The sequence below is a fragment of the Mesorhizobium sp. M7A.F.Ca.US.010.02.1.1 genome (assembly GCF_004023085.1).
Classification (GTDB): Bacteria; Pseudomonadota; Alphaproteobacteria; order Rhizobiales; family Rhizobiaceae; genus Mesorhizobium.
Genome location: NZ_RZRV01000022.1, coordinates 6,828 through 100,007, shown reverse-complemented (window position 1 = coordinate 100,007; position 93,180 = coordinate 6,828). Strand labels below are relative to the sequence as shown.

Genomic DNA, 93,180 nt, shown 5'->3' with positions numbered 1-93,180 from the left:
GCATCTTCCGCCCATGCCAGCAGCTACGCCGCCAGAGCGTCATCCGCAGCCTGCTTGATCAGCCATTCGATGTGATTTGACCACATCTGCAACACCTCGCGCTTCTCCTTGACGTTGCTATAGAGATCGTAGATTTCGCCAATGTCTCCGGTGCGGGCTCACAGCCCGTCCATATAGCCGCCAGTCTGCTGCCTTCGAGTGGCCCATGTTGGCCGCGGCCAGGAAGTGGCGACGATTGAAAGGACAAAATCAGTTGCCGAAACTCATCGCAGGTGACGGTCTGGTGGCAATTTGGGCACATCTTGTGTCTCGTCGCCAGTAAACACGGATGCCCGGCAGGAGCTGAGCTCGCTGCCGGCGGAAATCGTAGAGCGCCAGCGACGCATTCTGATCTTTCGTCAGGCAGTCGACCGCCTTGGCATACGCCTCGGCCTCCATCTCGATCGACCTGAACCGGTATCTTGTGCGCCATCCGGACGATCTGGGAAAGCTTGGCCGGGCCGGCGCCTTCCCAGGCGCACGGGAAGCGCGACGACCCATGTGGACCTTGGATTTCACTCCGCACTTACGCTGCTTTGGCCTTGTCAGCAGCCTGAGCATAAAGCGTGCTCAGCTTTCAGGCCGAGCACTCATCCATTGTTGACAGCACCTGTCGTCATTCAGGATCGCCCCATTCTCGCAGGCCGCTTGCAGCTTTCAGGCTGTTGTCAGCCAGGGCCGCCATAAAGGGTCTCGTTAAACAATTCAGGAGGCCGTTCCAATGAACAATCAGTTTGCGAGACTTTTTCGAGGACCAGGTATGCAGGCTTGTTTCAGGACAAAGAACTTTCTGGCGGCAACCACCGCGATGACGACGGTATTCCTGCCGGCTGTGTCTCTCGGGGTGGGTCTGGTAGCATTTCCAACTGGAGAAGCGTTGGCCGACGACCCGATTTCGATCCCGCTGGAGTATGTCGGGGAAGGCCATGACCGCCTGGGCATCTGGGCCAAGATCAACAATGGCAACGCGCAGCGATACGTATTCGACACGGGCTCGGACCAGCTCAACACGCAGATCGGGTCAGAGGTGACCGGGGTCCGCCCGATTGCCGACACGCCTTACGTATATACGTACGGGGACGGAACGTATGGTAATAAGCTTCAGAACGTGGAAATTGATAAATTTACATATGTCGATCCAGATCAAAAGATAACAATCGACGGGCCGTCTGTAAGCGATAAGAAATACCGGGCTGCTCGCATTCTCGATTTTGTCTATACCCATGCGTATTGCAAGGACAACAATCTTAAGTGCACGCCGGGATCCGTGACGGATGGACTTAAAGATATGTATGGTCAGGATCTCCAAGAACCTTATCACGCCGATAAGGAGCAGCGGGCGAAAATGACCGCTGGCAAGATGGCAGACGAAGGCGGCGATTTCGCAGGTACATTCGGGGCCGGCGATTTTCTTGGCAAGACAAGTGTCTGGGGCATGATGGGCAGTGTCACCAGGTCTGGCTACGTGGTCTCCGCCAATGTGAATCCGGATTCCGAGAGCGACCAAACGCCTGGCTGTTCCCCCTGCACGATTGTCAACCTCAATCCAAGCCTCCGGGCCCAATATACTAATGCCATGCCATGGGGAGAACCCGAGGAAAAAGATCAGGATTCTTATCAGAATTTTCCTGGCTCTGGCGCCAATGCCTCGACCGAATACGAAGGCAGCTACAATCTGCAGTACACGGTTAAGGATGGAGCCCCACCAATCACCGACCCCAACAAGACCGCGGTATTGCTCGACACCGGCACACCGGGCGGTGGCAGTCTGGAGATCAGTGATGCGATGCTGAAGCAATTTCAGGATGCGGGCGTCAAACTTAAAAATGTTCGGAGAAATGAGCAACGCGAGATCGTAAGCGCATCGGGCAACATCCCGAGCGTTACAATCGCAGGAACGGATGGCGATCCGGTAAGGCTGGACAATATCGACTTCACCTACACCAGCGGCACGACGGAACAACCCAATGACCAGACCAGTTTTGTTGCCGGTCTTGACTTCTTCAAAAACAGATCGGTCATTTTCGATCTGGAGAAGAAGTATACCGCTTATACGTCACATTTCGTCACTGCCAGCAACTTCTCTACCGATTCATCCGCACCCGAAGGGACCGGTCTGAGCAGGATCACGACGAGCATGGGGAATGAGGGCGGGTTCGGCATAGCGGGTGTCGTCTCCGGCTCCGGATCGCTGACGCTTGATACAAAGACGGTGGTCCGGATGACGAATGTCAACACCTACACCGGCGAGACGAATATTGCTCAGGATGCCTATCTCTCGCTTGCGGGGCTCGGCAACATCCAACGGTCAGCGAAAGTCGTTGCAGACGGCACGTTCGATATCTCCGAACATGGAAATGGCAGCGACTATTGGGGAATCTCCGACGCCTACAACGATGCCCGTATTCGTAGCCTGAGTGGCAGCGGAACGGTCGAACTGGGCAAGCGTACCCTGGTGCTAACGGATTCGAACGACACGTTCGCCGGCAGCATCAACGACCTCGACGTTGATAACAATAATATGGGCGGCAAACTATTCGTTGCCGGTGGCGTGCAAACGCTGAGCGGAAAGAACAATTTTTCCGGCATGACGACGGTCGGTTCCGGCGCGGGATTGCTGCTTGCCGATACAGGTGTGCTTTCCCATGATGCGACCACGTCCGGCTTTCTCGGGAATGACGGGCAGATCGGGGGCACGGCTATCGCAAACAGCGGCGGTGTCGTCGCAGGCGGCGGCACCTACGGTGCGGTCACCATTTCCGAGGGCGGCACGGTCGCTCCTGGCAGTGCGACCGATCCGAGCAGGATCGTCACCACACTGACTGTCACGGGCGATTTCGCGCAGCAGTCCGGATCGATCTATCAGGTCGACCTCGCAAGGTCGTCCGATCTCATCGATGTTGGCGGAGCAGCGGCGATCGACAGCGGCGCGCAGATCGAGCTGCTGCGGCAGGGAACGCTATCGGTCGATGCCCGATATACTCTGCTCTCCGCAGCAGGCGGCGTAAGCGGCACCTATGGCGGGCTGACGGGGGCTCTGGCGACAGACGCGACGCCCTTCGTCGATTTCCAGCTCGTCTACGATGCCAACAATGTCTATCTCGATATCAGCCGCACATCGACGGCGTTTGCCGATGTAGCCAGCACCTTCAATCAACGCTCGGTCGCCGCAGCGGCTCAGGCGCTTGGAAGCGGTAATCCGATCCAGGACAACATCCTGTTCCTGACGGCGCCGGAAGCCCGCAACGCTTTCGATATGCTATCAGGCGAGGTTCATGCTTCCATTCATAGCGGCCTCATCGAGGACAGTCATTCTGTACGCGATGCCGCGAGCGAACGGATCCGTGCGGCGTTCGACGGCGTCGGTGCCTCCAGCGTTCCGGTGATGACTTATGGGCTGGGTGGTCTGGAACTGGCCCCGGCAACGAGTGAGAATTTCGCCGTATGGGGCCGTGGCTTCGGCGCCTGGGGTCATCTCGACAGCGACGGCAATGCCGCCGGTCTCGATCACTCGACAGGCGGCTTTCTGGCTGGCGGTGACGCGGCTGTCGGCGAAAGCTGGCGGCTCGGCCTCATCAGCGGCTACAGCCATACCTCCTTGGAGGCGGACGATCGCGCGTCGTCGGGCTCGAGCGAGAATTACCATCTCGGTCTTTTTGCCGGCACGCAGAACGGCAATCTCGGTTTTCGTTCCGGCCTTGCCTATACCTGGCACAGCATCGAGACCGGCAGGTCCGTGGTCTTTCCAGGCTTCGCCGACAGCCTTTCGGCCGATTACGACGCCGGCACGTTCCAGGCCTTTGGCGAGCTCGGCTACCGTATCAATACGGCTTCGGCTTCCTTCGAGCCCTACGCTAATCTCGCTTATGTGAATTTTGACGCCGATGGCTTCACCGAGAATGGCGGCGCAGCCGCCTTGTCGAGCGGGGATCGCTCGAGCGACACGGCGTTTACCACGCTAGGTCTGCGTGCGTCGACGGTACTGACCCTCGGCACCGTGACTGCTACCGCGCGCGGCGGTCTTGGCTGGCGCCACGCCTTCGGCGACGTCAGGCCGGATACCGCTCTTGCCTTTGCTGGCGGTTCCTCCTTCGCCATCAAGGGCGTGCCGATCGCAAAGAACGCAGCTCTGCTCGAAGCTGGGCTTGACGTAAACATCACCGAGAACGCGACGTTCGGCATCGCCTATCAGGGACAGATCGCCTCGGATGCCCAGACACACGGGTTCAGCGCCAAGCTCGGCGTCCGTTTCTAAATCACCCGCAAAAGAGATTGGTTATGAAGTCAGTGAGTGCATTTTCTTTTACCGTCGTTCTCGGCTCAGCGACGGTGATGTCTGTGTCCGCCGCGCGAACGGACGATGCCTGCTACAACAAGGCACAAAGCCTATGATGACGCAATGTTCAATCGACGACCTGAAGCCAGTCGATGGCGAGCTTGACAAGCTCTACAAGGAGATGGAGACCCGGCTCAAAGAGTCCCGGCGCATGTCCAGGAACTGGTCGAGACCGCGAGGGGCTACAACGCCACCTCGGAGAACACGCGCGACGCCTACCCCAAGGATTGGCGGCATTTTTCCTCCTGGTGCCGGCGCGCTGGCTTCGATCCCCTGCCTCCGGGCTCGAAGGTGATCAGGCTCAATATCAGCGCCTGTGCCTCGGGCACCGCCGCCGGCGATCCGAAGCGTGGCGCCCCTGCCCTTTAGTTTGCGACCATCGAGCGGCGGCTTTCCGGCCTCGCCTGGAACTTTACCCAGCGCGGCCGGCCGTTGGACCGCGCGGAGCGGCATATCTATAAGGTTCTTGCCGGCATTCGCCGCAAGCACGCAAAGCCACCGCGGCAGAAAGAGGCGGTCCTGGCGACGATCTGCTGGCGATGATCGCCACGCTCGGCCACGACCTCAGGGCCTGCGCGACCGCGCTATTTTGCTCCTGGGCTGTGGCGGCGGCCTGCGGCGCTCCGAGATCGTCGGTCTCGACGTCATGCGCGACGACAACAGCGATGGCGCCAGCTGGATCGAGATTTTTGACGGCAAGGGCTGCTGGTCACCCTGCGCGGCAAGACCGGCTGGCGCGAGGTCGAGGTCGGCCGCGGCTCCAGCGACCACACCTACCCCGTAGTCGCGCTCGAGAGCTGGATCCGCTTTGGCCGCATCGCACGTGGACCCCTGTTCCGCCGCATCTTGTCGATCAGGTCGATATAATACGAAAAAGCCGCCGCCATTCGGGACGGGCGTCGGCTATCATGTCCAGCCATTATGCGGCGAGCGGATAGCTTTCGCCGGACCAGGCAGAGAACTTGGCGGCAAAAGCCTTCATCTCGTCGACCGCGAATGTGGTGCGCGGTTGCGAACTCGACTTGCTGGGCGAGAGGGACCTCGCCGAGAAAGGCGCTGACATGAGCGGGATGCTGCTTGGCCAAATCGAGATCCGCAAAGCAATCGGCCAGCGCCGCGTCGTCCAGCTGTACGCTGCAGGGCGCGTTCACGTCGTCAAGACGGATGCCAAATGCTTGCTCATAATGGCCGCAAGGTAATCGTTTCGGGTCGGAGACACAAGTTGCCGCCTCCTTCGCCGTAGAGTGGCCCGATACAATCACGATCGATATTGCCACCTCTTATCGATAGTGATCGCATAGTTCCCTGATTCGACTCTCAACCGCTCATATCAAGCGATTACTTCCATGTATCTGCTGCGCTAGCCCGTCCTGGCCTTGGAGTGTCGCTCCTCACCTCCTCCACCACTCACCAGCCCGATGGGAGTATCGCCCGCCAGCAGCTTCTCCTTGCTGAGCAGCGCGGCAACCTCAATCGCCTCGAAATCGGGCAAATCCCGCAGTGTGTCGAGGCCGAAGTGCAACAGGAAGGTCTTGGTCGTGACGTAGGTGTAAGGCGTGCCAAATTCAGCGGGCAGGCAGACGTTGACCCACAACAATCAAGGGGACGGTGCAGGCCAAGATTGCGGCAGGGCTTGGGCCCCCCACCCTTCTCCTCAGAACTCCGCTGCTTCCAGCTGGCGGCTGAAACTCACAGGCGCAGCCAGCTTGGTCTCTAACAGCATCGATCGCATCATGGTGTCTGCCATGAATCCGTGTGCGTGAAGCGCTCCAGAGCGAAGATGTTGGGCGTCAACCAGGTTCACTCCAATGAGCTTCACTTCTCGAGTTCTGCACAGTGTCCACGACTGGCGCCGGAGGTTGATCCGGTGATTAGGAGGAGCACTCGTTGTCGGATTCTCGACGATGTCGGACATGTGACACAACGCTTCCAGAGCGATCGCATTGTTCCGAAACGATTTTCCCAGTTGGCACGAAGGTTGCGGCCCTATGCGCAAAAGCACTGCGATGCCGCACCGACTGGAAGAACTCATCAATGATCACGCTTTTCGAACATGTGGGCGCCGCTACCGACACTGAGCGTTCCCGAGCCGACGGAAGCCTCTATCCCTTCTTTCTGAAGGCTGTCCGGACATGAACGCATTTGATGTCCGTCCAACGCTTGATGCTCCCGACGACGATCCCTATGTCTGGCTTGAAGATGTAGAGGGCGAGCGGGCACTTGCCTGGGCCGCCGGCCAATCGGCAAGGACTCTGAAGCACTTCGGTGGAACGCAGTTCGAGCGCGACCGCGCGGCTCTGACAGCCATTTTCGACAATCGCGACAATCTTCCCCTGATCGCGCGCCGTAGTCAGTACCTCTACAATTACTGGCGAGATGACGGTAATCCACGCGGACTGTGGCGCCGGACCACCCTTGCCGCCTACATGAAGGCGGATCCCCAATGGGAGCTACTGCTCGATCTGGATGCTCTCGCGGCTAGCGACGGAGAGGACTGGATCTGGGACGGCGCGTCCATCGAGCCGGAGAGACGGGAAAGAGCCGTTCTGCGCCTGTCGCGCGGCGGCAGCGACGCGGTCGTGCATCGCGAATTCGACCTGATTTCTCTGAGCTTTGTCGCCGACGGCTTCAACCTCCCCGAGGCCAAAGGCTACGTTAATTGGCTGGACCCTGACACGCTTCTGCTTTCCAGTGCGCTTGGTAATGGCATGGCCACCCGCTCCGGCTATGCGCGCACAGTTCGACTGTGGAAGCGTGACGCGGATCCCCTCACCACGCCGGCAATCTTCGAGGCCGGGTTCGAAAGCTTCCAAGTGTCTGGTCATTCGGACCGCACCGGCCGCAGCGAGCGCCTTTGGTTCATCGAGCAGCCGGCCTTCTTCGAGAAGATCAGCTGGATCGGCGATAGGAGCGGGCCGAGGAGGCAGATCGATCTTCCTCGCGACGCGTCGTGGCGGGTCTTCGGCGACTGGCTGGCGGTAAGGCCGCGCAAGCCCTGGACGGTGGGAGGCACCACCCATCCCGCCGACGCGCTGATCGTCATCTCGCTTTCCACTTTCCTCGCCGGCGGACGCCGTTTTGAGACCCTGTTTCAACCAGGGGAAAGGCGCTCCATGCAGTCATTCTTCTGGAATGACGGGAAGCTCATTATCTCTTACCTCGTCAATCTCGCACCGCGTTTCGAGATGTTCACTCCCGGCCACCAGGAATGGACGCGCCGAGTCCTGAACACCCTGCCCGCCGAAGGTACTGTCGACGTCTGGTCATTCGATGCGGCAGTTCACGAGACCAATGGAGAGGTCCTGATCTGTGCTCAGGATCCGATCACGCCGCCGCAGCTCTTGCTGTTCGATCTGAATGCCGCGCCGTCTCTCAGCGCTTCAGCAATCCTGAAGCGCAGCCCGGAGAATTTCGATGCATCCGGACTGGTGGTCACGCGCCACGAGGCAGTCTCTATCGATCATGAGCTGATCCCCTATACGCAGGTTGGTCCGGCGAACGGGAACGGAGATGCTCCGATTCACCTTTCCGCTTATGGCGGGTTCGGCGTATCATTCCTGCCCTACTACAACTCCCCGCTGGGCAAGCTGTGGCTCGAGCGCGGTGGCACGTGTGTCGAGGCGAACATCCGCGGCGGCGGCGAGTTCGGCACCCGCTGGCACGAAGCCGGGCGCAGGGAGGGCAAGCGTCTCGCCCACGACGATTTCGCCGCCGTTGCCTCCGACCTCGTGCGAAGGGGCATCACCCTGCCGAGGCGGATTGCCGCCGAGGGTGGCTCAAATGGCGGCCTGCTGATCGCAAACATGCTGACCCGCTATCCTGAGCATTTCGGGGCTCTGTTCTGCACAGCACCGCTTATCGACATGCGTCGCTACACCAAGCTCTTGGCGGGCGCGAGCTGGATCGACGAATATGGCGATCCGGACAAGGTTCACGATTGGGCTTTCCTGAAGGAAATCTCCGCCTATCACGCCGCAGCGCCGGGACAGCCCTATCCGCCTATCCTGATCGCCACCACGAAACGCGACGACCGCGTCCATCCGGGCCATGCGCGCAAGATGGCCGCAAAACTGCAGGCTCTTGGCTATCCCGCTTACTTCTACGAGGCCAGCGCAGGCGGGCACGGCTGCGGCGAGGACAATCGGGAGCAAGCCGCATTCATCAGTCTAGGCACCAATTTTCTCCGCAGCGCAATCGGCTTCAACGATCACCCTCCGGAGACGGCGGAACGCGTTGCAACGCAAGAGGGGCATTTGAGGTCCATCAACAATTCATTCGAGCAGGAGACGAAATAGTGCAGTGCATCCTTTCTGAACATCAAGGAGTGAATCTCATGGCGAGAACGCGAATGGGCGTAGCGCGGGCAACAGCAGCGGCGGTGGCCCTGATCATGGTGGGACAGCAGGCCGTCGCCGCGGAGCCTGCGCAAGCAGAGACCGTCCTGGCGGAGACGGGAGCCTCGGTCACCGAAGCGCCAATCCCTTGGCAGGTCCGCCTGCGGGCGTTGGGCGTCGTTACGAAAGATCTGGGCTACGTTGATACGCTTCCCGGCTCCGGTCTTTCGTATTCGGACACGGTGACGCCGGAACTCGATATCTCGTATTTCTTCACCGACAACATCGCCGCCGAACTCATACTCGGTACCACTTATGCCAACATCGCGGGCCAAGGGACGATCGGAGGGTTGGGCAACATCGGCAAAGTTTGGCTGCTGCCGCCGACACTCACGTTGCAGTACCATTTTACCGATCTCGGCGCGTTCAAGCCTTATGTCGGCGCCGGCGTGAACTACACGATCTTCTACAACCAGGACACTGGCAGCGCTGATGCTCTCAAGGTGAAGAACACGTTCGGCACGGCGCTGCAGGTCGGATTCGACTACATGGTGGACCAGCACTGGGGCCTCAACTTCGACGTGAAGAAGCTTTTCCTGAAGCCGGACTTCGACGTCACGGTGACCGGCGCGAAGCTGACGGGGAAGGCGGAGCTCGATCCCTGGCTGATAGGCGCAGGTGTCACCTACCGCTTTTGAATATCAGAGTGAAGTCTGCTTCCCGACTGCCGGTTTAAATGAAGGGCGCCTCGCGCGCCCTTTTTTACGGTCGACACTGCAGCGCAAGACCTCATGAAGCTATTGTCGGGCGGGGTTCTCTTCCGGCGGACCAAGAAGATGCACTGGCCAACCGGCCTTGCGCCTGAGGTGGAGTGCTTAGAAGCGCTTTGGATCGGGACGGGCTTTGGTATTGTGGGTGGAATGCTTCAGCCAGACCATTTGCCAGCATCGTCTCCCGGACGTCATGTGTGAGCTTCTTTGTCAGCGCAAGGCGAACACGGATCTCCTAGCAGGCCGTTGAAGAAGTGTCCCGTTTGGCCTTGAGGATTGCCTCGTCGCCGTTGTGATAGAAGGTGATGTCGATGGAGCCGTCGTCGAGCAGTTCAGCATGGCCGTCGCCTGTGACCTCGTCCATTTCGTCGAATCCGACCCATGTGAAGAAGACCGTCGACGGGCCGTAGCCGAGTTCGAGGGTTAGATGAGCCAAACGCCAGTGGGGCGTCCTGGGGACGACGCGCGCGAGATTCTGGTCGTGGTGGCCAGCCCAATACGATGTGAGAAGTTGCTGCCGGTGCGGGTACCGGAGGTCGCCGATAGTGACAGCCGATGTTCGACAGCGGCAAGGACATGCTCAGCCGTCAACGCGCCGAGGGCTTGGCCGGGAATGGTGGTGATGGAACCAATCCAGAAAGCGGCGGCTGCCCAGGAGAACGCCTTCGCGGGACTTTGACTCCAGTCCGCACACCCTGCTCAGATAGTCCGAAAAAGAGGTCAGAAGCGGAGCATCCGGATTATTATCTACACTGGGAACAGAAGCATGGAAGCGTTCTGGAGCCACTCGCCGCGCGTTTACCAGTGCCGACACTGCTCCAAGCTGACTATCTGCCATGACCACCTGCCGAACGTAGTCCGTTGATGCCACCGGTACCCTTCGCGGTCTGCTCCAGCGGGAAGATCGGGTCTGATCGACCCTGCTGACCTGTGCGGCGGCCTCTCTCGCTAGGGCGTCCCCCTTCCTGTCGTCCTCCTCCGCCGCTTTCGGCTGCTTTCGGCCCGCCGCCCTCGCCAAGGCGTCGTAGTCGGTAAGCGCGTCCTCCGTCTCCTTTAGGGGCTTCATCGCGTGACTAGAGTTTAGCGCGTGTTTGTAGGCGGCGGACCGAATGGTCGTCGAAATGCCACTCAGCGCCACCGCAAGATGCCCTAGGGCTTCCGCCTCATGATCTGACAGCGGCACGTCACGATTAGAGCCGATTGCCCTGCCTTCTTCCAGTTTCACAATGTTTGTAGTCATTTCCTGCTCCATCGCGTTGACTGAGATACGATGGAGACGGAAGTGGAGAACAAATTTTTACAAGCAACTAAGATGATATTCTCGTCAACGGGACAATAGTGGACGTTGAGGGCGGCGAACAGGGTGGTGGTGCCGTTGCGCTTGTAGTCGTGCCTCATCGTACCGAGCCGCCCCTTCTTCATCGGCAGGCCGGGTGGGTGCGGTCGAGCGCCGGATCTGGCTCTTTTCATCGACCGACAGAACGATGGCATGGGCCGGCGCATCGAGATAGAGGCCGACGACGGCGCGCAACTTGTCGACGAACTTCGGATCATTGGAGAGCTTGAACCTGGCGCCAGCGGTGGGGTGCGAGACCATGCGCCTTCCAGATGCGCCTGACGGCGCTGGCGCTGATTGCGGCGGCTTGCGCCATCATGTCGGCGGTCCAGTGGGTCCTCTCGCCCGGCGGATCGGCAAGCGTCAGTGCCACGACGCGCTCGCCGACATCGGGACCGAGCGGCGGAATGCGCCACTGTCGCGTCTTGTCGCGCAGCAGCCCGTCACAGCCTTCCGCGGCAAAGCGCTCCTGCCAGCGCCAGACGTCGGTCTTCGACTTGCCGATGCGGCGCATGACCTCGCCGGTGCCGACGCCGTCGGCGGGCAAAAGCACTATCTCGGCGCGCCAGACATGCTTTTGCGGGGCGTTGCGATCCCTGATCAGCGCCGTCAGACGGACGCGATCGGCCGACGAAACGGTGAACGATCTTCCTGTGCGCATGCGCCAGACTCGCACGCGCAGGCCAGAAAGGGAATCTCTGATTGGACTCCTATGTCAGGCGGGAACCACTAGACGCCGAGACCGCCGATGCAGACATGTTTGGTGTCGAGATAATCCACGATGCCCTGGAGGCCGCCTTCCTTGCCGAGGCCCGATTCCTTGACGCCGCGGAACGGCACCTCCGGCGTGGTGATCAGGCCTTCATTGACGCCGGTACTTCAGTCCTTCCATCACGCGGAAGGCGCGACCGAGATCGCCGGTGTAGAAGTAGGCCGCGAGGCCGAACTCGGTGTCGTTGGCGAGCGGCGTGCCCGACCTGAGACATGGGTGACGTTTTGTACCGGACACGGATGAAGTGCACCCCTCGGGTGAGCGTTTGCTCGATAATATCCACTGAAGTGAAGCAGTCGGTCTTAATGCTGGAACTCATGCCACCCGACCGACCCGGGAATTCGCAGCAGCGGCGCCGTCGAGTGCAGAACGAATGCCGTCAACCAAGGGGTCGATCTCGCTTTCGGTGATTATATAGGGCGGACAGATTCCAAGCACTTCTCCCATATTGCGGATCATGACGCCGTGCTCGCGGCACCGCCGCTCGACATCGCCGATCCTCAGCTCGGGCGCGAAGACGCGACGGGCGCACGATCCTCGACGATCTGAACCCCCGCGATGAAGCCGCGGCCGCGGGCTTCACCGACAAGCGGATGGTCGCCGAGCGCGTCCGCGAGGGCTCCATGCAAGTGATCGCCGAGACGACGCGCCTGGGTCACGAAATCGATCTCGCTGTAGATCCTGATCGCCTCGGCGGCGACGGCCGCTATCACCGGATGACCGGAGTAGGTGAAACCGTGACCGAACACGCCGACCTTGTGGGCCTCGTCAGCGGCGCATTGATAAATCTTGTCGAGATAATGACGCCGCCAATGGGCAGGTGACCGGATGAAAGCCCCCCGGCGATCGAGAGCATGTCCGGTTCCATCCCAAATGTCTGGCTACCAAACCAGTTCCCGGTGCCTCCGAAGCCGCAGACCACCTCGTCGGACAGCATGAGGATAATTTCTCACTTTCTTGCGAAGATCGGGGGTGTCCACGGTCATTCGTATTACGCGAGATCCGCGAGGCCAAAAACCATCATACCAGAGAGGCGAAACTGCTATCTAGGTGTTTAGATGCAAGAAATTAATCCTGCATTGTTCCCGCACCAGGAACACCCGAGAGGATACCAAGCAGTATTGAACCTTGTTGAAAATGCTCTCGGCGCGCTGGGCGTTATAATTTCTCGAAGGCGATCACAAGGACGTCGCGATAAGCGTACGGCATTTTCAGGTTTTCGGCCACAATCGACGATACATCGTGAAAGGTTTCGCGGTCGTTGCAGATCACAAAATCATTCGGGGAGTTCATTTCGACCTCGCCGAGGAACTCCTTTGAGGCGTCGGTGATCATGCTCATGCCGCCGGTGACGTTGACCCGCCCAATCATATAGCAAGCAATGAAGTCCACCCCGTCCTGGTGAAGGCCCTCGGGTGCCGGTTTGCCATTTACACCATCGCGCGCGACAATCCGGTAGGGATGGATCTTGATATTCCAACGATCATGTCGGGCGGCTTCACATAGAATTCTGCAGAAACCTGTCAGAATCTTTTCTAAGACGGGATGGTCTATAAAGGAGTTTTCAAGGGGCTCGAAGTGGCGCTTGAAGCCGCCATTCAGATGATTGACACTTTTTGATTGTTCGTAGGGGGCGTGGGGTAGGAGCCTAAAGATTCCGTCAGTCGCGTCATATTCAAAAGCGCTATAGCGCCGGTAACGATATGTTCCGCCGTCACGCATGTATTCATCGAGAAGAAGTCGATTCCAATGGTCAGCAAAGTTCTTCCAGGCTGCATCAATTTCGATGCCAAAGCAGGCTTCGGCGCGCTCGCCTTTTGAAAACCACCATCCATTTGTCACCAGACCGTCAGTGCATTGTTGACTGAGGTTGGCCGGCGCCTGGGGTGCGTTGTTTTCCACGGGTGTCTCCCTTTTGGTGACTTGGCGAGGACGGAACGCTTTGGACAACGCTATGTGGGTTGCGGCTTGGTATTCCCAAAGGTCGCGGTCCCTAATGTATCTCGGCGTCCTGGCTCGGATCGACCGAGGTAAAAAGCGTGTGTGATCGACTATGTAGCTGACGCTCCCGCTAACGCCCTCGAGGGCGGATGCAATGGCCCGTTCGCACATCTGGTGAATAGTACTGCCCCATGCACCTGAAACCGCCTCTTGGGACCAGGCTTGCTCAAGCCCTTGCTTCAAAACGATTGATGCCACGTCAAGAGAAGCGGTTTCGAGGTGACGCAGCGCGTCGAAGATAATGGCCGCGGCAGGGGCCTCGCGGACTTCGAGAACCTTTTGGCCGGTTGTGATGTGTTCAAGCCCGACAAAGCGGCCGTGCCCGAATTTGCCGACCGTGTTATTCAGGAACGGGATTGCGTCGACCAATGCAACATCACGGTCATCAATTGACACGAGACTTCCGTCTGCAAACCCGAGTTTGATCTCTACCGGCTGCTCTGCGGGAATGTGGCGCGTCCAAGCAAATGCCTCCTCGGGGATGGAAAAGTTCTCGGGATCTTCCAAAGGCCCCGACTCGAATTCCCGACACCAGAGGTTTTCGTCCGCGCTCCACGTGCGGTCCGCCACAAAAGTCGCTCCACACTTGGACAGGTCGGAGGTCTTCTGTTGTCGGGATATCACAGAGCATTCATACGGACTGCCGAAGTTGCCGGAAAATCCTGAGCGCTTAATGCTATTGTTAAGGCGCGGAAGACTGTTTTGAGAAAGGTTTGCTGTATGAAGAACCAGCCGTGAGTTGATTGACCTAGCATGATTAACAACCAAAGATGCGATTATGGGACGGCTCAACGAACTGCTCAACGGATAGATGCCAAGGTACTTGGCGTGGGCTCGAATGGCTGATTTCACGCCTTGTTCGACAAAGGCATCCCGCCCTTCGAGGCAGACAAAGCGCGCGCCGAACATGGCTGCCGTCCGTTCCAACAAAGGCTGATCGATGCGCGTTCCGACATCCGCTGCGACAGCTTCAATGTTCGCAAAGCCAAGGCTTTGCAGCTTGTAGAGAAGATAGGTGCTGTCGAGACCGCCGCTGAACATGGTTGCAACTGGTGCGGTTCGGTCCGGAAAAGCCTCCAGATCTTCAAAACTCGAAATGCCGCCGATGGCGGGTTTGGTGGAAGCCAAGATGGGGTTCATTTGGATGTCCTGCTCTCAAACCAGATGCCAGCAAACGTCGCAGCGAGGACGAGGCCTGCGCCTATCAAGCTCGGTACTGTCAAAGGCTCATTCAGAAGAAGGTGCGCTAGAACGAAACCAAAAAAAGGTTCTGTTCCCATCAAGAAGCCAACCCGTGTCGGTGTGGATTTTCTCACTGCGGCATTTTGAATGTAGAATGCAGCGAGGGTGCAGAAGAGTGCAAGGAAGGCAACAGCGCCCCAAAACTGAAGGGTGGCCCTCACAACAAGGCCTGAAATTCCGAACTGAGCGACGGCCAAAACGAAAGTAAGTGTTGCCACCGTCGATCCTTGGATGGCCGTCAGGGCTGCAGATGAAATCTGCCGGCCGGCCAGAAGGCGTTTGGTGGAAACGACCATAACCGCTCGCAGAATCGCGGCCCCCAAGACAAGCGCGTCACCCGGGCTGAACCTGCTGATCCCGCCAGTGAGAATGCCGACACCGATGCACGCTATGGCAGCACTTGCCAAAATGCCCGTAGGTGGAAGTCGCCGTGATAGCCCATAGTCGATGCTCGGCGTGAAAATCACACAAAGCGATATGATCAAGGCCGTGTTCATTGCGCTTGTCGATGCAACGCCGTAAGTTTCAGCAATAAAGATGCAAAAAAGTATTGTTCCCAATGCGAAGCCGCGGATGAAATCGCCCCAGGAGACCAATGCGATCTCATGTCTTGCAGCCACTGCCGTAATGATCGTAGTAATCAGGAAGCGATAAAGAACAAGTATCGAAACCGGCGCGTAGAACAGTGCGCCTTTCCCGACCGGATAGCTCGCCCCCCAAACGAATGCGACTCCCAGCAAGGCTAGATCCACCGAGAAAGATGGCGTCCGTGTTTTCCTGACAGGTATTGGAGAACTTTCGAAAACGTCCACCTTCAAAGTTTCCTTTGTGTTAGCCATCCACCCCTGCTGCGAGGGTCAAACAGATCAGGTCGTTCAGCCTCTTGGGCGATCCGTGCCGCGGCGTACTTGTTTTTGGTAACGCAAGTGCCGTGCCGATTCGGAAAACCATTGCTAGACAACAACCTGGTCGCCTTGATAGTTCGGCGGTTCATGTCCATTGTTGTCAGAATGCCGACAATGACTTCAACTGCAGGGATCCTACCGGCAGGGCCTCAAGGCGAACACGCGGCTCCAAGATGCCGACACGATGGCTGGTTCAGCCATGCTTCGACAGTTGCCTGTTTTTTCAGTTCCTTTGCTGTTCGTGCGCTAACCGCAACGCTCCATACTAGTCTCGCGTGGCTGTCCCCGTGGGGTGGGCGGCAGAAAGCGATTAGGCCCGCTGAAAGAGGCGAACCGCATCCGAAGGATCGTAACCAAGAGAAGGACCTGAAGCGAGAGCGAAGGTTGCGGGAGGCCGCGGCGGGCCTAAAAGGCAATGCCGACCGCCCCAGGAAAGGCTGACAAAAACCGCAGCGGCCGACTGTCCAATAGGGTGCGCCGGGCCAGGGCGAGCCAAATGGCAGGGGCTGCCGGGGGACCCTAAGAAAAGCCTGGGTTCACGAGCACCCGGCGCGCGCCATCAGGCGGCCAGCTACTTGGAGGGCGGGTGTATCATGCCTGTTTGTCGGGCCGAACCAGATCCATGTGGCTGACGCCGAGGGCCAATGCCAGTTCATAGATCGTGATAATTGTCGGATTTCTTCGGCCTTTCTCCAAGCCGCTGATGTACTGCTGACTGAACCCGGAAATCTCCGCAAGCTGCTCCTGCGTCAGGCGCTTCCTTTGCCTGATCCTCTGCACATTCCGTCCGACCAACTTGCGCATATCCATGCACGCAAGCCAGCGGATCAGGCGGCTTGAGTTTATCAACTATAATATGTAATCCACATTTAGCAGGCACAGGGCTTCGCGGGTCCATTGGCCGGAGATAGAATTAGCGATGTTGCAGCCCAGATCGAACACGCCGTTCGCCGACGAGGTCCCCTGGTCGGACCGCATTACAGCCTACGACAAGGACCACTTTACAACCTATATGAGGCTCCTGGACGCCTCGGCCGACAACGCCACTGAAGAGGAAATGGCCAAAGTGATCCTCGGCATTGATCCGGCACGCGAACCTGAGCGCGCACGCAACGTTCTTCGCAGTCATCTCGACCGTGCAAACTGGGTGGTGACGAGCGGCTACAAGGATTTGTTCGCCAGTTGACGAAATGGGCGGTGCGGTCGCTTCGCTTCAAGCAACGAAGTCGCGCAACCGCCATGCATCGACGTATCACCACAGCGCGGATGGCCCAGCGCTTCGCTGTCTCATCATTTTGTCCTCCGCTCGCCAATGGCTGCTTCCCAGGAATGGGTGCGGCGGCGAATCATGACAGGAACGGGTCCGCCGTCTGAGCCGCACCGCATCCGAAGGGCCGGATGGACAACCTACTGAAAGCTCACAGCTGGCTAAGGGTTGCGGGACGCCGCGGCGGGCCTAGAAGGATGCGGCGCCACCTGCTGAGAAAGGCACAAAACAGAGCGAATTGCGAGAGTCTAACGACGCGCTAGGAGGCGCAGCGGAATGGTCGAGACGCCAGAGCCAAGAAAATCGGGGCTCGACCCACCGGCACACGGCACGCGCGGTGATGGGCGCGGGCGCCCACTACGTGCGCAGGCTCAACAGAATCTCACACGGATCAGCATCGAGGGCCGCAGTTACGTCGAGAAACTCAATGACATCGAGACGCCGTTCGCCACCCTCATATTTCGCCACGAAAGATTGCGGACGACCAAGCTTCTCAGCCACCTGCGCCTGCGTCAGCCCTTTGACATTGCGCAGTGAGATCAACTGGGCCAGAAACCGCTGGTGGCGGGGAGATCGAAGAGATTTGGGCATTTAGGTGAACCGGCAGGTAGAGACCGGCTCAGCGACTAATCCCCGTTTCGGATTATCCCATTTTGGGATATTCTGCCTTGGATCCAGCGATCAACATGCGAGGTTCGCGGCAGACATGAATCAATCAACGGGAACAGATAGGACTCAAAGCTCAACACTGCTCGACGAAGTCCCTTGGTCTGACCGTCTTACCGCCTACGACAGGGCGCACTTTACCATCTATATGAGGCTCCTGGACGCCTCAGCCGATGAGGCGCCCGAAGAGGAAATGGCCCAACTGATCCTCGGCATTGATCCGGCACTTGAACCGGAGCGCGCCAGGAAGGCGCTTCGTAGTCATCTCGACCGTGCGAACTGGATGGTGACGAGCGGCTACAAGGAATTGTTCGCCAGCTGACAAATTCGCAGTGCTCGGTCATAGAAGCGTTCCTGTGCCATTGGTCAGGCTGATCGGGGCCTGCACCACAGACGCGCCGGCAAAATGGACCCGGTGGCGAGCACAATTCAGTTCCCAGGAAATCGGGGTTTGGCAACTGTCCGAGCGTCTGACGTGATAGAAGGTTCCGCTCTGTCTGGATGGGTATTAGCCCGGAGCAGCACTCCATATCGTACCGGCGCTCGACGAAGGGTCCACCTCTTCGCTTTCAAGCCGCATAACCGATAGCCATCGCCCTAAGTCAAGGGTTAGAGATTACCGGCAGGCAGGTATGCAAGCGGGCCATCCTCGGAAACTATATAACCGCACGACTAGCTGTGAGCTTTCGGGAGGTTGTCCATTCGGACCGGACCGGGGAGACTGGAGTTACCAAGCTTCAGCACTCACCGGAGGGTCCGAATGAACATCCATAAGAATGCCCGTCTCACACCGCTGCGTCGAGAGGAGATGGCGCTGTCGGTGATAGAAGGCGCTTTCTCCAAAGCCCATGCGGCGCGTGTCTACGGCGTGTCGGCCAAGATCGTGGCGCGCTGGGTCGAGCGCTACAAGTCCGAAGGGCGGGCCGGCATGATCGACCGTTCCTCGCGGCCCGCCAATATGCCGCAGGCCACCGCTGCGTTGATCGCCGAGCGCATCATGGCGCTGCGGCGGCAACGTTGGACCGGCAAGCACATCGCCCATGAGGTCGGCGTCTCGCCCGCCACCGTTAGCCGGGTTCTCAAGCGTGCCGGACTGTCGCGGTTGCGGGATATCGAACCGGCCGAGCCGATCCGACGCTACGAGCGCGAGCATCCTGGCGAGATGATCCATATCGATATCAAGAAGCTCGGTCGTTTCGAGCGCATCGGTCATCGCATTACCGGCAAGCGCACCGGCAATGCCAGCTCGCGCGGCAGCAGTTGGGAGTTCGTCCATGTCTGCATCGACGACGCCTCCCGCATCGCCTTCTCGCAGATCCTGCCCGACGAGAAAAAAGAAAGCGCCATCGCCTTCCTCAAGGCGGCGGTGGCCTACTACGCCAGCCTCGGCGTCACGATAGCCCGCGTCATGACCGACAACGGCTCCTGCTACAGATCAAAGGCCTTCGCCAAGGCCTGCCGCGATCTCGGCCTCAAGCACGTCAGGACAAGACCCTATACACCCAAGACCAATGGCAAGGCCGAGCGCTTCATCCAGACAGCACTGCGCGAATGGGCTTATGCCATCGCTTATCCGACTTCAGATCACCGCGCCGCAGAGTTGCCGGTCTGGCTGCACAGATACAATTGGCACCGTCCCCACGGGAGCCTAAAGTCCAAAACACCTATCAGTCGCCTCGCTCTAACCGAGGACAACCTGTTGAGGCTCCACAACTAGCTCGTCAGCGACGACACACCCGCTCGAGCACCCATAGACTATGATCACCGGCGCGGACTGGAAGAATACGGCTGCATCGCCCGAGCCGGCGGAACAGAAGATCTCGGCATCCAGTCAACGCTCGATACAAAGCGCGCGATCGAATGGCCCGAGCACAAGGGGATCAAAAAGCTTCTCAGACAATTGAGGACCCTTCGGACCCCAAAAGGGCTATAGCCTGATTTTGGGTTCGCACGCCTAGCTTCTTCTTGGCATTGTCCAAATGAAAAGCGATCGTGCGTGGCTTGATACCCAAGATGCGGCCGGTCACCCAGGCTGAATTACCCCGCGCTGCCCACCTCAGGCACTCATATTCGCGGGATGTCAGCGAAACCCCATCCACTGTTCGATCGCTCGGCAATTTGCGGCGAACGCAACGATGAAAGCAGGCCGCCATCAGTTGAAGAGCTTGTTCGTACCGCTCAGCGACCCGAAGAAATACTGGACGAGGCTCATCGGCGGCAAAAGTAACCGCAGCGATGCGGCCGCGGAGATCGACAATTGGGATCGTCAAACCGCAGCAGATGCTGAATTGAGCCGCCTCATCGAATAGCTGCTGTTGAGCCGGCGACATTTTATCGCCTCCCAAATTCGATCCCCAGTGAAACGGGCAGCCGCCATTTCGAGCACGCAAGACCACAGGATCGAGTTTCTCATACTGATTTTCCAGATACTGTCTGGTCCAGCGGGGTGGATAGTTTGAAATTAACCTCGGTTTGCCGGAAGGCCGTGCTGGCAAGGAGAGGTAGGCAAAGAAGATTAGGTCAAGTCGTCCGGCCGCCTCAGCCATGGCATCCCGGAAATCTGCCTCATCGATACTCTGTGACAGTCTTTCAAGGAATGTCTCGAAAACAAGTGGCATGTGCCTCGTCATCGTCGCGCTCGATTCTTCCTCTTTCTGCACGCCTTCCGGCTGCGTCGTGTATGTCCCGACAAACGTGATTGAATTCGCGGGCGTCGCTGGGCTGACCGGGCTCCAGAATGCTGCCACACTTTCGATCTTCGTCGGTCATCCCAATCATGCTGGGCTCACCCGATGGGCGTCTGGCAGACGCCTCATGATCTCAACAGCTCAATCAGAGAATCTCCATGCATTAAATCATGACCGCCCCTGCACCGACCAAATCAGGAGAAATCATCCTGCGCTGACCAAAAGCCATCATTGACCCCAGCTTTTGCAGGAATTTGGGTCGGCATTAGCATAACAATTCGGATAGCCGCTCATCCCCCACCCGGGGCGCCGTGATCCGCAAAGAAGTGTTGCGATGCTTTCTTTTCTTTGATAGGCAAATCGTCTCAACAATATTAAAATGCCTTTCCTTGTGAACGGGGTGGCGTGTGAGTATCGTCCTTCTATATACCTGACGTGATAAAATTCACCGCAATGATTATGGCCCGCTGCAATGATGTAAAGGGCACGTCTAAGCTCAATCTGCATCGGAACGTGCAGATGACCTTTACCAGACCCTCGATCCCGCACGGGCCATAATGATACTGATTACGTGGGTCAAAAAGGGCGCCCTGCCGGCGGGGAGGTACACCCGCAGGGCGCGCCGCACAGAGGTCCTGGTCGTTGGGCAACAGGACAGCGGCGGCAGAACTGATTCGGTTACAAATCGTGACTGAAATAGCCCGGAGCATGCTCAAGATCAGATATCTGGAATTCAACAGTTTTGGGTCTGCTCGGCGCAGTAGCGCGCAGGGACATGCCTGCCTCCGGACTCGCTCCTTCGCGATCGCAAAATCATACGGCACCCTCGGCCTTCAGCGCGCGATAGGTGGTATCGACCGACTTTACCGTCGCGTCGACAATGATGTCGATCTCTTTTCGGGTAATGATCAGGGGGGGGGCATAACCGAGGATGTCGCCATGCGGCATGGCCCGTCCGATGACACCATTCTCAAACAGAGCAGCTGCAGTGCGCACCCCGACCTGAAGGTCGGGTTCGAATGGTATCCTTTGTTTTGGGTCCCGCATCATCTCTACGGCCGACAGGATACCCACTCCGCGAACTTCACCAACGATGGGATGTCCCGCCAGCTCGGCCTTCATCCGGTCTTGCCAATACGGTCCAACATCGCGGACATGCTCCAGAATATTTTTTTCTTTAAGCAGTCGAATATTGGCGAGCGCGGCTGCGGCACAAAGCGTGTGCCCCGAATATGTCCAGCCGTGGCCGAGTGCGCCGTGCTTCTCAGTTCCTTGTTCCAAAACCGACCAGACACGGTCGCCAATGATTGACCCGGAGATGGGGAGGTAGGCGGAACTCAAACCCTTTGCGATGGTCACGAAATCCGGACGCATGTTATACAGGTGGGAACCGAACTTCTCGCCGGTTCGCGCGAAGCCACAGACCACTTCATCCGCGATTAGAAGGATATCGTATTTGTCGAGCACCGCTTGAATGGACGTCCAGTACCCTTTGGGGGGCGGCACAATACCTCCTGTCCCAAGTACCGGCTCTCCGATAAAAGCTGCAACCGTTTCCGGTCCTTCGGCCAGGATCAAGGCTTCAAGCTCATCGGCACAGCGCCGGGAGAACGCTTCCTCGCTCTCCTCGACACGCGCCTGGCGGTAATAGTGCGGCGTGGTTGTATGGCGCACCAAATCCAGAGGCAGGTCGAAGAAATTGTGAAAGAAGGGAAGGCCAGTTAGGCTACCCGTGACCAATCCAGACCCGTGATAGCCGCGATTTCGCGAGATGATCTTTTTCTTTTCGGGCCGGCCAAGAATGTTATTATAGTACCAGACCAGCTTGATGTTGGTTTCGTTGGCATCGGAACCGGAGAGGCCGAAATAGACCCTTCGCATGTTCTGACCGAAATACTCGACCACGGCCTCTGCCAACAGGGCGACCGGCTCCGTACCTTGGCTGGCATAGACGTGCGCGAACGGCAATTCGTGTGCTTGCCTGGCAATGGCCTCGGCGATCTCCGTGCATCCATATCCCATGTTGACGCAGTAGAGTCCTCCGAAACCGTCGAGGCTCCTTCGGCCTTCGGTGTCCCAGATATAGACGCCTTCCGCACCGGCCATAATCCTATTTGGCGTTTCGCCTCGGCTGTGCTTGGCCAGATGCGTAGAAGGATGGAAGACGAAGCTTCTATCCTTCTCCCGGAGTTGCTCGGTTCCCAGATTGCTCAAGCGCATGTCCCTCTCCTCGCGATAAATTGGCGGAGGGCACTCGGCCAGCCACCTGTTTAGCAAATAGCATACCGGAAACGTCCCTTGAGTTTCTCGGGAATGCAGGTTATTCGCCGTGAAATTCGCGGGATCGGCCCGAATTGCCGTGAAAACTAAGGCGTCACCTTCGCCTTAGCCGAGGGTCGGGGGCGCGTCCTGCAAACACGAACAGCTTACGACGCGCATGCGCCCAGCATAGTGCCCGATTAGCGGGCGATATTGACGGATGAATAGCGCTCGGGACGCTGTTCCCGCCGGCCGCGCGAGGCACGATAGAGCGCCGGCGGCCATGTTCCGCCGAACTGCCGGTCATCCCTTACATTCTGACGGTCCGGATCGGTCTTGCCCTTCCCAAGGGTGGTAATGAGGTGATCAGGGGCAAAGCACATTCGCCTCGATCAGCAGGCAGCGGGTTCCGTGCCGCGGCACAGGCTCCAACCTGGTTGGCCAGCGCTGAGAGGCTGAGGTCGTGCCCTCGCGCATATTGATAGCTTTGGCGGTGCGGCGGCTGGTGCTCGGCAGACTTCTCGAAGGAGCATAGCCAGAAGGTTCGGCCCGGCAAAGACGCGCGGCGAGAGCTCCTTGCCATTGACATCTTGATTCGCAGCCGACCAGCGCCGCCAAGTTCTATCGTCAGCGTGTTGCCTTTCTTGCGATCGCAAATTCGTGGTTGCTGCGCAGGGCGAGCCGAGCTGCGGCTCGCAGGAGGGGGCGAGCCGACAGAATTGCGCGGCCTGAAAAGCTGCCTCCATCAATGCTGGCCGCTCGTGCAGTCTCGAAACGCTGGATCAAGCCTCAAACATCGAACAGCCGCTCCTTTTCCTCGCGAAACCAGCGCCCTCGCGCGACATGATCTTGTCTGACGATCCGACGCTTCGAGCGGGGCTCCTCTAATAGGTTGCACATGACCTGCAGCTTTCAGCCAAACTCAGCAAATCGGACGTCGTGCTCTTCTTATCATCGCTCGGCAAGCTCGGAACACGCTGGCGGACGTTGCTAAGGCTAGTCGCCGCCAGCGGATGGCGAGGATGTTTGGGCGGCTAAGTGCTTTTAGGTGGCGATTATAAGCCGAGATCGCGATAGGTGCTTTCGCCATAGCTCCTGGCGCCATCGCCACGCTGAGCGTTTGAAAGCCGATGAAATTCGCTCGGCCAATTGGCTAGCGCGTGCTTGATGGCCTTCATCTTGAACGGCACGTGCACAACACATTTGTCCCTGATGATAGGCGGACAGCTCACATCTTGTTGCCGCGAGCCGTTAAGGTTTGCTGCGATTATCGGCAGACCTAGATCAAGAGCCAATTCCATTTCCCAGCGCACGAAGCGAAAAAGGTTTTTCGTCTTCTCACCGATCAGGACAAGTACCTGGCTCGATCCATTCATTCTGTTGCGAAGATTGCGTTTAACATAATCTTCGTCCTGTGCTCGGCTCGTCATATTGTCCAGATCGTGAGCGTTCGCGAATTCAAAACTCACATTCTCGCTGGCGTTCCACCCTTTCATAAAGCGGTATGCCCAAGCGTCTTCATCGCCGTCAAATATTACATAGGTCGGATCGCTGTATGCCATTGTTGTCTCTTAGTTGTTTTGACGAGCAACCCACTGGGTGTGCTCCCGTGAGAAAGCCAGTTCGGCTTCGTTCACCGCGGCGGAGAATGCCTCATCCGAGTTGGCGTCCGTAATAAGGTCGGCAGTCAAGCCGATCTCGTGAGCTGTCAACGTGTAAGCCGATGCCAATTCGTTAAATTTCTTGATCTGGGTCCACCCAATAAGGGAGGCGGCGATGACAATTAGCGGCTCGGTCGGCCAGCCTGGCATCGCGGGGTCAGCGATGCGTACTACGATGAACGAGAATCCCAGAGCGTATGCAAAAATACCAAGGCCCATCCAGACTTTCGCGGACCTCTTGTTCGAGCGCGCCTTCTTCTCGTACCACTTCCGTTGGTCGCAGATTCGTCTCTGCAGATATAGGTCTTTTCTTTCTTTTAGCGGGGAGTCCCTTATCGACATCATCTGGTCGGTTGTTTGGGGGGATGCTGAATCGGTGCCGCTCAACGCGCTACCAAGGTGACGATTGCTATCAAGGATACCTTCCATGAGCTTTCGAAAATCAGCTCTGGCGTCAGCGGCGCGCGCGTCATCGAACGGCTGTGCTCGCATCGCGAAGCGCCAAGTCAATGTCTTCACCGACTCTGCCAGAGCTCGAGCCTGATACCAGACCTGCTCGGGCTTTGTGACCGACCGGAAAATGAGGACTCCCATTGAGCAAAGAAATACCGCAGCATAGACACCGAAATAGGCTTTTGATGGCGACAAGTCCAAAGAGAGCACCGACGCTAAAAAAAGAAGAACGTACTCTGCCCGGATCAGGCGCAGAAACGTCGCCTGCTGCTCGTTGGATGCCACGTCGGCGCTATTATAGAGTCCAGGATATTTCATTTTTGAAGCACACCAGTCTATTTTGTGGCGGTAAATTCTTTAAGCCAGGATTTGGCAAACGTGAGGTTAGCAGTCGAGCTTACAGAGCCTATTCTTGAGCGAGGCGCGGTCCCTCTGTTCATAAACAGGAATGCAGGTCCTGTCCCATCAATGTAAGGGTATAGGCCCAAAAATTCTTGCCCGGAGAATGTTTCCGAAGAATTTTTTGCCACGGGCAGAACCGCTACCGCGGTCCGAAACCCATCGAAAAAGCCAAGCTCCCAAGGCATCCATCTGGATCCTGGAGAATTGTTTGAATGCACATAGATTAGCGTCTTTGACTGCCTCATACGGGTCCGCAGCAACTCGGCGGTGGCCGAGGAGACTTTTGTGCGGTCCAGTTGTGAATCTTCGACCCAATCTACGTAAGCAGTGAACCCAAGCTCCTCGAAAATTCGCTTCACACCGAGAACGATCTCTGCGTCCTTGAAAGAATGTGACAGAAAAACGTCGAATGACGATCTGGCTGTAGCTGCGGCCGTCTCTTCCTTTAGAACGATCGATGCGGCTCTATGTCCTCGACTGGCATTCGCAACTCTTTTCAGCTCTGCCTCGGTCAGTAGCACTATTCAAATCCCCCCATGATCTGTTCGCAATCTATGAACTTGACGCCCATTCGATTAAGCGACCCTTGTCTTGTGAAAACTGGCACCATGCTCTCCAGCCGGTAGCGCAACCTCCACCTTCTCAAAGACCACGTCGGGTGGCAGGAGTGACCGGCCTTGTCACCCACCTACGCGATCCCGGCACAGCCATGCTCCTCGCTTAGAAGGCTGCGGAGACCAGCAATGTCAAACAGGACAGACGATCTCCTAATCTCGAACAGCAACGAACTTAGGACGTAAAAACGCGATCTCCGAATGTCCGCAGGCGTCGAGGGCCGGGTTGGTCGCCAAGGCCGAGCGGGCCAGCTTGCACTCCCGCTACCCGTCGGCTTGCCAAACCCTCGCTGTAGATTTCGCCCCCTACACGGATGCGCTGACCGCGACTAAGCTCAATCGCCACTGATCGCCAATCCAGGGCGAAAGTTCCCCCCTTGAAGTAGCGGTAGAGGCATTTTTCGGCACTTCGCATCTTAGATATGGACGCCTCCTCAACCAGGCACGATCCGGTTTGGCTTCTCGCCGTAACCGTGCTGGGCAAGTGCGTCCGATGGCTGCTTCGATCCTCTCCTGGAATAGATCGGTTCCAGATTGCTCAAGCGCATCGTCCTTGCTCGCGATCAACTGGCGGATAGCGCTCGGCCACCTTTTTCCAGCAATTAGTATACCGCAAATGTCCCTTGAGTTTCGTCGGAATGGGTGCCTTTTGCCGACGAATCTACGGGATCCGTGCCAAACGCCGTTGAAACTTAGCTTTTGGGTTACCGTTGCCTCAGGGCGGACAAAGGTATCGGTGAATTGGACTTCACTGGTTTCGTGACGACAAGGCTATAGTATTGATCAATCCCCAAGCCTGCCTGCAGCAGTCCCTCCATGAAATCCTGATAGGCGGCCATAGAACGAGATGCGACCCGCATCAGATAATCCACGCGCCCCCCAATTGCCCAGCAGTCCAGGATTTCCGGAATGTCTTGGATAGCAGTTTCGAAGTGTCGTTGGTCCTCAAGACGATGACGATCCAGCACGACCTCCACCATCACAAAGATCATGCCGCCGATGAGGGCAGGACTCAGCCGCGCATAAAATCCCTCAATAATCCCCGCGGCCTTGAGTGCTCGGAGCCGCTCCGAACAGGCGGACGCCGAAAGATGAACTCGTTTTGCAAGCTCACTTTTTGAAATCCGACCGTCTGCCTGAATTTCGGAGAGGATCCGCAGGTCCCAACTGTCGAGTTGCACGGGATCGGGTTTCGACTTCATAACCTATGCTCTCAGCGATGACATCGCGTTGTGTGCCGATCAATTCTATCATCAATTGAAACGAGCGAATGTAGCAGTGGAAGGCATCCGTTCCAGGCCCGAGATGTGCCAGAATGGGGTACGAAAATCAGCTGAGGGTGAGCGATCCGCTGAGAAAAGCTGCAGAAGTAATTTGGCTATCGCCCCAACGCCCAACGGGGCAATGGTGCAGCTGGAGAGAATAGTCGGCGGCGGCGGAGACCATGATAAATAGATAACCGATTTTCTTGAATCTCGCTGCCGTACTTGATAGACGCGCGACTGCATTCGACCCTCGATCGCATGGACGGCATACTCAATGCAGTATTCACTCGCACATTCAACTATTAGGGTGAATTGAAGGCCTTGCTTGGCCGGCTCGCCGAGGCGCAGGGCACCGCAAATGCCGCTCGTCTTATGGCTTGCCCGATAATTTGGCGCTCGGGTCTGGCCGAAATCGCCCAACCGGAAAGACTCAAACACCGATGTTGCGTGCGATGCTGTCGGCTGCCATACGCTTACGCCACTCAAGAGGCCCGGAATTGTGAATGGAGTTTCCCTCAACATCGACAGCCATGACGACGGGCATGTCCTGCACATCGAATTCATAGATGGCTTCCATGCCCAGGTCTTCAAAGGCGACAATCCGCGCCGCCTTAATCGACTTTGAAATCAGGTACGCAGCGCCACCCACTGCAGCAAGGTATGGCGTTCTGTGTCTTACAATCGACGCGATGGCCGCCGGTCCCCTCTCCGCTTTGCCCACCATCGCGAAAAGGCCGGTTTCGGCGAGCACCTTGTCCGTAAAATCGTCCAAGCGGCTGGAGGTTGTTGGACCGGCGGGTCCAACGACTTCATTCCTCACTGCCCGGACGGGACCGACGTAGTAGATCACGCGGCCCCTCAGATCGACTGGGAGCGGCTTGCCGGCATCAATCAGTTCGACCATTCGTTTGTGGGCAGCGTCACGGCCCGTCAGCATCTTTCCAGAAAGCAGGAGCGTTTCACCGCAGCGCCACGATGCCGTCTCTTCCTTCGTAAGCGTATCTAAATTGACCCGCCGGACGCCGGCTGGGTTCAATTCGTCGGCTCCGATGTCGGGCCATTCGCGCAAATCGGGCGGCTGGAGGCTGATGGGTCCAGAGCCGTCCAAAGTAAACTTCAGGTGCCGGTTGGCGGCGCATTGCGGGATGAGCGCCACAGGCTTGGACGCTGCATGAGTAGGATAGGTCGCAACCTTGACGTCAACGACTGTCGTCAGACCACCAAGGCCTTGGGCGCCGATACCAAGCGCGTTGATCCGCTCATAAAGCTCAATCCGCAGCCCCTCTTCTGCGCTTGACGCCCCCCTTGCGATCAGTTCCGCCATATCTATGGGCTCGTTCATGGCCTCCTTGGCCAGCAGCATCGCCTTTTCAGCGCTACCACCGATGCCGACAGAGATCAGTCCAGGTGGACACCACCCGCTGCCAAGGGTCGAAACGGTATTGACCACCCAGTCGGAAACGGAGGCGGTGGGATTGAGGGTGGTAAAACGTGCCTTGTTCTCCGACCCGCCGCCTTTCGCGGCGATGGTGATCTCAATCTGGTTACCTTGCACCAGGTCGACATGGACAACTGCCGGTGTGTTGTCGCGGGTGTTGACCCGTCTAGCGAGGGGATCCGCAACGATCGATGCCCGAAGGGGATTGTCCGGATCGAGATAGGCTTGACGTACGCCCTCATTCACAAGATCCGCGAAACTGGCTGTTGACTTAATGCGGGCATCCATGCCGACCTTTGCGAAGACAACCACAAGTCCGGTGTCCTGACAAATCGGGCGCCGCCCAAAGGCCGCCATGCGGGAGTTCAGCAGAATCTGACCTATGGCATTCTTCGCCGACGGGCTCTGTTCTCGCGTGTATGCGTGAGAAAGAGACCGGATATAATCTGGAGGATGATAGTACGAGATGTACTGAAGGGCGTCGGCGACGCTCCTTGTGATGTCGCTACCGGCCATGGTCCGTGTTCTGTTTCCCACCGGATTTTATCCAAATGAACCGAGGCCATTGACCATTTTCAGAATCTGGAAGCTTCGCACCCCCTGCTCGCCGCCTTCATATCCATAGCCGCTTTGTTTGACTCCTCCATAAGGGGCATCAGCGGAAACCCCTTTCAGGTAATTCACACTAACAGCGCCCGCAGAAAGACCGCCCACAAGCCTCTGTTGCGTATCGGCCGCGCCAGTAAACAAGTAGGCGGCCAGACCGTACTCCGTGGCGTTGGCTTCATCGATCGCCTCTTCGATCGTATCGAAAGGAGCCACGGTGAGAATTGGTCCGAACGGCTCTTCATGAAGCACTCTCGCTTCCTTCGGTACGCCAGTCAGGATGGTTGGCGGCCAGTAAAACCCCGGTCGGTCAAGGGGGATGCCACCGGTCTCGATTTGGGCGCCGCCCTCTACCGCATCTTTGGTCAGGCGTTGCATGGCCTCGATTCGCCGCGCGTTTGCCATGGGACCCATCTGCGTTGCAGGGTCATCCGGTGGACCGATCCTGATTTTTCGGACCGCCTCCGTCATCCGGAACAGGAATTCCTCATAGCGGGATCGGGCGACAAGAATCCTGCTGGGCGCATTACAACTCTGGCCCGCGCACTCGAATTTGTATTCCGAAATAGCCGGTATCGCCGTTGCCAGGTCGGCATCTTCGCACACAATAACCGGGGAATGTCCACCGAGCTCAAGGATGCAGCGCTGCAGATTATTCGCGGCCAGTGTGGCCAGCTGTTTCCCAACAGCGGTCGACCCCGTGAACGTCAAGACTTTGACAATTGGCGAACTGAGCAGATGCCGTGATATATGCACAGGAACACCGAACACCAGGTTGACCACGCCTTCCGGTATCCCTGCTTGACGCAAAGATTCCACGACATGGACAGCCACGCTTGGCGTCTCTTCGGCCCCTTTGAGGATCACCGGGCAGCCTGCCGCCAGCGCGGGGGCGAGCTTGCGGGCGATGAGAACGGCTGGATAGTTCCACGGCGTAAAGGCAGCGACGACACCGAGGGCCTCCGGGACGATCATCCTGTTCGGACCCAACGGAATCGGGGTCGACAACTCATCGGCATGCCGGCCATTCCATTCCAGCGTTTCGACTGCGCGCGCGTACTCTCCTGTTGCTTCGGCAATCGTCTTTCCCTGTTCGGACGACAGGTCCCTGGCTGCGGCGCCAGCTTTCTCAGCCAGATTGCTGGCGGCAGAGACGAGGATCTCGCCACGCTCTTTGGCGGGGCGTGAGGACCACGCCTTGCGGCTGCGTTCTGCCGAAGCAAGAGCTTCATCCAAGTCTGGAACCGTAGCCGAGGCCACTGAGGCAAATACCTTCTCCGTCGCCGGGTTGATCACCGGCAAAGTGGCTCGGCTACCACCGGCTCGCCATTTGCCATTAATGAAGAGCTCGTAGCTCCTGGCGTGGGACATCGCGGGCTCCACTTGTGATTCTGGCCATGCGAGCGCCGTTTCAATTTTCGAAGCCGCTGAGCTCGCTTGAGCCAGTTTCATCGCGATGGTCGCAGCGGGTCAAATATCGATTAGTGCCTAAATCCATCTGGAATCCAGATCGATCTGTTCCGACAGGAAGGAAGTCATGCCGTTGTTTACAGATCGATGGTTCTCAGGTCGCGTCAGGAGCCGATGCTACCCAGCCCCGGCTCTCAATCAATTCTCTGGCGACCTTCGGAATGAGCTTGCGGACCGCAGAAACGGCCGCAGAACGCTCATCTTTGGGATTTACAGCAAGCACCACGGAGCGGGTAATTACCGGATCGACTATCTTGACCGTCCGGACCAGCCCTTGAGAGGCTTCTTTCTGAACGGCAGACGGGGCGAGAATAGAATGCGCTTTTCCCTCTACGACCATGTTGATGATCGTTGAGAGCGAGTCCACTTCAAACTTGACGTCCATCGCGCAACCGTGTTGTGCGACGACATCAGCCACCGAACGCCTGACATTGTTGTTGCGCATGGGAACCGCCAGGGGGAATGCATGCAGGTCGGCCAGAGATATCGCATCTTCAAACGGTGGCTCGCCGGACGGAACCACCAGACAAAGGTCTTCGCGCGCTAGCACAGTCATTCGCCCCACACTGTCCGCAGTGCGGTACAGAACCGCCAGATTGAAGCGTCCAGCCGCCATCCATTCCTCTAGCGGTCCCGTCATACCCTCGACCATCTTGAGGGACACCTTGGGCAGTTCGTGTCTTACCGTCTCAAGCAGCGGACCGCTCAGGACGCGAGCAGCTCCAGACGGAATGCCAATAGTCACCTCCCCGGCGGGGGAAGCGGCTGTGTTGGTCAATTCCACCTCGGTAATTCGAATTTCTTTGAGAATCGCCCGCGCCCGCTCCAGGAGTTTGGCTCCTGACGCCGTCACGCTCACGCCGGTCCTGTCGCGTATCAGCAGCTGAGTGCCGAAGCCTTCCTCCAATTGGCGCACATGCAGACTCAGCGCACTCTGGGCGACATTCAGAAAGCCAGCGGCCTTCGTGAAACTGCCTGCTTCGACCACGCCAACAAAGTATCTTAACTGCCTGATTTCCACGGGTACTCTTCCGAGGGCGGACTGCAATGATGTAATCTATCTCGAAATGTGATGGCGCGACAGCAATAATTGCAGAGCGACATGACGCCTAACTGTCGTGTCATCTCAGTGTGGTTTGACCAAAACCGTAACCTATGTGTCCAGAATGGACCCAACCCGCCGAGGCTTCAACCGGCCAACTCGGCGCCCTGATCCATGGAGATGATTTCTCGGACCCTTCGAATAACCGGTAGATCGACCATCTTCCCGTCCAATGTGAACGCGCCTTTGCCTTGCGCCGTCGCATCTTTTTCGCCGCGAGGACACGACGGGTCCCTCGAGTTCTTGTGCGCTTGGTGAAAAGCCCCATCGATGTTTAAATGGATCGCCTGCGGCCCCACGAAGTTATCATTGTCTAAGAATCGCCGATGCTTCCTATCGAGCCGAGACTGCCGCATGGGGAACAGAACGGAAAGGTTCGGCGTCAAAAGCAGGTCGAGTTCTGGGGCACCGCCAACAGCTGCACTGAAGTCTTCAGTACCAAGCGCCATTGCAACCAGCGGCGCTAACAAGATGGGAAAGGAGGTCATTGCTATTGCCGCTGGCGGACTTCGGCCGGCCACCCCATTTCCTCTTCCGAGAGGTGAATTGTCCAACCAACCCTGCTGACTAATGACGAGCATGATCGTATCGTCAACGTGTCACAGAATTGCTTGCAAGCTCACGGCCTCAGCTGGGCCAACGAACATTGAACTCCGTGGACGAAGCCTGGACCCGTCGTCATCCAAGTCAATCCGCGCCTCGATGAGGGGACAGATCCTCAATTGGTTCAGCTGGCTTGCAGTATTGCACCTAGCAGTCACGGCGAGGACTGGGATTTGCGAAGAAGGCATTCTCGCAGTGCGGCCGTACGGTACCTCATTCCTGGCACACTGGATTAGATCGCTGGCGACATTAAGATCAGGTGTGACCGAGGTGAAATTTTATGTCGAAAACCTGAAGGCAGGGCGTCAGGCAGGGCGATTACAGAGATCCTATCGGACATGTCATCGCAGTTTCATCCACCATTGCTCGACCGAGGCGACACTCATCGTCCCATCAACCTAATCCATTGGTCGATCACGCCGTTCACGACCCTTGGCGAAGAAGGAATCAGCAGCCCCTAGGCTCAATTGGAAAGCGGGGCGGGGTCCATACGTATCTTCGTTTCCGGGCACCTCATGCTAATGAAGCCGCGACAACAGGTTGGTTATGCACCCAGGTGCTGGCCAATCCGGCTTGACTGGAAAGTTTCATACCCAGGCCTGGCACAGGCGAGCGTGATGCCGCTCTCGCTATGTTGGACCGCAGACGCCGCGACGGCGCATCGACTGGCGCTGGCGAAGCCTAGGACGCGCCAGTCAAGGACCTGCAAAGAGCAAGATCACGCCGCGCGTTGCCTTCAACGCCCATTTGAGCAGAAAGCAACAAGCCTCGCGTATAGCGATCGATGACCGCACGAAGCGCCATCCGGGCTATGATCTCAGTCAGCACTGCCCTAAGGGGTCAGAGGAGGGTTCGGTCAGTCAAGACCTCAGACGGCATGGCCAAGGTCAAGCTGCGAGGATGTGCCACCGCGGGCGCGGCATAACTTGGCGGGCTACAATTTGGTTCGCTTGCCCAGGCTGCTGGCAGCGCCGGTAGTCGGCCGCGCCGGACTGGCACCTACGTCTGGTCCATGAACGGTTGCTTTAGCAAAACCGAAGTCCTCGCCAAAACTCTTCGCCGACGTGCGACGACCGCGCCGGTGCTCGTTCCGGGGTCGGCAAGACGAAGACAGGCCTACTCTGGATTTATGCCCGCGATGACTGATTAGGGAGGGAGCGGACCGCCGGGCGTCTTATGTCTATGCGCCGGACCGAAAAGGCCCAGCGTGCGATCGCTCATCTCGCAGGCTCTCTACCGGAACTTGCAGGTCGACGGCTATAGCGGGCCATCGCTTGCTGGCCGACGAAAAGCGGCTTCACGCTCGCCTTCTGCCATGCCGCGCCCGATCGAGGCGCTAAGAAGGATCCGCGAACTCTAAAAGATCGAGGATGACATCCGTAGCCGAGGCCAACGAGGCCTTGCTGCACGCAGGCAAAAAGTGCTCAACCATCACGGCACTGGACCCAGGGCGGCTAGAGAAGCTCGGCCAAATCAGTCAGAAGACCAAGCTCACAGCGGCGATCCCCTACACGCTCTCGCGCTGGGAAGCGCCTCTCGCGCATCCTGGACGAGGCCATATCAAGATCGACAGCAACGTGGTCGAACGCTCAATCATACGCAACTCTTTTTGCAGCTCCGGCGGTGGCGCTGAGCACTGGTCAGTCATCGTGTCGCTGGGTGATCGCCGGGATTGGCCGGATAGCCTGAAGCTAAGGCCGTCGAGCCAGACCCTCTGACCTGCCACTGAACTTTCAACCAGTGGCGATTAGCCTCGGCCGTTTCTGTTATGGCGCGGTTTGAGCAACGGGCGGAGGCGCGAAGCCTTCATTGAGTGCAGCGTCGGAGCCGGTTGCGGCGAGGGTTCCGGCGAAGACCGCCGGGGTCAAATAGCGAGCGAGGAATGCGGCCTCACGGTGTTGAACAACACCAGGAAAGAACACCCACAGGACCGAGGAACGCAAGTTTCTTTATCCGTGGCATCCTTGGGCCGGGCGTTGTGTTCACGTTCATGAGGTGATCGAGAACGCCGACCGGGAGGTTTTCCGCTGCAGTCTCTCCCGCCACGCCTCCGATCGGTGGCTGGAAGTTCCGGCCTGGATGTTTGATCGCGGTCTGCACCGCGTGGCGCATTGCCCTGCCCCACATATCGATCCCAGAACGCTTGGCGTCTTGGTGACACTGCTGCAGGACCCGACGGCCAATTCCCACACCCCATCGCAATTGGAGGATTCGGGCGCAGCATCGGGTCCTCACGAAGCGAACCGGGGAGAGGTCCATACCGCGCCAGCCTACGACATATCAGTTCGATCTTCTCCAACCCGCACGACGCGCAGACCGCGCAGATGCCGCCATTCGCTCGCGCAGCCGCCGTAAGGCGCGAGATGCTGGCGCTGATTCCGGGTGCACACGAAGGCTACGTCGGCTGGGAAAGGCGGAAGCGATCCGCAAGATGGTGAGCGACCACGTGCCCACGAGCCGGCATCACGGGGCGCCCAAGCATGGCGACGCTCTGCTCGCCGACCTTGTCCGCTGCCGGCGCTGCGGCCGCGAGCTGACGGTCCGCTACACGGGAACCAAGCACAACATTCCGCGCTATTCCTGCTGGCGTGGTCTGCTTGACAATGGCGAGCCGCGTTGCATCGCCTTCGGTGGACTCGCGTCGATCGAAGGCGTTCATCCTCTGCCGGACGGTCCATGGGTCTTCAGCCGATCAACGCTTGACGAACCGGCGGCTCAGCGCATCGTTCATCGCGCGCGGCAAAACCCAAAATACCCCATGGGATCGCATCCAGATCAGCAAAACCTATTCACTCAAATGACATAGACAGATGAGTGTTATGAACAGGATTTAGGTCCTGCCTCCATTCGGCAGTGGCACTGCGGGCGTGGTCGAGGCCGAAGAACAGGCCATCGTTCAACAGCTCGTCTCGCATTCGGCCGTTGAGGGAATCGCGTAGCCATTTTGCATCGGCTTGCCCGGCGCGGTGTAGTGCCATTCGCTCCTGTTCAGCCGCTGATAACAGGCCAGTCAGTTGTTGCCCACAAGAATCAGGATCTCGTGGGCGCGCCGCACCACTGGCGGATCTATCATTTTGCCATTCAACGAGAATGCGGACAGTCCACGCGTGGCGGCATCATTTGCCGCCGCGACAACTTTATGGGCCCACTCGAGCTCCTGGGCGCTTGGCGAGAAAGCCTCATTGAATATGGCCACCTGTGTCGGATGGATCGCCAAAGCTCCGGCAAAGCCAAGCCGCCGCGCCCGCACCGCGGCCTCACGAAGTTTATGCGTGTCCGAGAACTCGCCGATGCTTCCTATGAAGCCCAGCGGGAGCAAGCCGGCCGCGCGGGCGGCAAACAGAACAGAAAGGTTCGGCGTCAAAAGAAGGTCGAATCCTGGGGCGCCGCCAACAGCGGCGCTGAAGTCTTCAGGGCCAAGCGCCATTGCGACCATCCTTGGATGCGCCGACGCAATGGCCGCAAGCCTTTGCAAGGCGCCCGGGGTCTCAATCTGGGCAAGGAACCGGATGCCTCCCTGCGGAAGATTTCTTTCACGTTCTAGTTCCGAAACCGCATTCGCGATCTCTATAACCCACTCTGCCGAATCCGTCTTCGGAAGAACCAGTGCGTCAACACCCGCCATCACGGCTGCATCGAGATCGGCCGCCAAGGCGCGCAGACCATGATTCACGCGGACCAAAACAGATGCGCCTTTCCGGCCCACCTCTGCCACGCATTCAGGAAGCTGCTGCCGTGACTCTCCTTTCCGATCCTGGGGCACGGAATCCTCCAGGTCGAGAATGACGCCATCTGCGCCCCGCTCATGGGCCGTCTCTACAAAGCGCGGAACGTGAACAGGAACGAAGAGCAGGGATCTCCAGCGCGGTACAGACATCGCGCCTTCAACGGCCGCAAAGGTGTCCTTGATCATGGAGACGCCTTTGCGGCCGATTTTAGCGCGGGCGCTGCCAGTGAGCTTTCTAGGCGGCCGGTGCGCTGAAATGATCCGAGGTACACAGGCATTTTGTAAACCGCGAGCAGTCTCACCTTACTGAAACGCGCGCTCACGCTGACGCGGCTCTTTCGCGCAAAAGCGCCCGCACCTCCTCGCGGACAGCCTCGGTATGAGAGCCAAGAGCCGGGACTGGGCGAAGCGAGGGGAGCTCCGAGTTGAAAATCGCCGCCGGCGCTATCGTCTCGACGGCTCCATCGGGTGTTCCAACCTGCACCCTGCGAATGTGTGGATGCTTTGAAACATCCACCACTTCGTTCAGTCGGCCATATGCCAGGCCGGCCGCCTCGAGCTCCTGCATCGCATCGTGGCAGGATAGTTCAAAAAACCGCTGTTCAATGATCTCATCAAGTTGCGCACGATGAGCGAGGCGCTCCATATTGTCAGCAAAACCAGGTGCGCGTGTGAGCCCGGACTGCTTCAGGAATTTCTCGCAGAAATTCACCCATTCGCGGTCATTCTGAACCGAAAAGATGACCTCTTTGCCGTCGGCACAGCGATAGGCACCATACGGCGCGAGCGACGGGTGTTTCACGCCTGCGCGTACCGTCTGGTAGCCGCTGTAATCATTTTGCAAAACCGGCACGTTCATCCAGTCGGCGACGGCATCAAACAGTGACACCTGGATGCTGGTCCCTTCGCCGGTGACCTCGCGGTGGTACAGTGCCTGAAGAATGGCGCTGTGCGCTGTCATGCCCGCCGAGATATCGCAAACCGAGACCCCTACACGCGCAGGCCCCTGTTGGTTGCCGGTGATAGCGCATAGACCTGTTTCGGCCTGGACGATCAGATCGTAGGCCTTCAAATGGGAATACGGCCCTGACTCCCCGAAACCAGAAATGTCGCAGGTGATCAGCCGCGGATATCGTCGACGCAGATCAGCGGACGCGAACCCCAGTTTTTCTATGCTGCCCGGCTTTAGATTCTGGATGAAGACATCAGCACTGGCAATGAGCGTGTCGAGGACGGCGCGATCCGCCTCCAACCTCAGGTCTAGACAGACCGACTCCTTACCCCGGTTGAGCCAGACGAAGTACGCGCTCTGCCCCCGCACCAGCTTGTCGTAGTTTCGGGCAAAGTCCCCTTCGGGCCTTTCGACCTTGATCACCCGGGCGCCTGCGTCAGCAAGGCGAGACGATGCGTAGGGAGCTGCAACGGCCTGTTCGACCGCCACAACCGTGATGTCCTTGAGACTGTTTAGCATCAGGGCGCTTCCTACGCGGCTTTCAGGTTTTGTGCCCGACGCCGATCAAGCATGGCGAGCAACCGATTTTGTTCGTTGCCTACAATGGAAAGACCTTCGTCGATGCCCATGCCAGGCTTCGCGAGCATCATGTCCGCCTGTGTTGCCACCGAAATGTGAACCGTCGCTCGCGCGGAGAGATCCGTCTCGCTGCAGCTGCCTCCCACATAGGCGTCCACGTTGTTCTCTTTGCACAGAAGCACCGCACGGGCGCTGTCGGCGATCGAGCCCACGTCCGGCGTCTTGATCTGCACGAGATGGGTCGCCTTAGCCTCCGCAAACAGACGCACATCCTCTAAGGTGTTGCAGCGTTCATCGACAACGATGCGCGCACGTGACGCGCGCGCATTCAGAATGCCGACGATCTGCCCGTAATTTTCGACCTGCGCCGGCGTAGACCCGAAGTCGGCTGGCGATTCGATATTCACCGTGAACTCCGGAACCGCGTCAGCAACCTTACTGATGAAGTCGGCGATGCGCTGGACGTCGAGCCCGATCTCCATACCGATCCAGCCGTACACATCGAAATGCAGCACCGGAGAATAGTCTGGTTGGCCGATTTGCTTGACGCGGTGCGCCACCCATTTGACGAAATCCAGAAAGGTTTCTCCCCCAACGCCGAATTTGCTACGCGAGTTGATGAGGCCATGCGGGATCACATCCACCCCCTTCAGGATCATTTTATCGACATTGATTTCGCGCGCATCACCGCTCTGGCAATAAATTGGGACACGACGATGCGGCATGGATAGGCAAAATTCCGAACAAACCACCTCCGCCATGGTACGACGCGCAGCATGGGCAGCAGCGCTTAAAAGGGCTTGGCTGACCCCATATTCGATGCATAGTGGGAGTCGTTTCCCAGTATGGAGATCGAAGACACTGGAGCAGGCTGTCAAAAAGCTGGACGCATCAATGTTTAAGAGCCGCGGGACAACAACACGTGACGTGAGATCCATGATGGCTCCGACGTCAAACAGGGGGTCACGCCCGCCAGCCCCTGAGTATTGCACTCCCATCATATCGCCCCAGGCGACCATATCGTCTTCCAGGACAAGCCCGACGCTTAAGCAAGCTGCCGGAACACGGATATCACGGAAGCCGGGCGTCAATGGCTCGCCGACGTAAACAAAACCGTCCTGGCCAACCCCTGCCCTAATGGCAGCTTGATCGTCATAAAAGAAGGCGCCGTTGCCGGGCGTGAGAATGACGTCTTTGATCTGCACTGAATTATACTCGAGTTTGGCCAAGCTATGAGCTGCGGCCGGATTTGCGCGCTCTGTCCTAAGTTATGCCCCGTTCGGAATCGGTTTTGCCAATATAAAGCCCCGAACGTGCCCATCTCGTTTTAAGATACGATAAAGTTGTTTTACGGGCGTCAGCGGGGACGGCACCGTCCGCCTCCCCTCTTGGTCGCGGTGCGCCGGATCGTCGCCCCTGCTTCCATAACAGAAGCTAGGCGATCAATCCGTCCGGCCAGCTCCCATCTCGGACCGCCACTTTCAACCATGGTTAGTATAAACCAAGCGATCAAGGATCAAGCAATCTTTTTGGCATGATTTTGGAAGACAGGATCAGCCGCTGATCGATCCGAGGAGCTGGCCTATAAGCTCCAGTCGAGGCCAGTGCCTTCATACCGGAGTTACTACAGCTGGCCAAGGCGCGGCTAATCTGTACCTCTAGTTATGCAGCGGCCGCGCAAGGATGGCTACCCCTTCATTGCGGTCGACATGCGCGCCCGATCCTATGGCTAGGACGATTGATGGCCCAGGCGCTCGGATGTCAATGGACGGAGCGGAAACAGAATCCATAGAGTGTAGGATACCTATAAGATCTCCCGACCTCACTTCATCCAACACAGAGCAGCGAGGTTCGAAGATACCCTGCGCGGGCGATTTCAACTCGTCTGATATCAGCGTCTCAAGGGTCTGACTGGACCTTTTGTTACGGAAAGACACGTCCTCGACTTTTCCTTCGACGAGTCCAAGCATAACGAGCGCGTTGCGAACTCCAGCTTCATAAATCGCTAGAGCTTCTGCGCTAACCGTACCACCGCCGAATTCCGCGCAAACGAATACCTTCCCTAGGCTATGTGCCCAACTGTCGAACATCCCAGCCGTGTCGTCATGTTGCCAGAGCAATGTTACGGGCAGCTTAAATGCCGCTGCCATTGCGAGCGTCTTAGCCATGAGATCCGCATCAGCAATTGGATGCGTGATGACCGCCGGGGGAAAATCCCACGTTGGGCCGAAGCTGTGCAGATCGAAAACGATGTCGGCATTTGGCAACAATACGCGTGAAACCGCATCCGCGATTCGTTCCGTAACAGACCCGTCGGCACGGCCCGGAAACACGCGGTTCAGATTCAAACCATCAAGCGGAGTATTGCGGCTCCATGCTTGAACTGCCAATGGATTAAGCACTGGCAGCACGATGATCCTACCACTGGTTTGCGCTTGTGGCAGCCACTCGATAAGCCGCCGCGCGACTAATGGCCCCTCCATTTCATTGCCATGATTCCCACCGGTGATAAGAAGGCGCGGTCCATCGCCCTTATTAAGACTAAAAACCGGAAGCGAGAACTCTTCATGGTCGGCGCCTCCCGGCACAACGAGGTGTCCTCTGCTCACGCCATGCGCATCGAGATCAAACGTAAGATGTGGTGCTTCGTTCATTGCTTAACCTATTGCGGGTGATCTGGCGACTTTGACCGGGCATATGGTCTTGTACACGGCTATTTTTTTCGCCTGGAACTATGCACACGCGGTCACCACTTCGCCAATATAATGTCCGAGACGGCACCATCGCGTTTTCAGATGACCAGGGCTCGCTCTGCTGACCTGTCCCTTGGTTCGTCACCTTGATCCCGGTGCACTAAGGGAGGAGGAAGGTCAAAGTCGCGGTGGGTAGCCGATTTCAGAAATCGCGCGATCAGCCGGTTGACGTTGGCTAGCTGTTCGTTGTTCAGACGGGCGAAGGATCTGTGCGATCCGGTCAGCGCCGTTGACCTCGAATTCCATCCTGGCGCGCAGCAAGAGGATCGGCAGGTCTGAGCTTGCTGGCGAGCAAGGCCGGCCGATCCCAGACATAGTCCGAATCCTTGATCCGCATGTGCCAGATGATAATTGCAAGAGCTTTACTGGTTTCCGTTTTGGACCAGGTGGCCATTTTATCCGCCCGTTGAAGCCCCGAACAGATGCTTGTCGCCAGTCCGTAGGAATAGGTCGGACGCATCATCAGGAAGTGGATCTGCCACGCCAGTTAGGCAGCGGCTTCCTGTAATGTTCGCTGCATGCTCGGTCGAGAACGCCACCAGACGGCATAGAGGACAAGCATCCAGATTAAAGGCAGAAGCATCAAAAGAGAAGCGACTGCAGCAATCGTCGGGTCGATTTGGTGGCGGATATTCTCCAGCATCTTCAAGGGCAACGTCCGCACCGACAGACCGCCGACCAAAGACGTTATGACCGCTTCATCGAATGACTGGAGGAATGCGAACATGGCGCCGCCGATCACTCCCGGCCTGATTAACGGCAGTGTTACGCGAAAAAACGTTTGCAGTGGTCCGGCACGCATACTCTTGGCCGCCTGCTCTAACGTCCGATCGAAGTTGGCCAACGTCGCAGAAACGATCACCACCACAATTCCAACAGCGCCGATACTGTGAGCGAGGGCGATACCACCCTTTGTGCCGATTAGACCAATCTGGATGAGACCCAGATAAGTCGCGATACCGACCACGATAACTGGAAAGGTGATAGGCGTGATTATGATCATTGTCAGCACGCCGCGAAGTCTTGCGCTTATTCGGCTCAATCCGAAAGCAGCAAGTGTTCCCAATAGAGTAGAAATAACAGCTACCTCGACACCAATCTCGACGCTGGTCCAAGCTGCTCCGCTCCAAGATGCATCGCCGAAAAACGAGCGATACCATTGAAGCGACAGGCCCGAAGGCGGAAATTGCAAAAATGCCCCGGAACTGAACGACATGATGACAACGATTATCCCTGGGAATAAAAGAAAGGCCATCACCAAAACGATAAAAACGATCGCGACGACTTTAGGCCATCGCCTTTCCGCCCCAGGCACGTAGCGCCGTCCCGTCCACCGTTTGACACGATAGGGACGCAGAATTTCGCTGAAGTTTCGTTTGATAACAAGAACAATGGGTAGTCGGGACATCGAGCCCTTCGGAGCTCGAGTTTGGCTTTGCTCTTGTTTGCCGGAGAGGTCAAGCCCGACCATGGAAAGCACCACAATGGCAAACCCGAGAAGGATGAAGGACGCAGCGGCAATGCGCGGAATATCGAACGAGCTATTCACCTCGGCCGCAATGAAGGTTGAAAGCATGGCATCGCGCAATCCCCCAAGTGCCGCCGGCGTGATATAGAATCCTAGGCAGAACACAAAAACTAGGAGCGAGCCACTCCGTGCGCCTGGAATGCTAAGGGGGAGAAATACACGCCTGAAAGCGGTGAAAGGTCCCGCTCCCATACTGCGTGCAGCAGCCATCAAGGACCGATCGATCCCCATCATCGCACTAACCAAGGGAAGTATCATCATCGGCAGCATGATGTGGACCATGCCAATATAGACCGCGGTTCGGTTATAGATGAGTTGCAGAGGTCGATCGATCAATCCGACGTCCAGCAAGATGTTGTTGATGACCCCGCGATCCCCAAGAATAACAATCCATGCGTAGGTACGCGCCAGCCCACTGGTCAAATAGGGGATGATCACGAGAGCGATGAGCGTCATGCGCAGAGTCTTGGATGCCGTGACGATCAGATACGCGGTTGGATAGCCTACGATTAAGCAGATGGCAGTTGCGACCAGACTTATTTCTATCGTTTGAAAGAGCACCCGCACATTAGCTGGCTGGGCGAAAAACGCTCCGTAGTATTGGAACGAGAAATCGGGGGCATTGACACTGCTTAGGAAAAGCAAGGTTATAGGGGCACCGAAAACCACAAGCAAAAGCGCGAACGCGGGCGCGGTTAACCCAAGTGGCACCTTGGCCATTCTGCGCAAAAGCTTCATGGATATCCCTTATCAATCGCTTATGGCGAAACGAAGCGAATGTCTGACCGCAGCCACGTGAGGCAAACCTCCTCGCCTGGCTGGAAAACAGGTTGGTCTGCCGCGACATGTTCCCGGACGATGAGAACATTGTTGCCAACGCGAACATGGTATTTTCGCAGAGGGCCGGCAAAAATCATATCGTCGACCGCACCGGCAACATATTGCCGCTGGTCCGTTTGAGCCCACTCCGCAGTCTTCGGAAGTACACTGATGCGCTCTGGCCTTATCATCGCAACGGTGCCGATTTGCGGCGCGTTGCCCCCTCTGGCCAGCAACAAGGCATCCTCGAGAATGTTCGCCTCACCCAGAAATTTAGCGACAAAGCACGATGATGGCCGATCATAGAGGGCCTCTGGTGTATCGATTTGCTCGACACGTCCTGCGCGCATTACAACAATCCGGTCTGACAGAGTAAGCGCCTCCTCCTGGTCATGCGTAACGCACACCGTCGTGATACCGAACTCCTTGTGCAAGCTCTTCATCTCGATCTGCATCTGCTCACGCAGGTTACGGTCGAGTGCGCCAAGCGGTTCATCAAGTAATAGGAAGGGTGGATCGGCAATCAGCGCGCGGGCTAGCGCCACGCGCTGCTGCTGACCGCCACTCAATTGGGATGGCATGCGACCGCCGAATTCCCCTAGATGCACGCGCTCAAGCATACGGGCTACCCGAACCTTCCTCTGATCGGGAGCCATGCCCCGCATTTCGAGAGGGAATTCCAGGTTTCGAGCCACTGTGAGATGCGGGAACAGCGCATAGCTCTGGAACACAATTCCTTGATCGCGCCGGTAGGACGGGACCGAAGCCACTGAATGGCCGGCGATCATAATATCACCCGAACTCGGGGCCTCAAAGCCGGCCAAGAGCATCAGGGTAGTGGTCTTACCCGAGCCGCTCGGGCCGAGAATCGTCAAGAACTCGCCGCGACGCACGGTCAGCGACAGATCCCTGACCGCCGGAACACTCCCGTACATCTTGGTAACACTGCTGAACTGAATTTGTGGCACCGATTGGTTCACATCTGCAGCGTCAACTTCCGAACGGGGGGCGGTATTCATTGCGTGCATGTTCACTGTGGCTCCTCCACCATCGCTGGCGTGCATTAGCAGGCATTTGCCGTACCTTCTGCCGTCGTACCCGATGCCGTGAGCGGAGAGGCTAGTGGGCTACCCCGCTCCCCGTCACATTTTCAGCATCAGTTTCGACTTTAGCCCGGTATGGAGTTACCCCGACCGGACTTTCGCACTTCAACCAACCCTACTGCAGGATCCACTCATTCCACCGCTGGATAAGCATCTCAGTGTTGGAAACACCGCTGGGGCCTACCTCATTGTACCATTTGCCGTTGATGGAAACGCTGCTCTTGATGTAATCTGGGTGGGTAGGGAGCTTGCGCGCAACTTTCTCGGGAAGAAGTTTGAACGCATTGCCGTTGCTTGGTCCCTCAGGAAACAATTGGCAAAATGCTGCCTGACGTTCCGCGCGAGTGGCGAATTCGATAAACTTCTGCGCAGCCTTCGCGTTGGGTGAACCCTTTGGAATGACCCAATAATCCCACTGCAGCTTCGCCTGGTTTCGATTGATCTCCGTCGCGGCGCCCTGATCGATCAACAGTAGAGCTCTTCCGTCATACGATTGAGCGATGTCAACGACCTTATCATGCAACATCTGTTGAATCTCTGATCCGCTGCTCCACCACTTACGGATGTGCGGCTTTATTTTGTCCAAACTGGCAAACACCCGGTCGATATCCATCGGGTAGAGCTTATCGGGAGATACACCGTCCGCTAACAGGGCCTCTTCCCAGGGTCCTTCTGAACCAAACTGGCCGGACACCAAGGTGCGAACGCCGGGAAACTTATCAGCATCCCAGAATTCAGCCCAGTTTGTCGGCCGGGGTTTATCAGCTGGGAATACGTCTGTGCTATATACCATATTATATGAGTAAATCAAATTTGCCACGCCAAACGGTTGCTTGGCAAATTCATAAATTCCGTCTAGCTCTTCTTTCCTGAACAAGGAGTAATCAATTTCTTCAAGAATTCCTTTCTTAGCTGCGACCAAGCCGGACCCTTGCGTAAGCGCCCCGACATCTACCGTGACATTGCCCGATTTTACCATCAACTCGACCTGTCCCATACCCATGTCGTCGGTGATTGGGTTGACCTTGATACCGGTCTCAGCTTCAAATGGCTTAGCGTAAGCCTCAATGTTAGCCTTTCCCCAATCGCCGCCGCCTAGCACTACGTTGATCTGGTTGGGTGTTTGGGCCGCAACGCGGCCCGCAATTGAAGACAGAGCGCCAGCCGCCATGGCGGTCGATGTCGCCTGCAGCAATCGTCGGCGATTTATTTCGTATTTCATGTCGTTACCCTCTTCTTGTGATCTCAGCCTTGATTAGCCAAGGTTGTTTTGCTTGGACAATGTCATGGTGCTAGAGCAGCCTCGGCCAAGTTGACCCAGTATCCAATGCCGTATGGCAGTGCTTCATCGTTAAAGTCGTAGGTTGGATTATGGAGAGCAGCAGTCGATCCATTTCCAAGCAGTATACATGCCCCCGGCCGCGCCTCTAGCATGTACGCGAAGTCCTCTGACCCCAAACTAGGTTTGACTTTGGGGTTCACCGATGAATGGCCGACCAGAGCACGCGCCACCTCTGTTGCCCGACGCGTTTGATCGGGATGATTGACAGTGAGGGGCTCCAGGCGGCGATGCTGAAACTCGACCTTCGCCCCGGAAGCGCGTGCAATATTTTCCGCGCACGCCTCAATCTGTTTTTCAGCGAAGTCGCGCAAAATCGGTGACAGTGTCCTGACTGTTCCGGCAATCTCCGCGCGTTCGGGAATGATGTTGTAAGCTTGTCCGGCGTTCAGCTTTGTGACGGAGATCACCAGGGACTCGGTGGGGTCCGTGTTGCGTGAGACTAGTGTCTGCAAGCCTAAAATGATCTGAGCTGCAACAACGACGGGGTCAATTGTCAGATGGGGAGCGGCCGCGTGACCCCCTCTGCCTTTGACCACAATATCGAACTCGTCGAGCGCGGCAAAAATCGAACCTTCGCAAATGCCGAACGCACCAACCTCCATGCCTGGCCAATTGTGCATGCCAAAGACCTGAGATATCCCGAAACGGTCCATGATCCCCTCCTGGACCATTCTTTGGCCGCCGCGGCCATCTTCCTCGGCAGGTTGGAAGATCAGGGCAACGGACCCTTTGAAGTTCCGGGTCGCGGCGAGGTATTTCGCGGCGCCAAGGAGCATTGCAGTATGCCCGTCGTGACCACACGCGTGCATCTGTCCGGACCTTTTCGACGTCCAAGGTTTGCCTGAAGCTTCGAGTATAGGCAGAGCGTCCATGTCGGCCCGCAACCCGATAGTGGGCCCATCTCCGAGTTGACCTTGGATCAACGCAACCACGCCGGTTTCAGCTATCCTGCACTCGATGTGGTTAATCCCGAAGGAAGCCAGCTTTTCCGCCACAAATGCCGCTGTGTCATTCACCCGATAGTCAAGCTCCGGATTCTCGTGCAGGTACCGGCGCCAAGTCATCGCTTCGATCTCGATCTCCTTGAACCTGTCAACGCCAACCATAGGCACGTTCCCGCATTTGAGTAATTTGGATCAGGCGCCGGTGCGTAATTAATGATCGATGCCACCGGTGTTTTCGTCAAATGCAGTTTGGATATCGTAACCATCTAGAACCGAGATAGCCCCGCGTTCAGGCCTCGGTGTTGGCGCCGGCGACTGCGACCCGATAACAAGCCGTTTGCCCTCAAATGGATAAGCTTCGGCCTTAGAGGACCAGCTGCGAAGTGCTGGCAATCATAAACTCTGGCTCTGCTGGCAACGGCCAATGGCAAAGGTCTGAGTAGGAAGAGCTGTCACCATCGCGACACTCCTCCCCCTCCCACGACCTACTTTCCAGGACTGCATGCGCTTTGCCACTCAATCCGCAAACCGCAGACCCTAGGCGGCGTGGACAAATTCGATGTTAGCAGGGTCGCTTTCCTGCGATCGGGTTGTTAGCATTGGGAATGACACTGGAAGAAGAGAGCGAACGAGCTACGTCGATGCTGATTGGCAAGGTTGTTCGCCGTGTCATGCGCCACCGCGATGGAGAGGTGGTGATCGAGTTTGAGGATGGCAGCCGATTTTTCGCGGATAGCGACAGCCCTCTCGAACTGTCCATCACCTTGGCGGAATAGTATATCCGCCTTACGGAATTTCGGACGTCGATGCGATTGACGTAGCCCAAGAGGATTGATTCAAGGCTGCTTTTTGGAGGCAGGTTTGAGCAGGGGCGATCTCACCGAAGCAGAATGGCGTGTTCTCAAGGGCTTGCTGCCCATCGACCCTGACAAACGCGGCCGAGGTAGACCTCCCAAGCAGAATCGTTCGATCATCAACGGCATTCTCTGGCGGCTCCGCTGCGGCGCTCCATGGCGGGATGTCCCGCCCAAATACGGCAGTTGGAACACCATCTATCGTCGGTTCCGACGCTGGAGCGAGGCCGGGGTCTGGGAGACCGTGGCGGTAATGCTCGCCGAGGTCATGGCGGACAGCGGCCACTACAGCATCGACAGCACCACAGTTCGCGCCCATGTCTCGGCAGCGGGCGGAAAAGGGGGACTCGTGCACCGGACGCCTTCCTTGCGGACAAGGGCTACGATGCCGATACCATTCGCGCCGATCTCGCCGAGCGGAAGATTAAACCCGTCATACCCGGCCGATCAAACCGCCGCGTGAAGATCGAGTATGACCGGGCGCTCTACAAGCAGCGGAACCGAATCGAGCGCATGTTCGGCCACCTCAAAATCAACCGGGCCATTGCCACCCGCTACGATCAATTGGCCAATAGCTTCCTCGGAATGGTCTACCTAGCCACCGCCAGATACTGGCTCAAATTTGTCCACGCCGCCTAGCATCACGCCCGATAAAGTGTTGGCGGGATTTCGCTCAGGAGTTCCGCGCCGCGCTCTGTCACGAGCACGTGTGCGCCGGCACCAAATAGGTAGCCACTTTCGCTGCACAAAATGTTTGGCATGTGCAGGGTCATGCCAGCTCGGAGTGGTTCATTTACATCGGGCTCCAGGCTTAGGTCGCCGCGCTCAGTCCAATTGATGCCAGTTTGGTATCCTGTTCGTTGGCGGAAGACGCCCTTGCGTCCAGATCGCTTCAACACCTCGCCCCCAGCAGCGTGAACGTCCGCCGGCGTAGCACCTGGTCGAATCGAGGAGACAAGGGCCGCAATGACCTCTTCAGCCAAGCCGTGCAAAGATTCGGTTTCGGGATGTTTGCCAAGGACTGCGCATCGAACCATTCCCACTGTATACCCGTGTTTCGAAGCCCCTATCTCCAGAAAGGCAGGTTCGTTGTTGCTGAGAGGATGATGGGTCGCTGGCGCATGGGGCAACTTCACTCGCTCTCCAAACAAAATGGTACCCGGCGCAAGCCCGATATCCCCAGCGGCGTTGCTGGGGTCGTTTGTTACCGCCGCAGCTAGGGCCGCTGCCATTTCGATCTCCGTAATGCCGGGACGAAGCGATTGCTGAAAGGTTCGAATTGCCACGTCAGTGAGTCGAACAGCATCGCGCATACACGCCAACTCAAGTTCTCCTTTCACTGCTGACACTGACGAGACCAGTCGGGTGACGTCAGTAATCTTCAGATCCGGGAGCTGGTCTTGGACTGCGCGCACGTCGGCGGGCGCGAGATTCCAGCAGCCAAGCTCGAAACCGACTCGCTTATTGTCCAGTCCGAGTCGACGCAATACATCGGCGCAGACCCTGCCAAAATCAGGCTGATGTGTATAGGTTTCAATTTCCTCGATGCAGCTATATGAACGTACTGCCTGCTCGTCATATTCTCGGACAACAAATATCGGGACCCGACCCGGCATCAGAATAAGAGGGAAAGGCGCGAAATATCCACCGCTCCCATCGTAGCCGCTGAGATACTTCAAGTGGCCGTGCGCCGTTACTACGATTGCGTCCAAGCCTGCCGTAGCAACCGCATCCAGCACATTGTTTTGCCGGCGCTCATACTCTGATATCGGAAACGGTACACCAGTCAGAGGAATTGCGGAGCGTGTCGTCGCCATATCTCACCTCAATCAGTGTGTCGTGGTTTGGTTGCGCAAAACGCGCGATCGCGTCCATGTTCGAAATTGAACAAAAGCTTCGCCGGCTCATGCGGGGTGACAATCCCCTTTCCTGGCGGCTAGCGTCAAATGCTGTTTTTATATCGGCTGCATCTCGCAGCGAGATGCGCATAGTGCCTTCATCGGCCGCTCAATGCAGGCAACGCTGGTCTCCGACAGCTTTGTTCTCGCCAGAGGATCGCCGACAAAGGCGCCGAGTTGCTCGGCAAGCTCGTCAGCCTCGGCCAGAAGAACCATGCTGACGACCTTGAGCTTGGCAGCGAGTCGGCGCGCCTTCGCATTCTTGCCGGCGAAGCCGCCGACGCCGGGGGAACTGTGCCGGCGCCACGCAACAGCATGTTTGCACTGATGTAAGGCCGCTGCGACACCAGCGACGGCTCTCCGCCGCCACCTCCGCATCTCGCTACCAGATGACACTAATACAAAGACTGCATTTGGCGCATCCGACGTGTAAGAGGATCGTGTCGCGCGAAGTGGTTAAGCTTGGCGGAACCGAATCGGTCGGAGCAATGAGCAAAGCGGCGGGCGCAGATGCGGATGTAGTTTCGCCGAAGACGTTTGCGCCGCTCAGGAATACGACATTTCGCTCAATCTGGTTTAGCCTCTCAAGTCTCTTCCCTTGGCTGGCTGATGCAGACCGTTGCTATCAGCTGGCTAATGGCAACGGTTCCGACCTCCGATCTGATGGTTGCGCTCGAGCAGGCTTCGTCTAACCTGCCCGCTTTCATTTTGTCCATTTTCGCTAGGGGTTCTCGCCGACAACTTCAGCCGTCGAAGAGTCATGTTCGCCGGCCGATGCCTAATGGTAATAGCATCCGCGATGCTACGGCTTCAGTGGTGCTGGGCTTTATCGCCCCGTGGATGATCTTCGGCTTCAGCTTCTTGATCGCAAGTGGTGCCGCGCTCAACGATACCGCCTGGCAGGCTTCTGTTGGCGATATTGTGGACCGACGCGAAGTTCCCGCTGCCGTCACCCTCCTCTCCATTGGCTTCAACACTGCACGGACCGTGGGACCGGCGCTCGCGGCATCATGATTGCGTCGTTCGGACTTATGACGGCTTTCGCTATGTTTACACTCACCTATATGATCCCTTTGGTCACCATATGGCGATGCAAATGGAAGGTTCGCTCCTCACTTCTCCCACGTGAGTCAATGAGGACGGCCATCTATGACAGGCTGCGCTTCACAGCGATGTCATCGGAAATCAAGACGGCGATCGCCCGCGGAACCTTCTTTGGCCTGTCGGGCATCGCCATACTCGCACTGCTGCCATTGGTTGTCCGCGATCAGCTGGGCGAAGGACCGCTCGCCTATGGCACCATCATCGCCGGCTTCGGCACAGGCGCCGTCATGGCTGGCGTCGCCAACAGCCTATTAAGACGGAGCTTGTCAGAAGAGCAACTAATGACGCTGGCATGCGTCGCCTGTGCGGCGTGCTCCCTTTTTCTGGCACTGCCTCTTCCATTGCGAGCGGCGTCCTGTTTCCCCTTCGCGAGGGTCGCGAGGCCGAGCCCGACCCTTTGGAGGAATTCGACGCGCCGGCAGTCGCCCTCAGTCTCAAGCCGAGAAGCGGCCCCATCGTGGTCAAAGTCGAGTACCTCATACTCGTGGAAAATCTAGAAGAATTCCTCGCCATGCGCGGGTGCCGGCATGTACAGAGTCGCGTTGGTGCTCGGCACTGGACTCTCCAGCGCAACCTTCAGGAGCCTGTGCTATGGACGGAGACATTCCGTACGCCGACCTGGACCGACTACCTTCGCCTGAATCATCGCCTTACCGAGGCCGACAAGGAACTGGACGAGAGAATCATCCTCCTCCACAAAGGAAAGCATTCTCCACGAATAACATTGTCAATCGAGCGCCCCACGAGTGCTCCACGCAAGCCTGAGTCATCAACGCCTTTTTTCCCCCGCCATTCAACGAAACGGCCAGCGTGCCACCGCAGGCTGAATGAAGATACATAAGAAGGCACGTCAACTGCTAACCACATCGGGCGGGCAACAAGCATCGCCGCCTTCGGGTATATGACAGACAGAATGTAGCGGACTTGAAAAATGAAAGGCGCTCACCCACCGCCAACATTTCTCGGCTGGTTCCCGGCATTCAAGGTCCTGCGGCTATACGCGAAGGCGGCAAGCCGCGTTGAAGTCGTCGATATTCAGTCGCATCGAAGGACAATGACGTGTTGCCCTGATGCCACTCTCTGCGAGGTTAGCTTGTTTCTCGGATGAGGAGACAGACAATGGTCTGCCCCCTGAAAGGTCCTCCCTGAGGTATGTGTCCATTCTTGAACTCGGCTCGACAATGATAGCGAACCCTGTTGACCGTCGCACTGTCAGTCTCGAATCAAGTGCTCTCCTACAGCAGATGCGATTATCGCCAATGCGTACTGGTAGCGCCCGAAGCGCGCGTTATCGGCAGCCGCCGAGGGCCGTGATGCGGCCGCGATCGAGCCTTGTAGTAACAGACGCGCTCTCCGGTGGTCGGGCCAGCACCTTACCCCTCTTCCCTATGGCCCCAAGGCAGAGCAATTGCCAATGCGGGACATCCCGCTTCTAAGTCTCCTGCAACATTATTGGAGGCCGCGACGGCCCTGCTCGTGACGATCAGGGGTGGTCGCCGCACACCAGCGGGATCATTGCCCCACAAGCGCATCCAGATTCCGGCCGGGCGTTCCGCTGTCAATATCAAAGTCGGCCGGCGGGCGCTAAAGTGTCGATCCTCACCTTGCCGCCAGGTGAGTTCGACCGATATGTTCCTGCTACAATGGTAAGCGGCCTATACTGTCGCATCCTCAACAGTCAGCGGGAGACAGGACGACCCTATGTTCGAGCTCCCTCCGTATGGACTCCTCTGAATATAACAAGGGCTTGTATTCGCCCCGTTGCCAATCGTGATTGAGGTCACGATAATGACTTGAGATCGGAACACCCGACTGACCTGGATTGTTAATAAAGAGACTGTCATCCCATGACCCAACGTCCATGATTATCCGCACTGACGGTCCTTCTGAAACAGAGAATTGGCCGCTTCGGTAACTCGAAAAATTGAGCGTTGAGCTACTTCCGCCGAGGGCTATGGCGCCCAACGACCATTGTTCAGACGTCAGTGCCTGCAGAGGGTGGCGCAAATCAAGCTTATGTATACTGCCCCATGCCCATGAGGCAGAATCGTCGCCAAATCGACATATGCATTCACTCCAGGCAGAAGTTAGGGATTCCATTATGGAATGCTTCAACTTTTCACTAGGCTCTGCCTGTTCGAGCCAAGAGGCTATGGCCGAAGGCTGTAAAGGCACGAGCAGTGCCAACACTTCATCGTCAGCGCTTTCTAAGCGAGCTACTGTCGGGCCAAGGTGTTTGCTAAGCCAAATCTCAAAGAACGCGGCGGCTGGCGAACTCGCATCCAAATGCCGGTCCCAGTTAGAAAATAAGTGCAACGCAGGCATGTTTGCAACCGAACCGAGAAGAGTGTCTAGTTTCGCAAGAATACGAACTGCTATCGGCGAATACACCGAACATTGCAGCGACATGCAGTCCCGCAACGAGATCTTCTCTGATCGTGAGAGAGTTGTATGAAGGGTATCATGTCTGCTGCTGTCAGACCACTCGTAGCCAAAAGCAGGATGCGATCTACTCCATTCCTCCGGAACATTCATTGCGTTGGCAGTGGCGACAAAACCTTTGGCGGGGTTCATCTCGAACGGCCCATCGTCCGGTGACAAATACCCTTCCCATTCGAACCGACCGTCTCCTGGAACCGGAAGCAGGCCGTCCCAATTTCTTCGGACCGGAGCCGCACCTGACGGTTTCCACGCAATTACATTCGACGTGTCCGCATAGATGTGATTAACTGAAGGACAACCCCAGTTTGCTAGACTGGAGGTGTATTCTGAAAATGTCTTAGAGCGCATTACGGCCAAGCTGGCCATGTAAGGTGCCATGCCGGGATCCATCCATACGGTTCTCAGTGCGAAGGCGCGGTCTTTTTCAGCATTTTGGTTTAAAATGGGTCCATGGCGTGTGAACTGAAGCTTTACCTCCTGGTCGGTGTGGGCGCGAACTGGAATTTTCTCGTGTATAGTCTTCACCTGCTCCCAGGCCCCTTTATATAAGTATTTATTTCCCTCACTCTTGGTTTCGTAAACATAAATATCTTCTTGGTCAGCGCCGAAAATAGTCAGACCAAAGGCGGCTGTCCCGTTGTGACCCATGGAGATTCCTGGGATCATAGGCTCTCCAGCGCCAATTACATCGAGCCCGGGCATACTCAGGTGTACAAGATACCTGATGGACGGAAGGACGTGCTTGCGATGCGGGTCTAGAGCAAGGATTGGTCGCTCCGTTGTGGTTTTTGTTGCGGATATGGCCCAGTTGTTTGAGCCCTCTTGGAACACCGTCTGCATGATCTCATCACTCGGTGTTACGCGGGTCCAACGGTCAGCTTCCTGAAGACTTGCTGCAAGTCTTTCCCTCGAGAATGAGACGGGACAGATTGCCAAGCGAAAATCCTGCAGTACTCGATCTGTCATAAAGGCGAGGTCAAGGCCCTCCGCTGGTCGTGGCGCTATCGGAGGTGACAATTCTTGTCTCAACCTGTCGAGGCGGGTACCTCGTTCCACACCTGCCAATGCCATCACCCTGCAGCGCAGAAGCTCCGAAATCGCATTTCGGGTTAGTGAGTGCGTTCGCACGCGAACGACGTCTTCGGGTTTCCAATAGTCGGGAGTGTGACCGAGGAGGCCAAACTCGGGTGGCAAGGCAATCAAACCGTCATGGCAACTGTCTACGTAGGAATTGATCCCCTCGGCAAACGCTGAGCATATCTCTTCGGAATCCGGGCCGTACGCCTGCCATTCTGCACTCATGGCTCCGCGAAATAAAAAGAGACGCGCCGCCCGATCCTGCTCCAAATATCCGGGGCCAAAGTCTCGTGACAGGAGACCGAGACCTCGTTTGCGCGCAATATCAATTTGCCAGAGGCGGTCTCGAGCTGCATTCCAACCCTGCGCGAAAAATAGGTCGTGCAAGTTCTGAGCCTTGATATGAGGAACCCCCCATTTATCAATGTCGATCGTGACCTCACTCTTAAGCTTGTCGGAGCTGTGGCGGTCGAAGGTTATGTTCTTTAACATGTGTTGATCCGTTTGGTTCACCCAAAGATGGTCGGGAATCTGCCAGAGGACGACGTCTGCAGATTGTGGTCGGTTGCGGGCAGAGGGTTGAGGCCGCACTCTTGCAACCTGATCATGTGTGGCGAGCCAATCCTCAGCGCGCCTGGACGCGAACTGGCACGGTGGGCTGCGCACAAGCTCAGCGGGATCCTACTCTCGCGCTTCCGGGAACGAGGCGCTTGCCGAGAACGCTCTGATGTATGTCAGCCAATACGTACGAATACAATATCCGCACATGTTGTCTCGCTGGCCTGAGGCAACGCATTCGATACACAGTAACTCGGTCGAACGGCCTCGTTGAAGGATGGCTCCCTCAATGCGACAAGATCTGGCTGAGAAACAATTTCGTTCTTTCGTGCTGCGGGTTTCTGAAGAAGTCGTGCGGTGTACCCTCTTCGACGATCTCACCTCGATCCATGAAGATTACTCGATCGGCCACGGCGCGCGCAAAGCCCATCTCGTGGGTGACGCATACCATGGTCATGCCGTCGCGTGCGAGTCCGGTCACAGTCTCGAGCACTTCAGCGACCATCTCTGGATCGAGCGAGGAGGTCGGCTCATCGAAGAGCATGACTGCAGGCTCCATACAGAGGGACCGGGCAATTGCGACGCGCTGCTGCTGTCCCCCGGAGAGCTGAGCCGGATATTTGTTCGCCTGTTCGGGAATGCGCACGCGCTCTAGGAATTTAAGCGCGATCTTTCTAGCCTCACCCTCTGGAACGCCCTTTATCCACATCGGCGCCGCCATACAGTTCATCAGCACGGTCATGTGCGGGAAAAGATTAAAGTGCTGAAAAACCATGCCGACGCTTTTGCGAACTTCAGCTACGTTGCGCATTTTGTTATGTAACCTAATCCCAGTGACGGTAATCTCGCCATCCTGGTGCGCTTCGAGCCGATTGACGCAACGGATCAGCGTCGACTTTCCCGAGCCTGAGGGCCCACAGATGACGATACGTTCGCCCTTGCGGACGGTTAGGTTGATGTCAGTTAGTGCTCTGAAGGCACCATACCATTTGGATACATTCTTAGCTTCGATGACTTCGTCGCTCAATATTGCATCTCTCTTGTTCATTGGCGCATCTGTAAGTGCCTTGAAAATGGCCGAACCAACTTAGACGTCTTTTTTAGCTTGACCAATGAATTCACGATCATCGCTTCTTACTTCTGGCAAAATGGTCCTCGATCCGGGATTGGACCAGTTCCAGGCAGGCGGATAAAATCCAATAAATCATTGCCGCTGTTACTAGCATCTCCATAGTATGGAAGGTTGGCTGGCCGAGTGAGTGAGCTAGATACGTCAGCTCCCAAACGCCAAGAACCGAAACGAGAGAGCTGTCTTTGAGCATTGAGATGAACGTGTTTCCCATCGGGGGAATGATAACCGGAAGCGCTTGCGGCAGAATGATTCTGCGCATTGTGAGCGCAAAGCCGAAACCTAATGACCGGGATGCCTCCCACTGGCCGCGATCGATGCTGGCTATGCCCGAACGGAAGATCTCCGTCATGTAGGCACCACTGCATAGCGAAAGCGCCAACACGCCTGCAGGCACGGCATTAATAACGTAACCTACCTGGGGCAAGCCCATGTAGATCAGATAAACCTGCATGAGAAGCGGCAGACCCCGGAAGCATGAAGTGTAGAAGCTGACTATCGCGTAAGCCATGCCGTTGCTTGACAGTTTCGCAATCGCGCCGATTATTGCGATAGCCGACGCAAATAGCAGTGACATCGCTGATACGTAAACTGTAGTAACTACCCCCTGCGTAATTAGAAATGGCAGGTTTGCCCAAATAAATGGCATGCTTAAGTCAAATGCCGCGAAGAGCGAAAGGAACAGTAGCACCAACTCAAACCATACGATCCCGATTTGGATTTTGAGCGGGACAAAACCAATCAGCACGAGGTTGAGGCAGAACATTGCGGCAATTACAAAAGCGATCGCAATGCGACTGTAAAACTTCACTTGTGCGTGATCGCCAATCACGGGCCGTAGGAGTTCGCCCATCGTGGTGCCCGCTACGTTGAAGATAAGAAAAACCGCGAGCACAATTGCAAATATGCAGCCGATAAACCATGGCTTGTGGACGAGCACCTCAGATTCAACTGTATCGTGGTAAAGCATAAGCATTTTCTTCCTAAGAAGAGGCGCCCCCGGGAAGGGGACGCCCACGATTGTGTCATGTTATTTATCGACGCTGAAATCCCCCCCGAACCACTTGACCGAGAGTTTAGCAAGAGTGCCGTCATCCTTCATCTTCTTGACCGCGGCAGCGACCTTGTCGATAAACTCCTTATCGCCACGCTCGATTGTGACAGCGCCCGGGGCGTAGAATAAGGGATCGCCAATAACCTTCAATGGATAGCCAGATTTGATTGCCGCAGCCGCCGTCGTTCCTTCAGTAATGACGCCATCGAGACGAACACCATCGCCGAGGCGCAGGTCGTCAAGCGTAAGAGAGTTAGCACTTGGATAAGCCTTCACTTGGCCCGCTGTAAATTGATATTGTATTGGCTTAGCGCCGATCCATGCCGGTGTGAGCTTGTGATTGGCATACAAATCGCCAAGAGTTCCCGCTCGGACGCCGACGATCTTGCCCTCCAGGTCGGAAGGCTTCGTCGCTTTGCTATCCTTGTGAACGACAGCGACTTCGCCTTCGTAGAAGTACATGGCCGGGAAGGCGAATTTTTTGGCGCGATCGTTGGTCGGCGTCATTTGACCCATGGCCATGTCCCAACGCCCCCCCCACTGGCCTGCCTGAATGATATCCCAGCCCGGGGTCACGAATTTGATCTTCACGCCCAAGTAGTCCGCAATGCCCTTCGCGACCTCTACATCATCACCGTCGAGTTCATGTTGGTCGTTCAAGTGAGACAAGGCTCCCCAGTCGGACCCGACCGCTACCGTCAATGTCTGTGCCGCGAGCACACGATCAAGGACTTCGCCGGCGCAAGCCTTGGCTGACAAAGACATCGACGCAACCGCCATGGAGACTGCAACTACGACCGTCGTTACATGATTGTTCATCTATAGTTCCCTTTTTTCTCGTTCTTATTTTCTTGAAAGCTACCTTCGTCGCCACCGAGAGGAGTGTCTTAGCGGTGCGCCATTGCTCCCTGCTGATTGGACCCATCCCGGTCCGTCATTTAACGAACGACACCTTATCGCTCTGCATTGTTGGCATTCAGCGAAATCGAGTTCGATGATGCAGGTTTCCTGCGAACTACCCTTGGCTTTCGCCGGATCGCTCTGGCGATTTCACAAAGCACGGATACCCTGGCCTCAGAGAGGTCGGCGAACTCGCCAACTCGCTGGACTCCGAAGGCTGCAGATTGCATCGCCACAAGACGTCTTGTTTGGAAGGATCTAAACTGGACTGGCGCGTTGAATTACACCTTGCAGGGCTGACTCTGGTCACGTGGGAACTGCGGTCCAAGCCCCTCTCTCTCCCTAATCTCGACCTCCCTAATCTCGACCTCCCTAATCTCGACGACCTCTTCGCCGGCCGTGTGCGCACCCGCTACTCAACCGTCGGGGCGCTCGAGGAAGAATGCTTCTCTGCCGACATCGTGGTCGGGGCCGTGCTGATCGCCGGTGCTGCCGCGCCAAAGCTCGTCACCCGCGAAATGATGTCCGGCATGAAGAAGGGCTCGGAGCTGGTCGACGTCGCTATTGACCAGGGCGGTTGCTTCGAGACGTCGCATGCGACGACTCAAGCCGAGCCCACCTACGAAGGCGACGGCGTTATCCACTATCGCGTCGCCAACATGCAGAGTCGCCCATGCCATTTCGCGATTTCTTGCCTTGCGAGTTCGCACGTATCCCTCTGGGTCAACATCGTTGATAGACCAGAGAATTTTTGACTCATCGTAGCTCGGACAGCGGAGACGCGTTACAATTGTCAACCCGTTCGGACCCGGTTTAATCGAGATGTACTCGGCATACTGCGCATGATGGCTCATGCCTCTTGTAGCTGGAAGCGTTCGGCAAGTTAGGTCCTACTTGCCACGCGAGAGCGGGGCCGCAAGTATGCGCCGGCCGCAATACAACGCTGATTTGCTGCGTTGTCGAGGACATTTCGCATAGAATGCGCGCCTGCCGCTGCTATGATCATAACATGTTGTGATTTAGTCCAGTCCGAACTCCCGAGGTTGGGTCGCAACTCTCGATAGCCAGCTGGCGCCGGGGGCGCCTAGGCATGAAATTGGATCCCATGTATGACAGAATTCAAACAACGGCAAACCGTCGGTAACGCGTCGGAGAGCGTACTCGAATTCGACGGACAGCAATACCTGGACGGCCGTGCATCGGATCCTCGCGAATTTGGCTGGATGCGCGGTGCGCCGCCGCCGCCAGACAAGCGTGTAACATTCGAGAATGAAACTGTTTGGACCTTTCCTCAGCTTCGCTGGTCGCTATCGCATATGCGTGAGCTGCGGCCCACAGTCCAAGTGTGGCGAGGGCGGGGCGGACCGTCGCAGCTTGAGTGCAGCAACAGGTCTACCGAAATCGATGGGCTCACGTTCGTCGACATGGACGACCGCACCAACCGGTTCGAGGAGGCGCTATTCGACACCTACACCGACGGCATTTTGGTCCTGCATCGGGGGCGGATCATATACGAACGATACTTCGGCGCACTCGCGCCGCACGTACAACATTCGTGTCAGTCAATCACCAAATCGTATGCGGGCACCCTAGCCGCGGCGTTGGTGCATGAGGGCATTCTCGACGACAGGAAGACAATATCGCAGTTTGTGCCGGAATTACGAGGTACAGGGTGGGAAGATGCAACGCTCCGCCAAGTCATGGACATGCAAACTAACGTTGCTTTTACTGAAGATTACACAAGTGTAGACAAGTCATATAGATGCGAATACCTGCGTACCATACGAAAGGAAGGGGCGCACGGCAAATTTGTCTACAAAGGCGTCGATACCAATGTTATGGCTTGGGTTATGTCGCGCGCAACGGGCCGGTCGTTCGCACAACTGTTGGAGGAGCGCTTATGGTTGCCACTGGGCTGCGAAGAAGACGCCTATGTCGAGATCGACCCGACAAACGGTATGCCGAGGGCGCATAGCGGACTCAATGTGACGTTGCGCGACTTGGCGCGTTTCGGCGAGCTGATGCGATGTGAAGGCTCGTGTAATGGCAAGCAACTGGTTCCCGCGAGTGTTGTCTACGACCTTCAAGATCTCGACCACCCCGCCAAGCCGGACCTCCCATTCGGCTATACATACCGAAGCCAATGGTGGGTATCACACGACGAGCTTGATGCTATTGAAGGTCGGGGCCTTTACGGCCAGAACCTGTACATAGCGCCAAAGGCGGAGATGGTGATTGCGCGCTTCGGGTCGCACCCCGCTTGCGACCACATTGATCGGATTAGAAGGCCGCAGATGCAGGCATTGGGGAGGATGCTCCGCGCGTAACTTGATGCACTAGACGGTCACCGCGCTTGTTTAGGAATTTCCTGCAAATTCGCGGTTGAAGAACTGGGGCGCCTACGCCGAATTCCTGCGTTCGGCTAGGGGGCAATTGGCGCAAAAGGCCTGTAGACGCTGCTACGCTTATGAAGTAAATACCAGAAGCCTCGCTTCCCATATGCATAATGCAGACCGATCTGGCTCGCTTTTGCTGAGGAAACAATGATCACCGAACATTGCATATTGATTGGGGCCGTCGCGACTTTGTATTGCGAGAATGGAACCGGTGGACCTATTGTATTCTTGCATGGTGCCGCTTTCGGGCTTATCCGTCAGCTTGACCTGAAACAAAACCCAACCCAAACATCAACGAGACCCAGGATCAGACCGAAAAATGGCCGCCTTCAAATCGGAATGCTGGCCGGAATGAAATCGGAATGACTGGCCGGCTTCAAATCGGAATCGGTGGCCGGCTTCATCGGAATACGCAGGCAATGGTATCGGCATCAGTGGCAGCGCTCTTGCGCTGCTTCTGGACGGTGAGATCGGCGGTTACCTGGGAAAGCCGGGCGACCAGCGCCTTGAGCCGCTGCTGGGCCGCGCTCGGCGGCAGCGTCGGCTGCAGCCGTTTGACCTCGCTATAGCGGGCGATGACGGCGGCGTCGATCCTGTCGGTCTTCTCCAGGAAGCCCATCGCCTCGGCGAATCAGCGTACGCTCCTCGCATTGGCCATGCCGCAGGCTACTCCCAACTCCCACGACAGCAGGAAGGGAAGCCGTTCGTAGCCGCCACTGGCCTCCATGACGACGAGCTCGACACCATTGACCTAACACCAGGCAGCAAGCTCGGCTATGCCTGCCGCATCGTTGCGAAAGCGGCCCGCCGCTCCGCTCGGCACGACATGGGTATCGAGCCAGTCTTTCGAAACATCCACTCCACAGATAGTCTTGTTCACGGTAACCTGCCTTGTGCGTGCGATTGGAGCCAAGCGACTATTCGGTCGTACGTGACGAAGGCGAAGATCCCAGGCTCACCCACGGTTGTGGCCGGAGGGGTGTCGGGCGACTTCGCCTTGCTTCGAACCGGATGGCCATCCGGTTCGAGGCTCAGTCGCTTCCATCGCACAAAGTCCTCTGCGTGCAGATACAAGGGGTTAACCTCGAAGAGTCAGTGTCGGAGAAAATAACGTGCTGATTCATCGGACTTTAGGGCCGAGCTTGTTGGTCGCTCGATAAAAAGCATGATTTTAGGCGGAAGCTGTCCTGCATGCAATTTCAGCACTTGTTTACCCAATTCCTTGTCTGCTTCCGTGAGACGATGGTTCAGGCGAAGGTAGTCGGTCCAGGTCGGCGTGCGGAATGTCTCTATCCATTGCATAGGCTCCTGAAGGTTGCGCTGGAGAGTCCAATGACGAGCGCCGACGCGACTGTGCACATGCCGGCGCGCCCGCATGAGTTCCAGGAATGCTTCGCGATTTTCCTCGGGCACTAGGTACTCGACTTTGACCACGATGGGACCGCTTCTTGGCTTGAGATTGAGGGCGACTGCCGGTGCGTCGAAGTCCTCCAAAGCATCTGGATCGGATTCGCGGCGCTCGCGAAGGGGAAACAGGAGGCCCGTGGCGGCGACCAGCAGAAGGGCTCCAGCGGAGCCCTCCAGTGCCAAGGTCAGTGAATGGTTCTGGGCCACCGTGCCCCACACCCAACTGCCCGCTGCGATGCCGCCATCGATCAATGCATAGTAAATCGAGATGGTGCGCCCCACGACCCAGCGCGGGCTTGCCAGTTGCACGGTCACGCCGACCCCGGACCAGGCGGTGACCCAGCCCGCGCCACCCATGGCGAGTGCAATTGCCGCCACTGCAATCGAAGAAGTCAGCGCAAGCGAAAGGGAGCATGCCGCGCAGGCGACGCATGCGAGCGTCATCAGCCGCTCTTGTGACAAGCTCCGTCTGAACACGCTGTTCGAGATGCCGGCGAAGACGGCGCCTGTCCCGAATCCGGCCATGAGCGTGCCATAGGCGAGCGGTCCGCCTCCCAGCTGGTCGCGGACAACCAGCGGCAGCAGCGCGAGAATGGCGATGCTCGCCAGACCAAAGAGGGTTCCGCGAGTGATCGCCGTCTTAATCTCCGACGACATCGCCGTGAAGCGTAGCCCGTCATAGATCGCCGTCCTCATCGACTCACGTGGGAGAGGTGATGAGCGAACCATCCACTTGCAGCGCCATATGGTTACCAAAGGGACCAGATAGGTAAGACTGGTTACGGCGAAAGCCGTCATCAGCCCAAAAGAGGCAACTACTATGCCACCGAGCGCCGGGCCTACGGTCCGAACAGTGTTGAAGCCAACGGAGAGGAGCGTGACGGCGGCGGGAACGTCGCGTCGGTTCACCATATCGCCAACCGAGGCCTGCCAGGCTGGATCGTGGAGAGCGCCGCCGCATGCGATCAAGAAGCTGAAGCCGAGGATCATCCACGGATCGACAAAGCCCAGCACCACAAAAGCCGTCAGCATCGCAGATGCCAATACCATAAGGCACCGGCCGGCGAACATGACCCGGCGCCGGCTGAAATTATCAGCCAAGGCCCCGGCGAAGACGGATAAGATGAACGCTGGCAGGTTTGAAGAAGCCTGAACCAGCGCGACCATCAGATCGGAAGTCGAAATCGTAGCCATCAGCCAGCTGATGGCAACAGTCTGCATCAACCAGCCGAGCGAGCTGACCTGCGTGGCGAACCAGATTGAACGAAAGCTCGGATTTCTGAGGGGCGCAAATGCTCCTGGCGAATTTGGATCGGCGACTTGGTCCGCAAGACTGCTCATCAATCTAACTCTTGCCTATGAGCCAGTTTTACATTGCTCCGACAGCCAGCAGCCGCCCAACCCGTTGAAGGTCCGAATCGGCCAATGTGCGCAAATAGTTACAACGCCCGGCAGGAGATTGAACTCGCTGCCGGGCCGATGCGCCTTGGGAGGAGGCGTAGTTGGAACCTTTGTGAAGACTTGGAACCAGCCGCATCAGGCCAGCCTACACTTACAATATGAGGATCAGACCACTCCAGGATTTTAGTGCATTGAATGGGTACTCTTCCAGCAATCCTCGCCAACAAATGCAGGAGATCGGCGTCGAGCTCCTAAATCTGCATAATATCGGTGATTCGCGGGCGAGCAGTGCAGTGGGCACATTCTCCAAGCTAAACGCTGAACGGGCTTTTTGCTTCTCAAATCGCCATAACAGGGAGAGATGGGCAAATACTACTTCAATATGCTCCCAAGGACGCTGAGTTGACTGCAGCCTCAGCAGAGCTCTCCGCGTGCCTTTTTGCGGCTCCCCGCGGTGCTCGCGCCCGCCGCGCCTGCAAAGGCTTTCCTCAACAGTCGTTCAGTTCGAGCAGCCTTTGCCAACTCTGACTCAAAAGCTGCCCGACTGGATTGACGGCCTCAGCTTCTTCGGCGGGTCACTGAGGCGATCCGTCTGCTACAACCTGGTGTGGCCAAGGCGCTGTGGTTCGCGCCGACGCTGAACGCGACCGTTGCGACAATGACCGAGCAGTACGACACTGCCATATTGATCGCTGGGAAGCGCGCGAAGGGTAAATTCAACTTGCCCACCACCGCGATCAAATGTGCGCCGGGTAATGGCGCCGCTAACAGGATCGACCACCGGAACCGGTTACCGGCAGAGTCGGTCTGCATCCGGGAATTGCAGGGCCATCCTGTGTATAGGCTTAAATTGCGCTATTCTTCTCTACTGTGACAGGCGGGAGCCGCCGTCGACGGGGATCACTGCGCCCGAGACGTAGAACGCGTCGTCCGAAGCAGGAAGGCGATCACCGCCGCCTGCTCCTCCGGCGAGGAGACGCGCTCGAGCGGATTGGCGCGACCATCAGGCGTTGGTAGCTGCGTACGTGCAGCGCTCGAGTCATGTCGGTGGGGACCACGCCGGGCGCCACCGCATTCACGGTTATACCCTACAGGCCCTGCTCGCCGGCCTGCTGGAGCGTGAGATACGCGATCCCGGCCTTGGCCACCGAATAGCCTACCGTTCCGGGATAGCCCGTAAGCCCGAGGATCGAGCTGACATTAATGATCCGCCCGCCCGGCTGGCGCATCCGCGGCCGCAACTCGCGGGTCAGGCTGATGACTGCACGCAAGTTGATATCGATCAGCGGGAACAAAAGGCATCGTCAGTATCGGCGAGCGACTTCGAACCGCCAATGCCGGCATTGTTCACGAGGACGTCGAGCGTCTCGATCCTTGCGGCATCCAAGGCGGCCAGAACCCGCCCTGCGGCGTCGGGCATGGCCAGATCGCAGACGAGCGCCGTCTGGCCAAGGCCCGCAGCTGTGTCGTGCACTTTATCCAGAACATCCACTAGCAACACCCACGCCTCTTCCGAGCCAAGCCACGCCGCTGTTGCGGCACCGATCCCGCGCGCCGCGCCGGTGACGACGACAGTGTTTCTGACCGGAGCTTAGGCAAGGCTGCCTCCGTCGACCGTAAGCGCGGCGCCGATGGTGAAGCCCGCCGCATCGTCCAGCAGATAGCCGACAGCTGTCGCCACCTCGGACGGCAACCCCATTCGGCCCATCGGATGCGCAGCGATGATCTTCGTCCGGCGCTCGACCTGTGCCGCTTCTCCCCGGGCGAAGGCGACGCCGGCCTCGGCCAACGGCTGGCGATGGTTCCGGGGCAGACACAGTTTGCGCGGATATTTCTGCCGCGTGGTTCAGCGCCAGCGTGCGAGTCATCATCACAACCGCCGCCTTGGTCACCGAATAGATCGGCACGTCCTTCGAGGCCTGCAGACCAGCAGTCGAGCTGAAGAGCACCACCGATCCGCGGCCAAGCTCGCGCATCTGCGGGATGCAGCTTGCAGATTCGCCAAATGGCCCCGACGTTGAAGCTGAACATGGCTTCGTACCCTTCACGTCTATCAGCCGCTTCATCGCACCGTAATGCCAGCGGCCGCGACCAAGCCCTCAACCGGCCGGCCAAAGCTCTCGCGGGCGAGGTCGACCAGCCCTTCCAGCATCGCCGGATCGGTCACGTCGCAGACAACTCAACGGGCACCAGGACAGGCGGCCAGAGTTTGGTCCAGAGCCTCTTGCGACAGGTCAGCCAACACCAAATCCGCTCCACCCGCCGCCAGCAGTTTGGCACTGGCCGGGCCAAGCGCGCCACCCGCCGGTAATCAGCACCGTTTTTCCGGCAAAGGTCGTGTCAATCAAGATTGTAGTCCTCCTCCAAGATAAGAACTCCCACTGTACCCGCTCTGAAAGCGAATACCGGACAGCGGATGATCCGCGTCATTCCAAATCCATTGGTGACCGCCGCAACGGTCGAGGCGCAGGACGGCTTGCGCCGCCCCAAGAACACCGCACTCTACCGGCGTTCCTGTCTGAGAGTTTTCAGAGACATGAGGACGCACGCTCGGCGACCTGATGATGTGTGGCGAACCAAACGTCACCCTTTGCTTTGGCGCGTCGAATTAATTCTTCTACGATCCAGATCCGTGAGCGATATCCAATGACGTGTGGATGCAGAGTCAGCTGAAATAAATCGGCATCTTGATAGGCCCCTTCGAACTCCCGAATAAATACAGAAAGCACGTCGTCGACTGATAAATCTGGCCGTGAAGACCCATCGGGACTCATCCAAAGATAAGTGGCATCGTCTCGAATCCATTCGACCGGTATTTCAATCACTCCCGTGGGTTCCTCGTCTTCCAGCAGCTCATAGCAACTATCATCGGCCATAAGGGATGAGTCGTATGTCAATCCGGTTTCACGTATGATCCGTAGAGTTGCGTCGGAAAAATCCCAGGAAGGCGTTCGAATTCCCGTCGGGCGTTTGGAAGTGATTTTTTCAAGAGTGTCGGCACTCCTCATCATTAAAGAGCGCTCGCTCTCTGCGCTCAGTTCCGAGTTTAGCTCGTGTATCCAGCCGTGCATGCCAATTTCATGGCCTTCATCGACAACTGCGCGTTGCTCGTCTGGATACAACTGAGCGATCACAGCGGGAACGAAAAAACTCGCCGGAACGTCGTACTTTCTCAAGAGTTCCAAAGCCCGAGGCATCCCTCGTCGGCTCCCGTACTGACCCCAGGATAATCTGCTTAGCGATCGCCCTCCCCTGCGCAATTCGTTCGACTCATGATCGACGTCGAACGAGATGGCGAAGGCACAGCGTTTACCGCCGGGCCACATTGGTCTTAGTGCCTTGCCCGCTCTGACTTTGTTGATGCGCCGCCGCCAATGGCTTTCAGGCCATTCCCAGGGATTGAGTGCGGTCGAATTGGCCACCAGTTCCTCCTGAGCAGTGTCTGCATTGAATTCCGCCGAAAACTCAATGAGCGGAACGCGGCACCAGCTCAGCTGGCAGCCCCGCAAGCCGATCAGGCCGTCGCTTGAGTTTGCGCCTTGATTACGACAAGATGGCCCAACTCATTCAGATTTTCTCACTCTCGCGAACAAGCTCATCCATAACCGAGCGCACGGCGCTTTCTGCGATTGCAACAATCTCCTCCGCCTCAGCTTTGGTTGTAACCAGCGGCGGAGCAAAGCCCAAAATGTCCCCGTGCGGCATGGCCCGAGCGATAAGACCACGGTCACGGGCGGCCTTCGAGATTCGCGCACCTACCTTGAGCGCCGGATCGAAACGCTTCCGATTGTCGCGATCGGCAACGAACTCGATTGCGCCCATAAGACCGACGCCCCGCACTTCGCCGACGATCGGCAACTGCGCGAACCTCTCCTGCAACTGCGCCTGGAAAAACGCGCCGACGTCACGCGCATTGCCGGGGAGGTCTTCTTTCTCGACAATATCGAGGACCGCGTTGGCCGCGGCGGCGCCGATCGGATGACCAGAGTAGGTGTAGCCGTGCGAGAATGCCCCGACCTTGTCGGCTCCATCCTCCAGGACTTTATACACCTTCTCACCGACGATTGCCGCTGAAAGCGGGAAGTAGGCCGACGTCAAACCTTTAGCGATCGTGATGAGGTCTGGCTCGATGCCATAGTGCTGTGAGCCGAACATGGAACCGGTGCGGCCGAACCCTGTGATCACTTCATCGGCAATCAGCAGCACATCATGTTTTTTGAGGACCGTCTGTACCGCTTCCCAATAGCCTTCCGGCGGAGGCGTGATACCACCTGTGCCGAGGACGGGCTCGCCAATGAAGGCGCCGACGTTGTCCGGGCCGAGCCGCTCGATCAACTGATCAAGCTCGGCGGCGCGGCGAGCGGAGAATTCGCGCTCGGTTTCGCCCGGGGTTGCGCCCCAGTAATGATGTGGAACACCCGTGTGAACAATCTGCGGAAGTGGCAGGTCCATGTGGTCGTGATAAAAGCTCATGCCCGTCATCGAGCCCGACACGACGCTGCAGCCGTGATAGCCGCGTTCACGGGAGATGATCTTCTTTTTGGTCGGCTTGCCACGCAGGTTGTTGTAGTACCAAACAAGCTTGGCCTGGGTCTCGTTCGCATCCGAGCCGGACATGCCATAGAACACCTTGCTCATCTTGCCCGGCGCCATCTTCACAAGGCGATCGGAGAGGATCGCAAGCTCGTCGGTCGTGTGCGCCGCATAGGAGTGGTAATACGCCAAGCGATAGGCCTGACGCGAGATCGCATCGGCGACTTCCGTGCGGCCATACCCGACATTGACGCAGTATAGGCCGGCAAAGCCATCGATAAATTGGTTGCCATGCGCGTCCTGGATGCGGATCCCCTTCCCTGTCACCACGATCGTTGGGTCGCCGAGCTTGCCAGTGGCGAAATCTTTAAGCTGAGTGAAAGGATGCAAGACCGAGTTGCGGTCCTTTTCGGTGATCTCTTTGATGTTGATGGTCATTGAATGCTTCCTTTCAGGCCGCGATGTTGCCGATGCAGAGGTATTTGGGTTCGAGATATTCGATAAGACCGTGCCTTGAGCCCTCGCGACCAAGGCCGGATTGTTTCCAGCCGCCGAACGGAATGCCCGGCCCCGTAAATTTTGGAGTATTCACGGCAACCATGCCATATTCGAGCCGGTCGGAGAGCCGCATGGCTCGGTTGAGATCTTGGGTATAGACGTAGGCCGCAAGTCCCATCTCGGAATTGTTGGCTCGCGCGACCACCTCCCGTTCGTCGTCGAAGGGCAGGATTGCAGCGACAGGTCCAAACGTTTCGTCCTTCGCAATCACCATGTCATCGGTCACATTAGCAAGCACGGCCGGCGTGACGAAGTTCCCGCCAAGCGAATTGTGCTGTGCGCCTGCTACCATTCGAGCCCCGGCTGCTAGAGCCTCAGAAACCTGGTGCCTGCATTTGTCAGCACCAGACGTCTTTGTCATCGGACCGATGTCGACACCTGGCTCCAATCCGTGCCCGACCTTTAGTTTACTGGTGGCCTCGGCAAATTTTTCCGTAAAATGCTCGTAAATCTCTCGCTGCACATAAATCCGGTTTGCCGCGAGACAGTCCTGACCGGATGTCGCGAACTTGGCTGCCATGCAACCGGCGACCGCAGCGTTGATCGGCGCATCGCCGAAAAGGATGAAAGGAGCATTGCCGCCAAGTTCGAGCGAGACTTTCTTCACTGTCTTCGCGGATTGCTCGAGAAGGATTCTGCCGACCTCGGTGGAGCCCGTAAAAGAGAACGCACGCACGTGGGTATGCAACAACAGCCGTTTGGCAAGTGGCGGAGCTTCGCCCGTGATCACCTGAAACACGCCGGGCGGAATGCCAGCATCCCCGGCAAGGCGGGCAAGCGCGAGGGCCGACAGTGGCGTTTCGGGTGCCGGCTTTACAATCATTGTGCAGCCAGCGGCCAGTGCAGCTCCAGCCTTTCTGGTGATCATTGCCGCTGGGAAGTTCCATGGCGTAATGGCGACAGTCACCCCGATCGGCTGCAAATGCACGGCCAGCCTGCTTGCGGGGAGATGGCTGGGAATCGTTTCGCCGTAAGCCCGCTCCCCTTCCCCTGCAAACCAATCTAAAAAGCCGGCAGCGTATGAAACTTCGCCGCGGGCTTCAGCAATCGGTTTTCCTTGCTCGGCCGTTATGATGACAGCCAGGTCTTCGGCGCTCTCCCGCATGCCTGCCGCCCATTTCCGCAGATATGCACCACGCTGTAACGGAAGCATGTCGCGCCACTTGAGGAACGCTGCTCTTGCGCAATGGACCGCGTCGTCAACGTCGGCGTCTGCGCAAGCCGCAACTTGAGCGATCTCGTCACCGCTGGCAGGATCAAACACGGCAAGAGTATCTGATTTGGAGAGCCAGGCGCCGTTCAGATACGCATCACCACGCAAAAGGTCTGGCCGTTTGAGCCTGCGTAATGCCGTGATTGACGTACCCCTCATCTAAGACTCCAATGGTATGCTGATGCCTTTAGGTTATTGCTGCCACAGCGCCGATCGGCAGCGCAGTTGATGCCCCTTTAGCTGCATTCCTGCAAACAGCAGCCAATTCGCGTAGAATTGGACACGGCTCACAACTTCACTTGCCAGGAGGCTTAGCGACCGCGAGCGAAGGTCGCGCTGGTCGCCGGCGGCGCGGAAAGTAGTTGGTTCCAGCGCCGATCTCCCGATCCCGAGTTCCCGATCTGGCCTCGTGGCATTAAGTTCTCGACCGACACCGATCAGGCGCACTGACGCAGGCGCAACCGCCTCGAATCTTAGACGGAACTCGCCGCAAGGCTACTTTCGTCCGGCACTGTGCAGGGTGACCGCGACCGCTTCAGACACGATGGCATCGCGGACGACTTCATTCGGAAGGAGGTCTTGGGGTCCCGAAATTGAGGTCCCCGCGATAACCCAGACATTCACTTGGTGAAGTGGTGAAGTCGCACGAAACAGCAGAAAAGGATGAAGCGAGCCCCGGGCAAAAGGCGAGCTTCGCTGCCGAGCCATCTATCGGGAACAACGTGTGCTGATGTCGCGACGTGTTGCACGGACGGGGCGGACCATACTCGCGTTCCCACCGGCGCGCAGGGTTGGCAAGAGCCCGCTTCAGGCGCGCGTAAACTCGTCCTCAATGCTCCTCAAAAGCTAAGTCCTCTTGCGTCATCCGCGCATTTGTAGAATGGGGCAACGTTCACGCCGCGCTCGCGTCACAGGTGGCTCATTTCGGCCTACGGATCTTAATCTCCGCTGATGCAGAGAACTCATGTGCTAGGCGAGATTCTCCTGTCCCAGAGGTTGGGCATGCCGCACCTCTCAGACAGCGCCGTCCTTAAGCTAGATCCGTTCATCCGCTCGCCGCAGAAACAAATTTCAACCGGCTTCGAACGGACCCAGTGAGATCGCAAAACGATTTGGGTCACATCCAAATCACCTAGTCCACGACGATCAAGCGGCGATCAACATCTGCCAATCGCTCACCGCCCCTTTCGGTTACAATAAATGATTCAGAGATGGCGGCGCCGAACCCTTCGAGCCTAACCCCCGACTGAAAATGGAAGCACATTCCTGGTTGTAGGATGGTCTTGTCGCCCGCGCGAATACTAACCGTGCGTTCGCCCCATTCCGGCGGGAAGTTGAGTCCGATTGAATAGCCGGAGCGGCCTATCTTGATATACCCGTTCCGCTTGAGGATATCTTGCCACACCGCATTAAGCTCCTCAACGACGGTACCAGGCTTTGCCATCTCGAGCACAGCATCCCCGCCTTCCACTATAACCTCAGCAAGACGCGAGACCTCTGCGGGTGGCTTTCCGATGTGGACGGTGCGGCACAGCGGCGCACAGTAGCGGCGTCGGGTGGCGCCGAACTCCATGAGAACCAGGCCAGAGGTCGGCAAGGGCTCCTCGGTCCAACTGAGGTGCGGAGCGTTCGTTTGTTCGCTAGTCTGGATAAGAGGAGGACCGCTAGAGTCGCCATATTTACCGTCCACCCCTCGTGTCTGGGCCCGGTACACCTCCGCGACGACCTCATGTTGCGGCACTCCAGGCCTTAGGTTAGCGATTGCCGTCTGCATCGTATGCGTTGCAAGGTGGCCCGCTTCTCTCATGTAGACTAGTTCAAGGTCAGATTTTATAAGCCGTGCCCAATTGACTAATTCGCGGCTATCAGAGAATTTTGCATTCGGAAGGCCTTTGACGAGATGTTGATGTGCTCGGGCAGTATAGAAGTGGGCGTTAAGCTCGACACCGATTCGATCAGATCCCCAGCCGCGCGAATTGATAAGCTCGCAAAGATCGTCAAATGGATGTAATTCTGGATGTTGAAGTCTATGATCGGAAAATGAGCTTATATTTTCTCTAGGCAGATCCGTCGTTATATAAGCGGAATTTACATCGACGAAACGTCCGAACCAGAGGGGCATGTCCGACTGGAGATGCACTAAGACCACCTGAGGCACGTAGAACGAATAGCCGTCAAAGCCGGTAAGCCAATACATATTCGCGGGATCCTGGCAGATCAGCAAGTCCAGCCCCGCTCGCTCCATCCGCTGCTTCACGTCATGAACACGACGCCGAAACTCCTCGGGCGGAAATGGCTTCTCATATTTCATCTCGTCGAGTCCTTCAAAACAGGCATTCCTCGAACGGATCAGGCATTCGTCCTGTCCGCATACTTTCTCTTCGTATCACGTCACAAGAGGCTGTTTTCCCCGAGGATTTCTTCTTGTCGCGGAAAATCTGCATTTCCTAGGCACTTGCCGTACGTTATCCGCATATGAGCGCCAAATTTTCGGTGGCTCTGCGTCTCCGGTGGAAGATCATGCCCTCCCTATGGTGAAGACGCACTCTGCCTGTCGCAACAGAATTTCAAGCACGGGCGGCAAGATCTACGTGGGAAGCGCCGACGAGACCAGCGAAGATCGGGACGTTGCGGCCGCCACGCTCATGCAGCATCCGGGGCGTCCGCGGCCCAATGGACGGGGTTTGAGCACCCCCATCAGGCCGGCCACTCCTAATATGTGAGCATGATTCTCTGGTACAAATCAGCAGCCTTGGTCAGTTGATCGATTTCAACGAACTCGTTGTTCGTATGGGCTTGGGCAGTACGCCCGGGTCCGATAATCACACACGGGATCCCAGCCAATGACAGCTGATTTGCATCCGAGCCGCCGGTGGCTCCCTTCTGCTCTCCGGTCCCCGCGACGTGGGCACAAGCCGCTCCTGCGACTGCTGCAATTTTGCTCGACCCGGAACTGATTGGAGGCGGGTCTTCCAATGCGGGAAGCAATGACCGAACATTGATCTTGTCTTCGCCCTGGCGAAGGCCTTCCAGTATGCTTTCTACCTCCGCCAACGCGTCCTGCGGCCGCTCCCCGGGTATGAGACGCCGATCGACCCAGATACGGCATACCGGCGGTACAGTGGTAAGTTCCAAACCTCCTTCGATGAGGCTCACGGTCAGCTGTGATGACCCTACCAATGGGTGCTGCGCCCGAGACACAAGGGATCGATGGTGCTCATCAAGTGCCAATACCACCTTGGCCATGCCCGTGATCGCGTTCACTCCGAGATGAGGCTTCGACGTATGAGCCGGTACACCCTGAACCTCGATTTGCCAGCGGACAGAACCCATGTGAGCTACAACGAGCTCTAATTCGGTGGGTTCACCGACTACCGCACCCTCATAAGCGACACCGGAATCGGCTATAGCGCGGGCGCCAAGTTTGCGGTACTCTTCGTCAATGCTGGCTGCCACAACAACCGTGGCCCGGGGCTGCCGTTCACCAAGTGAGCTAAGCGCAATCAACATAGCTGCAAGTGAGCCTTTTGTGTCGCAGCTACCTCGCCCATATATTCGCCCGTCCCGTTGCTCACCCGAGAATGGATCTGATTCCCACCTATCGATAGGAACGGTATCCATATGAGCAATGAATAGAATACGCCTATCGGGTTCTTTCCCAGGTACCCAGGTCAGGAAATTCGAGCGACCATCGGCCACCTCCTGTATCCCGTAAGCCAGCTTCCGCTCCTTGCAAAAACCCTCGAGGAACTTGGCTACACCTTGCTCTCCACTACCTTTTGGCGACAGCGATGGATTGATGCTCTCGATCTTTATAAGATCTTGGAGAAGTCCGATAGTCTCGGCGCTCTGGGTCGACATGTACTCTCCTGTGTGCATGAACTAGCCGTGTCGCTCTTACTTCGACCAGCTCTTGGCCAGATTGATTACGCGATCGACTTCATCGGCGGTGTTGTAAAGATGCAGGGAAAACCGGAGCATGCCTCTGCGTATTGAGACGATTACCCCGTTCTTCGTGAAATGCTCGTGAAGCGACCGAATGCGGGCGTCGACTGGGCGCCCTTCAACAAGATCGCTGGAATCGCCAACGGCTACGATACTTCCAGTGTGAGCGCCTGGTGGCCCGCCGCAGACCGGAAGCCCGATATCTAAGAGACCAGTGGCCATACGTTTTGCGAGTGAGGTAACGCTCTGGTCGATCGCCTCGGTTCCGATATCAAGTAGCTGGCCCATTGATGCATATGCAGCCAACATGCCAGGGAAGTTGTAATGCCCGATATCAAAGCGGGGCGCGCCAGAGCGCAACTTTACAAAACTAGGTACCGGAGCTGATTCTGGCGCGTTTCCGAAATCTACGCTGAAGCGCGCAAGATAGGCCGGGCTCAGCCGATCGGCCCATTCTTTACGGCAATATAAAAAACCCGATCCATAAAGACCCATCAAACCCTTCACAGTGGACACTGCTACACCGTCTACGCCAAGTCGATTGACGTCGGTGTGGAGTATCCCAACAGATTGCGTCGCGTCCGCCAAAAGAAATGCACCGTAGTGCCTACAGGCTTCGGATATCTGCTCCATGACGGTCCGAAACCCCGGAACCATCGTCACCGTCGCCAAGGCAACAACGCGGGTATGAGAATCAATCGCCTTTACGAATGCATCAGGGGGAATTGAGCCGTTATCCGGCTCTACGACTCGCAACTCGACATTGTAGCGGTCTCTGATCTGAATCCATGGCAAGATATTATTTGCGTGTTCCAATTTTGGGCATAGAACGACGTTGTCTCCATCTCTCCAATCGATCGCATTAGCGATGATGTTGATGCCTTCCGATGCATTCTTGGTAATTGCAATTTCATCGTGATCTGAATTGATAAATTGTGCGAACCTAGCGCGAGTACGCTCGACGTGTTCGAGCATTCTTTCTTCGTCGTTTAGGCCATGCAGCCGATTGTTCAAATGAGGCTCGATTGAAGCCAATGTTGTGCTTGATATGAGGCCCTGGTTCGCGACATCCATGTAGATGGCGTTTGCTGTGGCTGGAAACTCCTTTCGGAGGATGTCCAAGGGAAGCATATGGCTTTCTCTCCTGGGAGTGCGGACGGCGGTTGAGCTACCTTGTTCAGGCGATCGTTCCGGCAAGGGTAAGAATGCCGCCAGACTGGTCTGCGCTGACCTGCCCATTTTACACGGTGCTCGTGCCGACTTTGGTCTAACATTCGGTCTCCCACGCCGCATTCCTGCGCCAAACCGCGATTCACGCAGAGATCGCGAGCCATTCTCGCGGATCACTGAAGCGTCTCGACGGAATGCAGCTGCAACAACTGCCTCACGAGAGATCAATTTGGGTAATTCTCAGACCGCGGATAGGGCTTCTTACCAGTGCTTGGAGCGACGTTAGCCTGACTGAGCCGACGACCTTCTCCTCCAGCCCCACACCCATGCGGATCATAGTTCACTCGCGGCCGACGCGCGAGGGCCGTAAGGCATCCGAAAGCCGGGGCCGGTTCATAGCCTGACTCTCATGGTCTCCGATTTATGCTGCAACGCCGACACCCTTGGTGATGTCGCTCCCTAACACGCTTGCCTCGAACTGATGCGAGCGTGCTGCAACTCATGTTTTCTGCGCCTGAGCAACGAGATCGGTAGGATCTTTTCGACCGGGGATCGCCCCCACCCGATCGAATCTGCCGTTCTTGCGCTGGCCCGCAACTGCTCACCAGCAACGCCCATCGATTCAGCGGCACCCCTCAGATAGTTATACTATGCCGGTATTGTGCGCAGATGGCGAAAGAAACGCCGATTTTCTGCGACTTGGACCGACTTTAGCGCCGAGAGGGCGTTTGGCACTTGCTACATTTTGGACGTACGGACTGGCGGCCTTGGCATTGGCCGATATCATCATGAGCAGAGATTGTGAATGGATCTGGATCGAATTGACCGGAAGATTCTCAACGTCGTGCAGCGCAACAATCGCCTTACGACAGAGGAATTGGGCGAACTTGCCGGACTATCGGCTACCGCTTGTCAGCGGAGATTAAAGCGACTTCGAGACGCTGGCGTCATCGAAGCGGACGTTGCCATAGTTTCACCGGAAGCCGTCGGTCGGCCCCTGCTCCTGCTGGTATCCATCACTCTCGAGCGCGATCGCGCCGATATCATCGATCGTTTCAAGCAGGCAATTCGGCGGACGCCTGAGATCATGAACGCTTACTACGTTACGGGTGAAGCGGATTTTATTATTACGGTCTCTGCTCAGGACATGGCCGAGTACGAGGCGTTTACCCGTCGTTTTTTTTACGAACATCTTGAAGTAAAGGGGTTCAAGACAATCGTTGTAATGGATCGGATCAAGGCGTCGTTTGCTCTGCCAATTGCTGAAGAGTAGCCTTCAAAAGAGCCCGCCCAGGCAACCACCACGCGCCTTCCGCGGGTCGCAGTTGTCCCGCACTTCTGAATGTCGGCTGTCCTATTTTGAATGGTCCCGCATATATACCAGGGCACCTCCTCTCAGCCTGCAGGTGTTATGCGCCAATGACCAAAAAACGATGATATTCTGCGGGACCAAGGCGCCCTTCGCGCAACCAAGCTCTTTGGCACTTGCTACATTCTGGGCGGAGCGGAATTCAGGATTGTCGGTCCCCGGCTAATTGGAGCGGCTTCAGTCGGCGGAATAGCTGGGGTGCCTACGTCGCACAGAGGATGCTGTGCTCCCGGCAGCGCGGAAACGGGTCTCCCGGCTCTCGCAAGGACAAAGCGTGAAATTCGCCTGCAACCGGCAAGAAAGGAAAGTCCCCGTGGCAATTCTCAATAGCGTCGCAGAGTTTCTCCCCGAGATAGTGGCTTGGCGCCGGGACATCCATGCACATCCCGAACTGGGCTTCGACATCCCCCGTACTTCGGCATTTGTCGCCGAGCGCCTGCGCGAATTCGGCTGCGACGCCGTCGCGACCGGCATCGGCAAAACCGGCGTCGTTGGCGTCATCAAGGGCAACGGCGTCGTGAGCGACGGTAACCCAAAGGTTATCGGATTGCGCGCTGACATGGATGCGCTGCCGATCAACGAAGCGACCGATCTGCCCTATGCGTCCAAGAACAAGGGCTTGATGCATGCGTGTGGGCATGACGGCCACACCGCGATGCTGTTGGGTGCCGCGCGCTATCTTGCCGATACTCGGAATTTCGCTGGAACGGCGGTCATGATCTTCCAACCTGCCGAGGAGATCGGTACCGGCGCCGTTGCCATGCTAGATGACGGTTTGATGGAGCGGTTCGGCATCGAGCACATCTACGGAATGCACAATCGTCCGGGCTTGCCGGTAGGTGTCTTCGGAATCCGGCAAGGTCCAGTGATGGCGGCAACTGATAGCATAGAAATTAGCATTGAAGGGCGAGGGGGGCACCCTGGAAGGCCTCATGAATGCATCGATCCGATTCTGGTCGGCGCTCAGCTTGTGACGGCCCTGCAGCATATCCTGGCTCAGAACATTGACCCTGTCGACTCGGCAGGAATTTCGTTCCACCAGTTCCAGTCCGGGCAGAGACTAGTCCCCGTCGTTCCGCAAACAGCGGAGTTGGTGGGCACCATGCGGACGCTAAAGCCGGAGGTGCGCAAGTTCGTGAAGGAGCGGGTGGGCGAAGTGGTCGCCGGCATCGCCCAGATAACCGGCGCGAAGATAGATATTAAATTTCAGAGCTTCGACGCAATTCTCTTCAATGAGGTCCAGCAGACCGACCTTGCGAGAAGCGCGGCCAAGGGCGTGGCCGGTGAAAACAATGTGCTCGAGACGCCACCGGTAATGGGGGGGGAAGATTTCTCCTTCCTGGCGCAGGCGCGGCCGGGTGCTTTCGTCTGGTGCGGGAACGGTGACAGCGCCGGCCTGCATCACCCTGCCTACAATTTCAACGACGAGGCGATTCCTTATGGAACATCGTACTGGATCAAGCTCGTAGAGAACACGTTGGGATCCCGTCCGACGTCTTGATGATCGGTCTGACAAGGGCCGCAGAACGAATGAATAACTGCCGTCTTATGCCAGGCTTGAATGTAGCGGACCTCGTAAAATGAAAACTCGTTCATCCGTGCCAACATCTCTTGAGGGTCTGTCGGCGTGCGAATGCCTGGAACTCTACCGAAGGCGGCAGCTCTCGCCTGTTGAAGTCGTCGATGACTGTCTCAGCCGCATCGACGCCAACAACCCGGCGCTGAACGCATTTTGCCTCGTCGACCACGAAGGGGCCAGGTCTGCTGCCCGGGCCTCGGAGGGTCGATGGATGAAGGGGGAACCAGCCGGAGTACTAGATGGCATTCCGGCCACCATCAAAGACCTCACCTTGACACGAGGCTGGCCGACAAGACGTGGCTCATTGTCCGGCAGCACCGAGGGACCCTGGACTGAAGACGCCCCTGTTCCAGCCCGTATCCGTGAGACCGGTGGCGTTATCCTGGGCAAGACAACCACTCCAGAATTTGGCTGGAAAGGGGTAACAGACAGCCCGGTCTACGGGATCACCCGCAATCCCTGGAATCCTGACCTGACACCAGGCGGGTCGTCGGGAGGGGCGGCAGTTGCGGCTGCGCTCAACCTTGGCTTTCTTCATCAGGGTAGCGACGGCGGGGGATCAATCCGGATACCGGCGAGCTTCACGGGGACCTTCGGCTTCAAGCCAACCTTCGGCATCGTTCCGCAATGGCCAGCTAGCGCCATGACAACGCTGTCTCATTTGGGGCCGGTGACCCGCACCGTTGCGGATGCGATCCTGATGATGAATGTGATTGCACGAAAGGACGCTCGCGATGGCTATGCGGGTCCGGCGTACCTAGGTCTCGACCCCGATCCAGCAAAGACCACCATCAGGGGCCTGCGGATCGGCTACAGTCGGAACCTCGGCTATGTCAAGGTGGCGCGAGATATCCAAAACGTTACCGATAATGCGATCGACCAGCTTCGAGCTCTTGGGGCCGAGGTGGCCGAAGTCAATCCGGGATTTGCGGATCCGGTGGAGGTGTTTTCTACATTCTGGTTCGCTGGCGCCGCCCGTATTGTGTCACGAATGAACAAACAGCAAAGACAATTACTAGATCCTGGCTTTCTGGAAGGTGCCGAACGCGGGCTGAAGATCACCCTTACCGAATTTCAGGAAGCTGAGGCGATGCGGTTCGAGCTCTCCGCTCTGATGGCGAAGTTCCACGAAAATTACGATCTCTTGGTCACACCGACGATGCCTATCGCGCCGTTCCCCGTCGGGCGAAATGTGCCGGATGATAGTTACAAGGGGTGGGTGGACTGGACGCCCTTCACCTACCCTTTCAACTTGACCCAGCAACCAGCAGCATCGATTCCATCGGGCCTGGATGATCAAGGGCTGCCCGTCGGGCTACAACTGGTCGGCGCGCGCTATTCCGACACCTCCGTCCTAGCCGCGGCATATACGATCGAAAGTCGCCTGGGGCTTCCTTCTTTCGCGAGGAGCAGATTCCACGCTGCCACCCCTTAAAACTTGAGACTGCCGCGCTCAAGCACCTGACGGCCTCCAAGCGGTCAAGCCACGGACGCGAATGTCATTCGATAAAGGGGCGCGGCGTCATAGATGGGCAGTCCTGTCCTACGACGGATTGCTGACGTCACCATCGGGGACAATGTACATTCAAATAGGAGTGCGTCAATCTTGGGATGTGCGGCGCGAAGTCGCGACACAGACTGCAACCCGGGGACTCCATTTCGGTAACACTAGCCGGCCGCGTATTACCTTCGATGCCGCCGATGGCTACTCTTGCCCCTGCGGATGAATCCATGCCCAGCAGCTCTTCGCCGCAGTGTCTTGAGTCTGCGGCCAGACGGCGAGCTTTGCGCCGGCCGGAAGCTGCCGGAGGAGCGTGGGCGCCAGTAGCAGGCTCGACATGGCCACGGGAAGTTTGACAGACGTGGCCAGTGCAGCCTGGCACCAGATACTGAAGCCGCAGTCCCTGGTTATCGCGACGGCTCCGCGCTCAACCAACCGCCTGGCAGCTGCAATGTAGGCCGGCTCGAGAGAGGCATCGCCAGGACTGACCCTCTCCGCCAAAGCCCCGGCCGCGGTCTCTATTATAATTGGGAAGTCGAAGTTGCCGGGTTGAAGACCGACCCCGATGCGGTGGCGGAAATTCACCAGGGCGCAAGTCCGATCTCCAGCCTGTGATTTTTGCAACACTGGCCATCCAATGAGGATCCAACTGCCGTCTGATCGTGACAATTCAGCTGCGTCAAATGCCTTTGCCGCCAAGATGGCGCGTATCGTCAGGTTGTGCTGACCAAGCTGGGACGCTCTACGAGCGCAGGAATCCTGCATTCGCCTGACGCTTCCGGCTCGGTTGCAAGGCTCGGGAATAGTAATGACGAAACAGTGGATCAGCACGCCGTAAGCCCAGTGCAAAAAATGCGGGCTTCGTGCCGAACCTTTTTTTGGAACGGCGGGCGCGGGTCTCATCATTGAGATTACCGGAAAGCCTGTCCGGACTTTTCCGAAGCCGCACTGTTATCCTGTTCGAGAGCGACGCATCGATGGTTCCTTTCCCCGCCTCATCGACAAGCTCACCCGTGTCCACTTGGCTCATCCACGACGACTTCGGCAACCATGCTCTCTCCGATCAGCAGCGCTTCCACCTCTTCGAAAATCGTCGAGGAGCGCTATCAGAGAAAATCCACCCTGATCACCGCCCAGGTCCCCGTGGCAAGCTGGCACGACCTTATTAACGACAGCACGGTCGCCGACGCTATACACGACCGCTCGTGCACAATGCACACCGCATCGCCCTTCAGGGCGAGAGCATCCGAAGAAAAAAGCCTCGGCCCTCTTGACCGACTCCGAGAACACCGAAATCAATCAGCCCTACAGCAACCAGGCTGCCGAGGACCAACCTCGACGAACTGTCGGACTTTTGTGAAAACGCTGTCCGGGAATTAGCGGAATCGCTGTCCAGCTTTTGAAGCGCGCAATAACACTATGGCCGTCATCGAAATGAGCAAGGCGAAGTGCTGATTGCCGCGTTTGTTCCGGGATTAAGCGCCAGCCTCTCAAGAAGATTTATGCCGACTCGCCATCATTGTTGAAACTGCTGCAGCGCTCGCACGTTGAAGCCGGCCAGGCCGGGCATACGATTATGCGGATCGCCTTCGCCCAACTTCAATTCTGGACGCCAGGGCTCGATGTAAGGGACCGGCGAGCGTCAAAAGACTGCGGATGGGTCGCCGCTCGTCCCCTGGGATACGATCTCTGTCGGATTTTGTCGCGCCTGCGACATAGTGGTTGTGCGGGCCAGTTTAGTACCTGATATGACCGTAAGTTTGATATCAAACTCAAAGCACTGGCCGACGTGCATTTTGCGAGGTTGGCACGGTTTTTGAAGCGATCATTTCGCGTCGGAGCGCTCTCATCCGCCGGTTATCATCTGTTTTGGCATAAACCCTGCATAAGGCTTTATTGATGGTACCGCAACCCAACTCGCCGTCTTTCGAGCTACTTGGGCAAAAAGAGCACCGCCAGCGGAAAGGGTCGGGAACCGGAGAGGGAACCGGGTGGTGGACCTATGTTTGTGGAGGGGGTTGTGAAAAGGGTCAGCCATGGTGCTTCGAGCCTCTTGTACTCGTGCAGGTCGTCAATGTTGATATAGCGGTTGGCCTCCATCCAGTTTTCATTGGTTTCGTGACAGCAGACAAACGTCAAAGGAGATAGCTCATGCGAGTAGCCATCGTAACGAACAGTGATTTCAACGGTGTGATTAACCGGTTCGGTCAGCCTTGTCCGCAGCCGCCGCAGCCTTGGCCGCATAGCGGCACGTTGGAAGATGTGGTGGCGGCACTTCAAGAGGGCGGCCACGAGACGGTAGTGTGTGAAGGCGATAAAGGACTGCTCGCCAGTCTCGAGCGGTTCATGCCACCTGATCCGCAAGGTCGCCCCTCGGGAATGGTCTTCAACTTGGCGGAGGGAATTCAGGGCGAAAAGCGTTACACTCATGTTCCTGCCATGCTTGAGATGGCCGGTGTTCCATACACTGGATGTAGCCCCTTCGGGATTGGGCTGACGGGAGACAAAGTCATTACCAAAATGCTCATCCGCGATCAGGGCGTGCCGACTCCGAACTTTCGCGTGATGCGTCGCGGCACCGAGAACACCGGCGACCTGAGATTCCCAGTGGTAGTGAAGCCGCGGGAGGAGGACTGCAGCTTCGGATTGCAGATCATACATGAACACTCTAAGTTGCGGCAGGCCGTCGAAGTGATCGTCACGCAGCATGCTCAGGATGCGCTAGTGGAGGAATACATCGAGGGGCGGGAAATCTGCGTTGCGTTGCTCGGAAACGGGGAGCCCGAAGTTTTGCCTCTAGTGGAGCAGGACTTCGGTGACCGCGAAACGCGTGTTATGAATTGGGATGCGAAGTACGTGGCGGCCGCAGCGGTGCCCAAGATTTGCCCGGCGAAAATCGAGAGCGGGCTTGAGACGATGTTACGGGATATTTCGGTTGCGACCTTCCGTGCCTGCCACTGCCGGGACTATGCCCGCGTCGATTTCCGGATCGATCGCTCAGGCCAACCGTTTGTCCTAGAGATGAACTCGGTGCCGGCCCTTGGTATACACTCCAGTTATGGCACAGCTGCAACGGCCGGCGGACACAGCTTCGTAAGCTTGATCAATCGCATCCTCAATGTCGCCCACACCCGCTATTTCGGAATCGGCGTCTCATAGTGGATTGATCGGATCAAAAGAGTCCGATTTCGGGATTCCGTTTTGCGGTTTGGCGTGCGAGTTAGATGCATGCGCAATAGCATCCCCCTTCACCGTTTTGGCCAGCGACCGTCAGCGCCTGCAAGCGCTCGTCGCGGCGCCAGGAAGCCCGCAAGCACGTTCGGGGGCCGCATCGTCGCGCTGTGCTTCGAACCACGAAGCCAAAGCATACTTGGACCACCGGCTAGGTCGAGCGAATGAACCGCACCATCAAGGACGCGACGGGCAAGCGTTTCCACTACGACGATCATGACCAACTGCGTCGGCATCTTGCCGACTTTGTTGCGGCCTACAAATTTCGGCCGCAGGCTGAAGGCCCTCAAAGGTCTCACCCTACGAGTTCATCTGCAAGGCATGGGCTTCCCAGCCCGAGCGCTTCACTCTCAATCCGCTCCACCAAATGCCTGGACTTGTCTATTCGGCGTGTTGAAGTCAATCCCATTCAAGCTTCCTAGGCTGACCTGCCGACGCGATTATCCTAGCCTGATTGATGTAACCGCGGCGTCAAACCGAGATACGGCCCCACGTCCTTCGAATTCCTGAAGGGGGCAGGAATATCGACCGTGGCGTTGAAACCCAGTGCAACGATAGGGCCGACGCCCAGCACGGTCATCAACCGCCTGCAAACCGTGTCACCCCTCACGATCGACAACAGTCTTTCGTGTAGCACCGTGAACTGCTCGCAAAGTTTCCGACGGGCGGTGAGCAACGTCTCCATGATGTCTCGAGTTCCGGAATGTCACCGGAAGGGTCCCGGATGCGATCCGCGAATTTGCCGGCCGTCGACAATGCCAACTTTGAGACCGAAGTTACGAAACAGGCCACGGATGTCGTTCTCGATGGCGATGGCCTTTTCCTGAAGCGACTTGAGGGCCGTCAGCAGCGCCCGGCGATTCTGGGTCGTCAGCGTCTTGACAGTAAGACCGTATGTCCGCCTCTGCCGATGAGGTGGCTCGCCCTACACTGCGCGTCCGAGGGTTGCTCGGACGGGCCGAGCCGATCCTCACCACAGGAGGACGAGCCGTGGCGGATTATAGAGAAGCATTTGTCGGAATCGATGTTGCGAAGCTTAAGAACGCTATTGCGATTGCGGAGGCAGGCCGGGAAGGAGAGGTTCGGTTCTTCGGTGAGGTCGACGCGTCGGCGACCAGCATGCGGCGGGTCATAGGCCGGATCGCCAGCCGCTTTGATTACGTGCATTTCTGCTATGAGGCTGGGCCGACCGGGTACGGCCTTTATCGCCTGATCCGGTCGCTCGGGCACGAGTGCACCGTGGTTGCACCATCATTGATACCAAGGAAGCCCGGCGATCGGGTGAAGACGAACCGTCGAGACGCCATTTCCCTTGCCCGACTATTGCGCGCCGGCGAGCTGACCGCGGTGTGGGTTCCCGATGAAGGGCACGAGTCCATACGGGATCTTGTTCGCGCGCGGGCGGGCGCGGTCGAGACGCTGCGGGTCCATCGCCAGCAGGTGAGCGCATTCATGCTCAAGCACGGCCGTAGCTATCCGCGAAAGAAGAGCTGGACGATGCGCTATCTACGCTGGCTTCAGGAACAAGGTTCGATCATCCCGCGCATCAGATCGCACTCCAGGAGATGGTCGAGGCGGTGCGCGTCTCGAAAGAGCGGGTCGAGCGGCTGGAGCGTGTGATCGAAGAGTTCGTCCCGGCCTGGTCGCTGGCACCGATCGTGTGGGCGCTTCAGACATTGCGTGGGGTAGACCTAATTGTCGCCGTGACGTTCGTCACCGAAGTCGGCGACGCCAGCCGGTTCGAAAGCCCACGCCAGCTCATGGGATATCTCGGTCGGGTCCCCGGCGAGCGCTCAACCGGGGAGACAGTCCGGCGCGGCGGCATCACAAAGGCAGGCAACGGTCGGGTTCGCCACATGTTGGTCGAGAGCGCCTGGACCTATCGACATCCGCCCAAGGTCGGGAAGGCGAAGCTATACCGGTTGGAGCAGGCGTCACCGAAGGTGCGTGAGATCGCCTGGAAGGCGCAGTCCCGCCTGACAGCCCGCTACCGCATGCTGAGCGCTCGGGGCAAACGGACAACGGTCGTCTGCACCGCGATCGCCCGTGAACTGGTCGGCTTTATGTGGGCAGTCGCAAGGGAGGCGCGCGTCACCTGATCGCTCGCCGCGATGGCGCACATATCGCGCATGGGCGGAGGCGGGACCACGGCAGGGGAATGCCCGTCAGACGCTTTGTGGCCGGCAAATCGACCGACGCCCGCAGTAAGATAGGAACAGCCCCGGACGCACAATCGGGAATGCGGTAGCCAACCCGCGCATCAGAGCTTGATCACCGACGTCCTTCAGTTCCGCCTCCCCACCCATGCGCGATCATCAGAATGAGCAGCCGTTCCTCGGATCGGGCGACCTCATGCGTTCCAAACCTTGACAGCGGACATCAGAGCGGTGTTTCCGGACCACCTTTCGGGAGTGGTCGCGATCTGTGAGGTTGCCGATCCTGTATTGGGATCGGAGATCGGCTTGTGTCTGGACTTGACCTTACGCTTGACCCGGAGCGGCAGCTTCGGCGTTTCGAGGTGATCAACGGTGCCGGCGGTCGGCGTCACTGGTCGGTGGATGACAAGGCGCGGATCATCGCAGAGACGCTGGAGCCGAATGCGATCATTTCCGAGGTCGCCCGCCGTTATGGTCTCAGGCCGCAGCAGGTCTTCGCCTGGCGCCGCGAAGCGCGCAAACAGGCCGCTTCGGTGCAGCAAGATTCTCCTGCCTTTGTGCCGGCGGTTGTGGCGGCGGCGGAACCTGCAGCCAGCCGTTCACCGAAGCAGCGGAAACGGCAAGCCACCCGAGATGCCGGCATGATCGAGCTTGAGATCGACGGCATCGCGATGCGCGTCGGCCGGGGCGCCGATACCAAGACGGTGGCCGCAGTGATCCGCGCGCTGAAGGCGACGTCGTGATCGGGCCGACGGGTGCGGTCAAGGTCATGGTGGCGACGAAGCCCGTCGACTTCCGCAAGGGTGCGGAGGGATTGGCGGCGCTGGTGCGAGAGACAATGGGGGCCGATCCGTTCAGCGGGGCCGTCTACGTCTTCCGGGCGAAGCGGACTGACCGGATCAAGCTGATCTTCTGGGATGGCACCGGGGTTTGCCTGCTAAGCGTTTGGAGGATGGGGAGTTCCGCTGGCCGAAAGTGCATGACGGCATGATGCGGCTGACGGCCGCGCAGCTCTCGGCGCTACTCGAAGGTCTCGACTGGCGGCGAGTCCATGAGGCGCGCCGGACCCGCGTGCCAGCCCAGGCGGGCTGACCCGCGACGAAGTGAATCAGCCTAGATTCCGCTGTCGCGGGCTGTCGGCGAATATGGTCTGATCCGTTCATGGCGATGACGGCTGACCAGCTTCCCGACGATCCGGACGCGCTGAAGGCGATGGTCCTGGCGCACGACGTCGAGAATGCCCGTCTGATTCAGATCATCAAGGAATTGCAGCGTCACCGCTTCGGCCGGCGTGCCGAGACGCTCCCCGAGGATCAATTGCTGCTGGGGCTCGAAGAGGCGGAGCAGATCGAGGCCGCCGGTGAGGAAGAGAAGGAGCAATCTGCTCCCGCCGAGCGGCAAGCAAAGGCCACGAGGCGCCGGGCCAACCGGGGCGCGCTGCCACCCCATCTGCCGCGCGTGGAGATGGTCGTCGACATCGAGGACCATGCCTGCCCATGCTGCCGCAATGGCTTGCATCGGATCGGCGAGGACGTGAGCGAGCGGCTCGACATCGTTCCGGCGCAGCTGCGTGTAATCGTCGTGCGCCGGCCCAAATATGCCTGCCGCGCCTGCGAGGACGTCGTGGTTCAGGCTTCCGGCGCCGGCCCGGCTGATCGAGGGTGGTCTTCCGACCGAGGCAACGGTCGCCCAGGTGCTGGTCTCAAAATATGCCGATCACCTTCCGCTCTATCGTCAGGCGCAAATCTACGCCCGGCAGGGTATCAATCTCGATCGCTCTACGCTCGCCGACTGGGTCGGCCGCGCCGCCTGGCACCTGCGTCCGGTGCATGAGCGGCTGCTTGGCAAGCTGAAGTCCTCGGCAAAACTCTTCGCCGACGAGACGACCGCGCCGGTGCTCGATCCCGGCCGCGGCAAGACTAAGACAGGTCAACTCTGGGCCTATGCCCGCGATGACCGACGATGGGAGGGGAGCGACCCGCCGGGCGTCGCCTATGTCTATGCGCCGGACCGAAAGGCCGAGCGTCCGATCGCTCATCTCGCAGGCTTCACCGGAATCTTGCAGGTCGACGGCTATGGCGGCTATCGCGTGCTGGCCGACAAAAGCGGCGTCACGCTCGCCTTCTGCTGGGCGCATGTCCGTCGGCGCTTTTATGAACTGGCAGCAGCCGGTCCCGCGCCGATCGCCAGTGACGCGCTGAGACGGATCGCCGAACTCTACAAGATCGAGGATGACATCCGTGGCCGATCGGCCAACGAGCGCCGCGCGATGCGTCAGGACAAAAGCCGCGCCATCGTCGCCGATCTCGAACCCTGGCTGCGTGAGAAGCTCGGCCTGATCAGTCAGAAGACCAAGCTCGCAGAGGCAATCCGCTACACGCTCTCACGCTGGGAAGGCCTCTCGCACTTCCTTGACGACGGCCGCATCGAGATCGACAGCAACACCGTCGAACGCTCGATCCGTCCGATCGCAATCTCGGGGTCATTCTGCCCATGTTGGGCAGGAGGTCGAAGTCCCGTGCGCAGCAATGGATCTGGGCTCCCCGCGCGCGTCGCTTGCTGCACTGCTTGAACTGAACAAGCTCTTGATCCAGCGCCGTTTCCGGCGAGGCTCTCCGGATGGTTTCATCATCGGGGAGACTCAAAATGAGAACCTTGCCGCCACCGACACGATCTCTCGTGATCGTTCGCCAGCTCAGCATGCGCTCGACTCGCACAAGCTAGTCGGGCTGAGCGCAGCGCAACGAACGATCGTGATCGCCCGGCTCGCCAATGTGCTGATGGCCGCCGCCGGTATCGTGACGGAGGAGAGCCGCGATGACGAGCCGTAATCTGATTCCGGCCACCATCCTCAAGCGCAAGGCCGTTGTCTATGTACGTCAGTCCACGCAGGCGCAAGTGCAGCTCAATCTTGAGAGCCAGCGTCGGCAATATGAGCTGGTCGACGTCGCGCGGCGCTGGGGATTCCGCAAGGTTGAGGTGATCGACGAGGACTTGGGACGCACCGCAAGTGGAGCTGTGGAACGTCCCGGTTTCGAACGCCTGGTCGACGATCTGTGCACCGGTCATGTGGGCGCTGTGCTTTGCCTGGAGGCGTCCCGCCTGTCTCGCAACGGACCGGACTGGCATCGGCTGCTCGAGTTGTGCGGCGAAGTCGATGCACGGGTGATCGATCTGGACGGAGTCTACGATCCGGGACTGCCGAACGATCGCCTGCTGCTCGGCATGAAGGGGAGCATAAGCGAGTTCGAACTCGGGGTGCTGCGTGCTCGCATGTACGAAGCTGACCGCGCCAAGGCACAGCGCGGCGAACTGCGCATCTCTGTGCCCTTCGGCTACGTCTGGCACCGGGATTACGGTCTCGGGTTCGATCCCGATATACGCCTGCAGGAGACCATTCGCCTGATATTCGCGCGTTTCCGCGAACTCGGCAGTGCCCGCCAGGTCCTGATCTCGATGATCGACGATGGCGTGCATTTCCCCAGACCCTCCGACGGCAAGAAGATGGTGTCCTTCGCCTGGGTTCCGGTCCGCTACCGCAACGTGATCTCCGTCCTGAAGAACCCGTTCTACGCCGGCGCTTATGTCTATGGTAAGAGCGAGAAGCGCACCGAGATCGTGGATGGCCGCGTCCGCAAGAGCTATGGTCATTACAAGCCGGCCAGCGATTGGGCGGTGGTGCTCAAGGAGCATCACGAAGGCTATATCGGATGGAGCGAGTACGAACGGAACCAGGAACTTCTCGCCGCCAACGCCTATGGCAAAGCCGGCGGCGTCAAGTCGGGCCGCGGCGGTCGCGCGTTGCTCCCGGGTCTTCTCTCCTGTGGTCGATGCGGGCGAAGACTGGTTGTCACGTATGCCGGACGTGGCCAAGGTTACCCGGTCTATCGTTGCGAGAACACCATGATGGCGCAGGCGCGATGCATGTCGTTCAACGGCTTTCGCACCGATGCGGCGGTGGCCCGCGAAGCCTTGGAGGCGGTTGCGCCGATGGCGATCGAGGCGGCGTTGGAGGCTGAACAGATGCAGCTGGAGAGCGAAGCCAGGCGGCGGCAGATGATCGAGATGGACCTGCAGCAGGCACGCTATGAGGCATCGCTCGCCGAGCGCCGCTACGCCGCCTGCGACCCGGAGAACCGGCTTATAGCGGCCCAGCTCGAGAGGAACTGGGAAGCTAGGCTCAGGCGCGTGGAGACCTGCGAGGCCCGGCTCAGTGAAGTCCAGCGTATGGAGCCTGTCGACGCGATCCCTGACTTCACCGGCCTCGCCCAGGATCTCGAAGCCGCCTGGAATGCGCCGGGTGTCGATATGCGGTTCCGTCAGCAACTGCTGCGCGCGCTCATCAAGGACATTGTGGCGGACGTCGATGACGACGCGCGCGATGTGATCCTGACCATCCATTGGCATGGGGGCCAGCATTCCCAGGTAAGGGTTCGCAAGTCCAAATCCGGAGAGCATGGCCAGAGTACGCCTGAGGAGGCTCTGGCGGTCATGCGATCCATGGCAACGCGATGGTCGGATGCCGAAATCGCCGCCACACTCAACCGCATGGGCATGAAGACGGGTCAGGGAAAGACCTGGACGGCGCGACGCGTCCAATCCCTGCGCACGGTGCACAAGATCAGCGGCTATCGGTCTTCCGACAAGAACGGCGAGTGGCTTACCATGTCGGACGCGGCCGCGAAGCTTGGCGTGTCGCACGTCAAAATCCGCCGGTTCGTCAGGGACGGCATATTACCAGCCGAGCAGGTCATGCGCGGCGCGCCCTACCAGATCCGCGCCAGCGACCTTGAAGATGAACGGATCAAGGCCGATTTGGCGCGCAAATCTCCGCGTATCATCAACGACGATAATCAGAAATCGCTGTTTCCCGCCATTTGAAGAGGGGGTGCATAATGAATCAGTCTTCGCGCTCAACCGCAAGAACGCGCTCTTCGCAGGCTCTGACGGCGGCGCCGAACACTGGGCAGTCATCGCCTCGCTGATCGAAACCTGCAAGCTCAATGGTGTCGAACCGCTCGGCTTATCTCGCCGATGTCCTCACCAGGATCGTCAACGGCCACCCCAACAGCCAGATCGACGATCTCCTGCCTTGGGTCTACATCAACAAGCTCGAGCTCAAGGCCGTGGCCCGAGAATACCGCTTACTCTTGACATGCACGGGCCGGAACAGGTTAACCCGCATATCTGCGCGATGCCGCGAGCATGGTTGCGGTCGGTCTTGTTGACCTGTGCCTTGAGAACGCCTTGGAATGACGGGGCTCGATACAGGTCACGTAGTCCGGCTGCCGCCAGACCAACCATTGGGATAAGGGGCCGGCTTCAAGCCTGATCCGGGCGAGATTCCATGCGGGGTTCTTCAATGCGTCAGCAAGATCGTCCGGATGACTAGCAACCTTCATCTCTCGGCAAATTCGGCGCCCTTCTCACGATGCAAACGGTGGTCTCTTTCACGGAGACGTCCAGTCCGGCATAATTTTTCATGCTGCGCTTCCTTTCCTGATGCTTGTGGCTGTTCACACAGACCACGTTTTGTCATCATCTCGAAGCGCAGCACTTCAAAACAACCCGTTCAAGGCGGGGGGCAAAGCCGAATACCACAATCTAAACACCTAGCGATGCTGTTCAAATTCGCCTTGCCGGCATGGGACCCCATCGCTGTCATCACAGGAAGCAGTACGTGGGAGGGGAACTGCTCGCAGTGATGAATCGTGTTCCGAGCCACTACCCATTCAGTTTCGTCCCAGTTGTTACCTCCCGTATTCAGGTTGCGGTCGAACCGCGGGAAGGCCGAACTAGTGATTTCCAGGCGAATTTGATGGCCGGCCGGAAACCAATTACTTGTGGCGTCGAGATCAATCTCGATTTTGCATATAACGCTCGGTTCCATGAAAACAGCCCGATCAAAGCCCTCGCGATAGCGGACGCGCAGTATCCCGTCCACCACGTCAATCGCACGGCCATCGGGATGTACGTCCAACAGTCTGGCCACGAAGTCCGTGTCCGGGGCCGAAGAAGAGACGAAGAGGCCCGCCCGGACAAATCCGGTAACCTCCATGCCCTCTGTGAGGGGCGGTGAAGTGAAGCAGAGGACGTCTGGACGAAGCTGGACGTCCTGGTAATCGCGGGGTCCTATAGTAGTTCCACTTGACTTCCCGCCGTCCATCCCCAAGAACGGCGCCGGATCCCCAGGGTCGTAGGTAAACGTGTCAGCCGGCTCGTCGGCACTCGGAGGCTCTACATCAAGAGTCCCGTCGCCTAGACGGGTCCCGGCATTCCCGCCGCTGCGGAGGAACCAGTGCTGCAGTTCCACACCAAGAGGGGGCCATTCTGACGCGGCACGCCACTCGTTGCGACCCATCACGTAGTACTGGACGCGGGGCATTCCCTCGATCCGGTCGGGCTTGTCGTTCAGCCAGCAGTCGAACCAGTCCAGGTAGATCTGCCAGCAATCCAGGCGCGCGTCGCCCAGCTCGCGCTCGCCGATAACCGTCGGGGCTTTGAGACTCTCGGTGCCACAATGCGTGGCTGGCGACAGAATGATATGTTGGTGATCGCGTGCCGCCGGGCTCAATCCGCGAGCACTAAAAACGCGCTGCTGGTGAAGCGCGTCGGCAGCCCCCACGTCGTACCACGAGTTCACGAACAGGGCTGGGACGTCGATGGTCGAGTCCTCGCTAAGCATCCCATTCCGATCCCCCCAGGGATCGCCTGGGTCACGCGAGACCCAGTCCTCCCAGTCAGTCGGCGGTCCCCCAAGGCTCTTAAGCATGTTGACGAGCGGCAGCGACGCGAAAGCCCGCTGATACTCCTCATCGCTTTTCGGTTGCACTCGGGACCGGTCCTTCGCTGCGGTTTGGTGGAACCAGGGGACAAACGCGGCAACCTCCACCGCACCGCCGAGACGGAGATCCCCGTTGCGATATCGCCCTCCGGCAGAGCCGTTCGCGCCGCCCGATCCCTGCGCAATTGCGCATCGGTGGGCTGGATGGCACAACTGCGCCAGCAAAACCTGCGCGATACCAAGCGCCGAGCACCCATATGTGCCCACGCGTCCATTCGACCATGGCTGCTGCGAAATCCAGGACAGCGTGTCATAACCGTCGTCCCTTTCATTCTCCATGAGGGTGAATACGCCGCCGGAATCGAAGACTCCACGAAGCTCCTGCACAAGTACGGCGAAGCCTTGTCCAGCAAACATTCTTGCCACTTTGTGGCGAGGCTCAACCGGACAGCGATAGGGCGTCTTACCGTATTGAGTTCGGATAAGGATTGACCCGAGTTCCCCAGTGTAACCAATAGGCCGATACAGGTCCGTGGCGAGCTCAACGCCGTCCCGCATTGGAACGCGCAAGCCGGTCTGCAAAACCACTTCGTATCGCGGCGTTGGCGGTTTAATCGGGCCTAGTTCATTACACACTTCAGAGTGCCTCCCAGACATTGAGACTGATTCAAGATGGAGTGGCCAATTTCGACGGGTCTCAGCATTCTATCTGCACGGTGGTGTGTTCGTCGCATTCACAGTACAACGATGAACTCTGTGCCGTTGCTAAGTTGTTTGAAAAGAAACTCAACCGTGCTTCTCTAGCAGGTCCGGCACTCAATGATGGCGCGTTGCCACCCCAATTTCCCTATTGCTTAAATCAATGTGACAGCGCGCCTACGCCGCTGTGCAAAACATCAATTGTGAGTCTCACCGCCATTATGTGCCGATCCATGGACCCCCATTCCATGCTGATTGACGCGGGCCGATGGGGCAAGCTGCTTGATGTGAGAAGCGACGGGCTCCCCGACCGATCGCAGCTTGTTATCACCGTTTGTTTGAAATAGTGGAGGTAGGCTAGCCAGGCGGCAAGCTGTTCAAATTCGCCTTGCCGGCATGGGACCCCATCGCTGTCATCACAGGAAGCAGTACGTGGGAGGGGAACTGCTCGCAGTGATGAATCGTGTTCCGAGCCACTACCCATTCAGTTTCGTCCCAGTTGTTACCTCCCGTATTCAGGTTGCGGTCGAACCGCGGGAAGGCCGAACTAGTGATTTCCAGGCGAATTTGATGGCCGGCCGGAAACCAATTACTTGTGGCGTCGAGATCAATCTCGATTTTGCATATAACGCTCGGTTCCATGAAAACAGCCCGATCAAAGCCCTCGCGATAGCGGACGCGCAGTATCCCGTCCACCACGTCAATCGCACGGCCATCGGGATGTACGTCCAACAGTCTGGCCACGAAGTCCGTGTCCGGGGCCGAAGAAGAGACGAAGAGGACCGCCCGGACAAATCCGGTAACCTCCATGCCCTCTGTGAGGGGCGGTGAAGTGAAGCAGAGGACGTCTGGACGAAGCTGGACGTCCTGGTAATCGCGGGGTCCTATAGTAGTTCCACTTGACTTCCCGCCGTCCATCCCCAAGAACGGCGCCGGATCCCCAGGGTCGTAGGTAAACGTGTCAGCCGGCTCGTCGGCATTCGGAGGCTCTACATCAAGAGTCCAGTCGCCTAGACGGGTCGCGGCATTCCCGCCGCTGCGGAGGAACCAGTGCTGCAGTTCCACACCAAGAGGGGGCCATTCTGACGCGGCACGCCACTCGTTGCGACCCATCACGTAGTACTGGACGCGGGGCATTCCCTCGATCCGGTCGGGCTTGTCGTTCAGCCAGCAGTCGAACCAGTCCAGGTAGATCTGCCAGCAATCCAGGCGCGCGTCGCCCAGCTCGCGCTCGCCGATAACCGTCGGGGCTTTGAGACTCTCGGTGCCACAATGCGTGGCTGGCGACAGAATGATATGTTGGTGATCGCGTGCCGCCGGGCTCAATCCGCGAGCACTAAAAACGCGCTGCTGGTGAAGCGCGTCGGCAGCCCCCACGTCGTACCACGAGTTCACGAACAGGGCTGGGACGTCGATGGTCGAGTCCTCGCTAAGCATCCCATTCCGATCCCCCCAGGGATCGCCTGGGTCACGCGAGACCCAGTCCTCCCAGTCAGTCGGCGGTCCCCCAAGGCTCTTAAGCATGTTGACGAGCGGCAGCGACGCGAAAGCCCGCTGATACTCCTCATCGCTTTTCGGTTGCACTCGGGACCGGTCCTTCGCTGCGGTTTGGTGGAACCAGGGGACAAACGCGGCAACCTCCACCGCACCGCCGAGACGGAGATCCCCGTTGCGATATCGCCCTCCGGCAGAGCCGTTCGCGCCGCCCGATCCCTGCGCAATTGCGCATCGGTGGGCTGGATGGCACAACTGCGCCAGCAAAACCTGCGCGATACCAAGCGCCGAGCACCCATATGTGCCCACGCGTCCATTCGACCATGGCTGCTGCGAAATCCAGGACAGCGTGTCATAACCGTCGTCCCCTATATGTTCCCTAGCGTATACGCCGCCGGAATCGAAGACGCCACGACGCTCCTGCACAAGTACAGCGAACCCTTGTCCAGCAAACATTCTTGCCACTTTGTGGCGAGGCTCAACCGGACAGCGATAGGGCGTCTTACCGTATGGAGTTCGGATAAGGATTGACCCGAGTTCCCCAGTGTAACCAATAGGCCGATACAGGTCCGTGGCGAGCTCAACGCCGTCCCGCATTGGAACGCGCAAGCCGGTCTGCAAAACCACTTCGTATCGCGGCGTTGGCGGTTTAATCGGGCCTAGTTCATTACACACTTCAGAGTGCCTCCCAGACATTGAGACTGATTCAAGATGGAGTGGCCAATTTCGACGGGTCTCAGCATTCTATCTGCA

General features: G+C 57.8%; 62 protein-coding genes and 19 pseudogenes. 29 read left to right on the top strand and 52 right to left on the bottom strand.

Going from position 1 to position 93,180, the window contains the following annotated elements; translation table 11 throughout:
- Nucleotides 1-760: 760 nt before the first annotated feature.
- The 3 genes and pseudogenes from EOA19_RS21920 (at nt 761) to EOA19_RS35355 (ending at nt 5,574) form a co-directional block, all read left to right on the top strand.
- Nucleotides 761-4,294 carry an autotransporter domain-containing protein gene (locus tag EOA19_RS21920; RefSeq protein WP_082826570.1) on the top strand — a complete coding sequence of 1,178 codons (3,534 nt, stop codon included), beginning with the start codon at nt 761-763 and terminating at the stop codon, nt 4,292-4,294.
- A 243-nt stretch (nt 4,295-4,537) separates the two neighbouring features.
- A pseudogene (locus EOA19_RS35980) lies at nt 4,538-5,221 on the top strand (integrase); the annotation flags it as partial.
- A gap of 116 nt (nt 5,222-5,337) precedes the next feature.
- Entirely contained in the window at nt 5,338-5,574 is a 237-nt protein-coding gene (locus tag EOA19_RS35355) for a hypothetical protein (RefSeq protein ID WP_063169293.1), read from the top strand.
- A 161-nt stretch (nt 5,575-5,735) separates the two neighbouring features.
- Here EOA19_RS35355 and EOA19_RS21905 read toward each other — a convergent pair.
- Together EOA19_RS21905 and EOA19_RS21900 are read right to left on the bottom strand one after the other, a co-directional pair.
- Nucleotides 5,736-5,936: pseudogene (locus EOA19_RS21905) on the bottom strand (SMC-Scp complex subunit ScpB); the annotation flags it as partial.
- Nucleotides 5,937-6,029: 93 nt separating this feature from the next.
- The gene (locus EOA19_RS21900; RefSeq protein WP_095769041.1) at nt 6,030-6,290 is read right to left on the bottom strand and encodes a hypothetical protein; all 261 of its coding nucleotides are present in this window, start codon (nt 6,288-6,290) and stop codon (nt 6,030-6,032) included.
- 217 nt (nt 6,291-6,507) lie between these two features.
- Here EOA19_RS21900 and EOA19_RS21895 point away from each other — a divergent pair, with 217 nt between their 5' ends.
- Together EOA19_RS21895 and EOA19_RS21890 are read left to right on the top strand one after the other, a co-directional pair.
- Nucleotides 6,508-8,670: a prolyl oligopeptidase family serine peptidase gene (locus EOA19_RS21895; RefSeq protein WP_082826571.1), complete on the top strand. Its 2,163-nt coding sequence runs from the start codon at nt 6,508-6,510 to the stop codon at nt 8,668-8,670.
- A gap of 38 nt (nt 8,671-8,708) precedes the next feature.
- On the top strand, nt 8,709-9,407 hold the full coding sequence (locus EOA19_RS21890) for an OmpW family protein (protein ID WP_063169295.1): 699 nt from the start codon (nt 8,709-8,711) through the stop codon (nt 9,405-9,407).
- A gap of 307 nt (nt 9,408-9,714) precedes the next feature.
- On the opposite strand, the gene EOA19_RS21885 is transcribed toward EOA19_RS21890, so the two are convergent.
- From EOA19_RS21885 to EOA19_RS21850, 8 genes and pseudogenes are all read right to left on the bottom strand, one after another.
- The gene (locus EOA19_RS21885) at nt 9,715-9,915 is read right to left on the bottom strand and encodes a hypothetical protein (protein WP_244514237.1); all 201 of its coding nucleotides are present in this window, start codon (nt 9,913-9,915) and stop codon (nt 9,715-9,717) included.
- Between the two features lie 905 nt (nt 9,916-10,820).
- Nucleotides 10,821-11,476, bottom strand: a pseudogene (locus EOA19_RS21875) (IS630 family transposase); the annotation flags it as partial.
- A gap of 68 nt (nt 11,477-11,544) precedes the next feature.
- Nucleotides 11,545-11,779, bottom strand: a pseudogene (locus EOA19_RS21870) (aldehyde dehydrogenase family protein); the annotation flags it as partial.
- A 308-nt stretch (nt 11,780-12,087) separates the two neighbouring features.
- Nucleotides 12,088-12,336: an aminotransferase class III-fold pyridoxal phosphate-dependent enzyme gene (locus tag EOA19_RS36460; protein ID WP_063169297.1), complete on the bottom strand. Its 249-nt coding sequence runs from the start codon at nt 12,334-12,336 to the stop codon at nt 12,088-12,090.
- Nucleotides 12,297-12,524: an aminotransferase class III-fold pyridoxal phosphate-dependent enzyme gene (locus EOA19_RS36455; RefSeq protein ID WP_263485461.1), complete on the bottom strand. Its 228-nt coding sequence runs from the start codon at nt 12,522-12,524 to the stop codon at nt 12,297-12,299. The genes EOA19_RS36460 and EOA19_RS36455 overlap by 40 nt, the downstream gene beginning before the upstream one ends.
- A 221-nt stretch (nt 12,525-12,745) precedes the next feature.
- Entirely contained in the window at nt 12,746-14,728 is a 1,983-nt protein-coding gene (locus EOA19_RS21860) for an argininosuccinate synthase-related protein (RefSeq protein ID WP_063169298.1), read from the bottom strand.
- Nucleotides 14,725-15,669, bottom strand: a complete 945-nt coding sequence (locus EOA19_RS21855; protein WP_082826572.1) for a DMT family transporter — start codon at nt 15,667-15,669, stop codon at nt 14,725-14,727. Before EOA19_RS21855 ends, EOA19_RS21860 begins: the two co-directional genes overlap by 4 nt.
- Nucleotides 15,670-16,326: 657 nt before the next feature.
- The gene (locus tag EOA19_RS21850; RefSeq protein ID WP_029354714.1) at nt 16,327-16,545 is read right to left on the bottom strand and encodes a helix-turn-helix transcriptional regulator; all 219 of its coding nucleotides are present in this window, start codon (nt 16,543-16,545) and stop codon (nt 16,327-16,329) included.
- 109 nt (nt 16,546-16,654) lie between these two features.
- Between EOA19_RS21850 and EOA19_RS21845 the strand changes: the two genes are divergently transcribed.
- Complete coding sequence (locus tag EOA19_RS21845) at nt 16,655-16,921, top strand: DUF2285 domain-containing protein (RefSeq protein ID WP_063169299.1); 267 nt, start codon at nt 16,655-16,657, stop codon at nt 16,919-16,921.
- Nucleotides 16,922-17,359: 438 nt separating this feature from the next.
- Here EOA19_RS21845 and EOA19_RS21840 read toward each other — a convergent pair whose 3' ends face one another.
- Entirely contained in the window at nt 17,360-17,593 is a 234-nt protein-coding gene (locus EOA19_RS21840; RefSeq protein WP_082826573.1) for a helix-turn-helix transcriptional regulator, read from the bottom strand.
- Between the two features lie 115 nt (nt 17,594-17,708).
- Between EOA19_RS21840 and EOA19_RS21835 the strand changes: the two genes are divergently transcribed.
- On the top strand, nt 17,709-17,990 hold the full coding sequence (locus EOA19_RS21835) for a DUF2285 domain-containing protein (protein WP_063169301.1): 282 nt from the start codon (nt 17,709-17,711) through the stop codon (nt 17,988-17,990).
- A gap of 438 nt (nt 17,991-18,428) precedes the next feature.
- Nucleotides 18,429-19,385: an IS481 family transposase gene (locus EOA19_RS21830; protein ID WP_063169302.1), complete on the top strand. Its 957-nt coding sequence runs from the start codon at nt 18,429-18,431 to the stop codon at nt 19,383-19,385.
- A gap of 175 nt (nt 19,386-19,560) precedes the next feature.
- On the opposite strand, the gene EOA19_RS21825 is transcribed toward EOA19_RS21830, so the two are convergent.
- The 10 genes and pseudogenes from EOA19_RS21825 to EOA19_RS21780 form a co-directional block, all read right to left on the bottom strand.
- Nucleotides 19,561-20,298, bottom strand: coding sequence for a LuxR family transcriptional regulator (locus EOA19_RS21825; protein WP_082826574.1), 738 nt, complete (start codon nt 20,296-20,298; stop codon nt 19,561-19,563).
- 870 nt (nt 20,299-21,168) lie between these two features.
- Entirely contained in the window at nt 21,169-22,575 is a 1,407-nt protein-coding gene (locus EOA19_RS21820; RefSeq protein WP_063169303.1) for an aminotransferase, read from the bottom strand.
- Nucleotides 22,576-22,765: 190 nt separating this feature from the next.
- Nucleotides 22,766-23,186, bottom strand: a pseudogene (locus EOA19_RS35975) (transposase); the annotation flags it as partial.
- Nucleotides 23,187-23,669: 483 nt separating this feature from the next.
- A complete protein-coding gene (locus tag EOA19_RS21815) occupies nt 23,670-24,176 on the bottom strand; it encodes a TIR domain-containing protein (RefSeq protein WP_063169304.1) in 507 nt (168 codons plus the stop codon).
- A gap of 9 nt (nt 24,177-24,185) precedes the next feature.
- Nucleotides 24,186-25,046 (bottom strand): DUF4231 domain-containing protein, encoded by an 861-nt coding sequence (locus EOA19_RS21810; RefSeq protein ID WP_063169305.1) that lies wholly within the window; start codon nt 25,044-25,046, stop codon nt 24,186-24,188.
- 1,402 nt (nt 25,047-26,448) lie between these two features.
- Nucleotides 26,449-26,946, bottom strand: a complete 498-nt coding sequence (locus EOA19_RS21800; protein WP_063169306.1) for an Lrp/AsnC family transcriptional regulator — start codon at nt 26,944-26,946, stop codon at nt 26,449-26,451.
- 493 nt (nt 26,947-27,439) lie between these two features.
- Nucleotides 27,440-28,963 (bottom strand): fumarate hydratase, encoded by a 1,524-nt coding sequence (locus EOA19_RS21795; RefSeq protein ID WP_063169307.1) that lies wholly within the window; start codon nt 28,961-28,963, stop codon nt 27,440-27,442.
- A gap of 27 nt (nt 28,964-28,990) precedes the next feature.
- Nucleotides 28,991-30,424 (bottom strand): NAD-dependent succinate-semialdehyde dehydrogenase, encoded by a 1,434-nt coding sequence (locus EOA19_RS21790; protein ID WP_063170369.1) that lies wholly within the window; start codon nt 30,422-30,424, stop codon nt 28,991-28,993.
- Nucleotides 30,425-30,617: 193 nt separating this feature from the next.
- Nucleotides 30,618-31,544, bottom strand: coding sequence for a LysR family transcriptional regulator (locus EOA19_RS21785; protein ID WP_063169308.1), 927 nt, complete (start codon nt 31,542-31,544; stop codon nt 30,618-30,620).
- A 167-nt stretch (nt 31,545-31,711) separates the two neighbouring features.
- Nucleotides 31,712-32,113, bottom strand: a complete 402-nt coding sequence (locus EOA19_RS21780; protein WP_063169309.1) for a hypothetical protein — start codon at nt 32,111-32,113, stop codon at nt 31,712-31,714.
- Nucleotides 32,114-33,598: 1,485 nt separating this feature from the next.
- Between EOA19_RS21780 and EOA19_RS21775 the strand changes: the two genes are divergently transcribed.
- The gene (locus tag EOA19_RS21775) at nt 33,599-33,946 is read left to right on the top strand and encodes a transposase (protein ID WP_063169310.1); all 348 of its coding nucleotides are present in this window, start codon (nt 33,599-33,601) and stop codon (nt 33,944-33,946) included.
- Between the two features lie 48 nt (nt 33,947-33,994).
- Here EOA19_RS21775 and EOA19_RS35970 read toward each other — a convergent pair.
- The 11 genes and pseudogenes from EOA19_RS35970 to EOA19_RS21725 form a co-directional block, all read right to left on the bottom strand.
- Nucleotides 33,995-34,131 (bottom strand): annotated as a pseudogene (locus tag EOA19_RS35970) (IS3 family transposase); the annotation flags it as partial.
- Nucleotides 34,132-35,089: 958 nt separating this feature from the next.
- Nucleotides 35,090-35,214: pseudogene (locus EOA19_RS21765) on the bottom strand (integrase core domain-containing protein); the annotation flags it as partial.
- Nucleotides 35,215-35,238: 24 nt separating this feature from the next.
- On the bottom strand, nt 35,239-36,141 hold the full coding sequence (locus tag EOA19_RS21760) for a CoA ester lyase (protein WP_210326668.1): 903 nt from the start codon (nt 36,139-36,141) through the stop codon (nt 35,239-35,241).
- Between the two features lie 133 nt (nt 36,142-36,274).
- Nucleotides 36,275-37,426 (bottom strand): CaiB/BaiF CoA-transferase family protein, encoded by a 1,152-nt coding sequence (locus EOA19_RS21755; protein WP_063169312.1) that lies wholly within the window; start codon nt 37,424-37,426, stop codon nt 36,275-36,277.
- 11 nt (nt 37,427-37,437) lie between these two features.
- Entirely contained in the window at nt 37,438-38,691 is a 1,254-nt protein-coding gene (locus EOA19_RS21750) for a methylaspartate ammonia-lyase (RefSeq protein WP_063170371.1), read from the bottom strand.
- Between the two features lie 453 nt (nt 38,692-39,144).
- Entirely contained in the window at nt 39,145-40,140 is a 996-nt protein-coding gene (locus EOA19_RS21745) for a succinylglutamate desuccinylase/aspartoacylase family protein (RefSeq protein ID WP_063169313.1), read from the bottom strand.
- A 319-nt stretch (nt 40,141-40,459) separates the two neighbouring features.
- Nucleotides 40,460-40,633: a hypothetical protein gene (locus tag EOA19_RS35350; RefSeq protein ID WP_164548525.1), complete on the bottom strand. Its 174-nt coding sequence runs from the start codon at nt 40,631-40,633 to the stop codon at nt 40,460-40,462.
- A 93-nt stretch (nt 40,634-40,726) separates the two neighbouring features.
- Entirely contained in the window at nt 40,727-42,505 is a 1,779-nt protein-coding gene (locus EOA19_RS21740; RefSeq protein ID WP_063169314.1) for an ABC transporter permease subunit, read from the bottom strand.
- Nucleotides 42,506-42,525: 20 nt separating this feature from the next.
- Nucleotides 42,526-43,614: an ABC transporter ATP-binding protein gene (locus tag EOA19_RS21735; protein ID WP_224570037.1), complete on the bottom strand. Its 1,089-nt coding sequence runs from the start codon at nt 43,612-43,614 to the stop codon at nt 42,526-42,528.
- A 190-nt stretch (nt 43,615-43,804) separates the two neighbouring features.
- The gene (locus EOA19_RS21730) at nt 43,805-44,911 is read right to left on the bottom strand and encodes an ABC transporter substrate-binding protein (RefSeq protein ID WP_063169315.1); all 1,107 of its coding nucleotides are present in this window, start codon (nt 44,909-44,911) and stop codon (nt 43,805-43,807) included.
- A gap of 62 nt (nt 44,912-44,973) precedes the next feature.
- The gene (locus EOA19_RS21725) at nt 44,974-46,137 is read right to left on the bottom strand and encodes a M20 aminoacylase family protein (RefSeq protein ID WP_063169316.1); all 1,164 of its coding nucleotides are present in this window, start codon (nt 46,135-46,137) and stop codon (nt 44,974-44,976) included.
- A gap of 443 nt (nt 46,138-46,580) precedes the next feature.
- Here EOA19_RS21725 and EOA19_RS35345 point away from each other — a divergent pair, with 443 nt between their 5' ends.
- Complete coding sequence (locus EOA19_RS35345) at nt 46,581-46,751, top strand: hypothetical protein (RefSeq protein ID WP_164548526.1); 171 nt, start codon at nt 46,581-46,583, stop codon at nt 46,749-46,751.
- An 85-nt stretch (nt 46,752-46,836) separates the two neighbouring features.
- Nucleotides 46,837-47,468: pseudogene (locus EOA19_RS21720) on the top strand (IS5 family transposase).
- A gap of 2 nt (nt 47,469-47,470) precedes the next feature.
- Here EOA19_RS21720 and EOA19_RS21715 read toward each other — a convergent pair.
- Nucleotides 47,471-48,646 (bottom strand): Xaa-Pro peptidase family protein, encoded by a 1,176-nt coding sequence (locus EOA19_RS21715; protein ID WP_063169317.1) that lies wholly within the window; start codon nt 48,644-48,646, stop codon nt 47,471-47,473.
- Nucleotides 48,647-48,904: 258 nt separating this feature from the next.
- On the opposite strand from EOA19_RS21715, the gene EOA19_RS35340 reads away from it, so the two are divergent.
- Both EOA19_RS35340 and EOA19_RS21705 read left to right on the top strand, forming a co-directional pair.
- Nucleotides 48,905-49,060: a hypothetical protein gene (locus EOA19_RS35340; protein WP_164548527.1), complete on the top strand. Its 156-nt coding sequence runs from the start codon at nt 48,905-48,907 to the stop codon at nt 49,058-49,060.
- A gap of 155 nt (nt 49,061-49,215) precedes the next feature.
- Nucleotides 49,216-50,672, top strand: a pseudogene (locus EOA19_RS21705) (MFS transporter).
- A gap of 830 nt (nt 50,673-51,502) precedes the next feature.
- Here the strand turns inward: EOA19_RS21705 and EOA19_RS21700 are convergent.
- From EOA19_RS21700 to EOA19_RS21685, 4 genes are all read right to left on the bottom strand, one after another.
- Nucleotides 51,503-53,842, bottom strand: a complete 2,340-nt coding sequence (locus EOA19_RS21700; protein WP_063170375.1) for a penicillin acylase family protein — start codon at nt 53,840-53,842, stop codon at nt 51,503-51,505.
- Between the two features lie 352 nt (nt 53,843-54,194).
- Entirely contained in the window at nt 54,195-54,938 is a 744-nt protein-coding gene (locus tag EOA19_RS21695; protein ID WP_135921822.1) for an amino acid ABC transporter ATP-binding protein, read from the bottom strand.
- A gap of 94 nt (nt 54,939-55,032) precedes the next feature.
- The gene (locus EOA19_RS21690; RefSeq protein ID WP_063170377.1) at nt 55,033-56,007 is read right to left on the bottom strand and encodes an amino acid ABC transporter permease; all 975 of its coding nucleotides are present in this window, start codon (nt 56,005-56,007) and stop codon (nt 55,033-55,035) included.
- 60 nt (nt 56,008-56,067) lie between these two features.
- On the bottom strand, nt 56,068-56,910 hold the full coding sequence (locus EOA19_RS21685) for a transporter substrate-binding domain-containing protein (RefSeq protein ID WP_063169318.1): 843 nt from the start codon (nt 56,908-56,910) through the stop codon (nt 56,068-56,070).
- Nucleotides 56,911-57,368: 458 nt separating this feature from the next.
- Between EOA19_RS21685 and EOA19_RS21680 the strand changes: the two are divergent.
- Nucleotides 57,369-57,746 (top strand): annotated as a pseudogene (locus tag EOA19_RS21680) (alanine dehydrogenase); the annotation flags it as partial.
- Between the two features lie 354 nt (nt 57,747-58,100).
- Nucleotides 58,101-59,318: a serine hydrolase gene (locus EOA19_RS21675; RefSeq protein WP_063169320.1), complete on the top strand. Its 1,218-nt coding sequence runs from the start codon at nt 58,101-58,103 to the stop codon at nt 59,316-59,318.
- A 505-nt stretch (nt 59,319-59,823) separates the two neighbouring features.
- Here EOA19_RS21675 and EOA19_RS21670 read toward each other — a convergent pair.
- A pseudogene (locus tag EOA19_RS21670) lies at nt 59,824-60,210 on the bottom strand (transposase); the annotation flags it as partial.
- A gap of 269 nt (nt 60,211-60,479) precedes the next feature.
- Nucleotides 60,480-62,135 (bottom strand): MFS transporter, encoded by a 1,656-nt coding sequence (locus EOA19_RS21665; RefSeq protein WP_063169321.1) that lies wholly within the window; start codon nt 62,133-62,135, stop codon nt 60,480-60,482.
- A 581-nt stretch (nt 62,136-62,716) separates the two neighbouring features.
- Here EOA19_RS21665 and EOA19_RS35965 point away from each other — a divergent pair.
- Nucleotides 62,717-62,883, top strand: a pseudogene (locus EOA19_RS35965) (IS21 family transposase); the annotation flags it as partial.
- A 400-nt stretch (nt 62,884-63,283) separates the two neighbouring features.
- Here the strand turns inward: EOA19_RS35965 and EOA19_RS36450 are convergent.
- The 9 genes and pseudogenes from EOA19_RS36450 to EOA19_RS21625 form a co-directional block, all read right to left on the bottom strand.
- Nucleotides 63,284-63,490 (bottom strand): SDR family oxidoreductase, encoded by a 207-nt coding sequence (locus EOA19_RS36450; RefSeq protein WP_199489648.1) that lies wholly within the window; start codon nt 63,488-63,490, stop codon nt 63,284-63,286.
- Nucleotides 63,478-63,759: pseudogene (locus tag EOA19_RS36445) on the bottom strand (SDR family NAD(P)-dependent oxidoreductase); the annotation flags it as partial. The gene EOA19_RS36450 and the pseudogene EOA19_RS36445, both read right to left, overlap by 13 nt.
- Nucleotides 63,760-63,786: 27 nt before the next feature.
- Nucleotides 63,787-63,984 (bottom strand): SDR family oxidoreductase, encoded by a 198-nt coding sequence (locus EOA19_RS36440; RefSeq protein ID WP_063169323.1) that lies wholly within the window; start codon nt 63,982-63,984, stop codon nt 63,787-63,789.
- 739 nt (nt 63,985-64,723) lie between these two features.
- Nucleotides 64,724-65,617 (bottom strand): polysaccharide deacetylase, encoded by an 894-nt coding sequence (locus EOA19_RS21650; protein WP_224570030.1) that lies wholly within the window; start codon nt 65,615-65,617, stop codon nt 64,724-64,726.
- A gap of 145 nt (nt 65,618-65,762) precedes the next feature.
- On the bottom strand, nt 65,763-67,166 hold the full coding sequence (locus tag EOA19_RS21645) for an aspartate aminotransferase family protein (protein ID WP_063169325.1): 1,404 nt from the start codon (nt 67,164-67,166) through the stop codon (nt 65,763-65,765).
- A 13-nt stretch (nt 67,167-67,179) separates the two neighbouring features.
- Entirely contained in the window at nt 67,180-68,658 is a 1,479-nt protein-coding gene (locus EOA19_RS21640; RefSeq protein WP_063169326.1) for an NAD-dependent succinate-semialdehyde dehydrogenase, read from the bottom strand.
- A gap of 973 nt (nt 68,659-69,631) precedes the next feature.
- On the bottom strand, nt 69,632-70,810 hold the full coding sequence (locus EOA19_RS21635) for a Xaa-Pro peptidase family protein (protein WP_063169327.1): 1,179 nt from the start codon (nt 70,808-70,810) through the stop codon (nt 69,632-69,634).
- 401 nt (nt 70,811-71,211) lie between these two features.
- A complete protein-coding gene (locus tag EOA19_RS21630) occupies nt 71,212-72,360 on the bottom strand; it encodes a M20 family metallopeptidase (protein WP_063169328.1) in 1,149 nt (382 codons plus the stop codon).
- Nucleotides 72,361-72,396: 36 nt separating this feature from the next.
- The gene (locus EOA19_RS21625; RefSeq protein ID WP_063169329.1) at nt 72,397-73,575 is read right to left on the bottom strand and encodes an aminotransferase class V-fold PLP-dependent enzyme; all 1,179 of its coding nucleotides are present in this window, start codon (nt 73,573-73,575) and stop codon (nt 72,397-72,399) included.
- An 844-nt stretch (nt 73,576-74,419) separates the two neighbouring features.
- Between EOA19_RS21625 and EOA19_RS21620 the strand changes: the two genes are divergently transcribed.
- From EOA19_RS21620 to EOA19_RS21590, 6 genes and pseudogenes are all read left to right on the top strand, one after another.
- Entirely contained in the window at nt 74,420-74,887 is a 468-nt protein-coding gene (locus EOA19_RS21620) for an Lrp/AsnC family transcriptional regulator (protein WP_063169330.1), read from the top strand.
- 409 nt (nt 74,888-75,296) lie between these two features.
- Nucleotides 75,297-76,484 carry a M20 aminoacylase family protein gene (locus tag EOA19_RS21615; protein ID WP_063169331.1) on the top strand — a complete coding sequence of 396 codons (1,188 nt, stop codon included), beginning with the start codon at nt 75,297-75,299 and terminating at the stop codon, nt 76,482-76,484.
- A gap of 79 nt (nt 76,485-76,563) precedes the next feature.
- Nucleotides 76,564-77,997: an amidase gene (locus EOA19_RS21610; protein WP_063169332.1), complete on the top strand. Its 1,434-nt coding sequence runs from the start codon at nt 76,564-76,566 to the stop codon at nt 77,995-77,997.
- A 1,116-nt stretch (nt 77,998-79,113) separates the two neighbouring features.
- Nucleotides 79,114-79,443, top strand: coding sequence for an ATP-binding protein (locus EOA19_RS21600; protein ID WP_272482847.1), 330 nt, complete (start codon nt 79,114-79,116; stop codon nt 79,441-79,443).
- 771 nt (nt 79,444-80,214) lie between these two features.
- On the top strand, nt 80,215-81,222 hold the full coding sequence (locus EOA19_RS21595) for an ATP-grasp domain-containing protein (protein WP_063169333.1): 1,008 nt from the start codon (nt 80,215-80,217) through the stop codon (nt 81,220-81,222).
- Nucleotides 81,223-81,410: 188 nt separating this feature from the next.
- Nucleotides 81,411-81,691 (top strand): annotated as a pseudogene (locus EOA19_RS21590) (integrase core domain-containing protein); the annotation flags it as partial.
- A gap of 48 nt (nt 81,692-81,739) precedes the next feature.
- On the opposite strand, the gene EOA19_RS35950 reads toward EOA19_RS21590, so the two are convergent.
- Nucleotides 81,740-81,874: an IS110 family transposase gene (locus EOA19_RS35950; protein ID WP_224570036.1), complete on the bottom strand. Its 135-nt coding sequence runs from the start codon at nt 81,872-81,874 to the stop codon at nt 81,740-81,742.
- A gap of 314 nt (nt 81,875-82,188) precedes the next feature.
- On the opposite strand from EOA19_RS35950, the pseudogene EOA19_RS21580 reads away from it, so the two are divergent.
- The 7 genes and pseudogenes from EOA19_RS21580 to EOA19_RS21555 form a co-directional block, all read left to right on the top strand.
- Nucleotides 82,189-83,393, top strand: a pseudogene (locus EOA19_RS21580) (IS110 family transposase).
- 419 nt (nt 83,394-83,812) lie between these two features.
- Nucleotides 83,813-84,193, top strand: coding sequence for a transposase (locus EOA19_RS21575; RefSeq protein ID WP_199489649.1), 381 nt, complete (start codon nt 83,813-83,815; stop codon nt 84,191-84,193).
- Nucleotides 84,190-84,542 (top strand): annotated as a pseudogene (gene tnpB / locus EOA19_RS21570) (IS66 family insertion sequence element accessory protein TnpB). The gene EOA19_RS21575 and the pseudogene tnpB overlap by 4 nt, the downstream one beginning before the upstream one ends.
- A 69-nt stretch (nt 84,543-84,611) precedes the next feature.
- A pseudogene (locus EOA19_RS21565) lies at nt 84,612-85,929 on the top strand (IS66 family transposase); the annotation flags it as partial.
- Nucleotides 85,930-85,978: 49 nt separating this feature from the next.
- Entirely contained in the window at nt 85,979-86,281 is a 303-nt protein-coding gene (locus EOA19_RS35335; RefSeq protein ID WP_063169337.1) for a hypothetical protein, read from the top strand.
- Entirely contained in the window at nt 86,268-88,331 is a 2,064-nt protein-coding gene (locus tag EOA19_RS21560; RefSeq protein ID WP_063169338.1) for a recombinase family protein, read from the top strand. Before EOA19_RS35335 ends, EOA19_RS21560 begins: the two co-directional genes overlap by 14 nt.
- 28 nt (nt 88,332-88,359) lie before the next feature.
- A pseudogene (locus EOA19_RS21555) lies at nt 88,360-88,552 on the top strand (transposase domain-containing protein); the annotation flags it as partial.
- A gap of 44 nt (nt 88,553-88,596) precedes the next feature.
- Here the strand turns inward: EOA19_RS21555 and EOA19_RS35945 are convergent.
- The 3 genes and pseudogenes from EOA19_RS35945 to EOA19_RS21540 form a co-directional block, all read right to left on the bottom strand.
- A pseudogene (locus EOA19_RS35945) lies at nt 88,597-88,934 on the bottom strand (IS110 family transposase); the annotation flags it as partial.
- Between the two features lie 88 nt (nt 88,935-89,022).
- Nucleotides 89,023-90,792 carry a CocE/NonD family hydrolase gene (locus tag EOA19_RS21545; RefSeq protein WP_245486257.1) on the bottom strand — a complete coding sequence of 590 codons (1,770 nt, stop codon included), beginning with the start codon at nt 90,790-90,792 and terminating at the stop codon, nt 89,023-89,025.
- Between the two features lie 498 nt (nt 90,793-91,290).
- Nucleotides 91,291-93,024, bottom strand: coding sequence for a CocE/NonD family hydrolase (locus tag EOA19_RS21540; RefSeq protein WP_245486255.1), 1,734 nt, complete (start codon nt 93,022-93,024; stop codon nt 91,291-91,293).
- Between the last annotated feature and the right edge of the window lie 156 nt (nt 93,025-93,180).

Bases quoted from the DNA above. Each gene is read 5' to 3' on its own strand.
- EOA19_RS21730 (WP_063169315.1), bottom strand. From the start codon at position 44,911: ATGAAATACGAAATAAATCGCCGACGATTGCTGCAGGCGACATCGACC.
- EOA19_RS21820 (WP_063169303.1), bottom strand. From the start codon at position 22,575: ATGCGCTTGAGCAATCTGGGAACCGAGCAACTCCGGGAGAAGGATAGA.
- EOA19_RS21900 (WP_095769041.1), bottom strand. From the start codon at position 6,290: ATGTCCGACATCGTCGAGAATCCGACAACGAGTGCTCCTCCTAATCAC.
- EOA19_RS21560 (WP_063169338.1), top strand. From the start codon at position 86,268: ATGACGAGCCGTAATCTGATTCCGGCCACCATCCTCAAGCGCAAGGCC.
- EOA19_RS21775 (WP_063169310.1), top strand. From the start codon at position 33,599: ATGACATCCGTAGCCGAGGCCAACGAGGCCTTGCTGCACGCAGGCAAA.
- EOA19_RS21635 (WP_063169327.1), bottom strand. From the start codon at position 70,810: ATGAAATATGAGAAGCCATTTCCGCCCGAGGAGTTTCGGCGTCGTGTT.
- EOA19_RS21715 (WP_063169317.1), bottom strand. From the start codon at position 48,646: ATGGCGACGACACGCTCCGCAATTCCTCTGACTGGTGTACCGTTTCCG.
- EOA19_RS21610 (WP_063169332.1), top strand. From the start codon at position 76,564: ATGAAAACTCGTTCATCCGTGCCAACATCTCTTGAGGGTCTGTCGGCG.
- EOA19_RS21600 (WP_272482847.1), top strand. From the start codon at position 79,114: ATGCTCTCTCCGATCAGCAGCGCTTCCACCTCTTCGAAAATCGTCGAG.
- EOA19_RS35350 (WP_164548525.1), bottom strand. From the start codon at position 40,633: ATGGCCACCTGGTCCAAAACGGAAACCAGTAAAGCTCTTGCAATTATC.
- EOA19_RS21795 (WP_063169307.1), bottom strand. From the start codon at position 28,963: ATGGCCGGTAGCGACATCACAAGGAGCGTCGCCGACGCCCTTCAGTAC.
- EOA19_RS21835 (WP_063169301.1), top strand. From the start codon at position 17,709: ATGAATCAATCAACGGGAACAGATAGGACTCAAAGCTCAACACTGCTC.
- EOA19_RS21690 (WP_063170377.1), bottom strand. From the start codon at position 56,007: ATGCTTTACCACGATACAGTTGAATCTGAGGTGCTCGTCCACAAGCCA.
- EOA19_RS21810 (WP_063169305.1), bottom strand. From the start codon at position 25,046: ATGAAATATCCTGGACTCTATAATAGCGCCGACGTGGCATCCAACGAG.
- EOA19_RS21780 (WP_063169309.1), bottom strand. From the start codon at position 32,113: ATGACCTCCTTTCCCATCTTGTTAGCGCCGCTGGTTGCAATGGCGCTT.
- EOA19_RS35950 (WP_224570036.1), bottom strand. From the start codon at position 81,874: ATGACCGTGCTGGGCGTCGGCCCTATCGTTGCACTGGGTTTCAACGCC.
- EOA19_RS21725 (WP_063169316.1), bottom strand. From the start codon at position 46,137: ATGGTTGGCGTTGACAGGTTCAAGGAGATCGAGATCGAAGCGATGACT.
- EOA19_RS21920 (WP_082826570.1), top strand. From the start codon at position 761: ATGAACAATCAGTTTGCGAGACTTTTTCGAGGACCAGGTATGCAGGCT.
- EOA19_RS21860 (WP_063169298.1), bottom strand. From the start codon at position 14,728: ATGAACCCCATCTTGGCTTCCACCAAACCCGCCATCGGCGGCATTTCG.
- EOA19_RS21755 (WP_063169312.1), bottom strand. From the start codon at position 37,426: ATGCTAAACAGTCTCAAGGACATCACGGTTGTGGCGGTCGAACAGGCC.
- EOA19_RS21830 (WP_063169302.1), top strand. From the start codon at position 18,429: ATGAACATCCATAAGAATGCCCGTCTCACACCGCTGCGTCGAGAGGAG.
- EOA19_RS21675 (WP_063169320.1), top strand. From the start codon at position 58,101: ATGACAGAATTCAAACAACGGCAAACCGTCGGTAACGCGTCGGAGAGC.
- EOA19_RS21685 (WP_063169318.1), bottom strand. From the start codon at position 56,910: ATGAACAATCATGTAACGACGGTCGTAGTTGCAGTCTCCATGGCGGTT.
- EOA19_RS21640 (WP_063169326.1), bottom strand. From the start codon at position 68,658: ATGAGGGGTACGTCAATCACGGCATTACGCAGGCTCAAACGGCCAGAC.
- EOA19_RS21890 (WP_063169295.1), top strand. From the start codon at position 8,709: ATGGCGAGAACGCGAATGGGCGTAGCGCGGGCAACAGCAGCGGCGGTG.
- EOA19_RS21825 (WP_082826574.1), bottom strand. From the start codon at position 20,298: ATGACGAGGCACATGCCACTTGTTTTCGAGACATTCCTTGAAAGACTG.
- EOA19_RS21700 (WP_063170375.1), bottom strand. From the start codon at position 53,842: ATGTTAAAGAACATAACCTTCGACCGCCACAGCTCCGACAAGCTTAAG.
- EOA19_RS21540 (WP_245486255.1), bottom strand. From the start codon at position 93,024: ATGCGGGACGGCGTTGAGCTCGCCACGGACCTGTATCGGCCTATTGGT.
- EOA19_RS21625 (WP_063169329.1), bottom strand. From the start codon at position 73,575: ATGCTTCCCTTGGACATCCTCCGAAAGGAGTTTCCAGCCACAGCAAAC.
- EOA19_RS21630 (WP_063169328.1), bottom strand. From the start codon at position 72,360: ATGTCGACCCAGAGCGCCGAGACTATCGGACTTCTCCAAGATCTTATA.
- EOA19_RS21760 (WP_210326668.1), bottom strand. From the start codon at position 36,141: ATGATCAAGGACACCTTTGCGGCCGTTGAAGGCGCGATGTCTGTACCG.
- EOA19_RS21855 (WP_082826572.1), bottom strand. From the start codon at position 15,669: ATGGCTAACACAAAGGAAACTTTGAAGGTGGACGTTTTCGAAAGTTCT.
- EOA19_RS21745 (WP_063169313.1), bottom strand. From the start codon at position 40,140: ATGAACGAAGCACCACATCTTACGTTTGATCTCGATGCGCATGGCGTG.
- EOA19_RS35335 (WP_063169337.1), top strand. From the start codon at position 85,979: ATGGATCTGGGCTCCCCGCGCGCGTCGCTTGCTGCACTGCTTGAACTG.
- EOA19_RS21545 (WP_245486257.1), bottom strand. From the start codon at position 90,792: ATGCGGGACGGCGTTGAGCTCGCCACGGACCTGTATCGGCCTATTGGT.
- EOA19_RS21735 (WP_224570037.1), bottom strand. From the start codon at position 43,614: ATGCACGCAATGAATACCGCCCCCCGTTCGGAAGTTGACGCTGCAGAT.
- EOA19_RS21850 (WP_029354714.1), bottom strand. From the start codon at position 16,545: ATGGATATGCGCAAGTTGGTCGGACGGAATGTGCAGAGGATCAGGCAA.
- EOA19_RS21800 (WP_063169306.1), bottom strand. From the start codon at position 26,946: ATGAAGTCGAAACCCGATCCCGTGCAACTCGACAGTTGGGACCTGCGG.
- EOA19_RS21620 (WP_063169330.1), top strand. From the start codon at position 74,420: ATGGATCTGGATCGAATTGACCGGAAGATTCTCAACGTCGTGCAGCGC.
- EOA19_RS21840 (WP_082826573.1), bottom strand. From the start codon at position 17,593: ATGCCCAAATCTCTTCGATCTCCCCGCCACCAGCGGTTTCTGGCCCAG.
- EOA19_RS35345 (WP_164548526.1), top strand. From the start codon at position 46,581: ATGACACTGGAAGAAGAGAGCGAACGAGCTACGTCGATGCTGATTGGC.
- EOA19_RS21595 (WP_063169333.1), top strand. From the start codon at position 80,215: ATGCGAGTAGCCATCGTAACGAACAGTGATTTCAACGGTGTGATTAAC.
- EOA19_RS36455 (WP_263485461.1), bottom strand. From the start codon at position 12,524: ATGCTGTCCGACGAGGTGGTCTGCGGCTTCGGAGGCACCGGGAACTGG.
- EOA19_RS21895 (WP_082826571.1), top strand. From the start codon at position 6,508: ATGAACGCATTTGATGTCCGTCCAACGCTTGATGCTCCCGACGACGAT.
- EOA19_RS21665 (WP_063169321.1), bottom strand. From the start codon at position 62,135: ATGAGCAGTCTTGCGGACCAAGTCGCCGATCCAAATTCGCCAGGAGCA.
- EOA19_RS21845 (WP_063169299.1), top strand. From the start codon at position 16,655: ATGTTGCAGCCCAGATCGAACACGCCGTTCGCCGACGAGGTCCCCTGG.
- EOA19_RS21740 (WP_063169314.1), bottom strand. From the start codon at position 42,505: ATGAAGCTTTTGCGCAGAATGGCCAAGGTGCCACTTGGGTTAACCGCG.
- EOA19_RS21645 (WP_063169325.1), bottom strand. From the start codon at position 67,166: ATGACCATCAACATCAAAGAGATCACCGAAAAGGACCGCAACTCGGTC.
- EOA19_RS21790 (WP_063170369.1), bottom strand. From the start codon at position 30,424: ATGTCCCACGCCAGGAGCTACGAGCTCTTCATTAATGGCAAATGGCGA.
- EOA19_RS21815 (WP_063169304.1), bottom strand. From the start codon at position 24,176: ATGGCATACAGCGATCCGACCTATGTAATATTTGACGGCGATGAAGAC.